Origin of the sequence: Neomicrococcus aestuarii (assembly GCF_014201135.1) — a bacterium.
In the GTDB taxonomy this organism is placed as follows: domain Bacteria; phylum Actinomycetota; class Actinomycetes; order Actinomycetales; family Micrococcaceae; genus Neomicrococcus; species Neomicrococcus aestuarii.
In genome coordinates this window covers 288,358-403,700 of record NZ_JACHDR010000001.1, presented here as the reverse complement: position 1 = coordinate 403,700, position 115,343 = coordinate 288,358, and the positions used below count along the sequence as shown (strand labels likewise).

Below are 115,343 nucleotides of genomic sequence, written 5' to 3'. Positions count from 1 at the left end.
TGGAGAAGGGGTTCTTCTTGGTGGTGACGATGGGGAGGTTGTTCTTCTCCGCGTAGTCAATAGCCTTCTCGCGGGTCAGCGCGAGGTCGCGAACCGGTGCGATGCACTTGAGGTCCGGGCCGAGGGTCTGGATGCCCACTTCGAAGCGAACCTGGTCATTACCCTTACCGGTGCAACCGTGGGAAACCGTGGTGGCGCCGAACTGCTTAGCGGCCTTCACGAGGTGCTTGACGATCACGGGGCGGCTGAGCGCGGACACCAATGGGTAAGCGTCCATGTAGAGCGAGTTCGCCTTGAGCGCTGGCATGCAGTACTCCTCAGCGAATTCATCGCGAGCGTCAGCCACGTAGGCTTCCACTGCACCGCAGCCGAGGGCGCGCTGGCGGATGGTCTCGAGCGATTCGCCGCCCTGTCCCACGTCCACCGCAACGGCGATGACTTCAGCGCCGGTTGCTTCAGCAATCCAGCCGATGGCGACTGACGTATCGAGTCCGCCTGAGTAAGCGAGGATTACGCGATCCTTCACTCCACACCCCTTTGTTGAGTAACTTGTTTCAGTAAGTAGTACAGCAGTTAATTCAGTGGCTTCATTCGGCACCGAATCGCCACCGTATTGTTATGCACGATTATACATATATATGCAGTCCGCGCGTCAATTGACGCCTCTCGTGCCGTAATCTGGAGATATGACGACAGCGGATTCACAGCACGATGACGACTTCGAACGCGCAATCAGCATGCCTAACGACAATCCTTCCGGACTTTCCCCGGAACAGCTAGCCTTCGTCCAACAAACTTTTGACATGGCTCGAGCCGGCGACGAACGCCTCGCCGAACTCATTCGACAGGGCATTCCCGCAGACATCAAGAATGACAAGGGTGACACCTTCTTGATTCTGGCCGCTTACAACGGTCACTTGTCTTTGGTTCGTGCTCTGGTGCAAGTGGGTGCGAACGTCAACGAGATGAACGCCCGCGAGCAATCAGCCCTGACCTGTGCGGTCTTCCGTAACGATCGCCCCATGATGCAGTTCCTCATGGACCACGGTGCTGATCCCGATCTCGGAGCCCAGAGCGCCCGCGCCACGGCTGCCGCCTTCGGAGTGAGCGCCGAGGATATTTTGGGGAAGTAAAACCAAAAAATTACCGGGGACGACGACGCAGCTTGAGTTGCGTCGTCGTCCCCGGTTCCGTTTAAGGCAATTACTGCATGGCAGCGAGTTCGAGGAATCGGTTCGCCATGGCCTCGCCCCCGAGCGGATCGCGGGTGATGACCATAACAGTGTCATCGCCGGCGATAGTGCCCAGGATCGCGGGCAGCACCGAATGATCGATCGCGAGCGCCAGGAAATTGGCGGCACCCGGCGGCGTCCGGAGCACCACGATATTTCCCGAAGCCTCAGCCGTAACCAGCAGCTCCGCGCACAATTTGGCGAGTCGTGCGTCGAGAACCTCTTGGCTCACGCCGGCCTTAGGCGTGGGATCCCCGCCCTCGGAGCGCAACGCGTAGACCAAGCCGCCGTCTTCACCGCGGACGCGGATAGCGCCGAGCTCCACGAGGTCGCGAGACAGCGTGGCTTGCGTGACCTGCACGCCGTCCAACGCCAAAAGTTCAGCGAGTTCGGACTGCGAGCGCACATAGGTGGCTTTCAACAGTGCCTTGATGCGTGCTTGGCGGGCCGTCTTGGTGGCTGGCTGAGCGTTAGCCGCTGGCGTCGCGTGACCTGGTGCGCCACCAAGTCCGGTTGTGCCCAGTCCGCCCGCGCCCAGTCCGCCCGCTCCGCCGAGCATCATGCCGCCGAAGATGCTGAGGTTCTCGTCGGGTTTCATCGGGCCAACCCAGACTTTTCCATGAGCCACACCATGAGCGCTTTTTGAGCGTGCAGGCGGTTCTCTGCTTCGTCCCAGACCACCGATTGCGGTCCGTCGATGACGTCCGCTTCAATTTCGTAGCCGCGGTAGGCGGGAAGGCAATGCAGGACGACGGCGTCTGCTTTCGCGTGCTTCATCGCTTCCGTCGTCACGGCGTAATCGCTGAAGAGAGTGAGGCGAAGTTCCTTCTCCGCTTCTTGCCCCATGGAGATCCAGGTGTCCGTGGCAACGACGTCTGCGTCTTTGAGTGCTTCGACGGGATCCGTGGTGATGAGCACCGAACCGCCAGTTTCCTTCGCGCGTTCTTCAGCGGCCTTCACCACGTGCTCGGCTGGCAAGTAGCCCTCGGGGCCAGCAATGCGCACGTGCATGCCTGCGGTGACACCGGCGAGCAAGTAGGAGTTCGCCATGTTGTTGGCGGCGTCCCCCAAGTACGTCATGGTCAGGCCAGCTAGTTCGCCCTTGTGTTCGCGGACGGTCACGAGGTCCGCCAGCAGTTGGCACGGGTGGTAGTCATCCGTGAGGGCGTTGATGACGGGCACCGTGGAGTATTGGGCCATCTCTTCGACGTTGGATTGTTCGAAGGTACGCCACACCACGGTGGACACCATGCGGGAGAACACGCGAGCGGAGTCCGCGATGGATTCCTTAGCGCCCAGCTGAGCTTCGCCGGGGTTGATGATGAGCGGCTGTCCACCCAAGTCGGCAACGCCTGCCGTGAAGGACACGCGCGTTCGAGTGGAGGTCTTATCAAAGATGATCGCGACCGTCTGGGGACCCTTGTAAGGGGTGCGAGCCCAGCGGTCCTTCTTGAGCTCGAGTGCAAGGTCAAGGACTTCGCGCTGCTCCGCTGGGGTGAGGTCCGTATCTACCAGGAAGTGGCGGACGGCAGGTGCCGTAGTTGCTGCGGTTGTAGTCATGAGCGAGTCTCCCCTACTTCTTGGATGCGGATGGTGCGGACAGGTTGGCCGTGGCGCGGCGGTAGATCATCGGTAGCTCGTCGATGAAGGTTTGCGCCTCTTCTTGAGTGAGTACCAGCGGTGGCGCCAAGCGGATGGTCTTTGGCGTGGGCGCGTTGACAATGAACCCGTGCTCGAGCGCCGCGGTAACCACGGCAGCCGATGCGTCAACGTCCAGGTCAAAGCCAATCAGCAGGCCGCGTCCGTGGACGTCCGTCACGAAGTCCAGCTGCTCGAGCTGAGCGGTGATCCACTTGCCAAGCTGTTGAGCGTGATCAATGAGGTTGTCGTCTTCGATCACCGTAAGTGTTGCCAGTGCGGCGGCGGAGGCCAGAGGGTTTCCACCGAACGTGGTTCCGTGCTGGCCGGCGGAGAGCAAGTGGGAGTTCGTCTCTCCGAAAGTCACGAGGGCTCCGATGGGGAATCCACCGCCGAGGCCCTTCGCGAGCGTCATGGCGTCCGGGACGATGTTCGATGAAGCGAACCACTGTCCCGTGCGGCCAATGCCGGTTTGCACTTCGTCCACAATCAACAAGGCGCTCGCCGCAGTGGTGAGTTCGCGAGCGGCCTCAAGGTATCCCTCAGGAAGTTCCACGACACCGGCTTCACCCTGGATCGGTTCGATGAAAACTGCTTGAACAGTGTCATCCAGGGCCGCCGTGAGCGCGTCGATGTCGCCGGCGGGGATGAACTCGACGCCACCGGGCAGTGGTTCAAAGGGGGCGCGGTACGCTTCCTTCCAGGTGAGCGCGAGAGCGCCCATGGTGCGTCCGTGAAAAGAGTTTTCCAGCGCCAGAATGCGGGTGCGTGGCTTCTCTTCGGTTCCGGCGTTGCGACGAGCCAGCTTGAAAGCGGCCTCGTTCGCCTCGGTCCCCGAGTTTGTGAAGAAGACTCGAGAGCCCTCGGGAGCTTTCGCGAGTTCGAGGATCTTCGTGGCGAGCGCGATTTGTGGCTCGGAGGCGAAGAAGTTGGATACGTGGGCGAGCGTGGCGGCCTGATCGCTCACGGCTTTCACCCAGCGGGGGTGGGCGTGACCCAGTGCGTTGACTGCGATACCGGCCAACAAGTCCAGGTACTTGTTTCCGTCTGCGTCCCACACCTTGGCGCCTTTGCCTTTGGAAAGCACGCGCTGGGGAGTGCCAAAGACACCCAGAAGGTGGTCTTGGTATTGCTCGGTCAGGGCTGCGTTGGTGAGTTCAGCGGAGGTCATGCGTTGGCACCATTTTCTGCTTGTGAAGAGTGTTCTTGCGAAGTCTGTCCGCCGGCGACGGCGGAGTGCGCGTCCGGGACCACGAGGGTTCCGATGCCTTCGGCGGTGAAGATTTCCAAAAGGATGGAGTGCGGCTGGCGCCCGTCCACGATGTGCGTTTGTGGGACGCCGGAGTCGATGGCTTTCAGGCACGCAGCCATTTTGGGGATCATGCCGGATTCGAGGCTTGGCATCATGTCTCGCAGCTCGCTGGCGCTCAGCATGGAGATGAGTGAATCCTTGTTGGGCCACTCCGCGTACAGTCCCTCGACATCCGTCAGGATCACGAGCTTCTCAGCGCCAAGTGCTGCCGCAAGTTCAGCGGCAGCGGTGTCCGCGTTGACGTTGAGCACGTCGCCTGTGAGGTTTCCATCCGGGCCGATCTCCGGGGCGACGGAAGAGATCACCGGGATACGCCCGGAATCTACCAAGTCCACGATGGCGCTGGGGTCCACAGAGGTCACTTCACCCACGAGGCCCAAATCCACCTCTTCGCCGTCAACCACAGTGCCGGTGCGCTTGGCGCGCAACAGTCCTGCGTCTTCCCCGGAGAAGCCCACCGCGTAGCGGCCGTGCGAATTGATCAATCCCACGAGTTCACGGCCCACCTGGCCAGTGAGCACCATGCGGACCACGTCCATGGCCTCGCTCGTGGTGACTCTCAGGCCACCCTTGAACTCCGATTCGATGCCCAACCGGTCCAACATGGAGTTGATCTGCGGTCCGCCGCCGTGCACCACAATCGGGTGAATGCCGGCATGGTGCAAGAACACGATGTCCTCAGCGAACGCACGTCGGAGATCATCGTTGATCATGGCGTTGCCGCCGTACTTGATGACCATGCGCTTGCCGGAGAATCGCTGGATCCACGGAAGCGCTTCAATGAGCGCTTGCGCCTTCTTTTGCTCTTGCGTTTCGTGGGAAATATCCATGATTCTTTCCAAAGATGTTCGTGGGGTGGCGTCCTTCACGGACCGGTGGGCTCGCTTCGGCAGACTCTCAGCTGGAGTAAGCGGAGTTCTCATGCACGTATTCGTGCGTGAGGTCGTTGGTCCAGATGGTGGCTTCCTCGGAACCCGCTCGCAGGTCAATATCCACCGTGACGTTGCGTCCGCTCAGGTCCACGAGCGAGCGGTCCTCGCCCAGTCCACCGTTACGGCAGACCTGGACTCCGTTCATGAACACGTTGAGGTTCTCGGGCTCAAACGCAGCCTTGGTAGTGCCCGTAGCGGAAAGCACGCGGCCCCAGTTGGGGTCATTACCGAAGATCGCCGTCTTGAACAGGTTGGAACGGCTCACTGCACGAGAAACCTCGAGAGCATCATCCACGGAAGCCGCGTTGAAGGTCCGCACGGCGATCTCGTGAGACGCGCCTTCGGCGTCGTGCATCAACTGCAACGCCAAATCAACGCACGTGGCCGTCAGACCCTTCGTGAATTCTTCGACATCCGGGGTCACGCCTGACGCGCCCGAGGCCATGAGGATCACGGTGTCGTTGGTGGACATGCAGCCGTCTGCATCAGCGCGATCAAAGCTCACAGCGCAGGCTGCCCGCAAAGCCGCATCCAACTGGGCCGGCTCCAGCACAGCGTCTGTCGTGATGACCACGAGCATGGTGGCAAGCGCAGGGGCGAGCATTCCAGCACCCTTGGCCATTCCGCCAATGAGGTAACCGGAGCCTTCGAAACCGGCCCGCTTGGACACAGTATCCGTGGTCATGATGCCAGCAGCGGCGGCCGCGCTCGCTTCTTCACCGGAGGCCAGCCGCGCGTGAGCGTCAGTGGTACCGGCGAAGATCTTATCCATCGGCAACTGCTCGCCGATCAAACCGGTAGAGCACACCAATACGTCCCCGGCGGAGATGCCCAAGAGCTCAGCGGTCTTTTCGGCGGAGGCATGGGTGTTCTGGAAACCCTGCGGTCCCGTGCACGCGTTGGCGCCACCGGAGTTCAACAGCACGGCGTCAGCACGGCCGTCCGAGACCACCTGGCGGGACCAGATCACGGGCGCGGCGGCAACTCGGTTGGAGGTGAAAACGGCGGCGGCGTGGTGCTCGGGGCCGTCGTTCACCACCAGGGAGACGTCCGGCTTACCGGTCGACTTCAAGCCGGCTGGCACACCCGCGGCACGGAAGCCCTTCGGATCTGCGACGCCCAACAGCGTGGTGGACGGCAAGTTGTTCTCTGCGAGGAATGATTCTAGGAAACTCATGGGGCGAGTCCTACTCCGTTCAAGCCAAGGGTCTCTTCAAGGCCCAGAGCGATATTCATTGATTGGACGGCACCTCCGGCGGTGCCCTTGGTGAGGTTATCGATCACGGTGGTCACCACAACGCGGCCCACGCGGGAATCGACGGCAAGCTGAAGCGCAACGTGGTTGGAACCCAACACCATCTTGGTGTTCGGCCACTGCCCCTCTGGCAGGACATGCACGAACTGTTCGTCCGCGTACGCCTCCACCCATGCCTGACGCACGCGGGCTGGGTCTACCGTTTTGTCCTTAAGGCGAGCGGTCGCCGTCGTAATAATTCCTCGCGGCATCGGCGCCAACGTAGGAGTAAAGGACACCGTGACCGGCTCGCCGGCAGCGGCGCTAAAGCCTTGCTCCATTTCGGGAGTGTGACGGTGAACGCCACCCACGCCGTACGGGCTCATGCCGTTCATGACTTCAGAACCCAACAAGTGGGTCTTGAGGGACTTTCCCGCCCCCGAGGTTCCGGAAGCGGAGACAATTACTACGTCTTCGGGTTCCAACAAGCCAGCCGCGAAGCCGGGCACGAGGGAAAGTTGAGCGCTAGTGGGGTAGCAACCGGGCACGGCGATGCGTGTGGTGCCTCGAAGTTTCTCGCGCTGGCCAGGAAGTTCAGGCAGACCGTACGGCCACGTCCCCGCGTGAGGAGAGCCGTAGAACTGCTCCCATGCGCTCGCGGATTCAAGGCGGTGATCGGCACCGGCATCGATCACGAGGGTGTTCTCTGGCAGTTGTGCAGCGATTTCGCCGGAGGCTCCGTGCGGCAGTGCGAGGAAGACGACGTCGTGTCCAGAGAGGACCTCCGCCGTGGTGTCTTCGAGCACTCGGTCTGCGAGCGCGAACAAGTGCGGTTGGAGCGTGCCTAGCTTTTGGCCCGCATTGCTATGCGCGGTGATCGCACCGATCTCTACGGCGGGGTGTTGCAAGAGCAATCGCAACACTTCGCCGCCTGCATAACCAGAGGCCCCGGAAACAGCAACCCTTAAACTCATAAATAAACCCTACCCGAATTTATGCACGACTACTAATATTTATGCATTGAATGACTCGCGCGGGCTACTCGGATAAGTTGAGTGCATGAAAGCAATTCATGTTTCTCAAGCGGGCGGCCCCGAGGTCCTCGAATACGTCGACGTTCCAGAACCAACTCCAGCACCCGGTCAGGTACTCATCGAGACCGTCGGCACTGGCGTCAACTTCATTGAAACGTACGAGCGCAGTGGCGTCTACAACATTTCGTACCCCGCGATCGTGGGAACTGAGGGCGCCGGGCGCGTCGTGGCGCTCGGGGACGGCGTGAAGAACCTTGCTGTCGGCGCCCGCGTGGCCACTGCTCAAGGCGTCAGCACCTACGCGGAATACTTCGTGGCGGACGCCGCTCACGTAGTAGCGGTCCCGGACGGCGTGAGCGACGTCGAAGCTGCGGCACTCCCCTTGCAAGGTATGACGGCGCACTACCTCATCAATTCGAGCTACCCGGTCAAAGAAGGCGACGTTGTCTTGACGTACGCGGGCGCTGGCGGCGTGGGTCTGCTGTTGACGCAATTGCTCAAGATGAAGGGCGCCACGGTGATTACGACGGCGTCAACCACGGAAAAGCGAGAACTCGCGAAGGGCGCCGGCGCGGATTATGTCCTTGAATATGACGACATTCCCGGCACAGTGCGCGAGATCACGAACGGGCGCGGAGCGGACGTGGTGTACGACGGAATTGGCAAGGATACCTTTGACGGTTCATTGGCCTCTTTGCGCCGCCGCGGCATGCTAGTTCTCTTTGGTGGAGCGTCAGGACAGGTGCCGCCGGTGAACCTACAGCGCTTCAACGCCGCGGGTTCTCTGTTCTTCACGCGTCCCACGCTCAAGGACTACCTTCTGGACGCCGAGGAAGTAGAGTGGCGCGGACATGAGCTGTTTTCCCTAGTTGCAAGCGGTAAACTTGATGTCCGCATTGGCGGGCAATACCCGCTAAGCGACGCGAAGAAGGCGCATCATGACCTTGAGTCACGTGGCACCACTGGCAAACTAGTCTTAGTACCGTAACTGTTTACGCACGATGTTCTTGAGCTAGTCCCCCGGCTGGTAGCTACGGCCGCCGGTTGGAGTTTCACTTTTTTCGCGTAACCGTGATCCCCGCCGGGGCAACTTCAACAAACAGCTCAAGCGGTTTGCCGAAGCGCCACGGTCTGGGACCTTTGACCAAGGATTGCTTTCGTGACCATTTCGCCCGTTTATTCGCCTCAATTTCCGGGTTCCGAGCGTGCCCCAGAACCACGCACGCTCGTCGATATTCTCAACGCCACCGCTACCGCGCACCCTGACGCGCCTGCCCTTGATGACGGAAAGACGGAGCTGACGTACTCCGAGCTCATCAAAGCCATCAAAGCGACAGCCCGAAACCTGCACGAGGCAGGAATCGGCGCCGGTGACCGAGTAGGTATTCGCATCCCCTCGGGCACGAAAGAGCTGTACATCGCCATCCTTGCCACTATGTGGATCGGCGCGGCATACGTACCGGTGGACGCCGATGATCCAGACGAACGTGCCAAGACCGTGTTCTCCGAAGCCAAGGTCAAGGGCATCATGCGCGGGGAATCCGCGAAGATTGTGGTCCCGAAAGACATCGTGAAGCCGCACCCTGCGCCACGAATGCCCGAAGGCACGGACGACGCGTGGATCATTTTCACGTCCGGTTCTACGGGCACCCCCAAGGGCGTTGCGGTGTCCCACCGTTCCGCCGCAGCTTTTGTTGACGCCGAGGCCCGCATGTTTTTGCAGGCCGAGCCGCTGGGTCCAGGCGACCGTGTGCTGGCCGGATTGTCCGTAGCTTTTGATGCTTCGTGTGAAGAGATGTGGCTCGCATGGCGCCACGGCGCATGTTTGGTTCCCGCCCCGCGCTCGTTGGTTCGCTCCGGCATGGACTTGGGACCCTGGCTCATCACCAAGGGCATCACCGCAGTCTCCACCGTGCCCACGCTGGCTGCTTTGTGGCCCGCCGAAGCGCTTGAAAACGTTCGACTACTGATCTTCGGCGGCGAAGCATGCCCGCCAGAACTTGCCGCCCGCTTGGCCACCGAGGACCGCGAACTGTGGAACACCTACGGCCCCACTGAAGCAACCGTGGTGGCCTGTGGCGCGCAGATGACCGGTGAGGGACCAGTGCGGATCGGCCTGCCGTTGGACGGCTGGGATCTCGCCGTGGTCAACGAAGAGGGCGTGCCGGTGGCTGATGGCGAATCCGGCCAGCTCATCATCGGTGGCGTAGGGCTTGCCCGCTACTTGGACCCGGCGAAGGATGCTGAGAAGTACGCGCCTTTCCCCACGCTGGGCTGGGAGCGCGCCTACCGTTCCGGTGACCTTGTGGTCAACGATCCCGCTGGACTTTTGTTCGTCGGTCGCATGGACGAGCAGGTCAAACTCGGCGGACGCCGCATTGAACTGGGCGAAATTGACTCCGCAATGCAGGCGCTGCCCGGAATTCATGGTGCCGCGGCTGCCGTGAAGACCACCGCCGCTGGTAACCAGATTTTGGTGGGTTACTTGGCGCCCGAGGCCTCACTTCTTGATTCGTACGACGTCGGCGCAGCGCGCGATCAGCTCTCCGAGGTCCTCCCAGCTCCCTTGATCCCGTTGTTGACCGTGGTGGATTCGCTCCCCACGAAGACCAGCGGCAAGGTGGACCGCAACGCGCTTCCGTGGCCTTTGCCGGGTGCGGCGTCCAACGATTCTTCGTTTGATCTCAACAACCTGGACGAGGCATCGCGCTACGTGGCCGAGTCCTGGGGCAATATTTTGGGCACGCCGGTGGCGAGCCTTGATGACGACTTCTTCACTGCAGGCGGCGGTTCGCTCTCGGCGGCCCAGCTGGTCTCCGTCTTGCGTCGCCGCTACCCCGAGGTCACGGTAGGCGATATCTACTCGCACGCTCGCGTGGGCTCACTCATCGAGTTCGTGACCGGCTCGACCGTCTCCGCCCCGGTGGAACCGCGCGACGTTGCACGCACGACGCGCAAGGCGCAGTTCTTCCAGACACTCATGAGCGTCCTGCTCTTCGTCTTGGTGGGCATGCGTTGGCTGACCTATTTGATCGCCGGCAACAACTTGCTGGGCATGTGGGGAATCCTTCCCGGCGCCCCAGCGATTTCTTGGTGGTGGGTCCTCGCGCTGTGGATCGTCTTCGTCTCGCCGCTGGGACGCATGGGCCTGGCCGTGATCTCCGCGCGTTTGCTCTTGCGTGGACTCCAGCCCGGAACCTACCCGCGCTCGGGTAAATGGCACTTGCGCTTGTGGCTTGCTGAGCACATCGCCGATTTGATCGATCCAGTGTCACTCGCGTCAGCACCGTGGGTGCCGTACTACGCCCGCGCCCTCGGAGCGAAAATCGGCCAAGACGTGAACTTGCACTCCGTTCCGCCCGTCACCGGCATGCTGACCGTGGGCAAGGGCGCATCCATTGAACCCGAAGTTGACCTGTCCGGTTACTGGATTGATGGCGACAAGGTGCACGTGGGACCGGTCAAGGTGGGTTCCTTCGCGAACATTGCCACCCGCTCGACTCTCATGCCGGGTTCGGTCGTGGGCGACTTTGCGGACGTTCACGCGGGCTCCGCCGTGGAAGGTCACGTCAAGGGTGGGTTCGCCTACGCGGGTTCGCCTGCTCGCCGGTCCGGCAAAGCCAAGACCCCGTGGCCGGAGACGGCCGCCCCGGGTGGTTGGTGGCGCACGGCGCTCTTTGGCGCGGCAAGTGCAGTCCTTGCGATGGTTCCGTTCATCTCCGTGGTGGCTGCTATCGCGGTGACGGTTCCGTTCTTGAGCGGTCACGAGTCCCTTGCCGAAGCGTGGGTTCAGGTGTTCATTGCTGTGCCTTTGGCTGCCATCGTCTGGTTCCTGGTCAACGCGCTGGTCATCCTGGCGACCGTTCGTTTCTTGGGTGTCTTCATCAAGGAAGGTTGGCATCCTGTCCGCAGCACCACCGGCTGGGCAGTGTGGGCCACCGAGCGTCTTTTGGACATGGCACGCGATCTTCTCTTCCCGATCTATGCTTCCCTCTTCACCCCTATCTGGCTTCGCCTGCTCGGCGCCAAGGTGGGACAGAATGTCGAAGCATCTACCGTCCTCTTGATTCCCAAGATGACGACGATTGGTTCCGGCGCCTTCTTGGCTGATGACACCATGGTGGCTTCCTACGAACTCGGCGGCGGTTGGATGCACGTGGCCCCGGCGAAGGTCGGTAAGAAGTCCTTCCTCGGTAACTCGGGTATTGCGGCAGCTGGCCGTCGTGTCCCGAAGAATTCCCTGGTGGCCGTCTTGTCCGCCACGCCCAACAAGGCCAAGGCAGGCTCCTCCTGGCTGGGCTCCCCTCCCACCCGTCTGCGCCGTACCAACGTGGAGGCGGACGTGGAGTTGACCTACAACCCGCCGCGCAAGCTCAAGCTCATGCGCGCTGCGTGGGAGATCTGCCGCGCTATCCCCATGATGGTGTCCGTGGCGGTCGCCGCCGGAGTTCTGCTGGCCCTAGATTTCGTGGCCGAATCCACGAACTATCTGATCGCGGCAGTGCTATCCGGCGCCGTTCTGGTGGCTGCTGGCGCAGTGGCTGGAACCATTGCGATCATTGCGAAGTGGGTCTTGGTGGGACGCATCAAGGCCGGCGAACACCCCTTGTGGAGCTCCTTTATTTGGCGCAACGAAGTGGTGGACGTGTTCATCGAAATGGTGTGTGCTCCGTGGTTCGCGCGCAGCGCGTCCGGCACCCCAGCGCTGGTGTGGTGGCTTCGCGCTCTTGGCGCCAAGATTGGTCACGGCGTGTGGTGCGAAAGCTACTGGCTGCCCGAGGCTGACCTCGTTACCCTCGGCGATTCCAGCACCGTGAACCGCGGCACGGTGGTTCAGACGCACTTGTTCCACGACCGCGTCATGGCGATTGATACGGTGGTCTTAGACGACGGCGCCACGATGGGTCCGCATGGGGTGATCCTCCCGGCCGCCGAGCTTGGAAGTTCAGCCACTGTGGGACCCGCATCCTTGGTGATGCGCGGCGAGTCAATCCCCGCCTCAACGTACTGGATGGGTAACCCTGTCCACCCGTGGGGCGGCCCGATGACCCTGAATCCTCAGACCGGAGACACCCTTCGCGGATGAGTCCCAAGAAGAAAGCAACACGAGCCCACAACGTGCCTCTCATTCCAGACCCCTATCTTCCGTCCGCCGGTAGCAACGCCTACACCGTGGCGCACTACGCGCTTGAGTTGGAGTGCTCACTGGCCGGGAATCGGCTGGATGGTCGCGCGGTGATTGTGGCACGGGCAGAGGAAAAGCTCTCCAAGATTGAGCTGGACCTTGCCGGACTGTCCGTGATCAAGGTGGCCGTTGACGGCAAGAAAATCAAGAAGTTCACGCACAAGAATGACAAGCTGGTCATCCACGTGCCGTCATCGCTGAGCGAAGGCGAGAAGTTTGAGATCGACATCCGCTACGGTGGCAATCCCAAGCCCCGTCGCGGCACCTGGGGCGAAGTAGGCTGGGAAGAACTCACCGATGGCATCTTGGTAGCTGGCCAGCCCGACGGCGCGCCCACGTGGTTCCCGTGCAACGATCACCCCAGCCAGAAGGCTACGTACCGCATCACGATTGCTACGGATACCGGTTATCGCGCTATCGCTAACGGCAAGTTGATCGATCATTCGCGCAAGTCCAGCCGCGAAGTGTGGTCCTATGAGGTTCACCAGCCCATGGCTACCTACCTCGCCACGCTTCAGATTGGCCGCTACGAGGTCGTCAATCTTGGCCGTTCCAAGGTGGGCGCAAAGACCACGCAGCAGTACGCCGCGGTCTCCCCTGGGCTGACCTCGGCTGCAAAGCGAGCGTTCGCGAAGCAAACGGACATGGTTACGGCGTTCTCGAAATTCTTTGGCCCGTACCCGTTCCCGAACTATCAAGTGGTGGTTGCCGATGACAACCTAGAGATCCCTCTAGAGGCTCAGGGCATGTCCATTTTCGGCAAGAATCACCTCACCACGGGCTGGGAGTCGCAACGCCTCATTGCGCACGAGCTCTCTCACCAGTGGTTCGGCAACTCACTCACAGTGGGCCGCTGGGACGACATTTGGTTGCATGAAGGCTTCGCGTGCTACGCAGAGTGGTTGTGGTCGGAAGCGTCCGGCTCCACGAACGCCCACGGTCGCGCACACCGGGCGTGGTCTGCTCTGTGGTTGCAGTCTCAGAACATCACGGTGGGCGATCCTGGCCCCAAGGATCTCTTCGACGATCGCGTCTACAAGCGCGGCGCTCTGGCTCTTCATGCGCTGCGCCGCACCATGGGCGATCAGCGGTTCTTTGGCATGCTGCGTGATTGGACGCGCCGCAAGGCGCATGACAACGTGACCTACCGCCAGTTCGTCAAGCACGTGGATTCTCACGGACCGCGCGGCTATTCCGCGAAGGCCGTGCTGAAGCCGTGGCTATTTGAGGAAAAGCTGCCGCCGTTCCGTTTCTGAGCCGTTTCGGTCTGCGATTTCGCTATGTGCTGACGTTTCGTGGGCATACTTTTGCAGTACGACGCCGCAGCTTACGTGCCCGGGAACGCTCGGTAATACTGGGCTGCGGTGGGCGGAGGAGATCTCCGCAGTGCTGAACCCTTGCGGCCCCAAAATGTTAGGGACGTGAGGAACGATTCCTGTTCCCTGTGCCTTCCCGAACGCCTCTTTCATAGCCCACCACTGAGCACGAGTTGGGACGTCCCAGAGTTCTTCCTCTTCAAAGAAGGAGGGGTCTAGCTCGGCCAGGATTCGCTCATGCCGGGCGTCCGTACTCGTCAGGTCCACCCCGATGGACACGCGGCCCGCAAGCTCCTGAACTGGTGTCAGGACCACACCCAGTATCACGTGCGTATCACTTCGCGACAGGCTCGAATGCCATCGCGTTGGTTCGCCACGGTGGAGCGGTCCCACAATTTCCGGAACCCCGTGCTCGTCTGACCCACAGCCTTCGCAGCGCGAGACGATACGCAACTCAGGTGCAGGAAGGCCGAGGATCACGCTAGCCATCTGACGAGCCGCAAGCCTGCCCGCCACAAAGCGCTCACCGGCCGCCCCCAGCTGTTCCGCACGCCGTTCTTCCGCCCTCGTAAGCCACGCAGACGGCAAGATATCAGCGAGAGCCAAGGCTGCGGCGTCGTATTGGGAAGCGGGGAAACCCTCAGAAGCTAAGTTCACCTATTGTTCATATCCTTTTTCTACCATCAACGCTTGTGACCGTTTCTAAAACTATCGCCCCCACACTCGATCCTAAATTCTTGGGCTACACCGTTGTTGACGATGACGACGACGATCCCGTCTTGCTCACGCCAGAAGGCAACATGGTGGAGACTTGGCGCGAGGGTTACCCGTACGAGGAACGCATGCCGCGCGACCAGTACGAGTTCGAAAAGCGCCAGCTCCAAGTGGAGCTCATCAAGCTCCAGAACTGGGTCAAAGAATATGGCCACCGCATCATTTTGGTGTTCGAAGGCCGCGACGCTGCCGGCAAGGGCGGCACCATCAAGCGTTTCACCGAGCACCTAAATCCGCGCGGCGCCCGCGTAGTGGCGCTGGAGAAGCCGAGCGAACGCGAAACCACGCAATGGTACTACCAGCGCTACATCGAACATTTCCCATCCGCAGGTGAGATCGTGATGTTCGACCGCTCTTGGTACAACCGCGCCGGCGTGGAACGCGTGATGCGCTTTTGCACGCGCGAAGACTACGACCTCTTTGTGCGCCAGACTCCTGCGTTTGAGAAGCTGATCGTGGATGATGGCATTTCGCTGGTCAAGTTCTGGTTCTCCGTTTCCAAGCAAGAGCAGCTCACGCGCTTCACGATCCGCCAGATCGATCCCGTGCGTCAGTGGAAGCTCTCCCCCATGGACATCGCGTCCTTGGACAAGTGGGACGACTACACCGAAGCCAAAGAGAACATGTTCGTTCAGACGGACACGGATCACGCGCCGTGGACCGTGGTGAAATCCAATGACAAGAAGCGTGCGCGTTTGGCTGCGATGCGCCACGTCTTGAGCTTGTTTGAGTACACGGGCAAGGACCACGCAATTGTAGGTTCCCCGGATCCCAAGATCCTCGGTCCGGCCGCGAACGTCATTGCCGAAGGCGAAGAGTTCTAAGGCCAGCCTTCTCAGCAGCACGCTTAAACGCGGACCGCCCGCTCCCCCTGTATCAGTTTGGGGGAACGGGCGGTCTTCGCGTATTTGGAGCTGCTAGCGCTGGACGGCACCGAATCGCTCAGCGGCAAGCGCTACGGCTGCCGCACGAGACTCGGAGGCCTCGTCAGCGGTGAGCGTGCGATCGTTGGCACGGAAGCGAAGGCCGAAGGCCAAGGACTTCTTGCCTTCGTCGATGCCTGGGCCTTCGTAGACGTCGAACAAGGACACGTCTTCGAGGAGCTCGCCGGCGCCTTCGCGCAAAGCGCTGAGGACGTCTTGAGCCACCACGCCACGATCCACTACCAGAGCTACGTCCTGGGTGGTCGGTGGGAACGTGGAGAGCGGAGTTGCCACGATGACATCCGCGGCAGCCTCAAACATCGCTTCAGCGTTCACTTCCATGACCACGGTGCGAGCCGGAAGATCCAGCTCTTGAAGAACCTTCGGGTGCAATTCGCCTGCGTAGCCAACGACGTCACCGTTAGGCAGCGACAGCTGCGCGGTGCGTCCTGGGTGGAAGGCATGGTGCTGACCCTGAGTGACCACGAGTTCTACGCCGAGGACATCGCCCACGGAGCGGGCAACATCGAGCGCGTCAGACCACTCAAACGGGCGAGGCGTCAGTCCTGCGCCCGGAGCGGTGTCGTGACCGATCAGCACGGCAGCTACGTGCCATGGCTGGTCTGGAACGCTCGAGAACAGGTCCTCGAGGACTTCCTCCGACGGCAGCTGCCCCAGTGGGGGCAACGTGGCGGTTCCTACGGTGTCGCCAGGCAAGAACACGAGTCCGCCCTCGTACAGGGCCAGATCGCGGAAGCCGCGCGAGTAGTTGCGTCGCGCAGTGTCCAACAAGCCCGGAAGTACGGAGGCACGCATGAAGCCGAACTCTGCGGAGATGGGGTTCACAAGCTTGATCGCGTTGACTGACTCATCGGCCGTTGGCGTGCCGAACAGGTTGTTCTGTGCGGCGGACACGAACGGGTAGGCCAGCGTCTCGGTCAAACCTTCATCTGCCAACGACTGGAGCACACGACGACGCTGTGCTTGCGCACGCGTCAATCCGCGGCCCGGAGGGGCGGTGGGAAGAGTTGCCGGGATCTGGTCGTAGCCCACGAGTCGCGCGATTTCCTCAACGAGGTCTTCGCGGGTTTCCAGGTCAGGACGCCAGGATGGAGCGGTCACGCGAAGGGTCTCGCTTGACGCGTCACCCTCGACGGTTGCGCCCAAGGAGGTGAGGACGTCGATAATCTGTGCTGGCGTGTAATCGACGCCGATTAGCTTGCCTGGGAAGGACATTTCCAGATCAATCGTGGTGGCTTCGGGACGAGCACCTGCATCCGTGATGGCTGCATCCGGCGTTCCACCGGCGAGCTCTACCAGCAGGTCGATGGCACGCTGAGCGGCCTCGTCTGCAATCTCCCAGTCCACGCCACGCTCGTTGCGCTTTGAAGCTTCGGAAGGAAGCTTATGGCGACGGCGCGTGCGGCCCATGGATACCGAATCGAAGTGTGCGGATTCGATCAGGACGTTGACGGTAGAGTCTCCGACTTCCGTCTCAGCCCCACCCATGACGCCTGCAAGGCCAATGGCCCCGCGATCATCCGTGATGAGCAGATCTTCGGTGCTCAGCTCGCGGACCTTCTCATCGAGCGTGGTGAGCTTTTCGCCGGCGTTTGCGCGGCGCACCACGATGGGTCCTTGGAGCTTGTCTGCATCGTAGAAGTGCAGTGGCTGACCGAATTCGAGCATGACGTAGTTGGAGATGTCCACGATCAAGGAGATCGAGCGCATTCCTGCCAAGCGAAGACGGGAGGCCATCCACGGTGGGGTTGGCTTGCTGGGATCCACGCCGCGCACCACTCGGGCAACGAAGCGATCGCAACCGGGAACGCCGTAGATCGGGTTCTGGTCTTCGAGGCGTACTGGGTAGCCGTCGGTGGTGGCTGCAGGGGCGGTGACCTGGGCTACGGGATCGGTGAAGACCGTGTTGGTGGCGAGTGCGTACTCGCGGGCGACGCCGCGGATCGAGAAGCAATAGCCGCGGTCAGGGGTGACGTTGATTTCTGCAGCTTCATCGCGAAGTCCCAAGAGTTCCAGCACATCGGTGCCGAGCTCCGGGTCAAGACCGATGCGTGAGAGCACCAAGATGCCATCGTGGTCATCGCCAATACCGAGTTCACGGACGGAAGCGATCATGCCCGCAGAAACGTGTCCGTAGGTCTTACGGGGTGCAATGCGGAAATCACCTGGCAAAACGGCTCCGGGAAGGGTGACAACTACCTTGTCCCCGACCTCGAAGTTGTGGGCTCCACACACAATTCCCTGCACACCGCTCGGGTCAATACCGTCGCCGGTGAGGGTCTGCTCTTGGCCTTCTGGAACTACGCGGACGTGGCACCAGTTGATGGTCTTGCCGTTGCTCTGCTCTTCCTTGACGAGGTCAAGGACCTGGCCCACCACAATGGGGCCAGAGATTTCATCGAGAGGTCGGTGTACGTCCTCTTCTTCGAGGCCAACCTTAACCAGGTCAGCCATGACGTCTTCAGCAGTTGCGTCTGCTGGTACCTGCGCGTATTCGCGCAACCATGAAAGTGGAATTCGCATGAATTAGATCTCCATCCCGAAGTGCTGGCTGAAGCGGACATCGCCTTCGATCATGTCGCGCATATCAGAAACGTCATTGCGGAACATGAGCGTGCGCTCGATGCCCATACCGAAAGCAAAACCGGTGTACACGTCTGGGTCGATTCCCGAAGCACGCAACACGTTGGGGTTCACCATGCCGCAGCCACCCCACTCGATCCAGCGAGGACCGCCCTTGGCACCTGGGTGCCAAATGTCTAGCTCGGCGGATGGCTCGGTGAACGGGAAGTAAGCCGGGCGCAGACGAATCTTGGCTTCTTCGCCGAACATCTGACGAGCAAAGTGCTCCAGCGTTCCGCGCAGATCCGCCATGGTCAGGCCCTTGTCAACGGCAAGGCCTTCAAACTGGTGGAACACCGGGGTGTGAGTGGAATCGAGCTCGTCGGTGCGGAACGTACGTCCCGGGCACAACACGTAGACCGGGAGTTCGCGCTCAAGCATCGAGCGGGTCTGCACCGGTGAGGTGTGCGTGCGCAGCACCAAGTGGGCCTCTGGTGGATCCACGAAGAAGGTGTCCTGCATTTCGCGCGCAGGGTGATCCGGCTTGAAGTTCAAGGAGTCGAAGTTGAACCACTCGTGTTCTACTTCTGGACCTTCGGCAATTTCCCAACCCATACCCACGAAGATGTCGGAAACGCGCTCTTGCAAGACGGAGAGCGGGTGGCGTGCACCCACACGACGACGACGCGGCGCTGCGGTGACGTCCACGGTTTCCTCAACCAAGAGCTTCTCAGCGTGCTCAGCTTCAAGAACTTCGGTGCGAACTGCAAGCGCCTTTTGCACTCGACCACGTCCTCCACCCAAAAGCTTGCCGGCGATGGCCTTGTCAGACTTCTCCAGCTTTCCGATTTCACGGTTGGCGAGAGTCAGTGGGGCCTTCTCCCCCGTGTGAGCGAGACGAGCGGCTTTGAGCTCTTCGAGATCAGTGGCCGCCTCAAACGCCGCAATCGCTGCCTCAACCGCCGCGTTGATGGCTGTTTCGTCAGTGGGATGCGGAATTGTTGCTGTGGGGTTTTCAGACATGCGTCAGTAGCCTTCGAGACGTGGATAGATGCGTTTCAAGTTTAGTCGCGCGGAGGGGCCGCGCTAAATTCGTGCCGCCGAAAGCGCTGAGTATCTCAGCCATCAGCTGCACAATCTGAGATTCAGCCGTGAACCGACTGATCGTCGCGAGCCTGAGCAACCTACTTGGCGTCGTGAGCGTCAGTGTCAGTATCGCGAGGCTTCACAGTTGGTGCGTGATCCGGAACAGGCGGAACCACGGTGGCTGGAGCGTTAGTCGGGACCGCCGGAACGGTAGCGCCTTCAGCAACTGTAGCTGCGGCGTCGTTCTTCGCCTTGCGGCGCGTCAATACCCACACGAGCGCTGCGAGCGCCAGCAGAACAACGCCACCCAGGACCCACCACAACCAGGTGAGGTTTGGTCCGCTGGAATCTTCTGCCTCGATGGAGAGAACGGCGCCGTCTTGAAGATCGAAAATATTGTAGGTGACCTTGTTGCCTTCGATCGTGCCGCCATCCGTCGCGGACACAATCTTTCCAGGGAAGGTGAAGGACATAGTGGCTTCGGTAAACACCAAGCGCGCTTGGCTGGAATTCTCGCCCAGGTCCATAGGGGATGTTTCCACGAAGAACTTGCCGTCGCGGTGCTCGATCTTGCCCGAGGTGCTCGTGGTCGATTCGTTCAGGACGTCCGCAAGCGGCTGGTCTTCAAGACGAACCCGGTAACCTTCGAACTTGTCATCCGAATAGGCTTCCTTGGTGGCGTTCTCAGGCAGTCCTTCGAATGGATCGGATCCACCCGCGTATTGGTTCAGAAAGTCGTCAAAGGATTGCCCGTCCAGCGTTTCCTTTTCGACGGCCATGATCATGGACAAGTCGGCAGTGTCGTCAGCGTTGACCACAAAGTCCATGTTCATCTTGACGCAGCCAGTGAGCAAGAAGACCATCGCTAGCAAGAGCGGGACTATTTTCGCGGACTTTTTCATGTTTCCCCTGTCATAGGCCCAAGATTTTCCTTGGAATTCCAGACTAGTAGACATCCGCAGTTCGGTCTCCCTTTATCCACAGATCCTTCTCCGGGACCTCGCTTCCCCTGTTTTGGCATCTTGGACCTATCCAACGTGAGCGGCTCTAATCTTCGGTTCCCGCAGTCACCTTGACGTCGTCTAGCTGCGCGCGGTGGGCAGCGAGTGTTGTTTCAACGAGTGCAACGATTGCTCGCGCGGCGTCCTGCTCACTGATGTTCTCCGCCACCGGAACGTGGACGAATCCGGCCGGAACTGCTGGCCGATCCCGCAACAAATGCATCAGTTCGTAGAACACGTGATTGCACACGTACGTGCCTGCAGAGTTTGAAACCTCCACCGGCACCCCAGTGTCTTGAATTGCTAAGAGACCGCGTTTGAGCGGCAGTCGCGAGAAGTACGCTGCCGGACCGTCAGGGACGATGGGCTCATCCACGGGAGCGGCGCCGTCGTTATCAGGAATGCGCGCGTCATCCACGTTGATCGCTACGCGCTCCAGGCTTACCTTGTCCCGGCCACCGGCGACGCCGACACACACGATGAGCTCCCACTCTTGCGCTCGCGCTTGTTCTTGGTCCCGCTCTCGCCCTGGCTCTGGCTCTAGCTTTAGCTCAGAGCCCTTCACCAAATGTTCGAGCGCCATCGACGATCCTTCGAAAGTGACGGGCAGTATCTCGGCCCTCGCACGGATACCTCGTTGCGACAACACCTCGGCTGCGAGGCGCACAGCCTCCGCACTGGGATTGGTGGAATGATCCCCGAAAGGTTCAAATCCGGTCAGAAGAATCATTTCTGAAGCATACTGTCTCGAAGATTTGAAAGGTCTGAGCCCTCTCCACAAGTGAACTTGTCGTGAATTCATATCGAACACGGCCCAAATGGGTCATCCTCGAACGAGCGGCTGTTTTAGGCTCACTGTATGGCCATCCTGCAATCGTCCGCAGCAGTCTTTCCCGTTTCTGACCTCGAACGCGCCGTGCGCCACTACGAGCTCCTAGGCTTCCGCGTCACTACTTACGCCGGTGATGAAGCCTATGCTTACGCTCGTCGCGACCACATCAATCTCCACTTTTGGGAGTACGACGATCTGGATCCGGAGATGAACTTCTCCTCGGTGTTCGTGTACGTCGACGATGCTGATGTGCTGGCGAATGAATGGCAAGCAGCCACCGCCGATGTGGGCTACGAATGCCCCACCATGACGCCGCAGGACACCGAGTACAACCTGCGCGAAGGCGCCCACGTGGATGGCGACGGGAACTTGATCCGCTTCGCGCACTCGCTCGAATCAGACTAAGCACCCCAGAGGGTACGTGCACCTACCGAGACGTGACCTGCCCGTGCCAGTAGGGCCGGTGCTAGTAGGGCTCGTAGTAGTAGGGCTCAGGCAAACCCCGCTTCCTCTACTTATGGCTCCCTATACTGAACACGTGCAGACTCGTCACGCTCTGAGGGCGGTGCTTAACACCGTGAATCTGGCAACGCCATTGGGGCTGATCATGGCTGCGGTGTCCCGGTGCGATCTCGAGTGGGGCCCCGAGGGCTTGATCCTCGCAAAGAATTACCGTCCCCGACTGCCTATCGCTGGGGCTTTCACGGTGGGCAACGTCATTTTCTTCCGGCCTCACTTTGCAGAACCGCGGGAAGTCCCAGCTTTGCTGGCTCACGAGGCGCGGCATTCTTGGCAGTACGTTGCGTGTTTGGGGCTTCCGTTTTTCCCTTTGTATTTCGCGGGCGTCGCTTGGTCTTTGTTGCGTACGGGCGATCCCGCCTCCCGCAATCCTTTTGAACGCTTCGCCGGCCTTCAAGCGGGCGGCTACCGCGAACAGCCCACCAGGAGCCTCGTCGCGGCTCTTCGTTCCCGTCAGCACAGCTCTCATCCACACAACACGAATGGAAGGCGGCCTCTTTGAGCTCGAACAACACTCCGCAAGATCACGCGTGGGATCCCAGCACGAGCGGTTCTTCCTCCCACACTATTTCGGTCCAAGGTGTTGGCGTTGGCCCCACGAGCCCCGATAGCGCCACTGTGTTCATTCCCCTCGAAACGCGTGCTGACACCGCGGCGGGCGCTTTTCAGAGCGTTTCGAGCGTGGCTCAGCAGGTGATCCCCGCCGTTCGCGAGGCGGCACCGAACGCTCGGATTTCCACGGCGTCCATCGGCGTGAACCCTGATGTTCAGTGGCTCGAGAACCGTTCTGTGGTGGTGGGCTACCTTGCCTCGGTCACGGTGACCGCCACGGATGTTCCTCTTGATGCGGTGGCCGCGGTACTTTCTGCGGCGATATCCGCTGGTGGGGATACCGCGCGAATTGGCGGCGTCGAGTATTACACAGCCTCGGTTGGCGATGCGATCATCACGGCTCGCGAGATGGCGTTCGCCGAAGCGCTCGCGAGGGCCACGCAATTGGCGGCTTTGGCGCAGCGGAAGCTGGGGGCTGTGGTCTCCATCAAGGAAGGTGTCGAAGATTCCGCGCCCGTTCCGTTGGCGCGAGAGTTCAAGAGTGCTGCGGTTCAGTCCGCAGATATGCCTGTTCTGGGCGGGGAAATTTCTCACACGGTGAGCCTGCGGGTGGAGTTCGCGCTCGTGTAGGCGGCTGGCAGGACGCAGCTAGTACGACGACGCAGCTTACGTCCCCTGCCACTCTCGCGGAGGGCGGGGGTCACCATGATCGAAATCATGTTCTAGATATACTTGACTTCTCTTAGAACATGATTTCTAATAGAAGTGTGAGAAGGGAAGCTCAGCTTCTACGGTGAAAGCCTATGAAGCCGGTGGCGGTCCAGTAATTGCCGAAAGGCTGTGTACTGGACCGCCACTGCACTTTAAGAGCGCCGGATAAATGTCACCGAGCGAAAGAGAATGAAACTTCAGAGTGATCTGAGGAGCTCACGCACAATCGGGTAGTCGGCTGGAATCCAATCCAGCTCGAGTGCTTCTTCGCCGGCCAGGTCAATCCAGCGTAGCTCGTCGTGATCTTCGAGCGCCTCAGGGACTCCCCCGTCAGTCACTTCAGCAAACCACACGCGCATCACGGCGGATTCGTTGAGGGGCCAGCCCTGATCAATCGGCCCAACAAGCTCTGCACCCAGGGTCACCGTTACCCCGAGTTCTTCGCGGATCTCCCGGAGCAACGCGTTTTCACACGTCTCTCCCGGTTCCACTTTCCCGCCCGGAAATTCCCAGAGTCCGGCAAGGGCGGGCGGTGCGGAGCGGCGGGCTACTAAAAGACGCGTGGGCGCCGCGATCGAATCAACAATCGCAGCGCCCACAATCTGCTTGAGATTAGCCATGCGTGACAGTGGCGTCTTCGGTCGCAGGAACGTGACCTTCACGCTTGATGTCAGGCTCGAGGTAGATCACGCGTGCAATAGGAACCGCCGCACGGATACGAACCTCGGCGTCATCAATCACCTGTGCCACCTCAGCGCCGGTCGAGTGCTCCGGCACGGAGATCTTTGCGGCAACGAGGAGTTCTTCTGGGCCCAAGTGCAAGGTCTTGAGGTGAATGATGTCGGTGCCATCGCTCTGGATAGCATTCTCAATCTCACGCACGTTTTCCTTGGTTGCAGATTCGCCCAAGAGCAAGGACTTCGTCTCCACAGCCAGGACGATGGCGATGGTCACGAGCAAGAGACCAATCATGCCGGTGCCGATCGCATCCCAGATGCCGTTGCCGGTCACGAGTGTCAAAGAGACACCAGCAAGCGCGAAGACCAAGCCCAACAAGGCGCCAAGGTCTTCCAACAAGATCACGGGAAGTTCAGGAGACTTTGCGGTCTTGATGAACTTCACCCATGAACGATTTCCACGCACGTGGTTCGATTCGATGATTGCGGTGCGGAAAGACAGGCTTTCGGCGATGATGGCGCCAACCAGCACGGCGAGGGGAACCCACCACCACTGTCCTTCGATAGCGTGCGGGTGGCTCCACTTTTGGTACGCCTCGTACAGTGCAAAAAGGCCACCGACGGAGAACAGCACAATGGAAACGATGAACGAGTAAATGTAGCGTTCGCGTCCGTAACCGAACGGGTGCTCTGGGCTTGCTTGCCGAGCGGCGCGTTTACCACCGAGCAACAGCAATACCTGGTTGCCGGAGTCAGCGAGCGAGTGGATCGCTTCGGCCAGCATCGATGACGAAAACGTCAAGAAATACGCAATGAATTTGAACAGTGCGATGGTCAGGTTGGCGGCGAGTGCCGCGACCACCGCTTTGGTGCCCCCTGAAGCAGCCATGTGATTCCTTGTCTCTTAGTGAAAAGTTCGTCCTGTGAAATGCTATCGGTTTGAGCGGCGCTGAGCGCGCGCGGAAGCGTACAAGCACACGGTTGCGGCGGTTCCCACATTCAATGACTCTGCAATTCCATACAGAGGCACGGCAACGCGGGCGTCTGCTAGCGCCAATTCTTCGTCGTTGAGGCCTTGCGCTTCGTTTCCGAAAAGCCAGGTCGTCGGGTTTTCTAGGACGACGACGCTGCCTTGCGTTTCGGAGTCCCCTTGCGATCCGGAGCCGTCTTGCGTTTCCACGGCGTCGATCGAAGGTGCGGCACCGGACGCAAGCGTGCGTCGTCGTACGCTCTCTTCTTGCAGCTCATCCAAATCGAAAGAACCGTAGCCGTCGGCAGCCAAAATCTGTACGCCTGCTGCCTTGAGCGCAGCCACGACGTCTTCGGTGCTCGCACCCGTGACTACTGGCATGTGGAACAGCGAACCGGCCGTTGAACGGACCGCCTTAGGGTTGAAAATGTCAACGCTTCCAGCGGTAATCACCATGGCGTCGGCGCCGGCGGCATCCGCGGCGCGCACGATCGTGCCAGCGTTTCCAGGATCCTGCACGCGGCACAACACCGCGACCAAACGTGGCGCCCGCGCCACCATATCCTCGAGCGAGGACACATCCATGCGGCACACTGCCACCATGCCCTGCGGGGTCACGGTATCAGCCATCGCCGCCAACACTTCCGGCGTCACTTGGCGGACCAGGTCGCTGTTGTTGGGATCTGCGAGTTCCTCAAGACGCCCAATGCCCACGCTCGTGGCGTAGACCGTGTGAACCACACCGGTCTTCCCAGCTGCCTCGAGCTCGTGGTGGCGACGCAACGCCTCCCGCACCGCTTGCGGCCCTTCGGCCAAGAACTCACCGCGCTTGGAGCGTTCCCGCGCGTTGCTCAGACGAGCGATATCGCGCACGCGGTCAGCACGCGGGTTGGACATGATTTCGTGATTACCAAAGGACATACATTCACCTTAAGTGAGGATCCGCGCGGACGCGGACAAGAGGTCGGGGCTATGGGCAGACCCGGGAAAATTTGTGTGGCTGGACAAAAGCAAAGGACGAAACCCCCGAAGGGATTTCGTCCTTTACGAAAGCGTGTAGACGCTAGAGCCTAGATACTCGTGAAAAGTAAGCCTTAGGCCTGTGGCATCTGCTGGCGGGACTCGCCACCGGCAGGCTCGAAGCCTGCAGCCTTAGCGGCTTCGATGGTCTCGAACCAGTACTCAGCCTGGGTCTGCTCGTACCAGGTGGAGCCCGGAACGTGGTACTTGTTGGACTGTGAGTTGCCCTTGATAACAAAGCCCTCAGGAGCGGCTTCGCCTTCAACAGCCTTGACGGCGCCAGCGATCTCAGACTCCTTGGAAGCAGCTGCAGGAGCTTCTTCCTTGGCAGGAGCCTCAGCCTTTGCAGGAGCTGCGGAAACAACCTTCACAGCAGCAGCCTTCGTAGCCTTAGCGGAAGAAGCCTTCTTTGCGGACTTATCAGCTGGAGCGTTAACGTCTGCTGGAAGAGCGGACTTTGCAACCTTCACCAATGCAGCGAATGCAGTGGCGTCAGAAACAGCCAACTCAGCAAGCATGCGGCGGTCAACCTCAACCTCAGCAGCCTTCAGGCCCTGGATGAGACGGTTGTAGGTCATGCCGTTGGCGCGGGATGCAGCGTTGATGCGCTGGATCCACAAGCGACGGAAGTCGCCCTTACGCTTACGACGGTCGTTGAAGCTGTAGACGAACGAGTGAAGCAACTGCTCCTTCGCCTTGCGGTACAAGCGCGAACGCTGACCGCGGTAACCCTTTGCGCGTTCCAGAACGACGCGACGCTTCTTGTGGGCGTTGACCGCCCGCTTCACACGTGCCACGTGTGTACTCCTTTGACTTTGGCCTACTCAGTCCCGCGTTATTGCTGGTGACCTTCGGCGATCGAATGGGCTGGGGCAAACACCCCAAGGTTTTTGGACTTAGAGACCGAGCATCCGCTTGATGGTCTTGGTGTCTGCCTTAGAGACGATGCGATCGCCGGCGAGGCGACGGGTCAACGTCGATGGCTTGTGCTCGAGGTAGTGACGGCGGTTTGCTTGCTGACGCTTCAGCTTGCCGGAACCGGTTACCTTGAAGCGCTTCTTAGCGCCACTGTGAGTCTTGAACTTCGGCATATCCGCCGTTCTCCTTACGTGTTCTCAGTACTGCAGGCAGTACCGAGGATCTTGAGCGATTCTCGCGCGAGGATCGCTTGGTCTATCGAGGAATCAGATTCCTCTGGAAAGTCCGTTTTCCCTCAAGCGGGCCACCGCTTTGCAGCGGTGGCCACACCGATTAGGAATCCGACTTAGGCTTTGGTGCTGGCTTCGTGGCCGGTCGAGCTGCAGGCTTAGCTGCACCCGCTGGCTTCGGAGCTGGCTTTGGTGCGCCGCCCGGCCTTGGAGCGGCTGGCTTTGCAGCGCCCGTTGCTGGCTTTGGCGTCACGCTTGGCCGTGGTGCTGCTGCGGCTGGGCGAGGTGCACTGCCCGGTGCCGGAGCGGAGCCGCTTGCTGCACGTGGAGCAGACGTTGGACGGCCGCTGCTCTGTGGACGGTCACTGCTTGGACGATCGCTACCGGAACGGTCGCTGCTCGAGCGATCGCTGGTGGGGCGATCTGAGCGATCCGAACCTGGGCGATCGCTTCCGTAACGATCTCCGGAGCGTGGAGCGCCGGAACCCGAACGTGGGCCCGAAGAACGTGGGCCGCCGGAGCGGGAGCCACCCGGTGCTGCCTTCGTGACGCCAGCGGCACGCGGTGAAGCGGCTGCAGGTCGCGAGGACGGACGGGTCTGCGGGCGAGGAGGCAGTGGCGGCAAGGACGGATCGAGTTCGAACTTTGGAATCTCGACAGCCTTTGGCTTCTCTTCCTCAGCAGCAGCTTCTACTGGTGCTTCGGTCTCAACCGGTGCTGCAGTTTCCTGCTGCTCGGTTGCTACCTCGGCAGGAACTTCTGCATCAACCGCGTCAGTTGCGGCGTCGGCGTCTGCTCCGGAAACTGCAGCAAGCTTTGCCTTCATGTCCTCAGAGAGCGAATCCCCCATGGACTGCCCGATGCTTTCCGGGTTTTCCGTGTCAAGCTTCACCTTTTCGCCGTTAGCCTTCGCGCGATCATTCTCACGCTGTGCCTGGCGACGAGCTTCTGCCTTAGCTTCAGCCTTGTTCTTGAGCGGACCAATCACCATGACCATGTTGCGGCCATCGATGCGTGGGCTGGACTCAACAATGCCTACGGCTGCGACATCTTCTGCAAACTTTTCAAGCAAGCGAATGCCCATTTCGGGGCGCTGCTGCTCACGGCCACGGAACTGAATCATGGCCTTGACCTTGTCACCTGCAGCTAGGAAGCGTGCGGCGTGACCGGTCTTGGTCTCGTAGTCGTGCTTGTCAATCTTCAGACGGAAACGGATCTCCTTGAGGACCGTGTTCGTTTGGTTCTTACGCGCCTCGCGCGCCTTGACAGCGGCTTCGTACTTGTACTTGCCAAAGTCCATCAACTTGCACACGGGAGGGTTGGCGTTAGGCGCCACCTCCACCAAATCAAGATCAGCCTCAAGGGCCAGGCGAAGAGCTACTTCAATCGGCTGGATGCCGGCCTGCTCGCCGTTTGGCCCAACCAATCGAACCTCTGTGGCGCGGATTCGATCGTTAATGCGTGGATCGCTGATGTGAACTCCTGTTGTTCGGTACAGTTTTAGTACTTTTCCTGCAACGGGAAAGGCCCCCGGCTGCAGTGCAGACGAAGGCCTCAAGAAAATCGGTGGTGACTATTGTCAACCGCCAGCATCTCAGCTGGTCCGAAATGACCCGGACGCCCGGGGGCGACTGCGGGTGGGAGGAGGCCTCCACTTGCTCGGTCAATTCTACACATAACTTCACGTGCGAGCGAATTAGGGGCTGGGAGCGTGCCGTGGGACACCTTGCGTACATCTTCGCTTCAAGATTGTGAAAAACTGGGCGGCATGACTTCACCTTCCGCTTCTCACTTTGAGTACGACGCCGCAGCTCACCAGGAGCCGCACGCTCACAACACTCCACACCCTTCCGCTTCAGCTACCGATGCGGACAAGATCCGCGATATCGCTGAAGTTCCGGCGGTCGAGGTGATCACCACCGCTGCTGTGCACCTCATGAGTGCCGCTGCTGTGAAGCTTGGCTTGGCTGAAGGCCCAGACGCTGAAGAGCTTAAGGACCTCGACGAAGCCCGCAAGCTCATCACCGCTCTTGCCGGTCTGATTACCGCTGGTGCTCCAGAGGTGGGCAACCAGCACGCTCGTCCGTTGCGCGATGGCCTCCGTACGCTTCAGTTGGCGTTCCGCGAAGCTTCCCTGATCCAGGACGAGCCAGGCAAGGGCCCGGGCGAGAAGTTCACCGGACCAGTTAACTAATCTTTCGTAACCCCTACGACGCCGTCGGTTTCGCTCACGAAGCGAGCCGGCGGCGTCGTACTTTAACGGCCAGGAATGAGAACAAGCCAAGGATCACGCCCGCTATACCCACGGCCATGAAGCCGTAACCAGGACCCATCAGGTCAATGAAGATTCCGGCACCCGGGGCGCCCACGGCAGAACCGGCGGTCATTGCGGAACCGTACCAGCCCATGGCCTCACCACGTCGTTCCTCATCCACGAGCTCAGCAATGTTCTCAGAGGCGGAGGACAACAGCGGGGCGCAGACAAGACCCGGAAGAATCATGAGCGGGCCCAAGGTCCAGACGCTCGTGGCGAAGACGGCCGGAATTGTCAGCGCGGCCATGGCGAGCAGCAACCACACCGGATTGATTCGCCGAGACTGCGCACCGTAAATCAGACCGCCGATCAGCGAGGCGCCGGACCAGCACACGAAGACAAACCAGATGTCCGAGGATTGGCCCACAGCTTGGCTGACCGCAACGATGTCAACATCGGAGCCAGCAAACAACAGTCCCGCCGCAGCAGAGACCACCAGCAAACCGATCACCGCTGGAGTGACCCACGCGAATTCCGAGCTGAGCTTCTCCCCCACCCGCGTTTGCACCCGCTGGCGCATTTTTTGCAGACGACGACGTCGCGGCGACAACGGTCGCAGGATCGGCAACGTTCCAGTAGCTGCGGCGACCTCGTCAGAGACATCCGCGCTGGCACTTGCTGCACCACCCATCGTGGTGGAGGCCGCCAGTTCGTTGAAGACTCCCAAGTCTCTTGAATCCGTGTCCTCGTCAGAGCCCCCCACTGCGTCGGCGCTTTGTGAGCGCGTCGGCGGGTTGGTGATCATCAAGATGATGCCCGCCAGCGAGCTGGCAATGCCGATCGCTGTGAGGCCGACGGTGGTGGAAATCATGGTTGCCACGAGGGCTGCGATGCCTGGACCCGTCATGAACACCACCTCGGTAGTGATGGCATCGAGGGCGTAGGCGGAGCGACGCATGGGACCCGTGGCCAGAATGCTCAAGGCCTGACGCAGCACGGAGAACACCGGAAGCGCGAACAAACCGCCGAGGAACACCAAGAGCAAAAGCCACTCGAAGTTCACATGCGGGGCGATGCTCCAGAGGGTAGCTTCGCCGATGATCGAAGGAATGAGTGCTCGGCGGAGTCCTTTGACGTCGATGGAACGACCGCGCCACGGAGAGCCCACCGCAATACCGACCGTGAAGATAGCGCCGACCAGTCCGGCGCTAGCCCAGTCCTTACCGAGGGTCTGGGCTACGTGCAGGGTCAGCATGACCCCGGCCGCAGCGTGCGGGAATCGGGCAATCAGACCCACCACCAGGAGCATGGGGATGCCGGGGATGGAGAGGACCTGTTTATAGCGATCGAAGTTCAACGAACCGCTCCGTGTTTCTGCTTCGAGGTTTCAGCTGCAAGATGTCAGCTGCGAGAGGTAGTTACAGATGTGTAGCCGAGGTGCCGGCGTTAGAACATTGCCGGGCCGCGGGCGACACTCAGCTCGACCGTATCAACTGCGAGCGCAAAAGCTTGAGTCTCACCTAGTTTTCGAGCCACCGATTGGGCAACAAGTTGAGCTTGTTCGGCGGTGATGCCGTCCGTGACGTGCACCGTGACGAGTACTTCGGGTCCTGCTCCGCCCCCGGGAAGAACAGTGCCTGTGCTGCTGTGGGAGGTAACGCCTCGACCAGGAGAGATCTCGAGCGCGTCCACCAGAGGTTCGTTCTGGGCGATCTGGTCCAGGCTCTTTTGAAGGTCTTGATCGATGTAGCTGGGCGTCCACTCTTGCTGTTGGGCCAGCGACCACACAGCGGGTCGGCGCACCACGAAGGTTCCGTTGCAGCCGGGGTCCAAGACCAACAACTGCGCTTCTTCCGCAACGGCGCTGAGGGCTGCGCGTGCTGCGTACACGGCAACGGGGCGCGCTTCCGGGTGCCACTGCGTGAGCCGGTCAACCGCGCTAAAGATCGGAAGCGCTTTGCGTCCGTCAGGAGCTTGAAGCCACACGAGTGCCATGTCTGAGGACTTATCCTCGGCGAAACCGTGTTCCCCGAGTCCACCTTCGGCCAGCTCTGCCACGACCGGTACGAAGACGCGGGCGCGGGCCAGAGCACCGACTATCTTTTGCTCGGCCTCAGCGATGTCCGCAGCGGTGCTCGGTGGAGCACTGGTGATGAACTCCGTCACGGCACTGTCTAGTTCCGGAACGGCTAAGCCGTTGTCATTTTCGAACTGGTGCTGAGGATCCGCAGAGTCGGTGAGATCACGCCCTGCCCACGGCACGCCAGCGGAGTCCGTGGCTTGACCGGCCCGAGCCAACGCGGCAGCGATGTGTCCGGGCAGGTGTCGTTCAGCGCCGTGGGCGTGGGAGTGATCGTGCGACATGAGTTCTTTCGTTGCGTGAGCGTGCGACCGCTAAAACGAGATTTAGCGGCGTCCGGCTACATCGAGTGCTTCAGGAAGCGTGAAGCGGCCAGCGTAGAGGGCTTTGCCCACAATGGCGCCTTCGACGCCGAACGGGACCAGCTCGCGGAGAACACGAAGGTCGTCGAGGCTAGAGATGCCGCCGGAAGCGACGATTGGTTTCGAGGTCTTTTCCGTCATCTGCTTCAAGAGCTCAACGTTGGGGCCGCGAAGGGTTCCGTCCTTGGTGACGTCGGTGACCACGTAGCGAGCGCAGCCAGCGTCCTCAAGGCGCTGCAAGACCTCCCAGAGATCTCCGCCTTCCTTGGTCCAGCCACGCGCTGCGAGGGTGGTGCCGCGGACATCGAGGCCCACGGCGATCTTGTCGCCGTGACGGGCAATTGCACGAGCCGTCCATTCAGGGTTCTCGAGAGCGGCGGTTCCCAGATTCACGCGTGCTGCACCAAATTCCAGGGCGCGTTCGAGGGACTCGTCGTCGCGGATGCCGCCGGAGAGTTCTACCCTGATGTTCAATTCGTCGGAGACGCGGCGCAGGATGTCCGTGTTATTTCCGCGACCAAAAGCGGCGTCCAAGTCCACCAAGTGAACCCACTCGGCGCCGTCGTTCTGCCACGCCATTGCGGCTTCCAACGGATCGCCGTAACCGGTTTCGCTGCCGGCTTCGCCCTGGACCAAGCGGACAGCCTGGCCGTCCGCAACGTCAACTGCGGGGAGGAGCTCAAGAATGTTGGTGTCCATGAATATTCCGATCTTTTGAGTCTTGCTAAGAATGAAGGTGTGTTAGTTGCTGTAGGTCAGCGCCCACGCTGCGCCCAGCGAAACGATCGCAAGGGCTGCCGCGGTGATAATCCACGAGATATGGGCCTTTTGTTGACGCAGCGAAAGCGCTCCGCCGATGAACAGGCCGCCAACGGCCATCAGGACAATGGACCACATTAGAGAGTTTCCAGCCAGTTCCGCAGGAGTTGCGCGCCAGCGTCGCCGGACTTCTCCGGGTGGAACTGGACGGCGCTGAGCGGTCCGTTCTCGACCCCAGCGATGAAGCGGCTCTCACCGTGCTGGGACCACGTCACGGCAGGTGGCTTCATGCGCGGTTGCGCGACGTCAAAGTTCCATTCCTGAACGGCATAGGAGTGCACAAAGTAGAAGCGCTCATCCTCAATGCCCTTGAACAGTTGGGAACCTTCAGCCGGTTCAACGGTGTTCCAGCCCATGTGCGGAACCACGTCGGCCTTCAAGAGCTCTACCTTGCCGGGCCACTCCCCCATACCTTCGGTGCGAACGCCGTGTTCAACGCCTTCTTCGAACAGGATTTGGTGGCCTACGCAGATGCCCATCACGGGGCGGTTTCCAGCCACGCGACGGCCGATCCAGTTGAGGGCACCAACGCTTTTGAGCGCGTCCATGACAGCTGCGAAGGCTCCCACGCCTGGCACCAAGAGTCCCTGGGCGTTCAGGACATCGTCAGCGTTGCGGCTGAGCTTGACCTCGGCTCCCACGTGTTCGAGGGCGCGAACGGCGGAGCGAACATTTCCGGAGCCGTAGTCCAGAACGGTAACGGAGGGTTTGGACATCCTAGAGAGCGCCCTTCGTGGAAGGAATGGCATTACCAATACGTGGGTCCAGCTCGACTGCCTGACGTAGCGCGCGAGCGAAAGCCTTGAACTGTGCTTCCACGATGTGGTGCGGATCGCGGCCGCCGATGAGGGTGATGTGCATGCAAATGCCGGCGTGCAAAGCAATGGCCTCAAAGATGTGACGGGTCAGCGAACCCGTGAAGTGGCCACCAATCAAGTGGTACTCCTGACCTGCCGGCTCACCCGAGTGAACAATGAAAGGACGACCAGAGATGTCCACAACGGCGTTGGCGAGGGCTTCATCCAGTGGAACGGTGGCTTCGCCGAAGCGACGAATGCCTGCCTTGTTTCCCAAGGCGGTCTTCAGGACTTCGCCCAGAGTGATGGCGATGTCTTCTACCGTGTGGTGAACGTCGATGTGAGTGTCACCGGTGGCCTTGACCGTCAGGTCAATCAGGGAGTGCTTGGACAGTGCCGTCAGCATGTGGTCGTAGAACGGTACCGAGGTATCGATGTTGGACTGGCCCGTGCCGTCCAGGTTCAGCTCCACTACGACGCTCGACTCGCTCGTCGCGCGTTCCATACGGGCACTACGGCCGCTCAACAATTCGGCAGACATGAATTCCTTCGGTTAGGCGGTCTTACGACCAGCGGGGTCTCACCGCCACGGGTGACCAACTCGCGCACGGACCTTGAGTCACGCGGCGCTTGATGAGGAGGACGGTATGGGTTGCCTCCGGGACCTACATCTATTCTATCGGCGCAGCGTCCGACTGAGACTTTTCGAGAATTTCCTCGAGGCCGGTCAGGAATGCGGTGGTTTCAGCTTCCGTTCCAGCCGTGACGCGCAAGTGTCCTGGAATGCCCACGTCGCGAATCAGTACGCCGCGGTTCAAGAGTTCTTGCCACACGAGTGCCGGGTTCTCGAGGCCGCCAAAGAAGACGAAGTTCGAGTCACTCGAGGCTGGCTGGAGGCCCATGCGCTTGAGCTCGTCGACAATGCGATCGCGCTGCATCTTGATGTCTTCGACGTTCGCCAACAAGGCATCAACGTGCTTGAGTGCTGCGTTAGCAGTTGCTTGGGTTACTGCTGACAAGTGGTACGGCAAGCGCACTAGGCGCATGGCATCTGCGACAGATGGCGCTGCGGCCATGTAACCCAAACGCGCGCCGGCCAGAGCGAAAGCTTTGCTCATGGTTCGAGAGACGATCAACCGCTCACGGCCCTCGAGCAAGGTGAGTGCTGAAGGAGTTCCGACGTGGGAGAACTCTGCGTAAGCCTCGTCCACAATGATGATGGCGTTGGAGGCTTCCCCTGCGTCGTACACGGCCTTGATGACGTCAAGGCCAAGTGCGGTGCCGGTGGGGTTGTTGGGCGAGCACAAGAAGACAATGTTTGGCTGTGCTTCACGAACCTGCTGAGCTGCGGACTCGGCGCTTAGTTCGAAGTCGTCTGCACGGACGCCCTTGATGTATTCGGTGTCGGTACCGGCAGCAAGGAGCGGGTACATCGAGTAGGTGGGAGGGAAACCCATGGCCGAGCGGCCTGGTCCACCGAACGCTTGGAGGATGTGCTGGAGAACCTCGTTGGAACCGTTGCCGGCCCAGATGTTTGCGGCTGTTAGGTTGTGCCCCAAGTAGCCGGCCAGGCGTTCGCGTAGTTCTGAGAACTCGCGGTCCGGGTAGCGATTGAGGTTCGCAGCTGCTGCGCGCACGTCCTCGGCAATGGAATCACGTACTTCAACAGGAAGCGGATGAGTGTTCTCGTTGACGTTGAGCATGTTCGGCACGTCAAGCTGTGGCGCACCATACGGCTTCAGTCCGCGAAGGTTGTCCCGAAGCGGCAGACGTTCAAAAGGATCCATTGACTGATTCACCAGTCAATTCTAGGCAAAGACGAACAGCGGACCGGAATTTTGAGTCGTCATGACTGGAATGCACGTAGTGATATCTGTCGCTACACTGACTCCCGGCCGGCTCCAGGCCAGCCCCATTCCCCGCGGACCGACCTAGTTCCAGTGGTCCTAGTTCCAGTGGTCCTAGTTCCAGTGGCGTTCCAGTGGCGAAGTTCGGTTATGGGTGAACCGGAACGAAAATTTCCTGACCAACGCGCAAGGTCTTGCCATCGATGACGTTCAATTCCTGAATCTGTTCGATGGTTTCGCGGGGATCCTGACCTGGAGCCACTGCTTCAGCGATGCTCCACAAGGAGTCACCCTGCAAGACGGTGACCTGGACGGCGTCAACACTTGAAGGTGCCGTGGATCCTGCCAGCACGGGGCTGGTGAACAGCCCAACGAGCGCCAGCAAGGCGGCTGCCAAGGTCATGGACGGGATCCCGATGAACACCAGACGGCCCTTGCGGGTGAGTTGAAGCTTCGCCGGTCGCTGTGCCGTGCGAGGACGTGCTTTCGAAAAATCGGTCAACGACGAGCGGCCTGCAGTCGCGCGGAACGGCGATGAAATTGCGGCAATAGTCATTGTTCTCCCCTTCATTCTTTCGAAGACTTGGGCGACTTTTCGCCCCGCCTCGAATACTGCTTCGAAAACCTATAGAACATTTCTAGCACGTATCTTCGATGATTGTCGAGACACACTCGAACAAATCTTTCAAAGACGTGCGCAGGTACCGTAGTGTTAGTGCAACGGAAGCTGCTAGAACTAGTGTCCTCACGGGTACTGACACTTAGAACATAGATTCCGAATTCAGCAGGCAAACTCGGGGACTTTCGTCAAAAGATGGAACGTCAATCGACGGCAAGAGACGGGACCGGAACATGACACGGCGGACAATGACCAAGATTCAGGAACGTGCCAACGCGCACTTCCCAGGACTCACCAGTCGGCAGCTTCAGATCGTTGATGTCATTCATCGTTTGATCGAAGAAAACAGCTACCCTCCCACCATGCGAGAGATCGGCGACGCCGCCGGACTAGCATCGCTTTCCAGCGTGACCTATCAGCTTGCACAGCTCGAGCAGCGTGGAGTCATCCGTCGTGACCCTAACCGTCCCCGTGCTATCGAATTGCTGATCGAAAAGGTCGAGGCTAAGAAGTGGGCTGAAGAGCAAAAAGCTTTCGCCAAGGAATCCTCGGTCCAGAACTCTGATACGTCCGCCTCTATACCTGAAGGCCGCACCGTTTTCGTAGATAACGACGATCTCGTCGCCGTTCCGCTCGTGGGACGTATCGCCGCCGGCGGACCAATTCTTGCCGAGCAGTCGGTGGAAGACACCATGCTCTTGCCGCGAGTTCTCACCGGTCAAGGCGAACTCTTCATGCTGAAGGTCGCTGGCGACTCAATGATCGACGCCGCCATTGCGGACGGTGACTGGGTAGTTGTTCGTCGCCAGAACTCCGCCAATAACGGAGACATTGTTGCGGCTCTGCTGGACGATGAAGCCACGGTCAAGACGTTCCGTCAGCGCGATGGTCACACGTGGCTTTTGCCGCAGAACACGAACTACGAACCGATTTTGGGCGATCACGCCACCATCATGGGTCGCGTGGTTTCCGTCCTACGCGCTATCTAGCTCGCAGCAATCCGTGTTTCATTTCTAATTTCGTTTCTCAGCGGTCTTTACTGAGCGGTCTTTACTGAGCGGTCGCTTCGAAAGGGTCGCTTCTAAGCGGTCGTCGCCTGATTCTTGGCGGCGGCCGCTAGTCGTTTAAGGACACCCGTCACGACGTCGGGATCCGTGGTGGACCACATTGGCGGCAGGGACGCCTTGATGAACCCTCCATAGCGCCGGCTGACGAGACGAGAATCCAAGATTGCGACGACGCCACGATCATCCGTGGAACGAATCAGACGGCCAGCACCCTGCGCCAGCTTAGTGGCCGCGCTACTGACGGACACGCTCATAAAGCCGCTGCCACCGCGACGATCAACGTCCTGTGTGCGTGCCTTCACGAGGGGTTCGTCGGGGCGCGGGAACGGAATTCGGTCAATGATGACAAGTCGGCATGAGGTGCCCGGGACGTCAACGCCTTGCCACAAGGACATGGTGCCGAAGAGACACGTAGCTTCATTCTCAGAGAACTCTTCGACGAGTGCCTTCATGCTCGATTCGCCTTGGCACAAAATGTCATAGTCCACGCGACGCCGCAGTTCTTCGGCGGCTTCTTCGGCCGCTCGGCGGGAGGAGAAGAGGGCGAGCGTTCCGCCTTCGGAGGCGTTGATCAATCGCTCGATCTCGTCGTATGTGCGTGGGTTGACGTCTCGCGAGGGTGCGTCAAGGTGCTTCGCCACGTAGAGGACACCCTGCTTGGAGTAGTCAAACGGGCTGCCGACGTCGATTCCGGACCACGACGGCGCACCATCGCCTCTGAGCCCAAGGTTTCCGGCGGCGGTATCGAACGCCGCGCCAATCGCTAGCGTTGCGCTCGTGAGCACGACGGTACGATCTGCGAAGAGCCCCTCCCTCAGTTGCATTCCCACAGAAAGTGGGGCGACGTGCAGAACTGCGGGGGAATCTTCTGATGCGGACTGGTACCCACTACCAGGCACAAACTCGCGCGGGCGAGCCGCCCACACGACGTCGTACTGGGGAGAAGCTTCCAAGAGACGCTCGGCTTGTTCCACGATGTACATGATCTGCGACTTCGCCATCTGCATGGCTCCGTCCGGATTCGCAGAGTCAATCTTGATATCCGAGGCAACCACGCGGGCGGCCTCCCGCACCATGGTGAGCGCTTCTCGTTGCTCCTCGGTAATACCGCGTGGCAAAAGACCATCAGACACGCTAGAGACGGATTCCTCGAAGGCTCTATTGGCTCGTTCGAGTGGCTCCACAATGACTTTGGCGTGCTTGCGTGCCGCACTGGCAGCCGCGGAGATCGTGGCGACGGACAGCGGCTTGGTCACCGAATTGGTGACACGATCCTCGAGCTCGTGGGCTTCATCCACCACCACAATGTCGAACTCTGGCAGGACGGCAAGACCTTCGAAAGCGGCGATCGCCAAGAGCGCGTGGTTGGTGACCACAATGTCGGCTTGCGCAGCCTTTTTACGGGCCAACTCGCTGAAACACTCTTCCGCCATAGGGCAGCGTTGCGACCCTAGGCACTCGATCGCGCTGACGGACACCTGGCGCCAGGCCTTGTCCGAGACGCCGGGCGTCAACTCGTCGCGGTCACCGGTTTCGGTGTCTTCAGCCCAATCCCGCAAACGAACAATTTCTTGCCCCAGAGCGCTCGAAGGCGAGGCAGCTTGATGGGGAGCGGCGGCCGCACCGTCGGCCCAATCGAACAGCGCATCCGTGGGCTCCTCCGGGTATCCCCCGCCCAGCTTGTGCTTGCACACGTAGTTGGAGCGGCCCTTCAGCAGGACCGCATCCACGGGACGAGGTAACTCGGGTTCCAGGTTCTTCAAGAGCCGCGGAAGGTCACGGCCCACAATCTGGCTTTGGAGCGCCAGAGTAGCGGTGGAGATGATGATGGGCTTCTCGGCGCTGAGCGAGTGATAAATCGAGGGCACCAGGTACCCCAAAGACTTTCCCGTTCCGGTGCCGGCCTGGACCAAAAGGTGCCCACCCTTTTCAAAGGATTCGATCACCTTTTGGGCCATTTCGTGTTGCCCGGAACGCGCTTGCCCGCCCATTTTGGACACGGCAAGCGTCAGCAGTTCATCAACGCGCTCGGCGCCGTTCAGCTCCTCATCGATCATGCTTGGGTAGCGCCCTCCGAAGGAGTTACCACAAAGGGTTCCAGCTCGGCCGCAAAGTCCTGGCGCACCTTGATATGCATGCGAGTACCCTCCTCCACGTGATCCATGGCGATAATTTCCGCCGATTGCTCGTGCAGACGGCTGACCAAGTCACCACGCTGATACGGAATCACCACATCCAGCTCCACGCCGGGACGTGGAATGGACTCGGACACTTCCTGAAGAAGCTCCTCGATTCCGTAACCGGTTCGAGCCGAAACCACCATAGTGCGCGGTTCGCGGTTCTTGATGCGCTCGAGCACATAAGGATCCGCGGCATCGGCCTTATTCAGGACAATGACCTCCGGGATGTTCTGTGCATCGATGTCCCGAAGCACTTCGCGAACAGCACGAATCTGTCCTTCCGGATCCGGGTGCGATCCATCCACGACGTGAAGAATCAGGTCAGAATCCCCGATTTCCTCAAGCGTGGAACGGAAGGCCTCGACCAGCTGCGTGGGCAAGGAACGCACGAAACCGACGGTGTCGGTGAGCGTGTATTCAATACCGTCCTCCGTCTGCGTCCTACGAACCGTGGGATCCAAGGTTGCGAAGAGCGCGTTCTCCACAAGGACGCCAGCATTGGTCAATCGGTTCAGCACCGAGGACTTGCCTGCGTTCGTATAGCCCGCGATGGCAACAGACGGAACATCGTTGCGCTTACGGTTGGCTCGCTTAGCTTCGCGAGCCGGTTTCATGGCTTGGATTTCGCGGCGCAGTTTCGCCATGCGGGTTCTAATACGACGACGATCGAGCTCGATTTTCGTTTCACCCGGGCCACGAGAACCAATGCCGCCCCCAGCAGCACCAACACGACCACCGGCCTGCCGGGACATCGATTCACCCCAACCACGCAAACGTGGCAAGAGGTATTCGAGCTGCGCGAGTTCCACTTGGGCGCGACCTTCACGGCTCTTCGCATGCTGCGCGAAGATGTCCAAGATCAATGCCGTGCGGTCAATAACTTTGACCTTGACGATGTCTTCGAGGGCACGTCGTTGTGAAGGAGCCAGCTCCGAGTCAATGACCACGGTATCCGCGCCTTCGGCGGCGACGATCTCTCGCAGTTCCTGCGCTTTACCTGAGCCCAAGAACGTTCCTGGGTCCGGCTTCATGCGCCGCTGCAAAAGTCCATCGAGAACTTCCGAACCCGCCGTCTCCGCGAGAGCAGCGAGTTCGCGCAAGGAATTCTCCGCGTCCTCGATGGTGCCATCGGACCAAATACCGGCAAGCACCACGCGCTCGAGGCGCAACTGGCGGTATTCAACTTCGGTGACGTCTTCAAGTTCGGTGGACAGACCGGCGACGCGACGCAAGGCGCGACGTTCCGCAAGATCTTGCTGATCGCCGTCCCATTCGGAGTGCTCGCGATCAAGACTGGACAGCGCTTGAGCGCGCCCGCGCGACAGCGCCGACGACGTTCCGCCGAGCTCTTCGCCGTCCTCCGGGGAATGTCCGGAACCGTCCTGCGAAGGCGAGGCTGCGTCGTCGTGCGCCAAAATCCGGTCAATAACGGCCTGGATTTCGCGTTCGGATTTCTCAGCGGCTTCCTGCGCGGCCTGAGAATCCGACTGATGTGATGAATTGTGGGAGGTCATGGAGTCCTTCGTGATACTGCATTTCAGGATACCGGCGTGCGTGATTTCTGTACTGATGACAACGCGACTGGCGGCAGATAAATGCCCTGAATGAATGCGTGAATAGATGCGATGGTCTGGTGAAAATGGGGGCCCAACGCGCGAACTTCCTGAAGCCGACAAACAGCGTCAACGCTGTCAGAGAGCTCAGAGAAAGTGACATCTCCCGTCATGGGAGGAATGTGAACGTGCGCCGGAGGCGGCGCACATGACTGCGGCGCCGCGCTAACCTACGAATCGGATGCGGGTGTATACGCGCTGAGTCAAAATCATAGAGAAAACTCTATCACTCGGCTCGCGAGGCCGTCCAACCTCGTTGTTCGCTCTCGGCGAGGCCATTCTGGTGCCTGTGAGCTAATCTGAAACAGCTATGAGTCAGGAACACTATTTCTCGGATCAACCGAACACGCCCGAAAAGCGCCGCACCATCACCGTTGAGCTCAGCGATACGCACCGCGTGAGCGTCGCAACCTCCAACGGCATCTTCTCCCCCGCCGGCGTGGACAAGGGCACTGCCATCCTGCTCAAGCACGCGCCGAAGCCGCCGGCGGACGGCACCTTCTTGGACATCGGCTGCGGTTGGGGACCCATCACGTTGCGGATGGCCCTCGAGTCGCCCGCAGCCACCGTGTACGGCATTGACGTCAACGAACGCTCGCGCCAGCTCACCGCGGATAACGCACAATCGTTGGGACTAACCAACGTGGTAGTGCACTCTCCGGAGTCGCTGCCGGAGGATGTCACTTTCGACCTCATTTGGTCCAATCCGCCCATTCGCGTGGGCAAGGACGTCCTTCACTCGATCATGCAGCAGTGGCTGCCGCGGCTCACCGTTGGCGGCATCGCCTACTTAGTAGTGCAGAAGAACCTCGGGGCGGATTCACTCCAGACGTGGCTGGCCGGGATGTTGGGCGCATCATACAAGGTTGATCGCCTCACCACGGATAAGGGTTTCCGGATTCTTTCGGTTCAGCGCCGAAGCGCCTGAAGTCCACAGGAAGTTGCCGCTACAGGAAGTTGCCGCGCGCGGCGAGGCGAGACCCTATAGAGACTCGCCTCTGGCGACGTTTAAGCGTTTCCGGCAATCACTCCGCGGGCCACAATCTGCGCAGGACCACTCAGTTCCACGTGCTCTGAACCGTCCGGGGACGGAATGAACTTCACTACTACCGTGCCGCCCGGAACATTCACGTTCCATTCGCTGGCCTGATTCTGATCCGGAGTGTTTCCGGCAGCCCAGTGGCGCGTCGCCACCACGGCAGCGCAAGCGCCTGTGCCGCAGGACTGCGTCTCGCCGACGCCGCGTTCGTGAACGCGCATAGCGATATTTCCGACCCCGTGGGACACCAGCGGTTCGGCGGGCACCACGAATTCGACGTTCGTTCCGTGCGGTGGTAGCGGACGGACACTCGGGATACGGGTGAGGTCCAGATCTTGGAGCTCGTCTTCATCAGCAAGCGCGACGACTGTATGCGGGTTGCCCATGGAAACGCTCAGCGCCGGACGGTCCACGTCCAGACCGCGCGTCTGCACGAGGGAATCAATGGCTTTTTCCTCGGCCGCCTCAGGGAAGATGAACTCCCAGGGTCCCATGTCCACGGAGAATCCGTTGTCGGTGCGCACCACGTGCTTGACGCCGGCACGCGTTCCGATGGTGAGGGCGTCACCGTGCTCGAGGGTTACGTGGCCCTGAGCGATCAGAAAGGCCACGAAGACGCGGACGCCGTTTCCGCACATTTCCGCGATGCTTCCGTCACCGTTGCGGTAATCCATGAACCATTCGGCGCGGTCATCTTCGTTGAGGATCTCGGCACCTTCGGCAATATCGGCCGAACGCACAGCACGAATCAGACCGTCTCCACCAATTCCCCGGTGTCGATCACACAGGGCGGCAACAGCGGTCGCATCGATGGTGATGGCGCCTTCGGGATCATCCACCAGCACGAAGTCGTTACCGGTGCCGTGGCCTTTCGCGTAGGCGAGACCGGCGAGTTGGTTCAGGGCGTGCTCTGGAGCGGCAATCATGCCCATCATTTTAGCCATGTCACCCGGGGATCCGCTTTAAACCAGGTCACTTGTCGGCGTGCGAATTGTCGCGTTGCCACGATGGTTGATTCAATCGCTTGATCCGCGGTCAGCTCACCGTCGATGACTTTGAGGAACTGCTGATAGCCAATCGCGTGGCTCGCAGTGCGCCCCTCGCGTAAGCCGCGCGCGTCAAGCCGTTTCACTTCGTCGAGCAATCCGGCATCCACCATGCGATGAACGCGAAGCGCCAACCGCTCATGCAGCACGGGCCTTTTCAGGTCCACACCGATCTGCACGGTGTCACGCACGTATTGACGTTGGGGCATGTAGGAGGTGAATGGCCGGCCGGTCAGCTGGAAGACCTCGAGGGCGCGGATGATGCGTCGCTCGTCGTTGACGCGTTGCGCTGATTCCGGATCAACGCGTTCAAGCTCCGCAACCAGCGAGACAATTCCCTCGGCTTTCGCGCGATTCTCTAGAGCTTCGCGCAGTTGAGGATCCGTAGGCGGGAATTCGAGGCTGTCGATCGCCGCCCGCACGTAAAGGCCGGAACCGCCTGCAAGGACGGCACGCTTTCCGCGCGAGAGAATGACATCAATCGTCTCGCGGGCGGCCGTTTGGAAATCCGCAACGGAGGCTTCCTCCGTCACGTCCATGATGTCCAGAAGGTGGTGCGGGATCCCCCGGCGTTCCGCAACGCTCAGTTTCGCGGTGCCAATATCCATGCCGCGGTAAAACTGCATGGAATCGGTGTTGACCACTTCACCGTTGAATCGTTCGGCAATATCCAGGGACAGGTCTGACTTGCCGGTGCCGGTTGGTCCCACAATGACGACGACGCAGCTTGGGTCCCGCTCAATCCGCTCAGTGAGTTGCGGCGTCAGGTCCCATGCCGTGAGATCACTGGACATGCTCCTACGCCTACTTGCGAATCGGCAAAGTGGGCAGACCGAGAGAAACCTTGCCCGGTGCTCCCGCGGAGGCGGTACTGCCAGAGCTTGGGACGCCGCACGAGTCGGCCTGAGCACGGTCCCAAGCATCCCCAGCACGGGTGCGACGCAACTGGTAGTCCTCAAGGGTTGCCGGATCCGCTACCAAGTGGAAGGCCGCGGCCCGAGTGATGGTGGTGGTGACCATGTCGCCGGGACGTGGCACTTCGGCGCCTTCTGGAACACTGAAGTGCACCAGTCGCTGATCGCGCGAACGCCCGCTGAGCCGGTGGGTTTGCTCGGCTTTACGGCCGTTGTTCTCCGTCACCAAGATTTCAACACGCGTGCCCACTTGGCGCTGGTTCTCTTCGGCGGAGATGCGGTCTTGAAGCGCGGTGAGGCGTTCGTAGCGTTCCTGCACCACTTCCTTGGGAAGCTGCCCCTCCATGGTTGCTGCGGGAGTGCCCGGACGCTTGGAGTATTGGAACGTGAAAGCGCTCGAGAAACGGGAGGCTTCAACAACATCCAGAGTGTCCTGGAAGTCTTGTTCTGTTTCGCCGGGGAATCCCACAATGATGTCCGTGGTGATGGCCGCGTGCGGGATGCGTTCGCGGACCTTGTCCAGAATTCCCAAGAACTTCTTGGAGCGGTAGGAACGACGCATGTCCTTGAGGATTTTGTCGCTACCGGACTGCAGTGGCATGTGTAGCTGGGGCATGACGTTGGGCGTCTCTGCCATGGCGTCAATAACGTCGTCGGTGAAAGCTGCCGGGTGAGGGCTGGTGAAGCGAACTCGCTCGAGTCCCTCGATTTCGCCGCACGCGCGCAAGAGCTTGCTGAAGGCTTGGCGGTCGCCGAATTCAACACCGTAGGAGTTGACGTTTTGACCCAAGAGGGTGATTTCTACGACGCCGTCGTCTACGAGAGCCTGGATTTCGGCCAGAATGTCGCCCGGGCGACGGTCGCGTTCCTTGCCGCGCAAGGACGGGACGATGCAGAACGTGCAGGTGTTGTTGCAGCCCACGGAGATGGAGACCCAGCCCGAATGAGCCGAGTCGCGCTTGGTAGGCAGCGTCGACGGGAACACCTCGAGGGATTCGAGGATCTCGAGCTGCGCTTCGTTATTGTGGCGAGCGCGTTCCAGCAGCACTGGAAGTGCACCGATGTTGTGGGTGCCAAAGACGACGTCCACCCACGGCGCCTTCTTCAGGATGGTGTCCCGGTCCTTCTGCGCTAGGCAACCGCCGACGGCGATCTGCATGTTCGGACGCTCTCGCTTGAGCGGGGCCAGCATGCCCAGGTTTCCATAGAGCTTGTTGTCTGCGTTCTCGCGAACAGCACAGGTGTTGAAGACGACGACGTCCGCGACACCGTCTTCTGGATCACCCACGGTGAGGCCGGCGTCTTCCAAAAGACCGGACACGCGCTCAGAGTCGTGAACGTTCATCTGGCAGCCGAAGGTGCGCACTTCGTAGGTGCGCACTTCGTAGGTGCGCGGCTGGTGCAGTTCAGTATCGAGGGTTTCGGTCACGTCAGGCACGCTCAAGCTCTCAAAATCAGGGGTGGATGTGGAAGACACCGATCCATTCTAGTCCGCTACACGTATTCGGATACGACGGCCATTGCGAGCGATCCGTTATATCCCTTACGCATCAGCATGGACACCAGACGACGAACTTGTTTGTCTCGCTCTTTCATTTGCGTCCTCCGAACATCCCACGAAGCGGAATCGTCAATCTCTATCCGGGCGGATTCTTCAGGGCTAGATACTCCGAGCTTTTTCTGCACGAGTTCGTGGCAGGCAGCACGCTCGTCCTCATCGGTGACAGCTTCGAGCGCTTTTTGTGCGAGCTCTTCGTGAATGCCTTTGTCTCGAAGTTCTCGTTGTAGTGATCGTTTGCCGAGTTTCCGGTTTCCGTGGCGACTTTCAACCCACAGTTCCGCGAATGATTCGTCATTGACGAGGTGGACTTCTTCCATCCTGTCCAAGACTTTGGTGATGATGTCCTCGGGGACGTCCTTGTCGGCAAGCTTGTCTGCGAGCTGCTTCCTGGATTTCATCGAGGCCGTGAGCTGCTGCAGCACGATGTTTCGTGCGAAACGCTCTGCCCGTTCGGGCGACATCGGTTCAGGTTCAACACCATCGAGTTTGTCGCGGTTTACGGCATCGTCGCGGTCTACGGCATAGTCCCGATCCATGGCATCGTCAGCACGTTCTTGCGACCATCGGCCTGATGCACGTCGCTTGGATGACCGGTTACCGCCGGACGACTTGCTCTTGGCCATGCTTTGGTTCGTAAAACGAGACTCACCGGTTGTGGCACGTGGTGCTCGTGTCTTGCGATTACGCGAGCCGCCAGATGGATTTGAACCACGAGGAGAATCTGGGCCACCGGAAAGATCGGTATCCGGGGTTTGGGAAATGTCGGGACCTCCGACGTTCACTCCCCAGTCAATTGGCTCATTCTCAGTCATGTGTGATCCCTCCTCTTCTTCGGGCCCTTTACGTCAACCCCGGTCCTCGAACGCTGCCGGCCACCTCATCAAGTCATTCTCTGAGGCGAGTCGTTCTCGCGACGAGTGATTCACTGCGTCGCGTCACTGTCTGCGTCGCAGAAAACACAATGGTGTGGGCTCGAAAGCATTACAGCTTCGATCCCACACCACTGGTTACTGCTAGGTGCTCATTGCACGGTTGAGGTGCACCAGCACGCGACTAGCAGGTGATGACCTTCGTCGCTTGCTGATCTTCGTCGCCTGCTGACTACTTGTCGTCGCCGACAGCTTTGAGCGTTGGCTCGGAACCTTCTGCAGCTGCAACAACACCGATGCCGAGCTTCTCGCGAATCTGACGCTCGAGTTCGTTGGCAAGGTCAGGATTGTCCTTCAAGAACTGGCGAGCGTTTTCCTTGCCCTGACCCAGCTGGTCACCGTCATAGGTGAACCAGGCGCCGGACTTCTTGACGAGGCCGTGCTCAACGCCCATATCAATCAGGCCACCTTCGCGCGAGATTCCGATTCCGTAGAGGATGTCGAATTCAGCCTGCTTGAATGGCGGAGCCATCTTGTTCTTGACGATCTTGGCACGGGTACGGTTACCCACCGCGTTCGTTCCGTCCTTGAGCGTCTCAATGCGACGGACGTCAATACGAACCGATGCGTAGAACTTCAGCGCCTTACCACCGGTGGTGGTTTCAGGAGAGCCGAAGAAGACACCGATCTTTTCACGCAGCTGGTTGATGAAGATGGCGGTGGTCTTGGTCTGGTTCAAGCGACCGGTGATCTTACGCAGCGCCTGGCTCATCAAACGAGCCTGCAGACCCACGTGGGAGTCGCCCATGTCGCCTTCGATTTCAGCTTTAGGAACCAATGCTGCAACGGAGTCGATAACCACGATGTCGATGGCGCCAGAGCCCACCAGCATGTCCATGATTTCGAGCGCTTGCTCACCGGTATCCGGCTGGGAGACCAGCAGGGCGTCCGTGTCAACGCCAAGCTTCTTGGCGTATTCAGGATCCAATGCGTGCTCGGCGTCAATGAACGCTGCGATGCCGCCGTTCTTCTGCGCGTTCGCTACGGCGTGCAGAGCCACGGTGGTCTTACCCGAGGATTCAGGACCGTAGATCTCGACGACGCGGCCGCGTGGCAGTCCGCCAATACCCAGAGCGACGTCCAGGGCAATGGAGCTGGTGGAGATCGTTGCAATTGGCGCACGGGTGTCATCACCCAAACGCATGATGGAGCCCTTGCCGAACTGCTTATCAATCTGTGCGAGTGCGGCTTCGAGAGCCTTCTCGCGATCTGGTGCTGCTGCCATGATTCACCTCTACTGGGAAGGGGCGTCTAAGCCCTGTTTTGATCTGTGAACCACGCTACGGGTAACTACTGACACTTAGAACCTAGGACATTCTTTTGTGGATAAGTACGGGCCTGCAGTCGTGAATTCATACGCTTTCCACAAGACTACGCGACCCGTACATATTTTCGAATACCGCGGCTCGCGTGTCGAAAACTTTTCGAACATCCCACAGTGCAAGCGATCAACCTATCCATCAATAACTGGATCGCGACCACTTGCCGGGGCCACATCTTTGCCAAGCCTCCGCTCGGCCGGCACATCTTGCGCGTCGCAGACGGCTCCCCATACTTCACGCGGCTCAAAGTGATCAGCCAACGCTTCATTGACGGTTCGCCCGCCCAAACTAGTCAGGGCCAGCTGATTCGCCAATACATAGGCGTACCCGCTGCCAAATTCGTCTTCCATCAAGGTCCAAAAGTTACTAACTCGCACGCCCACAGTATGGCACGAAGACACGTTGCTCTCATGAACAAAACAAGAGGTTCACCATGAGCACACGGTGAACCTCTTGAAGGGACATTCCTAGGCGGTTAACGCCCGAGTTTGTCTAATACTAGCTTGTCTTTTAGTGACGAGCCGCAAGATCTTCGCTGAACTCCTCAGGGAGCTCATCTGGAATAACTGGCGTGAAGGCCTGCATCATCTCTGCAGGAACGGTGTCCGGAATCTGGAGTCCCTCGGCGATGGCGATGCGGTCAGAAACCATACGCAACATCACGGATACGGGCACGTTCAGTGCCTCGCAAATCGAGGAAAGGAGTTCGGAGGAAGCCTCTTTCTGTCCACGCTCCACTTCGGACAAATATCCCAGCGATACTCGCGCGCTGTGTGAAACTTCGCGCAAGGTGCGGCCCTGGCGTTGGCGGATGTCACGGAGCACATCTCCGATTTCGTGGCGAAGTACAACCATCTTCTTCTCCTTTTGGTGGTTGTTTTCCGGAACCGTCAATGCCACATCACGCCAACGGACAATGCCGTTTACGGATACTGGCTGCTTGACCATGTGAATAGTCGTCTCCTCTGTTTGTCACCGTAGTGACGATCATCTAGCGCGTGTTGCGCTTACTAGACTCAACTCTTGAACTCCTGTTTTTGTTCCCTACATACTCCATCACAGGAACTTATAAGAATCTATCGAGGTTCCTCTCAACTACGCGTTTAAAGGTGAATTCCCAGACTTCATGCGTTCAAGAAGTATTTCCAGCGCTGCATCTCTGCTGAGATGGCGAATAGTTTCGCGGTTTCCCTGGAAATGTTGCTCCACACTACCTGAGCCTGTGGCGTCTGCCCAGCCTATAAACACCGTACCGACGGGCTTTCCATCGTGAGCGTCTGGACCGGCAACGCCAGTGGTTGCGATTCCAAACGTTGCAACGCACCTATCGCGCGCGCCTCGCGCCATGGCTTCGGCGACGGCTGGATCGACGGATCCGCGCTCATCCAACAGGTCAAGCGGCACATCCAGGAGGAGCGCCTTCACCTCGTTGGCGTAGGACACTACTCCCCCGCGCAGTACGGCTGAGGCTCCCGGAACATCGGCGATAGTCGCTGCCACGAGTCCTGCTGTGAGCGATTCAGCGGTTGCCACAGTGGCTTCCTGTACGACGCCGCAGCTCACGATCTCTGCCGCAACCTCGCTTGCGCTGGGGTGTGGGGAGGCGGTATTTGCGGTCATTTGGTGGTCACGTTCTGTGGGTCCTTGCGAAGCGCGATGGCTTGGCGAACATAATCGATGCCCGTCACCACGGTGATAGCCATGGCCACCAGCATGATGATGGTTCCAATCCACCACAGCCACGGCAAGGAGTGGGTGATCGGCATGAGCAGAATGAGCAACCCAAGGGTCTGGGTGACGGTCTTGATCTTTCCGCCCTTATTCGCTGGCATGACGGCCCTATTGAGCATCATGAAGCGCATCAGGGTGATGCCCCATTCGCGCACCAGGATCACGATAGTCACCCACCACCACAAGTCGTTCGTGATGGACAGCATGATCAGCGCGGCACCGGTGAGCAGCTTGTCCGCGATGGGATCGGCGATCTTTCCAAAGTTCGTAATCAGTCCGCGGGCCCGGGCGATGTCACCGTCGAGCTTGTCCGTGTACATGGCCACGGCGAACACTACGAATGCCCACCACCGCCATGCCCCACGCTCTTCAGCGTCGAGGACCAAGAACCACACGAAGACCGGGACCAGCAGGATCCGGATGGACGTGAGGATATTCGGAAGATTCCAGGCCGACGGCTCGCTGGGAGCGCTGCCGTTGGCGCGTTCGCTGTGGTTAGTCACCCTCTCAGCCTATCGGCCCGTCAGGTTCCAAGCGTCTTCACTACCACCCTCGTCGTCGCCATCAAAGTACTCCTCAGCAACTGGGCGAGAATCGAGATCCGCAGCTACGGCGTCGTACGGGATAGCAGCAGTGTCCGCAGAATCCGGCGCAATGCCGTGGTTCGCGTTCGCGTTCTCTACCAGAGCGCTCTGTCGCGGATCCGCGGGGCCGCCCGTTGCCGGCCCGCCGCCACCCTTGAGGGCAGCAAGAACGGCGGGAAGATCGTCGGGCTTCACGAGCACGTCGCGGGCCTTCGAGCCTTCGGACGGGCCCACTACGCCGCGAGATTCCAGCAGGTCCATCAAGCGACCAGCCTTCGCGAATCCCACGCGCAGCTTGCGCTGGAGCATCGAGGTGGAACCGAACTGGGACGTGACCACGAGTTCGGTGGCCTGGAGCAACAGCTCCAGGTCGTCCCCGATGTCGTCGTCGATTTCCTTCTTCGGCGCCTGCACCACAATATCTTCGCGGTACTCGGGCTGAAGCTGCGTCTTGACGTGCTCCACCACCGCGTGGACTTCAGATTCCGTTACCCACGCGCCTTGAACGCGCATGGGCTTAGACATGCCCATCGGCAAGAACAGTGCGTCACCCTGGCCCAGAAGCTTTTCAGCACCCGGCTGGTCCAAGACCACGCGAGAGTCAGCAAGCGAGGAGGTCGCGAACGCCATACGGGATGGGACGTTGGCCTTGATCAGGCCCGTCACCACGTCCACGGATGGGCGCTGGGTCGCGAGCACCAAGTGAATACCAGCGGCACGAGCCAACTGGGTGATACGCACAATCGAGTCTTCAACGTCGCGCGGCGCAACCATCATGAGGTCGGCGAGCTCGTCCACGATCACCAACAAGTACGGGTACGGCTTCATGACGCGCTGGCTACCGGCCGGCGGATGTACCTTTCCGGCACGCACCGCCTTGTTGAAGTCATCGAGGTGCTTGAAGCCGAAGTTCGCAAGATCGTCGTAGCGCGTATCCATTTCACGCACCACCCACTGGAGGGCCTCGGCGGCCTTCTTCGGGTTGGTGATGATCGGGGTGATCAGGTGCGGAACGCCTTCATACGCGGTCAGTTCCACGCGCTTGGGGTCAACCATCACCATCCGAACTTCGTCAGGGGTTGCTCGCATGAGGATGGAGGTGATCATCGAGTTCACGAAGCTGGACTTACCGGCACCGGTTGCACCGGCCACCAGCAAGTGCGGCATCTTCGCGAGGTTCGCGACCACGAACCCGCCTTCTACGTCCTTACCAACGCCCATAACCATGGGGTGATCGGTCTTGCGTGCAGCGTTTGAGCGCAACACGTCGCCGAGGGCCACGATTTCCTTATCGACGTTCGGGATTTCAATACCGATCGCGGACTTGCCAGGAATAGGGCTGAGGATTCGCACATCGCTGGATGCCACCGCATACGCGATGTTCTTGCTGAGCGCGGTCACCTTCTCCACCTTGGTGCCAGAGGACAGCTCAATCTCGTAGCGCGTCACGGTTGGACCGCGGCTGAAGCCGGACACGTGCGCGTCCACCTTGAACTGATCCAGGGTTTCCTGCAGGGCTTGCACCACGGCGTCGTTGGCTTCGGTGCGCTCCTTGTGCAGCGGACCGGCGGGCAACAACTCAGAACCTGGGAGGGTGTAGGTGATGTCACCGGAGAGCTGCAGTTGTTCGCTGCGCTGTGGGATGGGAGGGCCGAAGGACGACGACGGAGCTTCCGTCTCGCTGTCCTCGAGCGCCGGGCTGGACTCGGCTGGGGCGCCAAGTCCTACTTGACGCTTGATCTCTTCCATCGCCTTTTCATCGCGCGTCGGGCGGCGAACCCCTGGCGGGATGGCGGGTGCAACAGCTGCCGCGCTGACATCGGCATCGTCGCCGTCGTGAGCGGAGTGTTCGTCCGAGTCATCGCCGTCTTCAGCTGCGGCGTCGTACACCTCAGAAGTCTGTGGCACCTTGCCGAGCACTGTTGTGGCGGCTTCGGAACGGCGTGCAGACAGAGCTTGCGTGGGGGCATCGTCTTCGCGGTCCGCGATCACGGCGCGGTCATAGGCAGGATTAACCTCGCCCGGAATGATGGGATCGCCGTTTTCGTCTACTTCCTCATCCTTGCCAAACCACTTGAACTTCTTGCGCTTCTTAGGCGCCTTCGCGGCGGCTTTATTCTGCTCGCCGTAAAGGTAGGACTGATCGTGCGGCTCGTCCTGCTCGTCCGCGTCTTCGTCGCCGCGACGTGCGGAACGGCGGCTCGCGAGGTCTTCATCGCTTTGCCCCATGATGCGCTCGTATCCGGCACGCAAACGCTGCGGGATGTGGCGGAACGGGGTGGCGGTCACAATGAGCAGCGAGATAAACGCCACCACAATGTTGAGCGCCAGGGCGCCCCATTTGGTGATGAGCGAGCTCAACGGAACGGAAGCGAGGTAGCCTACGACACCACCGGCTTCCAGCATGTTCAAGAAAGAAGCGGAGATGGAGGGCAGTTCGCCGATGAAGTGGGCGATTCCCGCGCCGGAGATGGTGGCCAAGGTGAGACCGATCCCGATCCGGTTATTCGCGGCATCGCTTTCCGGGTAGCGGAAGAGGCGGGTGGCGCCGATAAAGAGGAAGAACGGGACAACTACGGCCATCCAGCCGAGCGTTCCGGCGGCGACGTTGTGGACGGTTTGCCCAAACCAGCCGACGCTTCGAAGGCCCCACCATTCGACGATGGCGATCATGAGTCCTACGACTACCAGGAAGAGTGCGGTGCCGTCGCGGCGGACCTCAAAGTCGGGGCGAACGTCGCGGCCCAGTTGACGGAAGGCACCACCGACAATGCGGGCGATGCCCATCCAGAGTGAACGGATCCACCGAATAACCAGCGGTAATTGGTGCTGCTCGGCTGGCATTTCCGTCACTTTCGCCGACCGCGCGGAAGAACCACGGCCGGTAGAACTGCCGGATCCCGTGGAATTTTTGGCGGTTGACCGTGACGCGGTGGCTCGCGAACCGCCGGCGTTCCCTTGTCGAGAAGCCGGTGTTTTTCGCTCGCCAGCCCGTGAAGAGCCGTTAGAAGTACGCGTCGCCATACGCGCCACGCTACCGCCTCTGGCAAGTAAACCCGCCGATTTACACGCCCTTCAAGCGAACTCTCAGGGGTGTGAATCGGCGGGTAAGTGCAGAACTAGGCTGACTAGGCCTCGAGCACAACAGGTACGATCATCGGCTTGCGGCGGAGCTTGCGCGCCACCCAGGTTCCGATGGTGCGGCGAACAACCTGCTGCAGCTGGTGCTGCGTGTGGTCCGGGTTGTTCGTGACTGCCTCTTCGAGGGCTTGGGCGATCTTTGGCTTGATCTCGTCAAACACCGAATCGTCCTCTGCCACACCACGAGCGTGAATGTCTGGTCCGGACACGATCTTTCCGGTCTGGCGGTTCACCACGGAGATGACGGAAATGAATCCTTCTTCTCCCAGAGTGCGGCGGTCCTTGAGGTCCTCATCCGTAATAGAACCAACATTGGTTCCATCCACGTAGATGAAGCCGCAATCAACTTGGCCCACGAGGGTTGCCGCGCCGTCCTTGAGATCCACCACGGAGCCGTCCTCGCACAACAGCACGCGGTCAGCGGAAATGCCGGTTTCAACGGCCAGTTTTCCGTTGGCTGCCAAGTGGCGGGTCTCGCCATGGACTGGCATGACGTTCTTGGGCTTGAGGATGTTGTAGCAGTACAAGAGCTCGCCGGCAGATGCGTGACCGGAGACGTGGACCTTGGCGTTGCCCTTGTGCACGACGTCGGCGCCCATGCGGATCAGGCCGTTGATGACGCGGAAGACGGCGTTCTCGTTACCCGGAATCAGCGAGCTCGCGAGGATGACGGTGTCACCTTCGTTGATCTGCACCTTGTGATCGCCGTTGGCCATACGGGAAAGCGCTGCCATCGGTTCGCCCTGCGAACCCGTGGACATGAGCACTACCTTGTCCTCTGGCAACCGATCAACATTCTTCAAATCCACCAAAATGTTGGCCGGAACGTGAAGGTACCCCAGCTTTTCGGCAATCTGCATATTGCGGACCATGGAGCGGCCTACGAAGGCCACCTTGCGGCCGTGCATGTGTGCTGCGTCTAGGACTTGCTGCACACGGTGCACGTGGGAGCTGAAGGACGCCACAATGATGCGACGCTTCGCGCGACCGAAGATGCCCTGAAGTACTGGGCCGATCTCTTTTTCCGCGGTGGTGAAGCCGGGGACGTCAGCGTTGGTGGAGTCCGGCATGAACAAGTCCACGCCTTCTTCACCAAAGCGAGCGAACGCGCGAAGGTCCGTGATGCGACCGTCCAAGGGAAGCTGATCCATCTTGAAGTCACCGGTGTGAAGCACGTTGCCGGCTTCGGTGCGGATCAAAACAGCCAAAGCGTCAGGAATGGAGTGGTTCACGGCCGCGAATTCACATTCGAACGGGCCAAAGCGCTCAATGTCGCCTTCGCGCACCGTCAGGGTGAACGGACGGATCTTGTGCTCTTGGAGCTTCGCTTCAACGAGTGCCAGCGTGAGCTGGGAGCCAACGAGTGGAATGTCGTTCTTGAGGCGCAAGAGGTACGGGACGGCGCCGATGTGGTCTTCGTGGCCGTGGGTCAACACCACAGCGACCACGTCCTGAAGCCGGTCACGAATATAGGAGATGTCAGGCAGGATCAGGTCCACGCCCGGCTGGTACTCCTCGGGGAAGAGCACGCCACAGTCAACAACCAGCAGCTTCCCGTTGAGCTCGAAGACCGCCATGTTTCGGCCAATCTCCCCCAGTCCACCGAGCGCAACAATACGCATGGTTCCTGGCTTGAGTGCTGGTGGCGCCCCAAGGCGCCCGGTGTCGGCGAAGCCTACAGCGGTTTGAGTCATACGAGACGGTTACCTTTCTAGATCTCCCATCCGGCCTCACGAAGGTCAGCCAGGACGGGTTGTAGTTCCGCGTCCGACGGCTGCACAAGCGGCAATCGGACCACGGCGTTCGGCAATACGTTTTGCCGATGAAGAATAGTTTTTGTAGCAACGGCGCCTTGAATGTGCGTCATCATGGCGCGCTGTACGGGGTCAAGCTCGAAGTGGAGCTTGCGGGCAGTTGCGAGATCGCCAGCGTGCATCGCGTCCACCAACTGGCGGTACTGCCGTGTTGCAACGTGCGCGGTTACGCTGACGAGTCCTACGGCGCCAGCCGCCATGAGCGGCAAGGTCAGTCCGTCGTCGCCGGAGTAGTAGTCAAGATCAGTCTGCGCCATGACGCGCGTGGTTGCCAAGTAGTCTGCCTTAGCGTCCTTGACGGCCTTGATGTTGGGGTGTTCTGCCAAGCGGACCAGCGTTTCAGAGCTGATGGCAATACCTGCGCGACCCGGGATGTCATAGACCATGACGGGCAGGTCCGTGGCGGATGCGATGGCTTCAAAGTGAGCCTGCACGCCTGCTTGGCTTGGCTTGTTGTAGTACGGGGTGACGATCAGCAAGCCGTGTACGCCAACTTCAGCGGCGCGCCCGGAGAGGTTGATCGAGTGTGCGGTGTCGTTGGTTCCGGTGCCCGCGATGACCTTGGCACGGTCACCCACAGCTTCCAAAACCGCCTTGAACATGCCCACGTTTTCCTCATCCGTCAAGGTTGAGGTTTCGCCAGTGGTTCCGGTGACTACGAGCGAGTCGCAGCCTTCGTCAACCAACTTATTCGCGAGCTTTTGAGCTTCGTTGTAGTCAACCGCACCATCGTTAGTGAACGGAGTAACCATGGCAACCGAAAGAGTGCCAAACGTGTAGTCGTAGCTTGTCGAAGAAGTCAAAGAATCGGCCATAAAACCAACGTTACACGCGTCTGCCATTATTCTCCTTCAGATTCACTCTGCCTGTGGGAGGTATTACGGTCTTTCCCAGCCAGCGAGGCAACACTCCATCACTACAATGGAGGTATGGGATCCTCAAGACTCACTGGCGTTGATGTTGCCAGGGCGCTGGCACTGATTGGCATGTTTGCCACGCACACCATGCCTCTCGTGGATTCCTCCACCGGCGCCCCCACCGCCACGTGGGTTGCGTATTTGTTCGCCGGAAAGGCCTCCGCGCTTTTCGCAACGCTCGCCGGGGTGGGTTTGGCGCTTCTGACCGCGAGGACCTGGGCACAGCGCACCAAGAAGTCTCGCTCCCGTTCCGCGGCGCCCACGATGGGCGCGCAGCGCAGAGGCATCGCAGCCCGAGCGGCGTTCATCATGGTTCTGGGTTTCCTTGCCGCAGAATTTTCGAGCGGCATCGCGGTGATTCTGGTGCATTACGCTGTGTTGTTCTTGTTCGCGCTCGCCTTGATCCAGGCCACCGTAAAGCAACTGTTGTGGCTGGGCGTCGGGTGGTTGGCGCTCTCCCCCGTCGTGCTGTTTTTCGTGCGAGCCTGGGCTTACGCGAATGTCGCACCCTATAGAACCTCGGGCCCGGTGTTCATGGATTTTCTTCGACCGCAGACGCTTCTCGCCGATCTCTTTGCCACCGGCTACTACCCGCTCATCGTGTGGCCCGTGTATTTGATCGCCGGGCTGCTGGTGGGTCGATTGCTTCATACCAGTAGCAACGTCTGGGCGGTATCGTGGCGCATCACGCGCTGGGGTTTTGCGATGACTTTCGTTGCGTACGCGATCAGCTGGAGGCTCATTAACGCGAACTGGTCTTCGCTGGTGGGCGTCGCGAATACGTCCTCGGATGAGCTCCGTGCGGCGTTGATTTCGGGTCAGGGTTTGAGTGACTTTCAGTATTCCCCGTGGTGGTTCATGCTGTCTGCGCCGCACTCTGGCACACAGTTAGATCTGCTGTTGACCGTGGGGACTTCACTCGCGGTCCTGGGGTTGTGCTTGATGTTGTGCAAGGCGCTCGAGGGTGCCCTCAAATTCGTTGGCCAGGCCCTGACGTGGCCGCTTGCAGGGGCGGGATCCGCAACATTGACGCTCTACGTGGGCCACATTATTGCGCTGGATCTCTTCTCCAGCGAGCTCGCGACGCTAGAACCGTTGCACCGCTGGCTGATCTTCACGGTGGTGGCCCTGCTGTTCGGCGTCTTCATCTCGTGGAAACAAGTACGTGGGCCGCTCGAATGGATCAACCACTCGATTGCAGCCCACGCCTCGGGTCAACCTCACCCCAGCGGTCCTCGCGCGTCGTCGTAATCAGGATTCGAAAAAAATACTGAAGGACGACGACGCAGCTCGCCTTACGCTTTAACCTTGCTGTCCGCACTGGCGAGGAATCCCTCAATGGCGTCCCGCATGACTGAGCGGGCGCGCTTACGGTCGCCGGCGGCGTCGTACGCTAAAGCCAAACGGTGCAAACTGCGCCAGGAATCCGGGTTAGCTTCCGCTTCCGCCCGGTACTTCTCGAAATCCTTGTCAGCCGCCTCTTTTTCGATGCGGCCCGAAGGGCTACGTGGCAGGTCGTCTTCGGGAAGCAAGCCCTCGGATTCCAAGATCCGGGCCATGCGCTGCGTGCGCGTGCCGAACAGGATTTCGCGGATCAGAATGTACGCGCCCACGAGCGGGATGATCAGCGCCGCGACGCCGATGATCTTCGCAAGCGGCTCCTCCGCCTGAATGAACTTCAGCGAGGAGGAAAAAGCGGCCCATAAGTACAACACCATGAGCGCCACGATGGCGCCCACCCAAATCTTTGTCTTCACGTTTTTAGAGTCCCAAATCCAGGTAGCCGTCGAGTCCGTAAGTCAGGCCGGGCTTGCTCGCTACGGTGCGAAGTCCCAAGAGGACGCCGGGCATGAAAGATGCACGATCGTAAGAGTCGTGACGGATGGTGAGCTGTTCGCCTTCGCCGCCCAGGAGCACTTCCTGGTGCGCCACGAGTCCGCGCAGTCGAACCGCGTGCACGCGAATGCCGTCCACGTCAGCGCCGCGAGCGCCGTCGAGGGAAGATTCGGTGGCATCTGGGCTCGGGCCCACGCCAGCGGCCGCGCGAGACTTAGCAATCAGCTCTGCCGTGCGGACCGCGGTACCGGACGGGGCGTCCACCTTGTTGGGATGGTGAAGTTCAATGAGCTCGACGGATTCAAAGTATTGGCTGGCCTTAGCCGCGAACGCCGTGGCTAGAACCGATCCCAAGGCGAAGTTCGGGGCAATCAGTACGCCGGTTTCTGGGTGCTCGGCCAACAGCTCGGTGAGCGAGGCACGCTTGGCGTCATCCCACCCCGTGGTTCCAACCACCGCGTGGAGACCGTGAGAAACGGCGAAGCGCACGTTCTGCTCAGAAACGGCCGGCACGGTGAGATCCACAACGTGCGTGGCGCCAGCTTCGAGAATGCTCTCGATGGAGTCCTTGCTACCAAGTGCGGCAACGAGCTCCATGTCTGCTGCGTTGTTGACGGCCGCGACTGCTTCGCTGCCCATGCGTCCATGCGCGCCGAGGATGGCGACTTTGAGTGGTGAGGTCATCTTTTCACTGTATCTTTCGGTGAGAGAACTTTCGGCTGAAGCAGGCTCAGTTGTGTGCGGGAAGCGTCACACGACGTTACGCGGAGCCCACCCATTCGGAGGTGCCGTCCGCGAAGAACTGTTCTTTCCAGATGGGGATGCCGTGCTTAATGGTTTCCACGAGGTCTCGGCACGCTTCAAAGGCTTCCCCGCGGTGCGCCGACGCTGCCGCCGCCACCAACGCGGCGTCGCCAATCGCGAGTTCGCCGATGCGGTGGGCGGCCCACAGCCGGGTGCCCGGGTGCCGTTGCGCTACGGCTGCAATGAGCTCTTCCAAGTGCGCGTTCACGTCTGGATGAGCGGTGTAGGACAACCGCAAGACGTCGCGTCCGCCGTCGTGATTGCGGACGATTCCGCCGAACGTGACCACGGCGCCGGTGCGGTCCGATTCCACCGCGTCCCACGCTTCGTCTTGAGTGATGGGAGTATCGCGGACTCCGCAGAAAATGATCTCGGCCGGGATGAGTGGACCTTCAGGTTCAGTGCCCATGACCACCCTCAATCTGCTCACAAATGTGCCCGATCAACGGATCCAGTACGGTCAACGCGTCCATGACCCCGCGAGGAGATCCCGGCAGGTTCACCACAAAGGTTCGCCCGCTGACGCCCGCAATTCCGCGTGAAAGCGAGGCAAACGGCGTCTTGGACAGTCCAGCTGCGCGGATAGCTTCCGCGATGCCGGGAACTTCCTTGTCCAAAAGGGGTCGGGTCATTTCGGGCGTCTTGTCATCTGGTGCCAGCCCGGTTCCGCCGCTCGTGATGATGACGCGCGGTTCAAGGACGAGGAGCGCTCGCAGTGCTTGGCCCACGGGTGTCCCGTCCGGAACGATCACCGGGGTGGAAACCTCGAAGTTGTGCTCGACGAGCCAGTCCGTGACGACGGGCGCGGTGAGGTCTTCATACTGCCCCGTGGCGGCACGCGTGGAAGCGATGAGGATCGCTGCGGTGCGCGGTGCCGGCGCTGGTTCACACGCGCTCATGCGTCCACCGTCCAATCGCCGCTCTTGCCGCCGGATTTGGACAGTACTCGAATGCCGTCGATGATTGCGGCCTTGTCTACGGCCTTGATCATGTCAAAAACCGTCAATGCGGCCACGCTCACGGCGGTGAGAGCCTCCATCTCCACACCAGTGACGCCGCGGGTTTTCACGAGCGCCTCAATGCGCACCGTTCCGGCGTCGGCGTCCGGCTCAAAGTCCACGGTGACTTTGGAGATCGGCAACGGGTGACACAGCGGCACCAGCTCGGGGGTCTTCTTGGCGCCCATAATCCCGGCAATGCGGGCCACGCTGAGGGCGTCACCCTTGGGGAGATTTCCTTCGGCAAGGAGTACGACGACGTCACTGCGGGTCCGCACGATCGCTTCCGCACGTGCCACCCGCGTGGTTTCCGGCTTTTCGGACACATCCACCATGTGCGCCGTACCGTCTTCGCGCACATGAGTGAGCGACTGTTGTTCTTCCACTGTTTTACTTACCCTTCTTCAAGCATCATGACGGTCAATGTGTCGCCGTGATGTGCTTCTGCGGTGCCTTCAGGAATGTTGACCAGGGCGTTCGCTTGCGCGAGCGCGAATACCAAGTGTGATTGTTCGGAGCCGAGGAGTTGGACGAGCCGCTCCCCGTTCGCCGGATCCGTTGACACGACACCACGTCGCCACTGGGACTTTGACGGCGGTGAGGTGACGGAGAGTTCGGGCGAATCGAGCTGCAAAATGGCTTGATGGTGGGCGCGCTGCATCGCGGCGTTCAGCGTCGTCTCTCCGCGTGCGATCGCCGCCAAGAGAGGACGCACGAAGATCTCAAAACTGATGGCCGTGCTGACGGGATTTCCCGGGAAGCTGATGACAGCCACGGGGTGAACCGCATGGTCAGCGAAATGTTCACCCGAGTGGCGTGCGGAGGGTTCCAGGATTCCACATCCTTGCGGTCCTCCTGGTTGCATGGCGACGGATCCAAACTCGATTCCACTTCTCTCAAGTGCCACCTTCACCACTTCAAAGGCACCCTTGCTGATGCCGCCCGTCGTGAGCGCAGCCAGGGCATTCGGGTGCGCGGCGAGCGCCTCCTCCAGACGCCGTTCGAACTCCGCCACGGTGTCCGAGGAAACGCTCACGCGGACGGGTATGACCCCAATTTCGTGAAGGGCGGCCGAGAGGAACGCTGAGTTGGAGTCGTAGATATGACCGGGCTTGAGCGTTTCACCGGGCGCTTGCACTTCGTCGCCGGTAGCCAGTACCAGCACTTCGGTTCGGGGCTGCACTGCGATTTCTGCAATACCAAGGGCTGCAAGGAGTCCCACGTGGCGAGGCGTCAGCACAGTGCCTGCCTCAATCACCACGGTGCCCGCCGCTACGTCCGATCCCGCGGAGCGAATGAACTGACCTCGAGGCGGTCGCGGCAACGTCACGGTGACGGTCTCAAGGTAATCGTCATTGGAGAAATCAGGAAAACTGTGAGGTTCGGTTCCCACTGCGGAGATGACAGCCTCAATGGGGATGATCGCAGTGGCGCCCTCGGGAACCATCGCACCCGTCATGATGGGCGCCGCAAACCCAGGCGCCAAGGCCACAGGATGTGTTCCGGCAGGAATGACCGGGGCGAGATGGAAAGTCGCGCTCGCAGATTCGGCCCGAGATTCGGGAAAGTCGTCCACCCGGACGGCGTACCCGTCCATTTGGGAATTATCGAAGGCGGGAAGCGAGTTACGCGCAACGGTAGCTTCGGCAGTGAGTCGAGCTGCGGCGTCGTACACAGAAACCAGTTCCGCGGGCCGGCCCGAACGGCCCTCCAGCACGCTCGCGAAAATTCGAACAATCTCCTCGCGGTGCTGCGCTACGGAGCGGCGAAAGTTCTGGGCCATTCGTCCATCCTAGCCGCGGCCCGGTGCGCTCGCAGTGGAGCGTGACGCGAGGAGCGGCTGCGCAGGAACGCCGGTGCCCCTCGACACCACACTCCTCGAAACCACCGTGCGCAGCGCCCACGCCGAAATGACCACCACCATGATGTACATGGCAATGAGCATCAACGCGATCCCGAGTGCTTGATCGGGCTGGTTGGAGTTCAGCGCCAGCTCGATCTGTAGCGGAAGCGTCCGGGTACGGCCTTCGACGGATCCGGCGAACGTGATGGTGGCGCCGTACTCGCCGAGCGCTCGGGCGAACGCCAAGAGTGTGCCGCCGAGGATTCCCGGCAGTGCGAGTGGAAGAGTGATGTAGCGCAGGATTTGAGTGGCGTTTGCGCCGGCGTTCGCGCCCGCAAGTTCTAGATCCGGATCCACGCCCTCGAACGAACCCAGCGCGGCAATCACGAAAAACGGCAAGGCCACGAAGACTTGCACCAGCACGACCGCCACGGGCGAGAATCCCACTTGCACGCCCAGATTCTCCAGTAGCGTCCCCAGCAGGCCGCGCCGCCCCCAAAAATACAGTAGCGCCAATCCGGACACCACGGGCGAAAGCACCAGCGGGATCACCAAAAACCCGTACAGCACGGCCCGCCCAACGCCGCTCAATCGATGCAACAACACCGCCAACGGCAACCCGAGCAGCAGCGAGATGATCGTAGAGATCGCCGCGGTCCCGAGCGATAACCGCAAAGATGTCAGCACCTCGGGGTCGCCCAAAATTGCGGAAAGTCTCCCCCACGGCGCCAGAATCGTGAGGGCGATCAGCGGACCGGCGAGGAGGATCAGCGCCAGAGTTGCGGGGACCCAAAGCCACCGTGGAGTCGCAACGCGCAAGAGTAATTTCTCTGTCATGGGCGTTGTGAGGTGGTCTCGAATCCGGCGTCGAGAAGAATCTCCTGCGCTTGCTCTCCGCGCAGCCACGCGCCGAAGTCTTGGGCCTCGGTTGCGGCGTCGGTGCTGGTCAGGATTGGATACTTGTTCGACGGCGCGTCCGGAAGTTGCACGGATTTCACCGAGTCTCCGGCGCTTTGAGCGTCCGTCGCGTACACGAATCCCCCGTCAACCTCCCCTGCGATGACTTTGGAGAGGACGGACCGCACGTCAGCTTCCTCGGAGACCGTTGCGAGGTTGAGGTTTTGCGCTTCCAGGAACGTTTCAGTGGCGCGGCCGCACGGGACGCTGGGCGCGCACGTGGCTACTCGGGTGTCGGGGTTCGCGCTGAGCAACTGGAGAAATTCCCCGCTGGTGGTCACGTCCGAGTCGCTCGGCACAGCTAGCACCAGTTCGTTCGTGGCCAGAATTCCTTGATTCACGAAAGCGTCTGGGGTGTCGAGCGCTTGAATCGATGCCGCATCCGCCGTGATCAGGACGTCCGGTTGCGCTCCCTCGTTGATGTGCTGAACGAGCGTCTGCGATCCCGCAAGGTTCTCCGTGAATTCGACGCTCTCCGCGCCGGGGTGCGATCTCGTGAACGCGTCCTCGAGCTGCGGAAGAACGTCGGTCAGCGAGGCTGCCGCGAAGACGGACACGGGTTCTGATTCAGAATTTGAGGACGACGACGCAGCCCCGGTTCCTGAGGCACAGCCCGCTAAGGCGGTGCTGATGAGAGCGGTAGTAGCGAGGGCGGCGGTGACATTTGGGAGGCCGGCAAGACCAATACTTCGACGAGCGAGACTGCGATTTCTACGCTTCACCAGGTCTTTTCCTGCTCAGCAGATTCGATGACCACGTTGGTGCTTTTGACGACGGCCGTTGCGATGGATCCCGGTTCGAGTCCAAGCTCGTGCGCGGCCTCGGCACTGATGAGGGAGACGATGCGGAACGGGCCACATTGGAGCTCAACTTGCGCCATGATCTGGTCGGCACGCACCTTAGTCACGATGCCGGTGAACTGGTTCCGAGCACTGGATTGCACGCCAGAAAGAGCTTTGGGCGGGTTCGCTCGCTCACGGAGAAGCGCCGCGATGTCGGCACCGTTGAGCACCGTTCGTCCGGAGGCATCCTTGGTGGCAGGAAGGGTACCGGCTTCGACGAGCCGTCTGACCGTGTCATCGCTGACGCCCAAGAAAACGGCTACTTCTGAAATCCGCAATTGCGACATTATTACAGCCTATTGATCCGCAGATGATGAAGCAAGAGCCGAAAGTGCGCCTTTTCCCGAGCCGACGGCGTACCCTAGAAGGATGACTGTTCATCTGGGCCTACACACCATCGCAGCGACCGGAGCCTCACGCGCTTCCGGTTCAGCGGAGGCGGCGCCCGGACCAGCGTCCACTAATGGTGTTCTCCCCCGCGCGGAGCACCACGAATCTGCACTATTGGATCGTTACGGTCGACGCGCTACCGACCTTCGCATTTCCCTCATCGACAAATGCAACCTGCGCTGCACCTATTGCATGCCCGCCGATGGTCTTCCGTGGTTGGCCAAAGAACATCTGCTCTCCCTCGAGGAAATCACAAGGATTGTCCGCGTCGGTGTGCGCACTCTAGGAATTCGCGAACTTCGCTTGACCGGCGGCGAACCACTAGTGCGCAAAGACCTCGTGGACATCATCGCTGCTATTCGCGCCGAGCATCCGGACCTTCCGATCTCCATGACTACCAACGGCGTTGGCTTGGACAAGAAGGCTCAGGCCTTGAAGGATGCGGGCCTGACTCGCATCAACGTGTCTCTGGATACGTTGCACGCCGAAGTTTTTGAGAGGCTCACTCGTCGCGATCACTTCCCACGCGTCCTGGCTGGAATCGACGCTGCTTTGGCTGCTGGCCTCACACCGGTGAAGATCAATGCCGTGCTCATGCGCGGAGTCAACGATCACGAAGCGGCGGACCTTTTGCACTGGGCGCTCGAGCGCGGATTAGAGCTTCGCTTTATTGAGCACATGCCACTCGACGCTGATAAGAAATGGGTCCGCGATGGACTCGTCACCGCCAGCGAGATCCGCGAACAGATCCGAGAAGACTTCACCCTTGAGGTCTCCCCCGAAAATCGCAACGGTGCACCGGCCGAACGTTTCCTGGTCAAGGACGCTTCAGGATCCACACTCGGTACGGTCGGCATCATCGCATCCGTCACGGAGCCCTTCTGCGCGGACTGCACGCGAACCCGCATTACTGCCGAAGGCAAGGTCATGAGTTGCCTCTTCTCTTCAGAGGAAACAGATCTGCGGGGCCTCTTGCGTGACGGTTCAGACGATGACGCCTTAGCTCAACGCTGGAAAGACGCCATGTGGCTGAAGCCTCGCGCCCACGGCGCCGATGAAGGTATCGCTCGGGACGAATTTGTCCGACCAGAACGCTCCATGAGCGCCATCGGCGGATAGCAAACCTCAAGAAGACCAGAAGCAAGGAATCAGTTTTGCGCATTCGCTACTTCGCCTCCGCTGCAGTCGCAGCGGGAACCAAGGAAGAGTTCATCGACCTAGCGGCCATCGAAGAGTCCAACCTCAACAACTCCGGCACTAGCACCCGGGCGCCGAGCGCCGATGACTCTAGCCTTGGCGGACCAATCCACGGAGGAACGGCCACCGAAACGGCTTCTACTCATTCTTCGGTGACGCTCGGCGAATTATTGGATTACCTGAGCGCACACCGTGCACCGGAAACCGTCAAAGAGACGGTGGGTAGCGACGGACAACCGGTCCTCCAACGAATTCCTTCGCTGGCTCGTGTCCTAGGTCAAAGCTCGTTCTTGATCAATGGAAAGAACGAGCGCTCTCGCGATCGTGTCCTGAAAGAATCGGACATGGTTGATATTTTGCCGCCCTTTGCCGGCGGATAAATATCATCGGAACGACGCCCTCGAAGAGGACACGATCCACACGATCCACACGATTGTAGCCAGCGAACAGTAAGCAATCAGTACGCGAAAAATCTGGCCACTGAGAAGCAAGAAACTTTAGGCGGGTACGATCTCGTTGCCGGTCTTGAACGGTCCCACCACGGTAATGGTTCGAGGCCGCGATGCGAGTTCTTGCGCCAACGCCTGAATATCTTCACGCGTGACGGCGCGCAAGCGCGCCAACGACTCATCAATATCGCGGAACTCACCAAGTACAAGCTCGGCGGTGCCGAGGCGTGACATGCGAGATCCCGGATCTTCGAGCGCCAAGACGATTCCGCCGGACAACTGTCCCACGGCCTTCTTGAGCTCTTCCTCGGTCACGCCTTCACTGGCGAGAAGATCGAACTCACGACCAAGGATCGAGATCGCTTCTTCAACCTTTGCTGGCCCGCAGCCTGCGTACATGCCGAAGTAGCCGGCGTCCGAATAACCCGCGGAGAACGAATACGTTGCGTAGGCTAGCCCGCGCTTCTCGCGCACTTCTTGGAAGAGTCGCGATGACATGCCATCGCCCAAGATGGCGTTGAGAACGTTCATGGTGAAACGACGATCATCGGTGGCCACAATTCCTGGGCAACCCATGATGATGTGGGCTTGCTCCACGGGACGGTGGAAGACATCGAGGGTGTGCTGGCCGTGGATTTCAGCCGGCTGGTGCGAGCGACGCGGTGCCGGATCGGCGCCTTCGTCCAAGTCCCAACCACCGCGTTCGAGCGCTTGCTCCACGAGCGAGCAGACGTCGTCGTGATCCAAGGAACCAGCAGCGGTAATGACCAGCTCAGACGGCACGTAATTGCGCGCGTAGTGCTTGAGGACGTCATCGCGAGAAACGGACGTAATGATTTCTGGGGTGCCACCGATGGGCCGGCCCAGAGGGTGATCGCCGAGAACCGCGGCAACGAAACGCTCGTGAGCGTAGTCTCCGGGATCGTCGGCGTCCATCGCGAGTTCTTCCAAAATGACGTCTCGCTCTTGCTCGAGGTCTTCTGGATCGATCTTCGCGGAAGTGATCATGTCGGCAATGACATCGATTGCCATGGGCAAATCAGAATCGAGAACACGGGCGTAGTAGCACGTGGATTCTTTTGCGGTGGCGGCGTTGGATTCGCCGCCGACTTCGTCAAAGGCTTGCGCGATCTCGAGAGCGGATCGTCGCTCGGTGCCCTTGAACAAAAGGTGTTCTAGGAAGTGTGTGGAGCCAAATTGGCCCGGCATTTCGTCGCGAGAACCCACCCCAATCCACAGTCCGATGGTTGCGGAACGCTGACCCGGCATTGCTTCAGTGAGCACGCGCACGCCGCCGCGGAGAACGGAGCGTCGAACTACTGAGCCGCCAGGCTCGCCGTGGATGAGGGTGGGATCGCCAGCTTCGATCGGGGCGGTCGCGCTTGGATCAAGCACGTTCCGCCCCGACTTCGCGTCGGCAATTCCGGTGCCCTTGAGGGGCAAAGGAACTATAGCCATTGAGTGTTGTGAAACCTTACTCGGCGTCTGCCGCGACGGTCTCTTCTGCCTTTTCTTCGGTTACAGATTCTTCGGAAGCGTCCTCATCAACCACTGGGGTCAAGGAAAGCTTTCCGCGGTCATCGATCTTGTTGATCTCAACCTGAATCTTCTGGCCTACGGAGACAACGTCTTCAACGTCATCCACGCGCTTGCCACCGGCGAGCTTACGAAGCTCGGAGATGTGCAACAGGCCGTCCTTACCCGGGGTCAAGGAGACGAATGCACCGAAGGTGGTCAGCTTGACGACGGTACCGAGGTAACGTTCGCCAACTTCTGGAACCTGCGGGTTAGCAATTGCATTGATCATGGAGCGAGCAGCCTCGGCGGAAGAGCCTTCGGTTGCACCGATCAGGACGGTTCCGTCATCTTCAATGCTGATGTCGGCGCCGGTTTCTTCCTGAATCTGGTTGATCATCTTGCCCTTCGGGCCAATGACCTCACCGATCTTGTCCACTGGGATCTTGACCGAGATGATGCGTGGAGCGAACTCGCTCATTTCATCCGGGGTGTCGATCGCAGCGTTGAGGACAGAAAGGATGTGCAAGCGAGCTTCGCGAGCCTGCTTCAAAGCAGCACCCAAAACGGAGGCTGGGATGCCGTCGAGCTTGGTGTCCAGCTGGATAGCCGTCACGAACTCGGAGGTACCTGCAACCTTGAAGTCCATGTCGCCCATAGCGTCTTCGGCGCCCAAGATGTCCGTCAAAGCGGCGTACTTGGTTTCACCATCAACGGTGTCAGAGACAAGGCCCATGGCGATACCGGCAACCGGTGCGCGCAGTGGGACACCAGCGTTGAGCAAGGACAGCGTCGAAGCGCAGACAGAGCCCATCGAGGTGGAACCGTTGGAGCCAAGAGCCTCAGATACCTGACGGATGGCGTACGGGAACTCTTCACGCGATGGCAACACTGGCACGAGCGCGCGCTCGGCGAGTGCACCGTGACCGATTTCGCGGCGCTTTGGCGAACCAACGCGGCCGGTTTCACCGGTGGAGTATGGCGGGAAGTTGTAGTTGTGCATGTAACGCTTGGTCTTCTCAGGAGACAGCGAGTCGATCTGCTGTTCCATCTTGAGCATGTTCAGCGTGGTGACGCCCAAGATCTGGGTCTCGCCGCGCTCGAAGATAGCGGAACCGTGCACGCGAGGAAGAACCTCGACCTCGGCGGTGAGCTGACGGATGTCAGCCAAGCCGCGGCCGTCGATGCGGACCTGATCGCGAAGGATGCGCTGACGCACAATCTTCTTCGTGACAGCGCCGTAAGCCTTAGCGATTTCCTGAGCACGCTCAGCGAAAGGCTTGCCTTCGCCTGCGAGCTCTTCAGCAACTTCGCGGTAGTAAGCATCAGATGCGGCTTCGCGCTCTTGCTTGTCAGCCATCGAGAAGATCTCAGTCAAACGCTCGCTGGCGACCGAAGAAACGGCCTCAAGTGCGTCATCCTGGTAGTCCTTGAAGACTGGGAATTCAACAGCAGGCTTCGCTGCGCGGGAAGCCAAGTCAGACTGGGCTTCGCACAACACGCGAATGAACGGCTTAGCAGCCTCAAGGCCTTCAGCAACAACCTCTTCGGTAGGTGCCTGTGCGCCGCGCTCCTTGATGAGCGTCCACGAGTTATCCGTGGCTTCTGCTTCAACCATCATGATGGCAACGTCGTCGCCAGCAATGCGGCCAGCAACAACCATGTCAAACACGGCGTTCTCAAGCTGGGAGTGCTTCGGGAAAGCAACCCACTGGGCACCGTTTCCGTCGTCGATCAAAGCGACGCGAACGCCACCGATAGGACCGGAGAATGGCAAGCCGGAAAGCTGCGTGGACATCGAGGAAGCGTTGATAGCAACCACGTCGTAAAGCTCGTCAGGGTTGATCGCCATCACGGTGACAACGATCTGCACTTCATTGCGCAAGCCCTTGACGAAGGCTGGGCGCAACGGGCGGTCCATCAAACGGCAAGCAAGGATTGCTTCGGTGGATGGGCGGCCTTCGCGGCGGAAGAAGGAGCCGGGGATACGGCCAGCAGCGTACATTCGCTCTTCGACGTCAACCGTCAGTGGGAAGAAGTCGAATCCTTCGCGGGGGGACTTGCCTGCAGTCGTTGCGGACAAGAGGGCGGTGTCATCATCGATGTACACCATTGCAGCACCTGCTGCTTGTTTGGCCAGGCGGCCGGTTTCAAAACGAATAACTCGCTGTCCATAGCGACCGTTATCAATAACGGCCTCTGCGAACTGAAGTTCAGGGTTTTCCAAGTGAAAATCCTCCATGTTGGTGTTGAGACACCGTAGCGTTGCTGTTCCCGAGTGGAACGATCGGCAACTGGTCTTCGATCGAGGCTCGCGGGTCATTCATCCATGATGGACAACCAGAAAGCCACTACCGAGGACCGCGTTTGCCTTCCGCTGCGGTGCGTCACGGTGTGATATTTCCACACAATATTTTGTTGTGGTGGAACTGTGGGCGGTGGCCCACTTGAGCTGGAACGAAATTCATTCGCTCCAGTTCAAGCCTAAAGCCACTTTAAGACTAAAGGCGGCATATGAACGGTAGATTTCTCCGATTCACATACCGCCTCGGGTCTTACTTGATCGCCAAATTATCGACGCAAGCCAAGACGCTCGATGAGCGCACGGTAACGTTCGATGTCGGTGTCCTTGAGGTAACCGAGCATACGACGGCGACGACCCACGAGGCCCATGAGGCCACGGCGGGTGTGGTGATCATGCTTGTGCATCTTCAAGTGCTCCGTGAGGTCGGAGATACGGCGGGAAAGTACAGCAATCTGTACTTCCGGCGAACCCGTGTCACCCTCGTGGGTAGCGTATTCCTTGATGATGGCAGTCTTTACTGCGGCATCCAATGCCATGAAACTCTCCTAGAGTTTGTACCGCGAACAAGAAAAAGCGTGACCGCAACCGCGGACTGCAGCGGACACTAGCTACCAGTCTAACATTTACGCGCTTCTGCCTTGAACACGCGATCGCCTTCTGCTCGCGACTAGCGTTTCCGAGCCGCCCATGCGTGCGTGAGGTACGGCAGCCCCATGGCTTCCCCGCGCGCATGGCCCAAGTGCTCATACAAATACCACTGCAGGTTCGCCTCGACCTTGGACCGGATGGGCTCGGACGCGCGCAAATAGTAGCTACGCGTTTTCGCGAGCTCAATGATCAGCTCAGGCGTCATCTCTTGTTCCCAGTGGGCATCCCATGAGGTCAGTTCACCGAACTGCTCCCCCACCTCGGGCCGAAAGTCCGGGCGATGAACATCGCCGGCGTGCATGATCCGCGAAAGACGGTGGACCCACGGGATGGTGACATCAAGTTGATTCCACACGAGCCCCAGCACTCCCCGCGGCTTGAGAACGCGCGCGGCTTCGGCACTTGCGAGCGTCGGGTCTACCCAGTGCCACGCTTGCGCGTAGGTCACCAGATCAAAGCTCGCCTCCGCAAAAGGCAGCTCTTCACCGCGGGCCACTACACGGTTCACGACTCCAGCGGTCTCGGGAATTTGCGCCAGCATTTCAGCCGACGGATCCGCGGCAGTGACCTCGAATCCCGGCTCCGCGAGCTGCGACGAGAAAATTCCGGTCCCCGCGCCGGCATCCAGTGCGCTGAGCGCAACGGAGCGTTCGTGCGGGACTTGAGCTGCGTCGTCGTCCTTCAGGAAATCTGCAAAAAACAGTACGACGCCGCCTGGGTAGTCCGGACGGATCCTTGCGTAGGCGTCAGCTCCAGCACTAAAAGCCGTGCCGAATTGCGCGCGATGTTCGGCTCGGATGCCGGGAGCGGACTGGGGCAGCGAGGGAATCTCCGGCGTCCCTGGGGTTGCCGGTTCCACTTACTGTCCTGAGAGGAGAACTTCGCGCGTGCGCTCGACGTCCTCGGTGATCTGCTCCACGAGAGCCTCGATGCCGCGGTATGCCACCATGGGACGCAAACGCTGCACGAACTCCACCACCACGCGTTGCCCGTAGAGGTTGAAGTCTTCAACTCCAGAGTCCTTACGGTCGATCACGTGGGCTTCAACCTGACGCGGAACACCCTCGAAGGTGGGGTTGGATCCCACGGAGATGGCGGCCGGCCACTTGCGATTCCCTTCGTCGATCAGCCAACCCGCATACACGCCATCGGCAGGGATGAAGCCGGTGGACTCCGGGCTCAAATTGGCCGTCGGGAAGCCGAGCTCGCGGCCACGCGCGGCACCGTGAATGACTTCGCCGACCATGCGGTGGGGTCGGCCCAAAATTTCGGCGGCGGCCTCAACTTCGCCATCCGCGAGAGCTTCGCGCACCCACGTGGACGAGCATCGGCGATCCTCGCCAAAATCGTCGATGCCGATCACGTCAAAGCCCAGCTGTTCGCCAAGCTCTTGCATGCGACGGAAGTCGCCCTCGTTATCGCGGCCAAAGCGAACATCATGCCCCACCACTACAGCGCACGCCTTGAGCGGCTCCGCGATGTAACGGGTCACGAACTCTTCCGCCGTCAGCTTCGAGAACTCCAACGTGTACGGCAGGACCAGCAAAGCATCCACGCCAACCTCTTCAATGAACTTCTTCTTATCCGAAAGTCCCATGATTTGGTTCGGCGCCGCTTCGGGGCGATGCACTAGAGCGGGGTGCGGATCGAAGGTGATCACCACGGAACGGGCATCACGCTTCTTCGCTTCCTTCACCACCGTGCTCAGTACTTCGCGGTGTCCTCGATGCACGCCGTCGAAATTTCCGATCGTCACTACGGACGGTCCTGAAGCGGCGGGGATGCCACCCAGATCTTCCCAGTAGTCCACGATTCTCCTTTGCACGCGAAAATAAGCCCTTCTTATTATGTCCGAAGTTTGGTGCTCGCTCGCGCCAGCGATCTCGGATAGTGTTCAGATAGAGCGGAATGTGATATGCGCCATGAGGCGTGCCATCCGGTTAGTTTGACGCTCGATGCACCTGAATGACTCGACCACAGAAAGTTGATGATTATGTCTGATCTTCAAGAGATCCTGAAACTTGTACCCACGGATCAGTTGGCTCAAGCTCTCGGTGTCGATGAGCAAAGCGCGGAGGCAGCTTTGCGCGCCGCTGTGCCGTCCTTGCTTGCTGGCATGCAGTCCAACGCAGCATCCCCTGAGGGCGCGGAGTCCTTGGCTGGCGCTTTGGCCAACCACTCGAACGATTTGGTTGACGGTTCCGTCAACATTGACCAGGTAGACACCCAGGACGGTTCCAAGATTGTGAGCCATGTCTTGGGCGATCGCGAAGAGTTGCTCGCGAACCAGCTGTCCGGCGCCAACACGGCGGCCGGCATTGATCTGGGTTCTTTGGTCCGCAAGGCGCTGCCAATCTTGGCACCGATCGTCTTGAGCTACCTCGCGAAGAAGTGGTCCGAGCGCGGTGGAGCCACCGGTTCCGGTCAGGCGGCAGCTCCTGAAGCCACGCAGGGCGGCGGACTCGGCGACCTTCTGGGCGGCCTGTTGGGTGGCGTTTTGGGCGGCACTGCAGGCGGTTCGACCGGCGGCACCACCACCCAGTCCGGTTCCGCCTCGGCGAACCCGCTTGATGATTTGCTGGGCGGATTACTCGGTGGCAGCCAGACCGGCACCCCTTCCCAGACCAACGTCACGGCTGAGGAAACCGACCAGCAGGGCGGCTACTTCGGTGATCAGCCGAACGTGAGCAGCAACGATCCACTGGCCGGTGCCCGCGGTAAGACTGGTGCTAGCCAGCCTGCCTCAACCCAGAGCACGCAGGGTGGAATCGACCTCGGTTCCATCTTGGGCGGTTTGTTCGGCGGCCGTTAGCAGTCAGGCCGAGCGGTCCCTCGAATAATCGACGGGCTTGCTTGGATACAGAGAGGGCTTGCTCGATCCACACGTGGTGCGATCGGGCAAGCCCTCTGTTGTGCTCCGCTCTGACGAACCGGGCTCTTGTGAACCAGACTCTTGTGAGCCGGTGGCAACGTCCTAAACCGTCATCATTCTCCGCGAAGCGATGCCGGCTTGGTGCGGCGTAGCCACCACAAACCAATCAGCGGCAGAATCAGCGGGATGTACCAATATCCCTGACCGAAGTGCGACCACACCGCTGGGTGGGAAAAGTGCTCCGGAATGAGGTAGCTCAGTGCACCCACCAGGATCACGCCCACGAGCTCCACCAGGACCGCGTACCGCGAAATCAGCCACGAGCGTACCGAGCTTGAACCCAGCGCGATCGTCGCCACGATGTAGACCACTGCGGCGAGTGCCGAAAGCACGTACGCGAGGGGCGCCTCTTCAAACTTCGTCAGGATCTGATATCCCGCTCGTGCGGTGGAAGAGAGCGCGAAAATCGCATACACGGCCACGATGATGGCGCCAAGACCCTTATTCTTGCGGCTCTTGGGTTCTCCGGCACGGTTTTCGGTACCGTCTGCGGCAGTACCGTTAGTTGTCGCGCTAGTTGGAACACCGGTAGCCGCATCAGAAGCACTGTTCGGCGAGGACGACGACGCAGCCTTGCGCGCCGCTGCCCGCTCCGCAATTCTTCCGGTTGCGGATGCTTTAGCTTCGTGGTTTTCAGGAGTATTCATTGCCGGAACCTTATCCATACCAAATTTGATTCATGCGGAATAGCATCACGAAAACGGTGCCGCTGGCGGCGGCCATGATGATGTTGGACCAGCGGGTCTTATCCGCCAGGGCCCACCAAAACGCCAAGGGCGGAATGAAGAGGGCTGTGAGGAGATATCCCCAGAACTCCCAGAACTCGCCTTGGATGACGTCGCCGTTTGCCAGATGAACACCGGCCGCAATGCCGTACACCACCAAGTAGAGCTCCACGACGCCCATGCCGATGATCGCAAAGTCATCGGGATAGGTGCGCATGATGGCGGCTACAACGCCCAGCAGGACGGCGATTCCGCACAGAATGGCGCCAATAATGTAGAACAGTTCCATGGTTAGTGGGCCTCAAAAACGATCTCAGGAACAGCTTTGGAGCCCTTGTTCTTGAGCAGTGCTGCGAGTTCGCCGTCCGGCGTGAACGCGGCGGTGAGCTCTTCGGTTTCATTGCGTGGAATTCTCCGACCGAAGGAAAGCTCGGTGGCTTCTTCTTCCGTCAGTTCGCGATTCTCAAAGAGCGCACGAGCAGCATCTGCGAGTGGCAAGTATTCAAAGTTCTCGGCCAGTTGTTCTAGGGTTCGAGCCTTCTCAAGCTCGTACGGTCCAACGGCGGTCCGACGAAGCCCGGTCAGGTGTCCGCCGACGTCTAGGGCTTGTCCCAGGTCCCTCGCGAGCGCGCGAATGTAAGTGCCTGAGGAACACTCCACCGTCACGTCGACGTCAACGATCTTTCCAGCGCGTTCACGGCGCACATCGTGCACGTCGAAGCGGTGAATCGTTACTGGTCGTGCCGGAATATCGACTTCTTCGCCCGAACGAACCCGCTTGTAGGCGCGTTCGCCGTTGATCTTAATGGCGCTCACCGAGGAAGGAACCTGAAGAATGTCGCCCGTGAGCTTAGCAATCTCCCGATCAATGTCCTCACGGGTAACTGCAGCAGCGATACGCGTCTGGGTGATCTCACCTTCGGCGTCGTCCGTGACGGTGGATTCACCCAAGCGGATGGTCGCCTCGTAAGTCTTCGAAGCTCCCACGATGTAGGTCAACAAGCGCGTGGCTTTGTTGATCCCCACAATGAGAACACCGGTGGCCATCGGATCCAACGTTCCGGCATGGCCCACTTTGCGAGTCTGCGCGAGGCGGCGCATCTTGCCCACCACGTCATGACTCGTGAAACCTTGAGGCTTATCAACGATGACAAGACCGGACCCGGGAGCAGTTTCCTGTCCCGAATCCGGTGCTGTCGAGGTATCTTTCGAACCCATTAGTTCTTGTCCGCGTCCTTTTCAGAATCGCTATCAACGTCAACTTCTTCAGAATCAACATCTGCGTCATCAACGTCTGCGTCGTCTAGATCATCAGCGTCCGCTGCGTCAAGATCGTCTTCAAGATCTTCCAGCTCGTCTACCTCGTTGGGCTTACGGTATGGATCGGCCTCGCCGGCATACTGCGCTTTCGCGGCCAGTGCTGCCACTTCGGCGTCCTTTGCACGGGCTGCGCGCAGAACGTCTTCAAGGTGCGAAGCATTGACGGGGATCTCGTCGGCGACGAATTCCACGGTGGGCGTCAAACGCGCCGTGAGATTGCGTCCCACTTCTTTACGGATGGCGCCACGTGCGCTGTTGAGCGCTTCCGCGCCAGCGGCCTTGGCTTCTTCGTCGCCGAAGACCGTGTAGTAGAGCGTGGCGTGCTGAAGGTCGTTCGTGACGCGAGCATCGGTGATGGTGATGTTCTCGACGCGAGGGTCCTTGATGATTTTGCCCAAGGCCTGGGCTACAACTACTTTGATGCGCTGCGCCATTCGGGCGGCGCGTGCTGGATCGGCCATTTGTCCTCCTACGTCAGCACAAAAATTCTGGATGGTCCTGCAGTGGCGAGCGGCGTCGTCGTCCTTACCGATTTATTCCGGAAAAGAACGACGACGCCACTCACTGTTGCAGATGATGCGCGGCTCTTAAGCGCGCGGCTTCTCCTGCATTTCGAAGGTCTCGATGATGTCGCCTTCCTTGATGTCATTGAAGGAGCCGAGGCCAATACCACATTCGAAGCCTTCGCGGACTTCGGTGGCGTCATCCTTGAAGCGACGCAGGGAGTCGATCGTGAGGTTGTCGCCAACCACGTTTCCGTCACGAACCAAGCGCGCCTTGGAGTTGCGCTTGATGGTGCCGGAGCGAACGATCGTACCTGCGATGTTGCCCCACTTGGAGGAACGGAACACTTCGCGGATCTCTGCGGAACCGAGCTGAACTTCCTCGTATTCCGGCTTGAGCATGCCCTTGAGTGCGTTCTCAATGTCATCGATTGCGGAGTAGATGACCGAGTAGAAGCGCATGTCAACGCCTTCACGGTCAGCCAATTCAGCAACACGCTCGGCTGGGCGAACGTTGAAGCCAATGATGATGGCGCTGTCCACGGTTGCGAGGTTGACGTCGTTCTGCGTGATCGCACCAACACCGCGGTGGATAACGCGCAACTGAACGTCGTCGCCAACATCGATCTTGAGCAAGGAGTCTTCAAGTGCTTCAACGGCACCGGAAACGTCACCCTTGAGGATGAGGTTGAGGGTGTCAATCTTGCCCTCAGCCACAGCCTGATCGAAGTCTTCAAGCGTGATGCGCTTACGACGCTTCGCGAGCATCGCGTTACGCTCAGCTGCCTCACGCTTTTCAGCGATCTGGCGAGCCGTACGCTCATCTTCAGTCACGAGGAACGAGTCACCAGCACGTGGCACCGAGGACAAACCAAGAACCTGAACTGGACGCGATGGCAGTGCAACGTCAAGGTTGTCACCGTTCTCGTCGAACATGGCGCGAACGCGACCGTGAGCCGTGCCGGCCACAATCGTGTCACCCACAGCAAGCGTTCCGGACTGAACCAAAACGGTTGCTACGGCGCCGCGGCCGCGGTCAAGGTTGGCTTCAATAGCCACGCCTCGAGCTGCCTTGTCAGGGTTGGCCTTGAGTTCCAGAGCAGCGTCTGCGGTCAGCAGGACTGCTTCGATGAGCTCGGCGATGCCCTGGTTCTGCAATGCAGAAACCGGAACGAACATCGTTTCGCCACCGTACTCTTCCGGAACCAGTCCGTATTCGGTGAGCTGGCCCTTGACCTTGTCAGGGTTAGCGTCAGGCTTGTCCACCTTGTTCACTGCAACCACGATCGGCACACCTGCCGCTTGAGCGTGGTTGAGCGCTTCAATGGTCTGTGGCATGACGCCGTCATCTGCTGCAACCACGAGGACTGCGATGTCGGTGACCTGAGCACCACGAGCACGCATAGCGGTAAACGCTTCGTGACCCGGGGTGTCAATGAACGTGATGGCGCGATCGACGCCTTCATGCTCACGGTGAATCTGGTAAGCACCGATGTGCTGCGTAATGCCGCCGGCTTCGCCCTCAGTAACCTTGGACTTACGGATGGCATCCAACAGACGCGTCTTACCGTGGTCAACGTGACCCATGACGGTAACCACTGGAGGACGAGCCTCCAGCATGTCGTCGGTCTCCAACTCGAGCTCGTTGTCGAGGTCGATGTCGAAGGACTCGAGGAGCTCGCGCTCTTCGTCTTCTGGGGAAACGATCTCGATCTTGTAGCCGATTTCGGCGCCCAAGAGCTGGAACGATTCTTCGTCAAGCGACTGAGTAGACGTAGCCATTTCGCCCAAGTGGAAGAGAATCTTCACGAGAGCTGCTGGATCGGCGTTGATCTTCTCAGCGAAGTCAGCAAGCGATGCTCCACGACGCAAGCGAATGGCGGTTTCGCCATCGCCGCGAGGGATGGAAACACCACTCAGTGCTGGCTCGTTGAACGTCTCAAACTCTTGACGCTTCGCACGCTTGGACTTGCGCTGACGACCGCGGCCTGCGCCGCCGCCTCGGCTGTTACCGAATGCGCCCTGAGCGTTACCGCGACCACCGATGTTGCCACCGCGTGGACCGCCGCCGCTACCGCTGCGTGGGCCGCCACCTGGACCGCCGGTGCCACCGGCTCCGCCACCTGGGCGTCCCGCGCCGCGACCTGGACGGCTACCAATTGGTGCAGTCTGGGAACGATCGATCTGCTTAGGCATGTTGCCTGGAGTCGGACGGTTTGCACCGCCGGCACCTGGGCCTGCTGCCGGACGTCCCGCTGCTGGGCGTGGAGCGCCCGTGCGTGGTGCACCAGCGCCTGGAGCACCGGCACCTGGACGTGGGCCACCTGGGCGAGGACCGCCCGGACGTGGTCCGCCGTTTCCGGAGTTACCGGAACGCATGCCCTGCTGGGACGAGAACGGGTTGTTACCCGGACGTGCGCCACCTGGGCGAGGAGCTGCTGGGCGTGGACCGCCTGGACGAGCTGCGCCGGAGCCAGCATCGCCGGAGCGCATGCCCTGCTGGGACGAGAACGGGTTGTTGCCCGGACGTGCGCCGCCTGGCTTAGGTGCACCTGGACGTGGCGCTACTGGAGCGTCACCGTTACGGGCAGCTGGTGGCTTAGGAGCGTTGCTTGCATCTGCAGCGGGCTTTTCGGCGCGCTTTTCAGGTGCTGGCGTTGCTGCTGGAGCCGAAGGAGCTGACTTCTCAGCTGCTGGAGCCGAAGCTTCAGGCGTAGAGGCTGTCGGTGCAGACGAAGCTGGAGCTTCGAAAGACAAGGACGTAGCCGCGTTGTCCGAAGCTGCTGGACGTGCTGGACCTGGAGTCGGTGCACCCGGACGGGCGACACCTGGCTTAGGTGCAGAGGCGTCCGCTGCAGGCTTCGCGGAGCTATCCACGCTTGGCTTGGCGGCAGGCTTGGATGCGCCTGAGGCATCGGCTTCTGCTGCGCTTGCACCGGTGACGGTACCTGCGCCAGCAGCGGCCGGAGTTGGTTTGGTTGACGCCTGGCTAGCCGTAGCTGGCTTGGCGGTTGCTTTGGATGCGCCACCGGATTGCGGGAAGGCGCTGCGAAGTTTCTTGACTACGGGAGCCTCAATGGTAGATGAGGCAGAGCGAACGAATTCGCCCATTTCTTGCAGTTTTGTAACCGCTTCCTTAGAGCTAATTCCGAGCTCTTTTGCGAGCTCGTGAACGCGGAGCTTGGCCACAGTTCTCCTGTCTCGGTCCGAGTCCCAGACAGGAAACGAACCGTCGTTATTCGTGAATCGGCATGACGGCAGATTGCGTCGACATACCCTGATTTGCGCTCAGTAGATTCTTCATCACTGGGCGTTCATCGCTTGGTACTCATCGGGTTTCCATCAGTTTTCTGACCCGCTTTCATATCGGACGGTGGTGTGAGCTATTTCAATGTTCAACGCGTCTTCCGAGGGATGTAATCCGTTGGCTCGAAAGGCCCGCGCAAAGGCCCGCTTTTTGACGGCGAGCGCTACACACTCCGGAGCGGGATGCATCCAAGCACCCCTACCGGACTTGCGACGTTCAGGATCAGCAACCACTTGCAACACACCATTGCTAGGGTCTATCTGGCTGACATCCTGAGAGTCCTCGGAGCGAACTTCGAGGACCCATCGCAGCATTTGTTGTTGGCTATCTAATTGGCGACATCCAATGCAGGTGCGGTGCGGTTCATTCAATGAACTCACGGCACTTCCCTTCACATTGCTATGTCAACCGCTCAAAGAGTCGCAGTCCAGTCTATCGCTTTTTGTGCCTGAGTTCTCCCAAGCACAAAAAGCGAGAGTCGGGAAGCTACTGTTCGCGGGATGTGGACGGATCCGCTGCGATGTCGATGCGCCAACCAGTGAGCTTGGCGGCGAGGCGAGCATTTTGCCCTTCCTTACCGATCGCCAAGGACAGCTGTCCTTCCGGAACCAGCACGCGAGCGGATCGCGTGTTTTCGTCCAGGATGGTCACGTTAGTGACGCGGGCCGGCGAAAGAGCGCTGGCAATGAACACGGCCGGGTTGTCCGAGTAATCAACAATGTCGATCTTCTCTTCACCCAGTTCGTTCATGACTGCACGCACGCGCGAACCCATTTCGCCGATGCACGCGCCCTTGGCGTTAACGCCTTGCTTGCGGGAGCGGACGGCGATCTTGGAACGGTGACCTGCTTCGCGCGCCAGCGAGACAATCTCGACGGTGCGGTCAGCGATCTCCGGAACTTCTAATTCGAAAAGCTTCCGAACGAGATTCGGGTGGGAGCGGGACACCGTGATCGAAGGACCCTTCTGTCCCTTACGAACGTCCACCACGTACGCACGAATGCGGCCGCCGTGTGGGTACTTCTCACCCGGAACCTGCTCTGGCGGAGGCAGGATCGCTTCAACCGTGCCGAGGTTCACCAGAACGGTATGCGTTGACATGCCTTGCTGGATCTGGCCGGAGACGAGCTCGCCCTCCTTGCCACGGAATTCGCCCAAGATGTTGTCATCTTCGGCGTCGCGCAGCCTCTGGAGGATGATTTGGCGAGCGGTGCTTGCCGCGATACGACCGAAACCAGTGGGGGTGTCGTCGAACTCCCCTACTTCTTCGTCGTTTTCGTCGTACTCCATGGCCCAGATGGTCACGTGTCCGGTCTTGCGGTCTACTTCAGCGCGAGCCTTGTCGATTGCACCGGGGCTCCGGTGATAAGCGAGCACGAGTGCTTGCTCAATCGTGGGCAAGAGCACGCTAATGGGAATGTCGCGATCGCGCTCCAACTCGCGCAATGCTGCCATATCAATGTCCATTGCTGTCCTCCTCAGGATTGAGCGCGTCGAAGTCTTCCTCGTCCAGCGCCTCTAGGTCTTCGTCACTCACTTTATCCGCAGCGGAGAAATCTACTTCTACGTTTCCGCGGCGAATTTGGGAAAATTCGATGTCCTGCGGTTCCCCGCGCTTGGACTTCATGCCCTTCTTAGGGGCTTCGATGACTGGCACCAGCGTGATGCCGCCTTCGCGAGCGTCAATCAGCTCGCCCGTCACGTTCTCTTGGCCCATGACGTTCACGCGGACGGTGCGTCCCACGTTCCGGCGCCAGTGGCGCGGTTCGGTCAGTGGTCGGCTGACACCTGGGGTGGAAACTTCGAGCTCGTAGGGGCTCTGGTCCAGCGCGGGATCGGCGTCGAGGGCCGTGGAGATTGCTTGGGATACGTCGGAGATTTCGTCCAACGTGACTGATGCGGTGCCCTCTTCGTAGTCGACAAGCACCTGCACAATGCGGTCCTTGCCCTGTCCTTTTACATCGACAGCTTCAAGGAAGAGGCCAGCTGCTGTGACGGTCGGGCGAAGATACTCCGCGATGCGTTCTGATTCCGTCTGACTCATTCCGGCCTCCCGCTATGTTGTTATGAAAATTCTAGGCACATTCTCTACTTTAGGAGTGCCTCATTGGAGCAGTTCAGCATACCTGACTTCGGGTTGAGCGGAAAATCAGGGTTCGTCTGTCAGAATCGAAGGGATGAGCACTCCCCCGCGCCCCGATCACAGTCCTCGCCTTGCGCAGACCACGCGAGGCGCCCGGTTGCGCAGAACTATCGTGGTGTGCCTGGCTGCGGTTGCGGTGGGGGTTTCTGTTCCTTTGGTGTACGACGCCGCAGCTCAAGCCCGTGCCTCTGCGGAAAGTGCCGCTCTGGCTGCGCAAGAGACGGGGCCGGCTGATTCCAGCCCTGACTCTTTTGTGCCGCAGTTGCTCTCGTCTATTGATGCACTCAAATCGTCCGGTTCTGTCACGAGCGCCGAGGCTCTTAGCCGCCTCGATAGTTTGCGGGCGACCATCGGAGACTCGGCGGGGTTGTTGCTGAACGATGATCGGCTTCGCGAGCTTCAGGATTCTGAAAACGCGGTCGCGTCTGCGAGTGGTTCGCCGTCGGATAGCCAAAATTCCAACGCTGATACATCGAGTGCCGTGGCATCGGGCGCCGGGATTTCCGGCAATGAAAACACTGGCACCGGGACTTCAAACGCCGATCCGTTGGCTCTCCGTGTGCTTCTTGCACAATCGTCCCAGTACGCCATGCGGGAGTCTCTGACCGCAGAGCCGGAGCGTGCACTCTCCCTTGCGAGGCTTGCCCAGGATCTTCGATTTAAGGCACGCAATCTGGGTGATGATCCGTCGATCGGCGGCTCACCTGCAGCGGATCAAAAGGCGCTCTTCAAGGACCCACTTACCGAATACACTGCGGATGATTTCACCCCAGCCACCATTCGAACAACGGTGGCTACACTTCCAACCGGTTCATTGTCGTTGCCGTCGTCTTTGTCCTCGTCGCTGCGGTCGACGTTGAACATCGCACCGGAATGCTCGGCTTCTGCAGCCGCGGATATCGCCTACCGACTCGAGTACGCCTACAGTGTCGCCGCCGCCAATGCTCAGGGCAGCACGCGCGAGTTGTTGGAGTCGCGGACCGAACCGTTGACCTTGTTGGGCCACCGTTTGGAAGAGCACAACGCTGACTCGTGCGCTCCTGTCCGACAAGGTGGCTACGTCTTGCCGGACAACTTTACGGAGCAATCGGGCGCAACCATTGATGCGGGTCTCCTGGAGCTCTCAGAGGCCCTCGTTGATCTTTCGAGCGGACAGTCGGCAGGTTCTGAAGGTCGCGATCAGCTGTTGGCTTTAGCGTTGCGAGTGCAGTTCATGGCAGAAGGCGCCCGCTAGGCGCTCGTACCGAACACTCGAACTGAGCACTCGTACTGAGCACTCGTCGTAGGTGCTCACTGTAGACGCTCATACTGAGGTCTCGCACTAAATTCTCGTACCACTCACCATGCGGCCACGACGTCCCAGCCGAGTCGAACGATCAGCACCGACACCACCACCAGAAAAATCACGCGAACGAACTTGGCGCCCTTTGAGATCGCCATGCGGGCGCCGATATAGCCACCGATCATGTTGCTGACGCCAAGGATCAACCCCAGTCCCCACAGCAAGTGCCCACTTGGCAGGAAAAACATCAGCGCGCCCGCATTCGTCGCGAGGTTGACGATCTTCGCTTTGGCCGATGCCGCCAGAAATGAATAACCCAAGAACATCACCATCGCGATGATCAGGAAGGATCCCGTTCCCGGCCCCAGCACGCCGTCGTAAAAGCCGACCGATAGCCCAATCAAGCATGCAATCGTGAGGTGCGTCGCGCCGTCGTACCGTAATTCCGTCAGAGTTCCCGCAGTGGGTTTGAGTGCTGTGAAAAGCAGTACCGCGATCAACGCGAGCACGATCACGGGCTTGATGATTTCGGCCGGAATAATGGTTGCGACGATCGCCCCTGCGAAGGATCCGATCAGCGCGATGCCAGCCATCGGGAGGGCGGTTCTGAGGTCCGGATGCGCACGGCGGTAGTACGTGATGGCCGAGGTGGTGGTTCCGAAGATCGAGCCCATTTTGTTGGTCGCGAGCGCTTGAACTGGGGTGATTCCCGGAATCAGCAACATGATGGGAAGTTGGATCAGGCCGCCACCACCCACGACCGCATCAATCCAACCTGCCGCGAGTCCGGCGATGATCACCATAAGCACCGTCGAAAGTTGGATATCTTCCAAGCCAGAGCCCGGCAGGGTTGTCAACCACTCCATCAGCAGGTCCCAGCTTTCTCGCGTCACGTCACTCGGTCATGTTTCGCAGCCATATTTCCTAGTCACACCGGCGTACGTCTCCGTTGCACTTCTCGTCGATCGCACGGCCTTACGTACGTCTTCGTCAAACACTGGCGGCCACGACCAAGGTTCAAAAACTTACCCTGGTCGCGGCCGCCATGTTCATTACTGTTTGCTTGATTTTCTACTTGACTAGTTTGGTTAGGTAGTCAGCGATCTTCTCAAGCTCAACGTTTTGAGCTTCACCGGTTGCGCGGTCCTTCACTTCCACCACGCCGTCAGCCAAACCGCGGCCGACCACCACGATGGTGGGGACACCGATGAGTTCTGCGTCGGAGAACTTCACGCCTGCGGAAACCTTGGGACGATCGTCGTAGATGACGTCCAGTCCGCGTGCTTCCAAGTCCGCGACAAGGTTGTCAGCTGCTGCGAATAGTTCCTCGCCCTTACCGGTGACGACGAGGTGCACATCTGCGGGTGCAACAGCTCGCGGCCACACGATGCCCTTGTCGTCGTGGCTGGCTTCGACGATCGCAGCTACGGCACGCGTAACACCGATGCCGTAAGAGCCCATCGTGACCGTGGTGAGCTTGCCGTTCTGGTCCAGAACCTGTAGGCCAAGTGCCTTCGCGTACTTCTGACCGAGCTGGAAGATGTGTCCCATTTCCATGCCGCGCGCCAATTCGAGTGGGCCGGATCCGTCTGGAGCCAAGTCGCCTTCGCGAACTTCGGAGGCTTCGACGATGCCGTCCCACGTGAAGTCGCGACCAGCGACCAAACCGAAGACGTGCTTGTCTTTCTCGTTGGCGCCCGTGATCCATTCGGTTCCAGGAACCACGCGAGGATCGACGAGGTAATGCAGGCCCGTCTTGGATCCTTCTGCACCCAACAGCACGTTGTCCGTGCCGAGAGCTGGGCCAAGGTAGCCCTTGACGATCAGCGGCTGAGTCTTGAGGTCCTCATCTGTGGCTTGCTCAACGGAAACTTCGCCGCCGATGCCCAGGATGCCGCCGATGGTTGCTTCCATGCGCTTGGTGTCTACGTTGCGGTCGCCTGGCAAGCCCACAACCACAAGACGACGTTCGCCTTCTGGTGTGACCACGGCGAGGACGACGTTCTTCAACGTGTCCGCGCCAACCCACGGGCGATCTTCGCGCGGCTTGATCTCGTTCGAGGCGTTGACGAGCGTCTCGATGGTGGGGGTGTTCGGGGTGTCGTGTACTTCGAACGCAGGCGCGTTCGTGTAGTCGATAGATTCGGGCACCACGGTGGTCACGGCTTCAACGTTCGCGGCGTAGCCGCCGGCCGAACGAACGTAGGTGTCTTCGCCGGCCGCGGATGGGTGCAAGAACTCTTCAGATTTGGATCCGCCCATGGCGCCCGCGGTCGCCTTTACAACCACGATTTCAAGGCCGAGGCGCTCGAAAATCGTCAGGTAGGCGGCACGGTGCGCGTTGTATGCGGCTTCCAAACCTTCGTCGTCGATCGTGAAGGAGTATGAGTCCTTCATGATGAATTCGCGACCGCGCAGGAGCCCAGCACGCGGACGTGCTTCGTCGCGGTACTTGGTCTGGATCTGGTACAGGTACACAGGGAGGTCCTTGTACGAGCTGTACAGGTCCTTCACCAAGAGGGTGAACATTTCCTCGTGCGTTGGTGCAAGAAGGTAGTCCGCTTCTTTGCGGTCCTTGAGGCGGAAAATGCCGTCGCCGTATTCGGTCCAACGGTTCGTGGCTTCGTAAGGTTCCTTCGGCAGCAAGGCTGGGAAGTGCACTTCCTGAGCACCGATCGCGTTCATTTCGTCGCGAACGATGTTTTCAACCTTCCCAAGAACCTTCAGTCCGAGCGGTAGCCAAGAGTAGATGCCCGGGGCAGCGCGGCGAATGTAGCCAGCGCGCACGAGGAGCTTGTGGCTCGCTACTTCGGCGTCAACAGGATCATCACGCAGAGTGCGCAAGAAAAGCGAGGAAAGGCGTAGTGCCACGATGAGTTAGTCCATTCTGCGATGCGTCCATCGCGTCAAATGTGTAATGCGCGTCTTGCGAGAGCTCAACGGTAGTTGAAGTCCTCGCGACACACGCAACGCAATGAGAACTACTTTAATGCAGTTTCGGCGATAGACCGCCATAAGCAGCACTACGCTCCAAACACATCGAAGCATCTAGCCTCAACTTTTCAGCATTTACAGGCTCAGATTCTAAGTGTCGTGATGCTCAGCTAGATTCTTTGACGGATCAAGAAGTCCGACCTCACGCCCTCCGGCTGGTCGGCTGGCAACCGCGCAACGCGCACGGTGCCCCCGGAGGAAGATCTGCTCGCGGCAAGTTGCCGTGGGAAGAGCGAAAGGAAACCTGATTTGTCTCAGAACACCGCTACCCTCGGCCGTGTCTACATGGTCGAAAACGCCATCGGTCAGCCTGCTGCCGTCGTGAAGTTGGACGAACATACTTGCTGGTACTACCGACCAGGGCACAAAGTTCATCCGATCCAGGTCCGACTGGCTATGTCGGAGCCCATCATCGGGACCGTCACCGACATCGAGATTCTCAACGAGAACTCCTTCGAATGCTCCGTCAATGGTGAGCGCATCGCCTGGTTCAACCACAACGCGCAAGCTATCCCTGTTGATCAGACGGCCGTGCTGCGTGGTCACTCTGTCATCCAGTTCTTGGACGAGTCAGGCAGCTCATCCTTGATTACGTACGCAAAAGCCGAAGACTGGCGAGTCTGTCTGACTGACCCAGAATTTCTCACCAATTCTTAGGCGTCGGTAAGCAGTTCCCGTCGTCTGGTCCGGCGTTGTTGCTTAACGCCGGACCGTTTCTATGTGGTTGTCAGGGCACGCCCGTCGTGCTCACCAGTGGTGTCTAGTGGCGTGACGGGGTGTCACGATCAGGCTGACCCAAACCTCGGATCACCTGAAGCTTTTCGAAACGGACTCGAACCAATCCCACGAACCAACCAGGAAGCATCGGGCGCCCCTTAAGACACTTCCGTAGTGTGGGCACGCGCGCTTCATCAAGGCGCGGGCGTCTTGGCTGGTGTTAGGGTGTGAGGCCGTGGCGGAAGTAGTGGTTTCGTAAAGGGATCTGGTTGGGGTCGACGGCTTTCGGTGGAACCCAGTACGGGACCCCGGAACTAACGTTGATTCGCCAGTCGGTTTCGTGCACGAGTTGATGATGGTAATGACACACCAGTGCCCCGTTATCAATCGTGGTCGGACCGCCTTGGGACCATTCCTTCACATGATGGGCTTCGCACCCATCCGCCGGAACCGTGCACCCCGGGGCAGTGCAACCGAGATCTCTCGTATACAAGATTTTGCGTTGTTCTTGAGTGAACAACCGTTGCGGCTCCCCCACATCCAACACCCTGCCCTCACCATTCAACACAACCGGCAGGATCTGCGCATCACACGCAATCTTACGGATCATGCCCGGATCTACCGGGCCTAGCTGGGCTGAATGCGATAAATACTTCTCATCAGCTGCCACCCGACCCTGCAACGTTTCCAAGTCGATCGCGACCATTACTTGGGGTCGTAACCCACCGTTGACTGGTAGCTTCTTAGACTCCAACCCAGCCCGCACACTACGCACCAAACCGTCGGCAAGCTTTTGCGCGCGAGTGCGCGAATCCTTCAACACCTCCGGCACCTCATGAACGTCACCATTCACATCAAGGCACGACCCCGTGCTCCCCGAGGTGGTGGCATTCGGGGTTATGGCGTTACCCGCTTCATCCGTGGTGCCCTTGGCGCCGCCAGAGGTGCTGGCATCAGTGCCGGTGGTGGTTTTGACGCGGGGGTTGGCTTCGAAGGTGGAACCGGCTGCGATGACGGCCCATTGTTCGTCGTCGAAATAGAACTCCCCATGATTCAAACCGTATTTGCGTCCGAGTAGGTGCAAGCCTTGGAACTGACGCTTGAGCTCATCAGTCGCGGTGACATTGTTGGTGTTGAGTCGGTTCAACCAGTTCTTCGCCACTGTGGACACTAACGGGCATCCTCCGGTGCGGTTAGCCCCCACCAGGGCGGCTTCCATCCCCTCACGCGTCGCATCAGCATCCACGCCTTCGGTAGCACTGGCGATGGTTTCGGCTTTACTGATCTCCCGAACCATGGTGGTTGCAGCAAGCAGGGACATGTTCCCGTTCATGAACACATCAGCCACCAGTGGGAGTTTCGCGCCCAGGGATTCCCCGTACTCGTCGAGTCGGTCTCGTAACCCCTCTGCCACGCTGAGGCGGCGCCGGATCTCGGCTTTAGATACCCCCAAATGGGCGGCGAGCTCTTCTTCCGGGTTCTTAGACCGCAACCGGTTCCCGGAACCCGTAGCAGCTTCCCGGGACGCAATATCAACAAACTGTTCCGCCGCATGGACCTGGCCGCGGGCGATCTGGTGGGATAGTTGTTCGATCAGTCCCGCGCATTCTTTCCACGCACCCCGAGACATCGACGCACCCATCAACGAATCCATCGCCGACGAAACAGCCTCGTGGATCAGCCGAAACCGGTCAACCCCACCCCCAGCAGGCAGAGCAGCACGAGGTATAGCAGCACCGCTCGCGGCAAGCGGAGAAGCACCAGTTGGTGCGGTGTCGGTAGTTGGGTGAGTGGGTTGGATTTCTAGTGCGGTAGTCATGCGTTCAGGCCCCCAGCCTTCGAACTTTCGAACACTTTTATTCTACCGAAGAAACATTCGAAACACCACCCCCGCAACACCCCTGTGCACAACAATCACCTGTGCGTGAAACACACCAGAAAACCCCGCAAACGAACGCCAGAAAACAAATACGACGCCGCACCCCACCTCCCATAACTACCCCACGAAAACCGGGGGCAAGAAACAGAAAGCGAGCTACGACGTCGTACTAAATGTTGTAAGTGAAGCGCTACTTCAGCTCAGCAACCGCTGCGTTCACCAGCTTCTCGAGCTTCGCAACACCTTCGGCCGCGGTATCACCGGTGGTCGTGGCAGAAATCGCGACATTACCCTTGACCGCCTGGGCAATGTAGGTGCTGACCTTCTGGTCCATGATCGCAATGTCTTGCTGCAACGCGGTGGCAGAATCGGCATCCGTGCTGATATCCAGAGACTTCACGGCCGCTTTCACCTCGAGCCCCTGCATCTCCAAGGAGTAGGTCTTGCACTGAGCATCCATGTCGCCGAACTTGGACATGTCCGAATTCAGCTGGGACGAATCTTCGTAGGACATGAGCGTGATGCCACTGCTGGTGCCGGCTGCCGCATCCGCGGCGGTGTAGGCGGCAACATTCACAGAGTCCAGCTTCGACGAAATGTCGCTAATCGCCTGCAAGTCAGCGCACGTAGCAGGGGTGATCTTCATGGATTTGACGAGCTCTTCGCTCTGATCAGCGGAGGCCAAAAGCTTAGCCTCACTCATCACCACGGCACCGGTTTCACCCTTGGAAAGTTTCGTGACGATGGCCTCGAGCTCCTCGGCGGTGTATCCGCCCACGGCACCGCCTGCAACTGCGGACGATGACGCAGCTGAGGTCTCGCTCGAAGAGGCCGCTGCGGAGCTACTTGCGGAGGTTGAGGCCGCCGAAGTCGCAGCTGACGAGGACGCACCAGAGGCAGACGATGAAGACGCGGACGAAGAAGAGCTTCCACCCGAAGAACTACAACCCGTCACTGCGAGGGCGAGCGCAAACGGTACTGCGATCAAGTACTTCTTTTTCATGGCATTCCCCCGTGTGAGTAGTGAGCTACTCCACAACGATATACCTAAAACCCCAACAAATGAACTAATTCAGTTCAGCGACCGCGGCGTCCATGAGCTCCTCAAGTTTCGCAATACCTTGAGCGTCAGAGTCAACGAAAACGCTCGCGCGAATCGTCACGTTTCCGTGTTGCGCAACCGCAAGGTAGGTCCTCATTTTCTGGTTGGCGGCCACATAATCCCGCCGCCAGGACGTCACGGATTCCGCGGTGGTCGTGATCTGCACCTGTGTCAGCGCGGTTTTCATAGTCACGGCAGCGGTCGGAACATCCACCGTATAGTTACTGCACTCGCCCGTCACGAGGCTTGGAGCCGGCACGGAGGCCTCCGCCTGCCGGCTGTTGGCGAAAGAGGTCAGCATCACGCCGAATCGCTCGTTTCCGCCAGTGGGATCCATGACGTCAAAGGCGGCGACGTTCAGCCCTTCGTACTGCGACTTAGCGGCCTCAACCGCGTCCATTGTCCCGCAAATGGCTGGCGCGTAGGTCATGCTTCCGGGCGAGGCCATGTCCTCCGTTGCGTCCGCGATGAGATCGTCTTTGTCTGACACCACCGCGCCGTTGATGCCACAGGCTAGCTTGCGAACGATCGCTTTGAGTTCGTCCGCGGTGTACCCACCGATGGATTCGCTCGAAGATTTGGAGGACGACGACGCAGCTGTAGTCGCGCTCGAAGCGGCGGCTTCCGTGCTACTTGAGGAAGCGACAGCACTACTGGCGGAAGATTGAGAGTTACCTATAGAGGAAGAGGTACTTACAGACGAAGGGCCGGCGCCACATCCAGTGATGAGAAGAGTGATGGCGAAGGGCAGGGCGATGAGGTGCTTCTTATTCATGGTTTCCCCCGAGAATGAACAGCGAGCTACCTCACAAACTTATCCCAAGCACACCACAATTAGAACCTAAAAAAGTACTGTTGCGAACTCGCCAATTTCTTCAAAACCAACGCGGCGATACACATTCACAGCGGTCTTGTTGTAGTCGTTGACGTAGAGGCTCACGATGGGCGCCACTTCCAAAGCGATGTCAATGACGGCGGCCATGTAGGACTTCGCCAGCCCGTGACCTCGCACGGAAGGGTTCATCCACACGCCCTGGATCTGGGTTGCCCGCGGGGAAACATTCCCGAGCTCGGCTTTGAAGACCACTTGACCATCGGGGTCGCGGTCCACGAGCGAATACCCGCGGCTAATCAGGGTCTGCACACGCTGTTCGTAGTACGCACGCCCGGTGATGAGCGGCGAATACCCCAGCTCCTCTTCAAACATCGCGGCGCAGGCCGGAAGCATGACGTCGAATTCGTCCACCCGCGCACGCCGAAGCGTCGGCGCGGACACCACTTCAGAAGGCGAAGATTGCACCATGAGCGGCTGATGAGCCCGCACATCCAGCGCCTTCTGATGCCCTGATTGAAGGGTTGACCAAATACCCATGACCCCGTCAGAGGGACCAAATACGGAGGAATAGCGCTGCCCTGCACGCAACAAAGCGAGCCCAAATTCCTGGCCCGCCTCAAAATCAGCGTTGACCGGAACCACATTGGAACCCACCCAGCATGCGGAACGCAAGCCTGCGTCGTCGTACTGGCCAAAGACCATCGCCCGCCCGCCGGAGCGGTTCATGGGGTGGCCGTTATACAGGTACGAATCGAGGAAAATATTGGAGACGGGATCCAAGGCCACAAGGGCCTTAAGATCCTCGCGCTCCTCTTCACCGAGGACCCGGATGGTCGGGGAAACGAGTTCCCCGGGCTCACCGCGGAACTTAGTGAATCGTGACCACGGGGCCACCTTGGACAGTATCTTCGCCATCCGTTCCCCCGCTTTCCTCTGCGATTCGAAGGGCTTCTTCGATCAAAGTCTCCACGATCTGATCCTCAGGCACCGTCTTGATGACTTCACCCTTAACAAAGATCTGACCCTTGCCATTGCCCGAAGCAACGCCCAAGTCCGCTTCGCGAGCCTCGCCCGGACCGTTCACAACGCAACCCATGACGGCCACGCGCAACGGAACCGTCATGCCCTCAAGGCCAGCGGTCACTTCCTCAGCGAGCTTGTACACGTCCACCTGAGCACGGCCACAGGATGGGCAGGACACAATCTCAAGGCGGCGTTCACGCAGGTTCAAGGACTGCAGAATCTGCAATCCCACCTTGATTTCCTCCACGGGAGGCGCGGAGAGGGACACGCGAATGGTGTCGCCGATGCCCTGCGAAAGCAGCGCGCCGAAAGCCACGGAGGACTTGATGGTGCCCTGGAACGCAGGACCGGCCTCGGTAACACCCAAGTGCAATGGCCAGTCGCCGCGCTCGGCGAGCATCTCATACGCACGCACCATGACTACCGGGTCATTGTGCTTGACGGAGATCTTGAAGTCGTGGAAATCGTGCTCTTCAAACAAGGACGCTTCCCACACGGCGGATTCCACGAGCGCTTCCGGAGTGGCCTTGCCGTACTTGTCCATGATGCGCTTGTCCAAAGAACCGGCGTTGACGCCGATGCGGATGGAGGTGCCGTGATCCTTGGCAGCCTTCGCAATTTCCTTGACCTGATCATCAAACTTGCGGATGTTGCCCGGGTTCACTCGAACAGCCGCGCAACCGGCCTCAATCGCCGCGAAAACGTACTTCGGCTGGAAGTGAATGTCCGCGATCACAGGGATCTGCGACTTCTTCGCGATGATCGGCAACGCCTCAGCGTCGTCGGCGGAAGGGCACGCCACACGCACAATGTCACAACCCGCAGCGGTAAGTTCCGCGATCTGCTGGAGCGTGGCATTGATGTTCGTCGTAGGTGTGGTGGTCATGGACTGGACGCTGATCTGCGAGTCCGAACCCACACCCACCGAACCAACCTTGATTTGACGCGTCTTACGGCGCGGAGCCAAGACGGGTGGTGGTAAGGACGGGATGCCAAGGTTGACGGCTGTCAAAATTCCTCCGAGAAAGACTGACTGAGTATCTAAAGTTTACGCGTACTGGGAAAGCTCGCCAGTGACGGGCTCCCACTCAGTGACCCGGAGATTCTTCACAAATCCAAGGCGGTTGAACGGGTCCTGCGCCAGCACGTCGCGAAGCTTTTCTTCGGTTGCGGCGGCGAAGAGCAAAAGCGCTCCGGAACCATCCGTGTACGGGCCAGAGGCCACCAATTTCACGTTCTCAATATCCGTCAATGACGCCAACAACGCACGGTGATCCGCACGGTTCTCGCTGCGTCCTTCTTCGGAACCGGGCTCATAAACGTACTCGACTGCATAAACACTCATGCATCTAGGCTACTGGTAAGAGACAAACCAAGGCTTCGGTGTGACTGTTTCAAAGGTCTCTTCAGGGGTAAATGTGGGCGAATCCTCATCAATGAAGTTCTTCCAGGCCAGCCATATGCCATCCGGAAGATCCTTCCGCAACGCATTCCAGGTGGCGAACTTGGATTCTCGCCCGCCGTTCCCGTCCGCATGCAACACCGTGGCGAGCTCCGGATGATCGGCCTTCACCTGATCCCGGTCCTTGATCATGGATTTCCGGAATTGGTGCAGCACAAAGATCTTCTGCGGGAGTTTATTCTCACGCGTCAGTGTGGCGAGCCAGTCAGAAACCTCGTTGACTTCCACGGCTTCCACGGACCCGATTTGCACCATGTGCTTCTGCCCCGGTCCCAGTCGCCATTCCGGATCCAGCGCCAATCCCACATGAGGTTTCTTCAGAAGCTCCTCATACAGCTTCGCCTGCGTGAGGAAATCATTGCGCCCCGGTTGCAAATCCAACACCACATACACACCGGCTTTTTCCGCAGCGTCAATGTAGGGCATGAGCTTAGAAATGGGCGTCACCGACGAGTACTGTCCATCTGCTCCCGGCGCGGCCGAAGCGATGGTAGTGATGATCTCGAACGCGGGCTGCACTGGTTCGGTGCTGAACGGCTGATATTCGGCGGCCAGCTCCTTGACTCGGGCAACGGATTCCTCGGGGCCCTGCTCGCCGAGTAGCCCCAACGCTCCGGTTCCCGGATGCCCGTAGAGCGCTACAAAGCGACGGAACGGGAAGACCACTTGCCCGCCTCCGGGCAGTTCCACTCCTGCGGTTGCGCTCTCGGCGAGACCGGCGAATTCCTCCGAAGACGCGAAATCAGTTCCCACCGCAATCGCGTGTTTATCGCCCACGTTTTTGATTGCCTCGATGGTGCCGCTGGTGGCGCGCGGATCTGCGGATTCCAGCTCCACGAGTGTGCCACCTGCGCCTTGCAAGCTGCCCAACGCTGCCGCCGTGCCCACTTCCTGGCGGGACGCGGCGGTAGTGAAGATGATGAATCCATCCGGTCCGGTAGCAGCGGAGGCAGGGGCACTGGCCGAAGACGTATCCTGCGCGATCGCTACCTCATTCACGCTGACATCCCCAAAGAGCGCCTTTTCGGCGTCAGAGAGATTCGAGTTCTCAGGGAGAATTATTTCTGTTGCTTTGAGTCGCTGAATTTCGGTTTCCAACGCTTTTTGCGCCGCGGAGGAGGAATCCAGGAGCAGCATCGGCGCACCCTGGCGCGCAGCTTCAGCGGCAAGGATTACGACGGCGTCTGCTTGGCTCGAGCGCGCCACATACACTTTGGGGCTACTTGCGAAGACGGCCTTGCTCGCGGCCATCGAGGCTGCGGAGCCCTTCGAGTTGACGCTGGAGAAAGCGGCTGAGGGCTTCTGTGTCATGGCGCCGGCGGCGGTGACGTGGTGATCGCGGGAGAGCTGACTTTGGGTCTGATTCTGCTTTTCCGAGGTCTCGTCAATTCCCCCGGTGCAGCCGCTGATTCCCAGCGCGGCAACCAGAGCAATGCTGGTCAAAAGTACAGATTTTCGTGCCACGATCTCCCCCTTGAAATGTTCACCATTCACGCTACCGGCAGGGCCAGATGAGGCGAAGGCGGCGCACCGCTTATGACAAGAATGGCAAGTACGAGGAGATTGGGACGCCTTCTCAGAAGCGAGAGATGACTCTAGAAGAGCGAAATAGGCTTCACGATGTCCGCGTAGATCAGCAGTCCGCCCATGGCGAAGAGTCCAATAGCCACCACATAGGTCAGCGGCAAAAGCTTGGCAATGTCCACCGGTCCCGGGTCCTTGCGCTTGAAGAGCTTTGCGAAGAAACGGCGAACGCCTTCCCACAAAGCGCCCAAGATATGCCCACCGTCGAGAGGCAACAGCGGAATCAGGTTGAAGACAAACAGGGCAATGTTTAGGCTGCCAACTAGGCTCAGCAAAGTAGCAAAACGATCCTTGAGCGGGATTTCCTCCATCGCTGTAATTTCACCCGCAATACGTCCTACGCCCACCACGGACATGGGGCCGTTGGGATCGCGAGGGGCAGATGAGAAGGCCGCATTCGCCACCGCCACCAAACGCGCGGGAAGATCCAACACAATTCCTGCCACCGCGCTGACGTTTTGCCCCACCAAGGCGGGAACTTCGGTAATAGGTAGCGTCATCATTTTGGTTTGAGACCCCATTCCTACAAAGCCAACGTTCACGGTTTGGTAAGAACCGTCGGCGTTGGTAATGGCCCGCCCGTTGATGTCCACAGCGGGACGTTCGGTGAGCAACGGCTTGATGGTGGTCTCGTGAGAAACACCGTCACGAACATAAGTAATAGGAACGGACTGACCGGCCGCGGGGCGGATGAGAGACGTCAAGGTGTTCCAGTCCCGCTCGCCCACGCTCACACCGTTGAAGCTGGTAATAACATCGCCAGGCCGCAGGCCTGCAACGTAGGCCGGTGCAGCTGGGTCAGCCGGCAAACATTCTGAGGAATCTCCCGCGGCTTGGCGCTTTTGCTGTTCGGCTTGCGTCACTACACATTTGTAAACTTCAGAAACGGTAGTGGTGCTTTGCACGGTTCCAAAACCAGTCACCACAATGGCAATAAAGAAGAACCCCAAAAAGAGATTCATGAACGGCCCGCCGAGCATAATGATGATGCGCTTCCACACGGGCAACTTGTAGAACATCCGGTTCTCATCACCCGGCTGCACGCGCTCCGCCTCAGCCTTACGTGCATCATCCGCTAGTTGCTGAAACAACCCCGTGGACGCTTTGCGCACCGAGCCATCGCGAGCCGGCGGATACATGCCTACCATCGCAATGTAACCGCCCAGGGGAATCGCTTTAAACCCGTACTCGGTTTCGCCTTTTTTGCGCGACCAAATGGTGGGACCAAAACCGATCATGTATTGCGGCACGCGCACGCCAAAGATTTTCGCCGGCACCAGGTGCCCCACTTCGTGCAGGGCGATGGACACCGCCACACCTATGGCGATAACAAGAACACCGAGAATAAACAACAAAACCGTCACAACGTACCCCAACGTTCGTGGGCCGCATTTCGTGCCCACCGCTCAGCCTCTAGCACCGCGGCAACTGATAATTCGCGCCCAACTATAGCGGCGTCGTCGTAATTACTGACAACCTCCGCCAAGGTATCCACGATGTCAAGGAAACCAATTTTCCCGTCATGGAACGCATCCACGGCTTCCTCGTTCGCCGCGTTGAAGACTGCCATGTGCGTAGCGCTGGTTTGCGCTGCCTGCTTCGCCACCGTGATTGCCGGAAAAGCCTCGTGATCCACGGGCTCAAAAGTCCACGTGGCAGCTTGACTCCAATCGCACGGCGCGGTGGCACCTGGCACGCGATGCGGCCAGCCCATCCCCAACGCAATCGGCAAGCGCATATCCGGCGGGCTAGCTTGGGCGATCGTGGATCCGTCCACAAATTCCACCATGGAATGCACCACGGATTGCGGATGCACTACGGGCTCAATTCGGTCCAACGGAATATCGAACAAAAGATGCGCCTCAATCAGTTCCAGCGCTTTATTCACAAGCGTGGCCGAATTGGTAGTCACCACCCGGCCCATATCCCACGTGGGGTGTGCGAGTGCTTGTGACGGAGTAACCTGCACCAAGTCGGCGCGCTTTTTTCCGCGAAAGGGCCCGCCAGACGCCGTCACGATCAGCCGGCTCACTTCAGCGTGCGTCCCGGACGTGAGCGCTTGCGCCAACGCCGAATGCTCCGAATCAACGGGGACAAGCTGCCCCGGCGCGGCCGCCTGCTTGACTAGCGCACCTCCCACTATCAGCGATTCCTTATTAGCGAGCGCCAATAATTTTCCAGCGTTGAGCGCGGCGAGCGTAGGTGCCAAACCAATGCTTCCCGTAATGCCATTAAGTACGACGCCGCCGCTTCCCTCCCGCGCAATCCTTTCCGCCGCGTCGGGGCCCGCGAGAATTTCGGGACGATAATTAATTGCCCCAGCCTGCTCGCTCGCTTCCTTGATGGCTTGGGCCATTGCGTCCGTGGAAGCACTCGCGGCACCAACGAGGGGCGCCTTGGTGCTCACTGCTTGTTGCGCCAAAAGCGGCACGTTCGAGCCGCCGGCTAGGGCGGACACCGTGAATCGCTCAGGATTTTTGGCAACAACGTCTAGACCTTGCGTACCAATGGAGCCCGTGGACCCTAGAAAAATGACGCCGCGTTGGCCGGAACTAGATTCGGGAGCTTGGAAAGTCACTCACCCATTATCCCTTTGTGGCTGCCCACTCTTTTCCCTTACGTTCAATGTCCATGGGTTTGGGTTGAGGGCACGCGCGAAGTGCGGCATCGGCATCCCCGCCAGTGTTCATGATTTCTAGCCACGGATACCAGGAGGTTCCACTATATGTTTCAACCCAGACGTCCTCGCTGGGTGCTTCCGAAACACGGAATCCCTTGCTTCTAAGACACGTTGCGCTTTCTTGAAGTAGCGCATACAGACCATGGAAATAGCTTTCGTCAGCGGGCGGAAGTGGCGGCTCTTTGCCCACTTCTTTGATGCAGTCCGCATCCAAGCCTTCTTCGGAAAGAGGCCGCCCCTTTGCATAGGGCTTATCGATGCCTTCGCCGTCCGCAGATATTTTTGCATCCGCTCCGTATCTTCTGGCGCACTCAATGTATTTTGTTCGCCAATCGGCGTAGAGCGCATTGTATTCGTCGTAGTTGCTGGGAGTGGTACTCGCCGCCTTTTCTTGGGGTGCAGAGCAACCAGTCACCGCAACACCAGCGGTGGCAATGGCCACGAATACAAACGCAAGCTTCTTCGCGACTCCTTGCAGTGGAAATCTGTTCATCGACTCTTCCCTTCACCTACGGCACTCGAAGAATTTTGACCGGGTCCATATATGCCGCACGAACTGCAGGCGGAATCGATCCAAAAATCGCGGCCAACACCATCAAGATGCCAACGCCCACACTGAATCCGAAAGATGGAATTCCGCCGGCGAGCGTCAACGTCAGGATGGATCCGGCGACGATTCCGAGGAAGGCTCCTAACACCCCAGAAAGTCCTGCGTTGATGAGAATTTGGGCCACCACAGCACTTCGAGAACCACCGAGCGCCCGTGTTCTTCCGATATCTTTTGCAAGACCCGACACGCGCCCAAACTGGACTGCGCTCAACAACAGAGCTGAAGCTAACAGAAGGCCGGTCACCGTCTGTCTTGCGGTACTCGCCATCTCGTTTTGAACGTCCTGGCTCAACCTGGCAAGCTCGCTTGTCATGGTTACGCGCAACTTTTCCGGCTGGGTGGACACCAGTGTTTCCATCACGGCTTTGGATGTCATTTCCAAGCTACGAACGTCTTTGACGCTGACCCAAAGAGTCATAATATTGCTACCGCTTGATTTGCCATCCGAGACTACCAAGACGTTTTTGTTGAGCGTCGTCAATGGCGATTCGGCATGAAATTGACCAGCGATGTCTCCCGTCAGCGTGCGACTGGAGACCGTCCCCACGTCATCCGCCATACCAAGTTTCCTCAGCACTTCAACGGGCGCAACTGCCTGACCGTCCTTCAGGTTCATGGCAACCGGCGAGTCAATGACAGGCGGGAAGTCACCGAAAACCCGCCGCGCTTGCACTATTTCGCCATCAGAAACGTTGAGGTTATGGACATCTGTTGCCGGCCCCATCCCAAATACCCATTCCACGTCTTCCAGGCTAGAAATTAGCCGAAGAGATTCCGTGGAGATCCCGGCACTTCCTTGAGAGTCAGTGATAGTGATCAGACGTCCCTCTGGAGAATTGATGTTGTCCAGCGCTCGTTGCTGACTCGCCATTGCCAAACCAGTGGTGGCAAAAATTGCTAGCGTAGCCGCGAAAACAATGAAGATGGAAACGATCGTCGGGACAAGAGGTCGACGCAGTCTCAAAAGCGCGTCTCGGACAAAATAGCTCGTTTGGGGGTGCCCTGAACTCGATTTTTCGCTCATTCGCCGAGCCTCAAGTGATGCGTATGCTTTTCCGCCCGGTCCCTGTCATGGGTGGCGACGATTACCGTTGCACCAGCGTCGGCAGCTTGATGAAGCGTATCCCAAACAATTTCGGCTGATTCAGAATCTAGATTTCCCGTGGGTTCGTCGGCGAAAATGATATCCGGATCTTTGACCAGAGCCCTGCATAACGCAATTCGTTGAGCCTGACCACCTGATAGCTCAGCGGGCCTGTGCTGGGCACGATGCGCAACGCCGAAGCGCTCTAAGAGACGGAACGCATCTTCAACGGCTACGTTGTGTGAGATTCCTGCGATCCGAGCAGCTTCCACAACATTGTCCAAAGCTGTTCTGGACAAGTCCAGCATTGCGTCCTGAAAAACGAATCCCGCGTGCATAGCCCGCAATCGCGAACGTGAAGCATCGTTGAGTTGCTGGACTGATGTGTTTCCCCACTGAATAATTCCGGCACTGGGAGTGAGCATCAACGCCATGATGTAGAGCAGAGTAGATTTTCCAGACCCAGACGGCCCAGTGATACACGTCAGGGTACCCGGTTCAAAGGTACGTGAGATCGCGGAAATCGTTGGAGCCATACCAGGCTGATATCGGTGTTCGAGTGTAGAAATGCTGACCTTCAAGGCGTCTGCTCTTCGCTCGCGTCACCAAGCAGGACTCGATCCCCCACATTAATTCCTTCAACAATGCTCTTTCCTTGGTCCGAAACTTTAAGCGTGATTTCACGACGAACGCCATCGGAAATGAAGACAAAGGTCTTATTGTTGGCATCCGATCGTACTGCTGCCGTGGGAATTTGAACGCCAGTCTGTTCTGGAATCAATTCAATAATTCCCGGCAAAACTGTCTTGTCTCCAAGCTTCACCGCTCTAGAACACTCACCCCCACAGATGGAGGCTTGTCCTTGTTCTGGCTCCAGTATGGCCACGGTCTCGGACACGTCGCCGGCGGTATTTTCCAAGCGAGAAACACGTCCGGACCACTGCTCGCCGGAAGTATCGATAACCACCTTAAGCCCGGGAGTGATCTTTGAAACGTTTTCGGGAAGCACCCGGAAACTGAAGACGGGATCCGCCACAGGTCCTTGAAGTAGTTCTTGACCTTGTGAAATTTGCGCTCCCACACGAAGGGATTCCAGAGGAACGAGGACCTTTGGGAGATCTGGCACATAGATCACTCGCCATCGCGGTAATGTGCCGTCATAGCTGAATCCCGCATCCTTAGCCCACTTGGAAACAGCAGTATTGGTGGCATTGTCGAAACGCGTTCTTGTAAAAGTTGTACCGAGGTATCTCTTGCTGACAAGGAACTCCTGAAGCTGCTGAACGTCCGCTCCGCTTACCCCGCTCGAGAGATCACGGAAGGACGGAATCTTGCCATTAATGACAAAGATTGGTTGCAAATCCACCGAAAAGACGCGGCTGCCGGATACCGTTGACTGACCGTCCAACGGCATATCGATTGTAGTTATTGTGCCCGTGTTACCACCAGTCGCCACAATTGATGAAGCCCAAGACGCATCAATTCCGTAGGACTGTCTCACGCTGACGGAACCGTTGACCGCTTCGACACTCGCTCTCGTATGAGCGGGTGCTGCAATAGTAGGAGGATTTGTTGCCTGGAGGGCACCCCACCATCCAACCCCGAGAGCAACTACAAGTGACAGCGCCCATGCGATGCCAACCTTCCACCGTCGGGAGGTACCTCGGCGGACTGATTCCCCGCTTGTCGTCATGAGCTTTGGCCTGCCAATTGCTGACCTTTTTCTTCAGCTTCGCGCGGTTTCGGCTGCGGACAACTCCGAAGAGCCTCATCAAGATTTCCGCCGCTTTCTACATGGACCGCATACATACCCTGCCAAAATTCGGGTGACGAAGGTGGCAGCTCGGGCGGAGCGCCCACTTCTGAAACGCATCCTTGGTCGAGCCCGTCTTTCGAGGTTGGGCGCCCCTTGATTATGGCCCCCACAATTCCTTCATTGTCTGCGGCTACCTTCGCATCTCCACCATATTTTCGGACGCACTCAATAAAATTAGACCGCCAATCTCCGTATTGAGACTCGTACCCTGCGTAGTTTGAGGGACGCGTGGAGTTCGTAGCAAGTTCAGGAGCTGCGCTAGATGCACTGGCTACAAACGGGACAAAAGCGAGACCGACCCCACCTGCAAACCAGTGCTTTTGCATATAGCGGTCCCCCAATTTCAAACATTCAAGATGTGATTCACATCATAGAATCCAAAGCGGGGATCGTCAAAGAAATGCAATAACAGTTCGCTTTTCAGCCGTTTCAACGATTCAACGGCACGCCGCTGGGTGTTCCGGAAATCGGAAATTTCGGCACCCCCGTTCAAAGGTTCCTCAGTAGACACCGACTGAATCAACAACGGGTGATCAAACGCACTCTGTCTTCAAGCCAATATCCGATGGTAACCGCGACAGACAGGAACGCCCAGTATTCGAACGCAAAATAACCATCAAACCACGTGCGACTCACTGAATATTAGGCCACGCGGAGCTCACGGATGGGATCGCGTCGGGCCGCCGACAGTGCTGGAAGTACGGCAGCGATGAGCGCGGTAATGACCGCGAGTATCGCGACTCCTGCAAAGTACGGGGTCGGCGGAAGAGGGTCGCCTGTTGAAGACAGCCAAAGTGCCGAAACCAATGAGCCGAGCACGGCACCGCCCGCAGCCAAAATTCCTATTTGAATTAGGATGAGCGCCAAAATGAGGGTTCGGCTGGCGCCGAGGGCGCGTCGTCGTCCAAAATCCTTGCGCCGCAAGAAAACCAAAGCGTAGAGGACCGCGGCAACCAGCACCCCCGTGAGGCCAAATATTGCCGCGACCAGCCCCGAACTGAAGCTGCCCAACTGATTGTCTACCGTAGCCCGCAATTGCGCGACAGACGCGTCTTTTTGAATGCTGACGCCCTGCATTGATTGCACACCTAAGACCGTTGCTACATATTCTTCGACGCGGTCAAGGTCGGCCACAGATCGCGCCGTGATCACAAGCGTCGCGATCCTCTCATTGGCGTTTGCCTGCTTTTCAGACACTAACAGCGGTTCAAAAGGCTCTGTAAATACGGACGGTTCGAAAGAGCCAATTACGCCCAGCAGATCACCGGAAGCGGTAACAACCGCGCCTGCAGGAAGCTGCATTCCCAAAGTTTCTTGAGCTGGGGTTGACACCCTGGCCGAACCAAGTGCGTCATTTGCGCTGTGCGTTGCTGACGGCTGAAAAAGGACGCGGAAAGGGACGGCATCTCCTCCTTGAATTACCGTGTTCCTTGCGTCCACAGCAGGGCCAAAAGCAAACACTTTAGTCACTAAGCTGTACTGCGCAATGCGGTCGATGACGGCGGAACGCAGCCCGGCGTCCTCCGGTGCCGTGACAATCAGTTGTCGAGCCGAAATGTTATCAATGCTGCCCAGTACGGACTGTTGCGCACCCACGGCACGCCCCGATGTCAAGAGCACCGTCACGCACAAGCCTGCGATGAGCAGAATTGCTAGTAGCGAGGGCACCTTCTGGCTACGTGCGCTCCTGAGCGCCTCCCCGAAGAGCGGACCAAGTTTCATGTCAGCTCCACTCTTCGGTCGCAATGGTCCATGAGAAAAGGGTCATGGGTCGCAATGATGACTATGGCACCGCTGGCAGCGTGATCTCGAATGCCGCTGATAACAGAGGATGCCGAAGCAGCGTCCAGATTTCCGGTTGGTTCGTCGCATAGCAACACTTGAGGGGTGGACAAGAGCGCGCGACACAGAGCAATGCGCTGTGCCTGACCACCTGAAATTTGTCCTGGTTTATGGGTAGCTCTCAACGAGACCCCAAAAGCGTCAAGAAGTTCTAACGCGCGCGGCGTCTGCTCTTCCCGACTGACGCCACGGTACAGAGTTGTTTCCAGCACGTTGTCTAGGACTGTTCGAGTGGGATCTAGTGCAGAGTCTTGAAAGACAAATCCGTATTTTTGGGCTCGCCGAGCGGCTCGTTCGGCGTCGTTGAGTGCGCCGACGTTTTCACCGTCCAGCATAATGTGGCCGCTCAAAGGACTGAGCATCAGGCCCAAAAGGTACAGCAAGGTGGATTTGCCTCTGCCGCTAGGGCCTGTCAGAGCTACTACTTCTTTGCCCTCGAAGTCATGCTCCCAGTCGCGAATAATGAGGTCTTGAGAGGTGTAGCCGAAGTTCAAATCCCTAACGGCGAGTTGTAAGGCGTCCACTACGGTGCAATCTGGGATGGAACTTTGACTTCCTGTCCTTCACGAGCCCCCGTAATCAACGAAATTCCGTTGGCTTCTTGAACTACGGAAACTTCGAAAACCTCTCCGTCTTCGGTTTCGAGAACAGTCTTTCCTGCTGGCGTGCTCATCAGGGCGGCGGTTGGAACAGTCAGCCCATCTTGTGTCGGAAGAACTAAGACTTTGGCCTGCAACTTGGTGGCACCCGTACGAGGAAAGGCACTGCAGTTGTCTTCACAAACGTTTTTGGCGCCGCCTGGTGAAAGGACAGTAGCCTGACTATTTCCAGCTTCCTGATTTTCGCGCGCGGGACCCAAAATGCCTTTGAAGTCATGTCCACCAAATTGGAAAGTGACTTCCGCTTGTTCAGGTAGACGCGCCAACTGAGCGGACGTTCCCGATATTGTGAATGTAGGCTGGCTAGATATTGCTGCCAGCGGGTGCTCTCCACCCACAAGGCTGGATCCAAGTTTCAACTCGTCCGTCCCAGCACGCAGAGTCACCGGCAACTTTGGAAGAAAAATAATAGATGCACGAGACACGGTTCCGGTTTGCGGTTGTTTGTGGGCTTTTTGCCACTGTTTGATGGCCGTGACGGTGGCTTCATCTGCGGAACCACTTCGTGCTTCTCGCTTCAAAAATCCAGCTTCCTGCAATAACTGTTGAAGCTGGCCCACGTCACGTCCCCGCATGTCAGGAATAATGTCTCTAAACATGGGGATCACGCCCTGAGCCGCAATGACCGGCACCTCGTCAACGAGGTACAGCACATCATTTGCCGCTACTGTGTCACCGTCTTTCTTGGAGATTTCGGTAACCACGCCAACGGCTTGGTTGACGCCTACTTCGTGCGACTCCCACGCCACTTGCATTGGCAACAAGACCGTCGAGCCAACGCTTCCTTGCTGGACCGTGACCGTTGCTTGATCTGCTGTGCTCGCTGTCCTGGCTGAACCGAAGACTTGTTGGAGAGACCAGCCACCCAACAGACCCACCGCTAAGAGCAATACAGAAAAAAACGCTGTCGTGGCCCAACGTGAGGGCAATTTTCGCAAGGTTAACCCCAAAACTCATCCTGAGAAATAGGGCAAGCTAGATATGCATTTTCCTGCTGTTCGGTCGAGAGTAGCTCTTGTGGAGTGGAATTGAGCGTTCTATCGCGAAACTTGTCCCGAAAGCTTGCCTCAGTGAGACGACTACCCACGTCGTATCCCTGACCTGCTAAGCAATCCCAGCGTTCTATCCATTTCCTATAGAAGGCCGAAACTTCTGCGTCGGTGTCAACCACCGGACGCGGTGCAAGTTCATTTGTGCATGCTTCCATTGCGTCAAAAAACGCTTTTGACTCTTCCCGCGTGTTAACTCCGACGGGTACAACCACCGACTCGGGGCGACCTTTAGCGTCGCCCGCTGACACTTCATACCCCTTGCCACCTAAGCATTGCTCAAAACCAGTCTGGTACTCGACGGCGGATCCGGTGAACTCAGCGTCACGTGTCGGCGTGGACTGGGCAGGAGCGCAAGCTCCGATGCCAAGAGTGAATAAAGTGGCAAAAATCATCCAAGACCAATTCGGCGATTTCAAAATAGTAATCATCCAAACGTTTGGCAATAGCCAGAAGTATAAGCGTTATCGATGGCCGTTGAAGAATAGACCTCCCAATATCCTCCGCCCGCTGCCCCGGCGTTCGCTCCGGTGTACCAGACGCTCGAACTGAGGTTATAGGTATATACAGTTCTAGAAGTCGAAAGCCCCGGCGCAAGTACGGCTCGAGTCGGTCCTTGCACGCGGTGTTTAACCCATCCATATTTGCCGGAACAGCTGACAGTCCCATTTTCAACCACAGCCGCGTGGGAGGCCGCTGGAACGGAGACGGCCACCAAGGATGCGAACAGAATTGCAATTGAAGATCTAGCGAGTCGTCTTTTCACTGGGCCCCCAATTACTATCGACGGAACTACATTGTGATTGGAATCATACACATAGCTCCAGAAGAAAGGTCAAGGTTTTGATTATTCATCGCAAAACCAACCCGGTCAGCACTCAGAAGATCAATGGAGGACTGATGCGTCTCTCATGGCTCGAAAGCTATAGGATGCCGAGAGTCAGGCCCAGTTTGCTGCACCGTGGGACTGTCCCAGGTTCTGTTGACTCCCTGATCTAGCGAGCATGTGCTCGTGGAAGTATGTAGACCATGCCCGCGACTTATGGGTCGGAGTTCCGCCTGGATGTTATTGATGCCGCCCGCATGGGGGGGGAGGCGCCTCTGGCGCAGATCGCGAAGGATTTCGGGCTTTCGGTCACAACGTTGATGCGCTGGACTACTATCGCCGACCATAAAGAATCCGGGCCGGCCCGGCGATGGTTTCGGCCGAGATACGGGAGCGGCAGAAGTGCAATCGTCTATTGCAGCCGGAGAATAAGATTCTGCGTCGGGCGGCTGACTATTTGGCCAGAGACACCAACCCAAAATGATCTACCCGCTTGCCTCGAATCTTGCCGCCGACACTGTTCCCGTAGGGGTGATCTGCAGGATGTTGAGTTTCAGCAAGTAAGGCTACTACCACTGGAAGGCCAGCCCGGTGTCGGAACGCGACTGGATCGGTGCGCACATGAAACACTCCGCCCTGGACATCCACGCCGACGACCCTGCATTTCGGTGCTGGTTAATCGCCGACAAACTCCGGGAGAATGGCATCACTAGAGGCGAGTACAAGGTCCAGCGGCCACAATCAAGCACTCATCGCGCTAGCTCACCGCCAACTCACGGTGCTCTTTGCCATGTTCCGAGACGGGTCACTCTATGACATCCCAAAGCCAAGAGTTGCTTGACTTTCAACATAGGGGCACCCCCCAATTTGGCAAATAACTCTTACGAGCGCGGGACTGTTTTTCATATACATTTTGATATGTTTCCTAAGCTGGCATTTCGGCTCGCTTCGCTGCGAGCATGTCCTCACGACGTCGAATGTTGATGCAACCCCTCACCATCGAACGAACGTGGATTCCACCCAGGGCAGTCTGCGTACTAACTGATGAAGACGGTCAAGTCTTTCTCAGAGAATAGGCAAGTTAAATTAGGGTTTGAATCCAAGTTCCTTATGCGACGTATATCAAAACCCCTTTTTCTGTGCAGATCACGCCGGGTTCGCAAAAACCTATGAGAGCCAAGAGGTGGATTCTTCAACGCCAAGACTGAAGGATTGGCCCGCCAAGCGTCGGGCCCGCTTCAACACCACTTCGTCCACCATGGCGCCCTCGAAACGAAAAGCCCCCAGCTCATTCTTCGCAGCATCCAATAGACGGTACGCCCACTCCCGTTGCTCACTGCTCGGCCGAAAACCGTCACGAATCACCGACACCTGCCCCGGATGAATACACGCTTTCGCCACGTACCCCGTCGCAAAAGCATCCCGGCTCTCCCCCAAAAGTCGCACATGATCAGCAATATCGAGCACCACAGAATCAATGGACTCCTTACCGAACGCTCGAGCCGCCACATGAACCGCAGCGCGACTAAAGCGGACAACGTCACGGAAGCGGCCGTCGTCGTACCGGGAAGAAAAACCACCCAACGACGCCACCAAATCCTCCGAACCCCACATCAACGCCGCCACGTTCTCCGCCTGCGCAATCTCTTGCGCCCGCGCCACACCCAACGCCGTCTCACACAACGCCAGCACCGAAAATCCACCCAACAATTGCGTTTGCGCCGCCGATTCCGTCTTCGCCAACATCACCCACCGATACTGAGTGCGAGGCAACGCGGCAAGATCCTTCTCAAAATCGTCCGAGCCCACGGGATTCACCCGCACCACCGTGCGCTCCGGATCCAACGGCGTAGAGACCAGGTGCTCGCGCGCGGTGTCACGCGCACCTGGCAGCACGGCATCTTCTAGATCAATAATCACGGCATCCGCACGCTCCGCCGCTTTCGCGAATCGCTCCGGACGATCCCCCGGCACAAACAACATTGCCGGCCCCAGCGTGAACTCAGAACTCATGACCCCTAACCTTTCGAAGAAGCTGGCTCCGAAACCGCCGCGGCATGCGCCGCCTCCGTCCACATCAAACACACGCGGCTCGCCTTGGCCACCACGTCGCCGTGCTGATTGAAGCCGGTGTGTGCAAGCGTCGCAATCCCTTGACCCGGGCGGGACGAGGACGCTCGCAAGGACACCACCTCGGTGTGCGTCGTGAGGGTGTCCCCATGAAACAGCGGATGAGGGAACGCAATGTCCTGCAAACCCAGTTGCGCAACCAACGTGCCTTGCGTCAGCTGCCCCACGGACTGCCCCACCATGACAGAGAGTGTCATCATGGAATTGATGAGCCGCTGGCCGAACGGCTGTTGCTCGGCGTAGGCGGCGTCCAAGTGGAGCGCCTGCGTGTTCATGGTGAGCGTGGTAAACAAGACGTTGTCGGCTTCCGTGAGAGTGCGGCCCGGCTGATGCACAAACACATCACCCTCAACCAACTCATCAAAATACAACCCGCGCTGCTCAATGCGGCGCGGTGCGCGGCCGGCGGAATCGGTCATGACTCAGAGTCCCAACTCTCGGGAGATCAGCATGAGCTGCACTTCGGTAGTGCCCTCGCCAATCTCAAGAATCTTGGAATCCCGGTAATGGCGGGACACCACAAATTCGTTCATGAAGCCGTAGCCACCAAAGACTTGCGTGGCGTCGCGCGCGTTGTCCATGGCAGCTTCGCCCGCAATGAGCTTGGCCATAGCGGCTTCGGTCTTGAACGGCTTGCCGGCCAGCATCTTGGACGCCGCCGCGTAATAAGCCAAGCGCGCACTGTGAGCGCGCGTCTGCATGCGGGCGATCTTGAACTGGATGGCCTGGTACTCGCCAATGTTCCGGCCAAACGCTTGACGCTGCTTGGCATACTTCACGGACTCATCCACGCAACCTTGCGCGGCACCCGTGGCCAACGCGGCAATCGCGATGCGGCCCTCATCCAAAATGGATAAGAAGTTCGCATAACCGCGCCCGCGCTCACCCAACAAGTTTTCTTCTGGCACGGTGGCGTTGCTAAAGCTCAGCGGGTGGGTGTCCGAGGCGTTCCAGCCCACTTTGTTGTACGCCTTTTCCGCGGTGAACCCTGGCGTACTAGTGGGTACCAAGATGGTGGAGATTTCCTTCTTGGGCTTGCCGTCTTTGCCGATGGTCTCGCCAGTGACAGCAGTTGCGGTTACCAGCTTGGTGATGTCCGTACCGGAGTTGGTGATGAACTCCTTGCGGCCATTGATCACCCAATTTCCGTCCCGCAATACCGCGGTAGTCTTGGTGCCGCCCGCGTCAGAGCCCGCTTCTGGTTCCGTCAGTCCGAAGCCCGCGAGCGCCTTCGCTGACGTAAGCTGCGGGAGCCATTCTTCCTTTTGCGCTTGCGTGCCGAACCGGTACACCGGCATGGCACCCAATGAGACTCCGGCTTCGAGGGTGATGGCCACAGATTGGTCCACGCGGCCCAATTGTTCAAGCGCGAGGGCTAGGGCGAAGTAGTCGCCGCCTTGTCCACCGAATTCTTCCGGGAAGGGCAGACCGAACAGACCCATCTCGCCCATCTGCGCGATGACTTCATACGGGAAAGAATGCTCTTCGTCATGCTTGGCGCTAACGGGCGCCACTACCTGGTCCGCAAAGTCGCGCACCATGTCAGAGAGGTCCTGATAGTCCTCTTCAAGTTCAAGATGAGGCATGATTCTTCTCTTTCAGCTGGTTACGCGGCCGCTTCAATGCGGGCCAGGACTTGGTTCTTGCTGACTTGGTCCCCCATTGAGACCAAAATCTTGACGGTGCCGGAAACTTCCGCCACCACGGAGTGCTCCATCTTCATGGCTTCTACTCCCACGAGCGTCTGACCTGCGGTAACTGTGTTGCCGTCCTGCACCGCAATGGACACCACGGCACCCGGCATCGGCGAGCGCGCCTCCGGGTTACCTGCACTGGTTTCGCGTGCCTTGGCGGCTCGGGAGCGCGCTACGGCTTGTGTGCGTGTGAGCTGGCGAATTTCGAAGGTCCCGGACGCGCCGTGCGCCCAGACGGTGCTGGGGTCAGTTGGATGAGGGAGTACGACGACGCCGCTCACTTCCTGCTCTCCCGGAACGGACACCCGGCGCACTTGATCGTCGATGTCGAGCACCACGTGCGGCGCGCGGGTGGCCCCGGTGAGGCACCAGCCGTCGCCCAGCTGCCACGGTGAAGTCCAGCCGCCGCTGTGGCGAGGCGCGGTGGGCGCCATCAACGACACAGCGTGGGCGATCTCCGATAGATCAGCCTCAGAGGGAACTCCCCGTTCTGGTTGCCCCGCGGCGTCGATAAGATTGGTGTTGAGTGCACCTTCCCGGACGTCCGTACGAGCGATGAGACCGCGCAAGAAGTCGATGTTGGTGCGGACACCGAAGACGAGCGTTTCGGCAAGGGCAGCGTCCAGGGTCGCTAGCGCTTGCGCGCGGTCCTCACCCCACGCGATGACTTTGGAAATCATGGGATCGTAGTTCGCGGAGATGCTGCCTGGTCCATCAAGTGCGCTGTCACTTCGAACGTGGGCTCCGGCTGGCGCACGGAATTCGAAGACCTCCCCGACGGACGGCAAGAAGCCGCTGGCCGGGTCTTCTGCGTAGACGCGGGCTTCCACCGCGTGACCCTCAATGCTCAGTTCCTCCTGGCGGAGGCTGAGCTGCTCACCAGCCGCTACACGAACTTGCCACTCCACAAGGTCCAGGCGTTCGCCATTGACGCGCACCACTTCCTCCGTGACCGGGTGCTCCACTTGAAGGCGCGTGTTCATTTCCATGAAGAAGAACTCGTCCGGGTTCTCATGGGAAACCAGGAATTCAACGGTTCCGGCGCCCACGTAGTTAACGGACTTCGCCGCGTTCACGGCAGCTTCACCCATACGCTCGCGAATCTCCGCACCACGGGGCAAATCTGTCAGCAACGGCGAGGGTGCTTCCTCAATGACCTTCTGGTGGCGTCGCTGGAGCGAGCATTCACGTTCAAAGAGATGCACGGTGTTTCCGCGCTGATCAGCGAGCACTTGAACCTCGATGTGCCGCGGATTGCGCACCAATCGTTCAATGAACAAGGTGTCATCGCCAAAAGCCGAGGCCGCCGTGCGCCGCGCGCTGGCCAGAGCGGCGGGCATGTCCGCCATCGATTCCACAGCGAACATGCCCTTGCCGCCGCCACCGGCCGAAGGCTTAATGAGCACCGGGAAACCGATGTTTTCCGCGGCGCGCAAGAGAGCGTCGTCGTCCAATCCCGGCTCAGCGATACCCGGAACCGTAGGAACCGCGTGGGACTCGACGTGTTGCTTGGAACGAATTTTGTCACCCATCGCATGGAGCGATTCGATGGACGGACCGATAAAGACGATCCCCGCCTCCTCAAGTGCCCGAGCGAAGTCCACGTTTTCTGAGAGGAACCCGTAGCCAGGGTGCACGGCTTGTGCACCGGACTCGAGGCATGCCTGAATGAGGGCAGGGATAGAAAGGTAGCTTTCCGTGGCGGCAGCACCACCGATGCGGACGGCGAGGTCAGCCTCGCGGACATGCGCGGCGTTCTGATCAGCGTCCGAATACACGGCGACTGTTCGAATGCCCATCTTCTTCAGCGTGCGCATGACACGGCGCGCGATTTCTCCGCGGTTAGCAACAAGGACGGTGGAAAACATGTGTCACATCCTGAAGAGACCAAAAGAGGTCTCGCGTAGAGGGGTGCGGGAGACAACGTCTAGTGCCAGGCCCACCACGCGGCGCGTGTCTGCGGGATCGATAATGCCGTCATCCCACAATCGGGCCGTGGAGTAATAGGGGTTGCCCTGGTCTTCGTACTGTTGGCGAATGGGTGCACGGAAGGCCTCTTCCTCTTCAGCGCTCCACGTGGCGCCCTTCGATTCAAGGCCATCGCGCTTGACGGTGGCCAGGACGGAACTTGCCTGATTGCCGCCCATGACGGAAATGCGGGCGGCGGGCCACATCCACAAGAACCGTGGGCTGTACGCGCGGCCGCACATGGCGTAGTTGCCTGCGCCGAACGAGCCACCAATAATCACCGTGAGCTTGGGGACGCGGCAGGAGGCCACGGCGGTCACGAGCTTCGCACCATCCTTGGCGATGCCGCCGGCTTCCGCGTCCTTGCCCACCATGAATCCGGAGATGTTCTGGAGAAACAGCAGCGGAATGCCGCGCTGATCGCACAACTCTATGAAGTGCGCGCCCTTTTGGGCGGATTCGGAGAACAGGACGCCGTTGTTGGCGAGGATGCCTACCGGGAATCCGTGGATATGGGCGAAGCCGGTTACGAGCGTTTCGCCGTAGTTGGCCTTGAATTCGTGGAACTCGGAACCGTCTACCAGACGAGCAATGACCTCGCGCACATCGTAGGACGCGTTCACGTCCACGGGCACTGCACCGTAAATCTCCTCCGCCTCAAAAAGCGGTTCAACCACGGCCTGCGTATCAATGACCGGCTTCGTCGTCTGCGGTAGGGACGCCACGATGTTTCGGACAATCTCGAGCGCGTGTTCGTCGTTGTCTGCTAAGTGGTCCGCGACGCCGCTGACTTTCGCATGCAGATCGCCGCCACCTAACTCTTCCGCCGTCACCACTTCGCCGATGGCCGCCTTCACGAGTGGTGGGCCGCCCAAGAAGATGGTGCCTTGGTTACGGACAATCACGGTCTCATCGCTCATGGCCGGAACGTAGGCGCCGCCTGCCGTGCAAGAACCCAGGACTGCTGCGATCTGCGGGATCTTCGCTGCCGACAAATTGGCCTGGTTGTAGAAGATGCGGCCGAAGTGCTCGCGGTCAGGGAAGACATAATCCTGTTTGGGCAAGAACGCGCCACCCGAGTCCACAAGGTAGATACAGGGCAGCCGATTCTCGAGCGCAATTTCTTGAGCACGCAAATGCTTCTTGACGGTCATTGGGTAATAGGTGCCGCCCTTGACCGTGGCGTCATTGCACACCACCATCACGTGGCGGCCCTCCACCAGTCCAATGCCAGCGATCACTCCGGCGGCCGGGCTGTCGCCGTCGTACATATCCTCCGCAGCCAACGGCGCAACCTCAAGGAACGGCGAGCCCTCGTCCAGTAAGTAATTCACGCGATCGCGAGGCAGCAACTTGCCGCGCGCTACGTGACGCTCCCGCGAAGATTCGGAGCCACCAAGAGCCACCCGATCCAACCGCGCCCGCAGCTCGTCTTTGAGTGCACGCTGGCCGGCGTCGTTGGCTTGGAAGGTTTCAGAATGGGGATCAATCTGCGTGACCAGTTGTTCCATGTGCCTTCTACATCCCCTTGCAGTTAAGCGTCATTTACTGAAATCATGTTAGTTGTCATTAACTGAAAATGTAAAGTGGATCACATTCTCCAGTGCGAGAAAGCCACTCACCACCGGGAACACCCCTGAACCGGACCCATAAACCGGACCCATGAACAAGGAGCACCTATGAACATCGCCACGAAACGTTCAGCTGCGAAGCTAGAACGCCGTGCCGAGCTCCTGACCGCGGCCGGTGAGCTCTTTGGTCAGCAGGGCTTCTCACAGGTGTCCCTCGAGGATCTCGGCGCTCGCGTTGGCATCAGCGGTCCCGCGGTGTATCGGCACTTTCCCAACAAGGCGGCCGTCCTGGCAACTCTGCTGATCGAGGTCAGCGAGAAGCTGCTCTCCGGCGGACAGGGCGTAGCGGAAGCAGGCGGAACACCCGCAGAAATCCTGGGAAAGCTCGTGGATTTTCACGCAGATTTTGCGTTCTCCTCCCCCGAGGTCATTCGCATTCAGGACCGCGAGTGGGGAAATCTCGATGCCGAAAGTCTCGAACGCGTGCGGGATCTTCAGATTCGCTACATCTCAGTCTGGGCACACCAGCTGGAACTCGCCCACCCGGAAGAATCGGCCTCCGATGCGCGCTTCAGAGCACGCTCTGTTTTTGGCCTTTTGAACTCGACTCCGCACACCGTATCCGGCCCCGGATCCAAGGTGAGCGCACGAAAGCACCTCTTGAAGCGTCTGGCCCTCGCGGCGCTTCTAGCGGAATAGATCGCAGTCGCTCTCGGAATACCAGTACCCTAGAGAGCAACGAAAGATCTGCCCGTTGCACCGGGACTTGGAGGAAATAGTGAAGCTGCGCGAAGTACAAACCGCTGACTTGGATAGCTTTTTTGAGCACCAGCAGGATCCGGAGGCCATGGAGATGGCCGCCTTTACCGCAAAGAACCCTGCGGACCGCGGCGTTTTCAACTACCACTGGTCCCTCATGATGAAGGACCCCGACACGTTCATCCGCACCATCGAGGTGGACGGCGAAGTGGCCGGAAACATCGTGGCGTACCCGTACGACGACGCCTACGAGATCAGCTTCTGGACGGACAAGAAGTACTGGGCGCAGGGCATTACGACCTCAGCCGTGGACGCTTTCTTGGCAGAATTCACAAAGCGCCCGTTGCGCGCTCGCGTGGTGACGGACAATGTGGGATCGAAGAAGATCTTGGACCGCCGCGGTTTTGTGGTGATTGGCGAGAACGACGATTTCGCGAACGCCCGCGCCGCCGTGGTCAAGGAATACATCATGGAGCTGAAGTAGTTTCTAGTTCCCAAGGAAGCGGTGCGCCCACCTCGAGCTCTTGCTCAAGCTGGGCGCACCGCTTTCTTTGTCTTCAGGTTTCGTTGCTTTCAGGCTCGTTAAGCCAGACTCAAGAATCTGGCCGGGTCCTCCAGCACGGCACCGATCTCGCTGAGGAACTTGGAGCCCTGTTCCCCATCCACCAGCCGGTGGTCGAAGGACAGGCTCAGCACCATGACGTCGCGCAGCTTGATCTTGCCCTTGTGCGCCCACGGTTGCTGCCGCACTTGGCCCATCGCCAGAATTGCGGCCTCCCCTGGGTTGATGATCGGCGTCCCAGCGTCCACCCCAAACACGCCCACGTTGGTGATGGTAAACGTGCCGTGGGTGAGCTGCTCGGGTGAGGATTTTCCTTCGCGAGCGGTGCTCACGAGATCGTCGATCGCTCCACTCATCTCACGCAAAGACAGCAGGTGCGCATCCTTGATATTCGGCACCATGAGTCCGCGCGGCGTCGCGGCGGCCAGCCCCAGGTTGACGTAGTTCGGAACCACGATCTCCCCCGCGGCTTCATCCCACCGAGAATTCAGTTCGGGGTGACGAACTAACGCTGCGGAGACAATCTTCGCCAGCACCGTGAGCGGACCCAAACGAAATCCCGCGAAGTCCTTTTCCTTGAGCGCACGAATCAGTTTCATGGTTTTCGTGACGTCCACGGTCAGGAACTCGGTGACGTGTGGCGCGGTGAAAGCACTGCTGACCATCGCGGCCGCGGTTGCCTTGCGCACGCCCTTGATCGGCGTCCGCGTCTCACGGTCACTAACAATAGGCGTAGCTTTATTCGCATTTTCAGGAGAAGCGGCCGACTTGAGGAACGCTTCAACGTCCTCCCGCGTGATGAGTCCAGCGGGACCGGTTCCGGTCACGAGCTCGAGATTGACCCCGGAATCGCGGGCGAATTTGCGCACCGGTGGCGTGGAGCGCGGACGCTCCGTCCCCGTGTCGCGAGGCTTTTCCAGTACGACGACGCCGCCAGCTTGCGGAGCGCTGTTCACGGCACCGACTGCAGCACCGACAGCAGCGCGAGCACGACGTTGCGGACGCCCCTTCTGGGCCACCTCGGCGCCGTACCCCACCAGCGTGGGTTGGCGTCGCTCTTCCACTTCCTCCACCACGGCGGTTCCGGAAGCGGTGTTCGGGACGGTAGCTGCGTCGTCGTGCTCCAAAGCGGTCTGGAAGGAGACGATCGGATCGCCGACGGGAACCGTCTGGCCGGGCTCGGCGAGCAGATCCGCCACCACGCCCTCGTACGGGGACGGCAATTCAACAACGGCTTTTGCGGTCTCTACCTCGGCGATGACCTGATTGAGGTGAACGGTGTCGCCGATCGCGACTTTCCAGCTCAGCAGCTCGGACTCGGTCAGACCCTCGCCAAGGTCAGGAAGTTTGAATACTTCGAGCATGGTCTACTTCCCTTCAAATCGAGAGTAGGAATTCGGACGATCCAGCACACGGTCCACGCCATCGAGGATGCGATCCATGTCCGGTAAATGATGCTTTTCGAGCTTCGACGGCGGGTACGGGAGATCCCAGCCGGTGACTCGGACGGGCGCGTGCTCGAGGTAATGGAAACAGCGCTCCGTCACGCTGGCCGCAATCTCCGCGCCGAGACCGCCGGTGAGGGCGGCTTCATGGGCGATCACCAAGCGGCCCGTCTTGCGGACGGAGGCCTCAATGGTGCCGAAGTCGATCGGCGAGAGCGACCGAAGATCAATCACTTCCACCGAGATACCGTCATCCTCGGCGGCAGTTGCCGCACTCAACGAGGTTTTCACGAGGGCGCCGTAGCTCACGATCGTCACGTGCTCGCCGGGGCGGACAATGCGAGCGGCACCGAGCGGCAGGCGATCTTTTCCCTCCTCGATTCCGGTGAGGTCCTGCTTCTCGTGATAGTGACGCTTGGGCTCGAAGAAGATTACGGGGTCATCGCACGCGATGGCATCCTGGATCATCCAATATGCTTCCGCCGGGCTCGAGGGGCTGACCACTCGCAGACCCGGAGTGTGCACGAAGTACGCCTCTGGCGACTCGGAGTGGTGCTCGGGCGAACCGATGCCGCCGCCAAACGGGATGCGAATGGTGATCGGCATGGTGACGGCGCCGCTGGTGCGGTAGTGAATCTTGGCGACCTGGGAAACAATCTGGTCAAAAGCCGGGTACACGAATCCGTCGAATTGAATCTCGGGGACGGAACGGTAGCCGCGATACGCGAGTCCCACCGCCGTTCCGATGATCCCGGATTCTGCAAGAGGTGAGTCAAGCACGCGCTGCTCACCGAATTCGGCCTGAAGCCCGTCGGTGATGCGGAAAACGCCGCCCAGTTTGCCGATGTCCTCGCCCATGAGCAGAACCTTGGGATGATTCGCGAGGGCCGCGCGGAGTCCCGCGTTGAGAGCACCGCCGAAGGTGGTTTTTCCGAGCTTCTCGGTTTGCGAGGTTTTCATCGTGCTGCACCCGCACTTCCGCCTGCGCCGTTTCCATTCGCGCCGTTTCCATCGAGCGAGTCACCGAACTGCTGGAGGTACGCCTCGTAGTGGTCGCGCTGTTCGTTGATGCGCGGGTGCTCCTCGCTGTAAACGTGGGTGAAGAGGTCCCTTGCGGTGGGCTCCACGGTTTGCTTGATTTCGGCTCGTACGACGGCGGCCATCTCATCCGCTGCAGCCTGCGCGTCCTTTTCAATCTGTTCCATGTCAGCGCCGGACTGAGCGAGGTACTTAGCCATCCGGTCGAGCGGATCACGGCCCTTCCAATGCTCAAGTTCGCCCTGATCGCGGTAGCGCGTGGGATCATCAGCCGTGGTGTGAGGTCCCATGCGGTACGTGACGGCTTCAATGAAGAACGGGCCGCCGCCGTGGCGAGCCTGTTCCAGGGCGCGACGCGTCACGGCAAGCACTGCAAGAACGTCGTTTCCATCCACGCGAACGGCCGGAATACCGAAACCGCGAGCGCGGTCAGCGATGTGGGTTTGGGACTGCAAGCCCACTGGCTCGGAGATAGCCCAGTGGTTGTTTTGGCAGAAGAACACAGCCGGGGCGTGATAGGTGGCCGCGAAGACCATCGCCTCATTCACGTCGCCCTGGCTCGTGGCGCCATCGCCGAAGAAGCTCACGGCCGCGGCTTCTTCGCCGTCCATGCCGAGGCCCATAGCATAACCCACCGCGTGGTGGGTCTGGGCGCCAATAATGATCTGCGGGGACGCCACATTGTGGTCGTACGGATTCCACG

Annotated in this window: 108 protein-coding genes, 1 pseudogene and 1 riboswitch (2 of these 110 only partly in view); of the genes and pseudogenes, 20 read left to right on the top strand and 89 right to left on the bottom strand. The window is 59.4% G+C overall.

Going from position 1 to position 115,343, the window contains the following annotated elements; translation table 11 throughout:
• Nucleotides 1–526, bottom strand: the 5' portion of a protein-coding gene (locus tag HD598_RS01825) for an argininosuccinate synthase (protein ID WP_183663406.1). The gene continues 689 nt to the left of window position 1, outside the view; 526 of the gene's 1,215 nt are visible here — the first part of the coding sequence; the start codon lies at nt 524–526; its stop codon lies beyond the left edge, outside the window.
• Nucleotides 527–686: 160 nt separating this feature from the next.
• Here HD598_RS01825 and HD598_RS01820 point away from each other — a divergent pair, with 160 nt between their 5' ends.
• A complete protein-coding gene (locus HD598_RS01820) occupies nt 687–1,133 on the top strand; it encodes an ankyrin repeat domain-containing protein (protein WP_260170461.1) in 447 nt (148 codons plus the stop codon).
• Nucleotides 1,134–1,203: 70 nt separating this feature from the next.
• Here HD598_RS01820 and HD598_RS01815 read toward each other — a convergent pair whose 3' ends face one another.
• From HD598_RS01815 to argC, 6 genes are all read right to left on the bottom strand, one after another.
• Nucleotides 1,204–1,830, bottom strand: coding sequence for an arginine repressor (locus HD598_RS01815; protein ID WP_260170460.1), 627 nt, complete (start codon nt 1,828–1,830; stop codon nt 1,204–1,206).
• Entirely contained in the window at nt 1,827–2,792 is a 966-nt protein-coding gene (argF, locus tag HD598_RS01810) for an ornithine carbamoyltransferase (RefSeq protein WP_183663404.1), read from the bottom strand. Before argF ends, HD598_RS01815 begins: the two co-directional genes overlap by 4 nt.
• Before the next feature lie 13 nt (nt 2,793–2,805).
• A complete protein-coding gene (locus HD598_RS01805; RefSeq protein ID WP_183663402.1) occupies nt 2,806–4,041 on the bottom strand; it encodes an acetylornithine transaminase in 1,236 nt (411 codons plus the stop codon).
• Entirely contained in the window at nt 4,038–5,012 is a 975-nt protein-coding gene (argB, locus tag HD598_RS01800; RefSeq protein WP_157103327.1) for an acetylglutamate kinase, read from the bottom strand. The genes HD598_RS01805 and argB overlap by 4 nt, the downstream gene beginning before the upstream one ends.
• A 67-nt stretch (nt 5,013–5,079) precedes the next feature.
• A complete protein-coding gene (gene argJ, locus HD598_RS01795) occupies nt 5,080–6,291 on the bottom strand; it encodes a bifunctional glutamate N-acetyltransferase/amino-acid acetyltransferase ArgJ (RefSeq protein WP_183663400.1) in 1,212 nt (403 codons plus the stop codon).
• Complete coding sequence (gene argC / locus HD598_RS01790) at nt 6,288–7,322, bottom strand: N-acetyl-gamma-glutamyl-phosphate reductase (protein ID WP_183663398.1); 1,035 nt, start codon at nt 7,320–7,322, stop codon at nt 6,288–6,290. The genes argJ and argC overlap by 4 nt, the downstream gene beginning before the upstream one ends.
• Nucleotides 7,323–7,407: 85 nt before the next feature.
• On the opposite strand from argC, the gene HD598_RS01785 reads away from it, so the two are divergent.
• The 3 genes from HD598_RS01785 (at nt 7,408) to HD598_RS01775 (ending at nt 13,823) form a co-directional block, all read left to right on the top strand.
• Nucleotides 7,408–8,370: a quinone oxidoreductase family protein gene (locus HD598_RS01785; protein WP_183663396.1), complete on the top strand. Its 963-nt coding sequence runs from the start codon at nt 7,408–7,410 to the stop codon at nt 8,368–8,370.
• A gap of 171 nt (nt 8,371–8,541) precedes the next feature.
• On the top strand, nt 8,542–12,468 hold the full coding sequence (locus HD598_RS01780) for a Pls/PosA family non-ribosomal peptide synthetase (protein WP_311538914.1): 3,927 nt from the start codon (nt 8,542–8,544) through the stop codon (nt 12,466–12,468).
• Nucleotides 12,465–13,823 (top strand): M1 family metallopeptidase, encoded by a 1,359-nt coding sequence (locus HD598_RS01775; protein WP_183663395.1) that lies wholly within the window; start codon nt 12,465–12,467, stop codon nt 13,821–13,823. Before HD598_RS01780 ends, HD598_RS01775 begins: the two co-directional genes overlap by 4 nt.
• On the opposite strand, the gene HD598_RS01770 is transcribed toward HD598_RS01775, so the two are convergent.
• Nucleotides 13,788–14,540 carry a 4'-phosphopantetheinyl transferase family protein gene (locus HD598_RS01770; RefSeq protein WP_071893765.1) on the bottom strand — a complete coding sequence of 251 codons (753 nt, stop codon included), beginning with the start codon at nt 14,538–14,540 and terminating at the stop codon, nt 13,788–13,790. The two genes, HD598_RS01775 and HD598_RS01770, sit on opposite strands and share 36 nt — an antisense overlap.
• A 35-nt stretch (nt 14,541–14,575) precedes the next feature.
• Between HD598_RS01770 and ppk2 the strand changes: the two genes are divergently transcribed.
• On the top strand, nt 14,576–15,481 hold the full coding sequence (gene ppk2, locus HD598_RS01765) for a polyphosphate kinase 2 (protein ID WP_071893766.1): 906 nt from the start codon (nt 14,576–14,578) through the stop codon (nt 15,479–15,481).
• Nucleotides 15,482–15,574: 93 nt separating this feature from the next.
• On the opposite strand, the gene pheT is transcribed toward ppk2, so the two are convergent.
• From pheT to HD598_RS01745, 4 genes are all read right to left on the bottom strand, one after another.
• Complete coding sequence (gene pheT, locus HD598_RS01760; protein WP_183663393.1) at nt 15,575–18,124, bottom strand: phenylalanine--tRNA ligase subunit beta; 2,550 nt, start codon at nt 18,122–18,124, stop codon at nt 15,575–15,577.
• Nucleotides 18,125–18,127: 3 nt separating this feature from the next.
• Nucleotides 18,128–19,186 carry a phenylalanine--tRNA ligase subunit alpha gene (pheS, locus tag HD598_RS01755; RefSeq protein ID WP_071893768.1) on the bottom strand — a complete coding sequence of 353 codons (1,059 nt, stop codon included), beginning with the start codon at nt 19,184–19,186 and terminating at the stop codon, nt 18,128–18,130.
• 161 nt (nt 19,187–19,347) lie between these two features.
• Nucleotides 19,348–20,151 (bottom strand): LppM family (lipo)protein, encoded by an 804-nt coding sequence (locus HD598_RS01750; protein ID WP_183663391.1) that lies wholly within the window; start codon nt 20,149–20,151, stop codon nt 19,348–19,350.
• A gap of 145 nt (nt 20,152–20,296) precedes the next feature.
• On the bottom strand, nt 20,297–20,980 hold the full coding sequence (locus HD598_RS01745) for a pyroglutamyl-peptidase I (RefSeq protein WP_183663389.1): 684 nt from the start codon (nt 20,978–20,980) through the stop codon (nt 20,297–20,299).
• Between the two features lie 129 nt (nt 20,981–21,109).
• Here HD598_RS01745 and HD598_RS01740 point away from each other — a divergent pair, with 129 nt between their 5' ends.
• The 3 genes from HD598_RS01740 to HD598_RS01730 all read left to right on the top strand — a co-directional run bounded on the left by HD598_RS01740 (nt 21,110) and on the right by HD598_RS01730 (nt 22,783).
• Nucleotides 21,110–21,487 (top strand): VOC family protein, encoded by a 378-nt coding sequence (locus HD598_RS01740; protein ID WP_071893771.1) that lies wholly within the window; start codon nt 21,110–21,112, stop codon nt 21,485–21,487.
• 133 nt (nt 21,488–21,620) lie between these two features.
• Complete coding sequence (locus HD598_RS01735; protein ID WP_311538913.1) at nt 21,621–22,103, top strand: DUF4157 domain-containing protein; 483 nt, start codon at nt 21,621–21,623, stop codon at nt 22,101–22,103.
• A complete protein-coding gene (locus HD598_RS01730; protein ID WP_183663385.1) occupies nt 22,100–22,783 on the top strand; it encodes an SIMPL domain-containing protein in 684 nt (227 codons plus the stop codon). The genes HD598_RS01735 and HD598_RS01730 overlap by 4 nt, the downstream gene beginning before the upstream one ends.
• Nucleotides 22,784–23,061: 278 nt before the next feature.
• Here the strand turns inward: HD598_RS01730 and HD598_RS01725 are convergent, their stop codons facing one another.
• The 6 genes from HD598_RS01725 to infC all read right to left on the bottom strand — a co-directional run bounded on the left by HD598_RS01725 (nt 23,062) and on the right by infC (nt 28,105).
• A complete protein-coding gene (locus tag HD598_RS01725) occupies nt 23,062–23,484 on the bottom strand; it encodes a (deoxy)nucleoside triphosphate pyrophosphohydrolase (RefSeq protein ID WP_183663383.1) in 423 nt (140 codons plus the stop codon).
• Entirely contained in the window at nt 23,477–24,430 is a 954-nt protein-coding gene (locus HD598_RS01720; protein ID WP_183663381.1) for a cation diffusion facilitator family transporter, read from the bottom strand. The genes HD598_RS01725 and HD598_RS01720 overlap by 8 nt, the downstream gene beginning before the upstream one ends.
• 42 nt (nt 24,431–24,472) lie before the next feature.
• On the bottom strand, nt 24,473–25,432 hold the full coding sequence (locus HD598_RS01715) for a TrmH family RNA methyltransferase (protein WP_183663380.1): 960 nt from the start codon (nt 25,430–25,432) through the stop codon (nt 24,473–24,475).
• A 173-nt stretch (nt 25,433–25,605) separates the two neighbouring features.
• Nucleotides 25,606–26,328, bottom strand: a complete 723-nt coding sequence (gene rplT / locus HD598_RS01710; protein WP_071893777.1) for a 50S ribosomal protein L20, sunset domain variant — start codon at nt 26,326–26,328, stop codon at nt 25,606–25,608.
• Nucleotides 26,329–26,427: 99 nt separating this feature from the next.
• A complete protein-coding gene (rpmI, locus tag HD598_RS01705; protein WP_071893778.1) occupies nt 26,428–26,622 on the bottom strand; it encodes a 50S ribosomal protein L35 in 195 nt (64 codons plus the stop codon).
• 160 nt (nt 26,623–26,782) lie between these two features.
• Entirely contained in the window at nt 26,783–28,105 is a 1,323-nt protein-coding gene (gene infC / locus HD598_RS01700) for a translation initiation factor IF-3 (protein WP_409366165.1), read from the bottom strand.
• Between the two features lie 342 nt (nt 28,106–28,447).
• On the opposite strand from infC, the gene HD598_RS01695 reads away from it, so the two are divergent.
• Complete coding sequence (locus tag HD598_RS01695) at nt 28,448–28,873, top strand: DUF1844 domain-containing protein (protein WP_071893780.1); 426 nt, start codon at nt 28,448–28,450, stop codon at nt 28,871–28,873.
• Nucleotides 28,874–28,907: 34 nt separating this feature from the next.
• Here HD598_RS01695 and HD598_RS01690 read toward each other — a convergent pair whose 3' ends face one another.
• The 8 genes from HD598_RS01690 to HD598_RS01655 all read right to left on the bottom strand — a co-directional run bounded on the left by HD598_RS01690 (nt 28,908) and on the right by HD598_RS01655 (nt 35,394).
• Nucleotides 28,908–30,290, bottom strand: coding sequence for an MFS transporter (locus HD598_RS01690; protein ID WP_071893781.1), 1,383 nt, complete (start codon nt 30,288–30,290; stop codon nt 28,908–28,910).
• Between the two features lie 89 nt (nt 30,291–30,379).
• On the bottom strand, nt 30,380–31,297 hold the full coding sequence (locus HD598_RS01685) for an SseB family protein (RefSeq protein WP_071893782.1): 918 nt from the start codon (nt 31,295–31,297) through the stop codon (nt 30,380–30,382).
• A 42-nt stretch (nt 31,298–31,339) separates the two neighbouring features.
• The gene (gene priA, locus HD598_RS01680) at nt 31,340–32,074 is read right to left on the bottom strand and encodes a bifunctional 1-(5-phosphoribosyl)-5-((5-phosphoribosylamino)methylideneamino)imidazole-4-carboxamide isomerase/phosphoribosylanthranilate isomerase PriA (RefSeq protein ID WP_071893783.1); all 735 of its coding nucleotides are present in this window, start codon (nt 32,072–32,074) and stop codon (nt 31,340–31,342) included.
• Between the two features lie 42 nt (nt 32,075–32,116).
• Entirely contained in the window at nt 32,117–32,272 is a 156-nt protein-coding gene (locus HD598_RS01675; RefSeq protein WP_183663378.1) for a hypothetical protein, read from the bottom strand.
• Nucleotides 32,272–32,910: an imidazole glycerol phosphate synthase subunit HisH gene (hisH, locus tag HD598_RS01670; RefSeq protein ID WP_084637011.1), complete on the bottom strand. Its 639-nt coding sequence runs from the start codon at nt 32,908–32,910 to the stop codon at nt 32,272–32,274. The genes HD598_RS01675 and hisH overlap by 1 nt, the downstream gene beginning before the upstream one ends.
• Nucleotide 32,911: 1 nt before the next feature.
• Nucleotides 32,912–33,532, bottom strand: coding sequence for an imidazoleglycerol-phosphate dehydratase HisB (gene hisB / locus HD598_RS01665; protein ID WP_071893785.1), 621 nt, complete (start codon nt 33,530–33,532; stop codon nt 32,912–32,914).
• Nucleotides 33,533–33,662: 130 nt separating this feature from the next.
• Complete coding sequence (locus tag HD598_RS01660; RefSeq protein WP_221244673.1) at nt 33,663–34,778, bottom strand: histidinol-phosphate transaminase; 1,116 nt, start codon at nt 34,776–34,778, stop codon at nt 33,663–33,665.
• A 208-nt stretch (nt 34,779–34,986) separates the two neighbouring features.
• Complete coding sequence (locus tag HD598_RS01655) at nt 34,987–35,394, bottom strand: LysM peptidoglycan-binding domain-containing protein (RefSeq protein WP_183663374.1); 408 nt, start codon at nt 35,392–35,394, stop codon at nt 34,987–34,989.
• Between the two features lie 296 nt (nt 35,395–35,690).
• Here HD598_RS01655 and lexA point away from each other — a divergent pair, with 296 nt between their 5' ends.
• Nucleotides 35,691–36,446, top strand: a complete 756-nt coding sequence (gene lexA / locus HD598_RS01650; protein WP_260170458.1) for a transcriptional repressor LexA — start codon at nt 35,691–35,693, stop codon at nt 36,444–36,446.
• A 92-nt stretch (nt 36,447–36,538) separates the two neighbouring features.
• Here the strand turns inward: lexA and HD598_RS01645 are convergent, their stop codons facing one another.
• On the bottom strand, nt 36,539–38,581 hold the full coding sequence (locus HD598_RS01645; protein ID WP_221244569.1) for an ATP-dependent DNA helicase: 2,043 nt from the start codon (nt 38,579–38,581) through the stop codon (nt 36,539–36,541).
• Nucleotides 38,578–40,218, bottom strand: a complete 1,641-nt coding sequence (hflX, locus tag HD598_RS01640; RefSeq protein ID WP_183663372.1) for a GTPase HflX — start codon at nt 40,216–40,218, stop codon at nt 38,578–38,580. The genes HD598_RS01645 and hflX overlap by 4 nt, the downstream gene beginning before the upstream one ends.
• A 409-nt stretch (nt 40,219–40,627) precedes the next feature.
• On the opposite strand from hflX, the gene HD598_RS01635 reads away from it, so the two are divergent.
• On the top strand, nt 40,628–41,245 hold the full coding sequence (locus tag HD598_RS01635) for a class I SAM-dependent methyltransferase (protein WP_183663370.1): 618 nt from the start codon (nt 40,628–40,630) through the stop codon (nt 41,243–41,245).
• Between the two features lie 80 nt (nt 41,246–41,325).
• Here the strand turns inward: HD598_RS01635 and dapF are convergent, their stop codons facing one another.
• The 12 genes from dapF to dapA form a co-directional block, all read right to left on the bottom strand.
• Complete coding sequence (gene dapF, locus HD598_RS01630; RefSeq protein WP_409366164.1) at nt 41,326–42,282, bottom strand: diaminopimelate epimerase; 957 nt, start codon at nt 42,280–42,282, stop codon at nt 41,326–41,328.
• A 5-nt stretch (nt 42,283–42,287) separates the two neighbouring features.
• The gene (miaA, locus tag HD598_RS01625) at nt 42,288–43,196 is read right to left on the bottom strand and encodes a tRNA (adenosine(37)-N6)-dimethylallyltransferase MiaA (protein ID WP_183663368.1); all 909 of its coding nucleotides are present in this window, start codon (nt 43,194–43,196) and stop codon (nt 42,288–42,290) included.
• Between the two features lie 10 nt (nt 43,197–43,206).
• Nucleotides 43,207–44,745, bottom strand: coding sequence for a tRNA (N6-isopentenyl adenosine(37)-C2)-methylthiotransferase MiaB (miaB, locus tag HD598_RS01620; protein WP_183666468.1), 1,539 nt, complete (start codon nt 44,743–44,745; stop codon nt 43,207–43,209).
• Between the two features lie 65 nt (nt 44,746–44,810).
• Complete coding sequence (locus HD598_RS01615; RefSeq protein ID WP_260170457.1) at nt 44,811–45,500, bottom strand: regulatory protein RecX; 690 nt, start codon at nt 45,498–45,500, stop codon at nt 44,811–44,813.
• Nucleotides 45,501–45,978: 478 nt separating this feature from the next.
• Nucleotides 45,979–47,031: a recombinase RecA gene (recA, locus tag HD598_RS01610; RefSeq protein ID WP_071893793.1), complete on the bottom strand. Its 1,053-nt coding sequence runs from the start codon at nt 47,029–47,031 to the stop codon at nt 45,979–45,981.
• Between the two features lie 228 nt (nt 47,032–47,259).
• Nucleotides 47,260–47,505: a DUF3046 domain-containing protein gene (locus HD598_RS01605; protein WP_183663366.1), complete on the bottom strand. Its 246-nt coding sequence runs from the start codon at nt 47,503–47,505 to the stop codon at nt 47,260–47,262.
• A gap of 133 nt (nt 47,506–47,638) precedes the next feature.
• Entirely contained in the window at nt 47,639–48,076 is a 438-nt protein-coding gene (locus tag HD598_RS01600; protein WP_183663364.1) for a helix-turn-helix domain-containing protein, read from the bottom strand.
• 147 nt (nt 48,077–48,223) lie between these two features.
• Nucleotides 48,224–48,748, bottom strand: coding sequence for a CinA family protein (locus HD598_RS01595; protein ID WP_183663362.1), 525 nt, complete (start codon nt 48,746–48,748; stop codon nt 48,224–48,226).
• Entirely contained in the window at nt 48,745–49,362 is a 618-nt protein-coding gene (gene pgsA, locus HD598_RS01590; protein WP_071893796.1) for a CDP-diacylglycerol--glycerol-3-phosphate 3-phosphatidyltransferase, read from the bottom strand. The genes HD598_RS01595 and pgsA overlap by 4 nt, the downstream gene beginning before the upstream one ends.
• 9 nt (nt 49,363–49,371) lie before the next feature.
• Nucleotides 49,372–52,467 carry an FtsK/SpoIIIE family DNA translocase gene (locus HD598_RS01585; RefSeq protein WP_183663360.1) on the bottom strand — a complete coding sequence of 1,032 codons (3,096 nt, stop codon included), beginning with the start codon at nt 52,465–52,467 and terminating at the stop codon, nt 49,372–49,374.
• Nucleotides 52,468–52,571: 104 nt separating this feature from the next.
• A complete protein-coding gene (locus HD598_RS01580; protein ID WP_183663358.1) occupies nt 52,572–54,278 on the bottom strand; it encodes a ribonuclease J in 1,707 nt (568 codons plus the stop codon).
• A 17-nt stretch (nt 54,279–54,295) separates the two neighbouring features.
• Nucleotides 54,296–55,213 (bottom strand): 4-hydroxy-tetrahydrodipicolinate synthase, encoded by a 918-nt coding sequence (gene dapA / locus HD598_RS01575; protein WP_183663356.1) that lies wholly within the window; start codon nt 55,211–55,213, stop codon nt 54,296–54,298.
• 114 nt (nt 55,214–55,327) lie between these two features.
• Between dapA and HD598_RS01570 the strand changes: the two genes are divergently transcribed.
• A complete protein-coding gene (locus HD598_RS01570; protein ID WP_183663354.1) occupies nt 55,328–56,566 on the top strand; it encodes a heparan-alpha-glucosaminide N-acetyltransferase domain-containing protein in 1,239 nt (412 codons plus the stop codon).
• Nucleotides 56,567–56,610: 44 nt separating this feature from the next.
• On the opposite strand, the gene HD598_RS01565 is transcribed toward HD598_RS01570, so the two are convergent.
• From HD598_RS01565 to HD598_RS01525, 9 genes are all read right to left on the bottom strand, one after another.
• Complete coding sequence (locus HD598_RS01565) at nt 56,611–57,033, bottom strand: hypothetical protein (RefSeq protein ID WP_221244669.1); 423 nt, start codon at nt 57,031–57,033, stop codon at nt 56,611–56,613.
• 43 nt (nt 57,034–57,076) lie between these two features.
• The gene (gene dapB / locus HD598_RS01560; RefSeq protein ID WP_183663352.1) at nt 57,077–57,835 is read right to left on the bottom strand and encodes a 4-hydroxy-tetrahydrodipicolinate reductase; all 759 of its coding nucleotides are present in this window, start codon (nt 57,833–57,835) and stop codon (nt 57,077–57,079) included.
• Nucleotides 57,836–57,911: 76 nt separating this feature from the next.
• Nucleotides 57,912–58,364 (bottom strand): molybdenum cofactor biosynthesis protein MoaE, encoded by a 453-nt coding sequence (locus tag HD598_RS01555; protein ID WP_183663350.1) that lies wholly within the window; start codon nt 58,362–58,364, stop codon nt 57,912–57,914.
• The gene (locus tag HD598_RS01550) at nt 58,354–58,854 is read right to left on the bottom strand and encodes a MogA/MoaB family molybdenum cofactor biosynthesis protein (protein ID WP_071893804.1); all 501 of its coding nucleotides are present in this window, start codon (nt 58,852–58,854) and stop codon (nt 58,354–58,356) included. Before HD598_RS01550 ends, HD598_RS01555 begins: the two co-directional genes overlap by 11 nt.
• Nucleotides 58,851–59,288 (bottom strand): cyclic pyranopterin monophosphate synthase MoaC, encoded by a 438-nt coding sequence (gene moaC / locus HD598_RS01545; protein WP_084637308.1) that lies wholly within the window; start codon nt 59,286–59,288, stop codon nt 58,851–58,853. Before moaC ends, HD598_RS01550 begins: the two co-directional genes overlap by 4 nt.
• Nucleotides 59,289–59,347: 59 nt before the next feature.
• Nucleotides 59,348–60,736 (bottom strand): molybdopterin molybdotransferase MoeA, encoded by a 1,389-nt coding sequence (locus HD598_RS01540; protein ID WP_071893806.1) that lies wholly within the window; start codon nt 60,734–60,736, stop codon nt 59,348–59,350.
• A gap of 9 nt (nt 60,737–60,745) precedes the next feature.
• Nucleotides 60,746–61,633: an ABC transporter permease gene (locus tag HD598_RS01535; RefSeq protein WP_183663348.1), complete on the bottom strand. Its 888-nt coding sequence runs from the start codon at nt 61,631–61,633 to the stop codon at nt 60,746–60,748.
• Nucleotides 61,630–62,475 carry a molybdate ABC transporter substrate-binding protein gene (gene modA, locus HD598_RS01530; RefSeq protein ID WP_183663346.1) on the bottom strand — a complete coding sequence of 282 codons (846 nt, stop codon included), beginning with the start codon at nt 62,473–62,475 and terminating at the stop codon, nt 61,630–61,632. The genes HD598_RS01535 and modA overlap by 4 nt, the downstream gene beginning before the upstream one ends.
• Complete coding sequence (locus HD598_RS01525) at nt 62,472–62,882, bottom strand: TOBE domain-containing protein (RefSeq protein ID WP_183663344.1); 411 nt, start codon at nt 62,880–62,882, stop codon at nt 62,472–62,474. The genes modA and HD598_RS01525 overlap by 4 nt, the downstream gene beginning before the upstream one ends.
• A gap of 82 nt (nt 62,883–62,964) precedes the next feature.
• Here HD598_RS01525 and moaA point away from each other — a divergent pair, with 82 nt between their 5' ends.
• Together moaA and HD598_RS01515 are read left to right on the top strand one after the other, a co-directional pair.
• The gene (moaA, locus tag HD598_RS01520) at nt 62,965–64,104 is read left to right on the top strand and encodes a GTP 3',8-cyclase MoaA (protein ID WP_183663342.1); all 1,140 of its coding nucleotides are present in this window, start codon (nt 62,965–62,967) and stop codon (nt 64,102–64,104) included.
• Nucleotides 64,105–64,139: 35 nt separating this feature from the next.
• Nucleotides 64,140–64,562 (top strand): MoaD/ThiS family protein, encoded by a 423-nt coding sequence (locus HD598_RS01515; RefSeq protein ID WP_183663340.1) that lies wholly within the window; start codon nt 64,140–64,142, stop codon nt 64,560–64,562.
• 117 nt (nt 64,563–64,679) lie between these two features.
• On the opposite strand, the gene HD598_RS01510 is transcribed toward HD598_RS01515, so the two are convergent.
• The 5 genes from HD598_RS01510 to HD598_RS01490 all read right to left on the bottom strand — a co-directional run bounded on the left by HD598_RS01510 (nt 64,680) and on the right by HD598_RS01490 (nt 70,909).
• Nucleotides 64,680–66,089, bottom strand: coding sequence for a M16 family metallopeptidase (locus HD598_RS01510; protein WP_183663338.1), 1,410 nt, complete (start codon nt 66,087–66,089; stop codon nt 64,680–64,682).
• A gap of 16 nt (nt 66,090–66,105) precedes the next feature.
• Nucleotides 66,106–68,373 (bottom strand): polyribonucleotide nucleotidyltransferase, encoded by a 2,268-nt coding sequence (locus HD598_RS01505; RefSeq protein ID WP_183663336.1) that lies wholly within the window; start codon nt 68,371–68,373, stop codon nt 66,106–66,108.
• A gap of 344 nt (nt 68,374–68,717) precedes the next feature.
• On the bottom strand, nt 68,718–68,987 hold the full coding sequence (gene rpsO, locus HD598_RS01500; protein WP_183641377.1) for a 30S ribosomal protein S15: 270 nt from the start codon (nt 68,985–68,987) through the stop codon (nt 68,718–68,720).
• Between the two features lie 131 nt (nt 68,988–69,118).
• A complete protein-coding gene (locus tag HD598_RS01495; protein WP_311538912.1) occupies nt 69,119–69,958 on the bottom strand; it encodes a class I SAM-dependent methyltransferase in 840 nt (279 codons plus the stop codon).
• On the bottom strand, nt 69,959–70,909 hold the full coding sequence (locus HD598_RS01490; RefSeq protein ID WP_183663334.1) for a bifunctional riboflavin kinase/FAD synthetase: 951 nt from the start codon (nt 70,907–70,909) through the stop codon (nt 69,959–69,961).
• Nucleotides 70,910–71,092: 183 nt separating this feature from the next.
• Here HD598_RS01490 and HD598_RS01485 point away from each other — a divergent pair, with 183 nt between their 5' ends.
• Complete coding sequence (locus tag HD598_RS01485; RefSeq protein WP_183663332.1) at nt 71,093–71,911, top strand: DUF937 domain-containing protein; 819 nt, start codon at nt 71,093–71,095, stop codon at nt 71,909–71,911.
• A 173-nt stretch (nt 71,912–72,084) separates the two neighbouring features.
• On the opposite strand, the gene HD598_RS01480 is transcribed toward HD598_RS01485, so the two are convergent.
• From HD598_RS01480 to HD598_RS01445, 8 genes are all read right to left on the bottom strand, one after another.
• Nucleotides 72,085–72,678 (bottom strand): hypothetical protein, encoded by a 594-nt coding sequence (locus tag HD598_RS01480; RefSeq protein ID WP_260170456.1) that lies wholly within the window; start codon nt 72,676–72,678, stop codon nt 72,085–72,087.
• Between the two features lie 10 nt (nt 72,679–72,688).
• Nucleotides 72,689–73,045 carry a hypothetical protein gene (locus HD598_RS01475; protein WP_183663330.1) on the bottom strand — a complete coding sequence of 119 codons (357 nt, stop codon included), beginning with the start codon at nt 73,043–73,045 and terminating at the stop codon, nt 72,689–72,691.
• Nucleotides 73,046–73,047: 2 nt separating this feature from the next.
• Complete coding sequence (gene truB / locus HD598_RS01470; protein ID WP_183663328.1) at nt 73,048–73,974, bottom strand: tRNA pseudouridine(55) synthase TruB; 927 nt, start codon at nt 73,972–73,974, stop codon at nt 73,048–73,050.
• Complete coding sequence (gene rbfA / locus HD598_RS01465) at nt 73,974–74,537, bottom strand: 30S ribosome-binding factor RbfA (protein WP_183663326.1); 564 nt, start codon at nt 74,535–74,537, stop codon at nt 73,974–73,976. The genes truB and rbfA overlap by 1 nt, the downstream gene beginning before the upstream one ends.
• A gap of 126 nt (nt 74,538–74,663) precedes the next feature.
• Nucleotides 74,664–77,768: a translation initiation factor IF-2 gene (gene infB / locus HD598_RS01460; protein ID WP_183663324.1), complete on the bottom strand. Its 3,105-nt coding sequence runs from the start codon at nt 77,766–77,768 to the stop codon at nt 74,664–74,666.
• 153 nt (nt 77,769–77,921) lie between these two features.
• Nucleotides 77,922–78,200 carry a YlxR family protein gene (locus HD598_RS01455; protein ID WP_084637025.1) on the bottom strand — a complete coding sequence of 93 codons (279 nt, stop codon included), beginning with the start codon at nt 78,198–78,200 and terminating at the stop codon, nt 77,922–77,924.
• Nucleotides 78,201–78,372: 172 nt separating this feature from the next.
• Nucleotides 78,373–79,353: a transcription termination factor NusA gene (gene nusA, locus HD598_RS01450; protein WP_071893819.1), complete on the bottom strand. Its 981-nt coding sequence runs from the start codon at nt 79,351–79,353 to the stop codon at nt 78,373–78,375.
• Nucleotides 79,343–79,930, bottom strand: coding sequence for a ribosome maturation factor RimP (locus HD598_RS01445; protein ID WP_183663322.1), 588 nt, complete (start codon nt 79,928–79,930; stop codon nt 79,343–79,345). The genes nusA and HD598_RS01445 overlap by 11 nt, the downstream gene beginning before the upstream one ends.
• Nucleotides 79,931–80,063: 133 nt before the next feature.
• Here HD598_RS01445 and HD598_RS01440 point away from each other — a divergent pair, with 133 nt between their 5' ends.
• A complete protein-coding gene (locus HD598_RS01440) occupies nt 80,064–81,263 on the top strand; it encodes a hypothetical protein (RefSeq protein WP_183663320.1) in 1,200 nt (399 codons plus the stop codon).
• Between the two features lie 104 nt (nt 81,264–81,367).
• Here HD598_RS01440 and HD598_RS01435 read toward each other — a convergent pair whose 3' ends face one another.
• Together HD598_RS01435 and HD598_RS01430 are read right to left on the bottom strand one after the other, a co-directional pair.
• Complete coding sequence (locus HD598_RS01435; protein ID WP_071895173.1) at nt 81,368–82,177, bottom strand: TSUP family transporter; 810 nt, start codon at nt 82,175–82,177, stop codon at nt 81,368–81,370.
• A gap of 205 nt (nt 82,178–82,382) precedes the next feature.
• Nucleotides 82,383–84,182 (bottom strand): proline--tRNA ligase, encoded by a 1,800-nt coding sequence (locus tag HD598_RS01430; RefSeq protein WP_071893822.1) that lies wholly within the window; start codon nt 84,180–84,182, stop codon nt 82,383–82,385.
• 248 nt (nt 84,183–84,430) lie between these two features.
• Nucleotides 84,431–84,544, top strand: a riboswitch (SAM riboswitch).
• A 10-nt stretch (nt 84,545–84,554) separates the two neighbouring features.
• Between HD598_RS01430 and HD598_RS01425 the strand changes: the two genes are divergently transcribed.
• Nucleotides 84,555–84,962, top strand: a complete 408-nt coding sequence (locus tag HD598_RS01425; protein ID WP_071893823.1) for a hypothetical protein — start codon at nt 84,555–84,557, stop codon at nt 84,960–84,962.
• 280 nt (nt 84,963–85,242) lie between these two features.
• Here HD598_RS01425 and HD598_RS01420 read toward each other — a convergent pair whose 3' ends face one another.
• The 17 genes from HD598_RS01420 to HD598_RS01340 form a co-directional block, all read right to left on the bottom strand.
• Nucleotides 85,243–86,841 (bottom strand): HNH endonuclease signature motif containing protein, encoded by a 1,599-nt coding sequence (locus tag HD598_RS01420; protein ID WP_183663318.1) that lies wholly within the window; start codon nt 86,839–86,841, stop codon nt 85,243–85,245.
• A 250-nt stretch (nt 86,842–87,091) separates the two neighbouring features.
• Nucleotides 87,092–87,904, bottom strand: a complete 813-nt coding sequence (locus HD598_RS01415) for a hypothetical protein (protein WP_183663316.1) — start codon at nt 87,902–87,904, stop codon at nt 87,092–87,094.
• Between the two features lie 64 nt (nt 87,905–87,968).
• Nucleotides 87,969–88,778 (bottom strand): hypothetical protein, encoded by an 810-nt coding sequence (locus HD598_RS01410; protein ID WP_183663314.1) that lies wholly within the window; start codon nt 88,776–88,778, stop codon nt 87,969–87,971.
• A 66-nt stretch (nt 88,779–88,844) separates the two neighbouring features.
• The gene (locus tag HD598_RS01405) at nt 88,845–89,753 is read right to left on the bottom strand and encodes a GNAT family N-acetyltransferase (protein ID WP_183663312.1); all 909 of its coding nucleotides are present in this window, start codon (nt 89,751–89,753) and stop codon (nt 88,845–88,847) included.
• Nucleotides 89,707–90,873: a flavodoxin-dependent (E)-4-hydroxy-3-methylbut-2-enyl-diphosphate synthase gene (gene ispG, locus HD598_RS01400; protein ID WP_183641410.1), complete on the bottom strand. Its 1,167-nt coding sequence runs from the start codon at nt 90,871–90,873 to the stop codon at nt 89,707–89,709. The genes HD598_RS01405 and ispG overlap by 47 nt, the downstream gene beginning before the upstream one ends.
• Before the next feature lie 36 nt (nt 90,874–90,909).
• On the bottom strand, nt 90,910–91,206 hold the full coding sequence (locus HD598_RS01395) for a YciI family protein (RefSeq protein ID WP_071893829.1): 297 nt from the start codon (nt 91,204–91,206) through the stop codon (nt 90,910–90,912).
• A 9-nt stretch (nt 91,207–91,215) separates the two neighbouring features.
• Complete coding sequence (locus tag HD598_RS01390) at nt 91,216–92,787, bottom strand: cell wall-binding repeat-containing protein (protein ID WP_183663310.1); 1,572 nt, start codon at nt 92,785–92,787, stop codon at nt 91,216–91,218.
• 131 nt (nt 92,788–92,918) lie between these two features.
• Entirely contained in the window at nt 92,919–94,271 is a 1,353-nt protein-coding gene (locus HD598_RS01385; protein ID WP_183663308.1) for a M50 family metallopeptidase, read from the bottom strand.
• Nucleotides 94,268–95,485 carry a 1-deoxy-D-xylulose-5-phosphate reductoisomerase gene (dxr, locus tag HD598_RS01380; protein ID WP_183663306.1) on the bottom strand — a complete coding sequence of 406 codons (1,218 nt, stop codon included), beginning with the start codon at nt 95,483–95,485 and terminating at the stop codon, nt 94,268–94,270. The genes HD598_RS01385 and dxr overlap by 4 nt, the downstream gene beginning before the upstream one ends.
• Before the next feature lie 7 nt (nt 95,486–95,492).
• Nucleotides 95,493–96,080 (bottom strand): hypothetical protein, encoded by a 588-nt coding sequence (locus HD598_RS01375; protein ID WP_183663304.1) that lies wholly within the window; start codon nt 96,078–96,080, stop codon nt 95,493–95,495.
• Between the two features lie 16 nt (nt 96,081–96,096).
• Nucleotides 96,097–97,221 carry an ABC transporter permease family protein gene (locus HD598_RS01370; RefSeq protein WP_183663302.1) on the bottom strand — a complete coding sequence of 375 codons (1,125 nt, stop codon included), beginning with the start codon at nt 97,219–97,221 and terminating at the stop codon, nt 96,097–96,099.
• On the bottom strand, nt 97,218–97,862 hold the full coding sequence (locus HD598_RS01365) for an ABC transporter ATP-binding protein (RefSeq protein WP_260170455.1): 645 nt from the start codon (nt 97,860–97,862) through the stop codon (nt 97,218–97,220). The genes HD598_RS01370 and HD598_RS01365 overlap by 4 nt, the downstream gene beginning before the upstream one ends.
• The gene (locus HD598_RS01360; protein ID WP_183663300.1) at nt 97,859–98,689 is read right to left on the bottom strand and encodes an efflux RND transporter periplasmic adaptor subunit; all 831 of its coding nucleotides are present in this window, start codon (nt 98,687–98,689) and stop codon (nt 97,859–97,861) included. The genes HD598_RS01365 and HD598_RS01360 overlap by 4 nt, the downstream gene beginning before the upstream one ends.
• 1,050 nt (nt 98,690–99,739) lie before the next feature.
• The gene (locus HD598_RS01355) at nt 99,740–100,819 is read right to left on the bottom strand and encodes an FtsX-like permease family protein (protein ID WP_183663298.1); all 1,080 of its coding nucleotides are present in this window, start codon (nt 100,817–100,819) and stop codon (nt 99,740–99,742) included.
• Nucleotides 100,816–101,463 carry an ABC transporter ATP-binding protein gene (locus HD598_RS01350; RefSeq protein ID WP_071893834.1) on the bottom strand — a complete coding sequence of 216 codons (648 nt, stop codon included), beginning with the start codon at nt 101,461–101,463 and terminating at the stop codon, nt 100,816–100,818. The genes HD598_RS01355 and HD598_RS01350 overlap by 4 nt, the downstream gene beginning before the upstream one ends.
• Nucleotides 101,463–102,548, bottom strand: coding sequence for a peptidoglycan-binding protein (locus HD598_RS01345; RefSeq protein WP_183663296.1), 1,086 nt, complete (start codon nt 102,546–102,548; stop codon nt 101,463–101,465). The genes HD598_RS01350 and HD598_RS01345 overlap by 1 nt, the downstream gene beginning before the upstream one ends.
• Nucleotides 102,539–103,078, bottom strand: coding sequence for a hypothetical protein (locus HD598_RS01340; protein ID WP_157103213.1), 540 nt, complete (start codon nt 103,076–103,078; stop codon nt 102,539–102,541). Before HD598_RS01340 ends, HD598_RS01345 begins: the two co-directional genes overlap by 10 nt.
• Before the next feature lie 598 nt (nt 103,079–103,676).
• Between HD598_RS01340 and HD598_RS13385 the strand changes: the two are divergent.
• Nucleotides 103,677–104,259, top strand: a pseudogene (locus HD598_RS13385) (IS3 family transposase); the annotation flags it as partial.
• 381 nt (nt 104,260–104,640) lie between these two features.
• Here HD598_RS13385 and HD598_RS01335 read toward each other — a convergent pair.
• From HD598_RS01335 to HD598_RS01315, 5 genes are read right to left on the bottom strand one after another with little or no spacing between them, the layout of a single operon-like run.
• Nucleotides 104,641–105,486, bottom strand: a complete 846-nt coding sequence (locus tag HD598_RS01335) for an HpcH/HpaI aldolase/citrate lyase family protein (protein WP_183663294.1) — start codon at nt 105,484–105,486, stop codon at nt 104,641–104,643.
• Between the two features lie 5 nt (nt 105,487–105,491).
• Nucleotides 105,492–106,022: a MaoC family dehydratase gene (locus tag HD598_RS01330; RefSeq protein ID WP_183663291.1), complete on the bottom strand. Its 531-nt coding sequence runs from the start codon at nt 106,020–106,022 to the stop codon at nt 105,492–105,494.
• 3 nt (nt 106,023–106,025) lie between these two features.
• Nucleotides 106,026–107,189 carry an acyl-CoA dehydrogenase family protein gene (locus tag HD598_RS01325; RefSeq protein ID WP_183663289.1) on the bottom strand — a complete coding sequence of 388 codons (1,164 nt, stop codon included), beginning with the start codon at nt 107,187–107,189 and terminating at the stop codon, nt 106,026–106,028.
• 20 nt (nt 107,190–107,209) lie between these two features.
• Nucleotides 107,210–109,165, bottom strand: coding sequence for an acetyl/propionyl/methylcrotonyl-CoA carboxylase subunit alpha (locus HD598_RS01320; RefSeq protein WP_183663286.1), 1,956 nt, complete (start codon nt 109,163–109,165; stop codon nt 107,210–107,212).
• 3 nt (nt 109,166–109,168) lie between these two features.
• Nucleotides 109,169–110,776 carry a carboxyl transferase domain-containing protein gene (locus HD598_RS01315; protein ID WP_183663284.1) on the bottom strand — a complete coding sequence of 536 codons (1,608 nt, stop codon included), beginning with the start codon at nt 110,774–110,776 and terminating at the stop codon, nt 109,169–109,171.
• 168 nt (nt 110,777–110,944) lie between these two features.
• Between HD598_RS01315 and HD598_RS01310 the strand changes: the two genes are divergently transcribed.
• Nucleotides 110,945–111,535 carry a TetR/AcrR family transcriptional regulator gene (locus HD598_RS01310; RefSeq protein WP_071893842.1) on the top strand — a complete coding sequence of 197 codons (591 nt, stop codon included), beginning with the start codon at nt 110,945–110,947 and terminating at the stop codon, nt 111,533–111,535.
• Between the two features lie 79 nt (nt 111,536–111,614).
• Complete coding sequence (locus tag HD598_RS01305) at nt 111,615–112,079, top strand: GNAT family N-acetyltransferase (RefSeq protein WP_183663283.1); 465 nt, start codon at nt 111,615–111,617, stop codon at nt 112,077–112,079.
• Nucleotides 112,080–112,177: 98 nt separating this feature from the next.
• On the opposite strand, the gene HD598_RS01300 is transcribed toward HD598_RS01305, so the two are convergent.
• The 3 genes in view from HD598_RS01300 to pdhA are tightly spaced (at most 3 nt apart) and all read right to left on the bottom strand, a layout consistent with a single transcriptional unit that may run on beyond the window.
• Nucleotides 112,178–113,521 carry a dihydrolipoamide acetyltransferase family protein gene (locus tag HD598_RS01300; RefSeq protein ID WP_183663281.1) on the bottom strand — a complete coding sequence of 448 codons (1,344 nt, stop codon included), beginning with the start codon at nt 113,519–113,521 and terminating at the stop codon, nt 112,178–112,180.
• Nucleotides 113,522–113,524: 3 nt separating this feature from the next.
• Complete coding sequence (locus tag HD598_RS01295; protein ID WP_183663279.1) at nt 113,525–114,562, bottom strand: alpha-ketoacid dehydrogenase subunit beta; 1,038 nt, start codon at nt 114,560–114,562, stop codon at nt 113,525–113,527.
• Nucleotides 114,559–115,343, bottom strand: the 3' portion of a protein-coding gene (gene pdhA / locus HD598_RS01290; RefSeq protein WP_183666460.1) for a pyruvate dehydrogenase (acetyl-transferring) E1 component subunit alpha. 364 nt of this gene lie beyond the right edge of the window; the window shows 785 of its 1,149 coding nt (coding positions 365–1,149); its start codon lies off the right edge, out of view; the stop codon is at nt 114,559–114,561. The genes HD598_RS01295 and pdhA overlap by 4 nt, the downstream gene beginning before the upstream one ends.

Coding starts and splice junctions, on each gene's coding strand:
- HD598_RS01820 (WP_260170461.1), top strand. CDS start 687: ATGACGACAGCGGATTCACAGCACGATGACGACTTCGAACGCGCAATC.
- HD598_RS01815 (WP_260170460.1), bottom strand. CDS start 1,830: ATGAAACCCGACGAGAACCTCAGCATCTTCGGCGGCATGATGCTCGGC.
- argF (WP_183663404.1), bottom strand. CDS start 2,792: ATGACTACAACCGCAGCAACTACGGCACCTGCCGTCCGCCACTTCCTG.
- HD598_RS01805 (WP_183663402.1), bottom strand. CDS start 4,041: ATGACCTCCGCTGAACTCACCAACGCAGCCCTGACCGAGCAATACCAA.
- argB (WP_157103327.1), bottom strand. CDS start 5,012: ATGGATATTTCCCACGAAACGCAAGAGCAAAAGAAGGCGCAAGCGCTC.
- argJ (WP_183663400.1), bottom strand. CDS start 6,291: ATGAGTTTCCTAGAATCATTCCTCGCAGAGAACAACTTGCCGTCCACC.
- argC (WP_183663398.1), bottom strand. CDS start 7,322: ATGAGTTTAAGGGTTGCTGTTTCCGGGGCCTCTGGTTATGCAGGCGGC.
- HD598_RS01785 (WP_183663396.1), top strand. CDS start 7,408: ATGAAAGCAATTCATGTTTCTCAAGCGGGCGGCCCCGAGGTCCTCGAA.
- HD598_RS01775 (WP_183663395.1), top strand. CDS start 12,465: ATGAGTCCCAAGAAGAAAGCAACACGAGCCCACAACGTGCCTCTCATT.
- pheT (WP_183663393.1), bottom strand. CDS start 18,124: ATGCGAATTCCACTTTCATGGTTGCGCGAATACGCGCAGGTACCAGCA.
- pheS (WP_071893768.1), bottom strand. CDS start 19,186: ATGTCTGAAAACCCCACAGCAACAATTCCGCATCCCACTGACGAAACA.
- HD598_RS01750 (WP_183663391.1), bottom strand. CDS start 20,151: ATGAAAAAGTCCGCGAAAATAGTCCCGCTCTTGCTAGCGATGGTCTTC.
- HD598_RS01745 (WP_183663389.1), bottom strand. CDS start 20,980: ATGATTCTTCTGACCGGATTTGAACCTTTCGGGGATCATTCCACCAAT.
- HD598_RS01740 (WP_071893771.1), top strand. CDS start 21,110: ATGGCCATCCTGCAATCGTCCGCAGCAGTCTTTCCCGTTTCTGACCTC.
- HD598_RS01725 (WP_183663383.1), bottom strand. CDS start 23,484: ATGGCTAATCTCAAGCAGATTGTGGGCGCTGCGATTGTTGATTCGATC.
- HD598_RS01720 (WP_183663381.1), bottom strand. CDS start 24,430: ATGGCTGCTTCAGGGGGCACCAAAGCGGTGGTCGCGGCACTCGCCGCC.
- HD598_RS01715 (WP_183663380.1), bottom strand. CDS start 25,432: ATGTCCTTTGGTAATCACGAAATCATGTCCAACCCGCGTGCTGACCGC.
- rpmI (WP_071893778.1), bottom strand. CDS start 26,622: ATGCCGAAGTTCAAGACTCACAGTGGCGCTAAGAAGCGCTTCAAGGTA.
- HD598_RS01695 (WP_071893780.1), top strand. CDS start 28,448: ATGACTTCACCTTCCGCTTCTCACTTTGAGTACGACGCCGCAGCTCAC.
- HD598_RS01685 (WP_071893782.1), bottom strand. CDS start 31,297: ATGTCGCACGATCACTCCCACGCCCACGGCGCTGAACGACACCTGCCC.
- priA (WP_071893783.1), bottom strand. CDS start 32,074: ATGGACACCAACATTCTTGAGCTCCTCCCCGCAGTTGACGTTGCGGAC.
- HD598_RS01675 (WP_183663378.1), bottom strand. CDS start 32,272: ATGTGGTCCATTGTCCTGATGGCCGTTGGCGGCCTGTTCATCGGCGGA.
- hisH (WP_084637011.1), bottom strand. CDS start 32,910: ATGTCCAAACCCTCCGTTACCGTTCTGGACTACGGCTCCGGAAATGTT.
- hisB (WP_071893785.1), bottom strand. CDS start 33,532: ATGTCTGCCGAATTGTTGAGCGGCCGTAGTGCCCGTATGGAACGCGCG.
- HD598_RS01660 (WP_221244673.1), bottom strand. CDS start 34,778: ATGGATCCTTTTGAACGTCTGCCGCTTCGGGACAACCTTCGCGGACTG.
- HD598_RS01655 (WP_183663374.1), bottom strand. CDS start 35,394: ATGACTATTGCCGCAATTTCATCGCCGTTCCGCGCGACTGCAGGCCGC.
- lexA (WP_260170458.1), top strand. CDS start 35,691: ATGACACGGCGGACAATGACCAAGATTCAGGAACGTGCCAACGCGCAC.
- HD598_RS01645 (WP_221244569.1), bottom strand. CDS start 38,581: ATGATCGATGAGGAGCTGAACGGCGCCGAGCGCGTTGATGAACTGCTG.
- hflX (WP_183663372.1), bottom strand. CDS start 40,218: ATGACCTCCCACAATTCATCACATCAGTCGGATTCTCAGGCCGCGCAG.
- HD598_RS01635 (WP_183663370.1), top strand. CDS start 40,628: ATGAGTCAGGAACACTATTTCTCGGATCAACCGAACACGCCCGAAAAG.
- dapF (WP_409366164.1), bottom strand. CDS start 42,282: ATGATTGCCGCTCCAGAGCACGCCCTGAACCAACTCGCCGGTCTCGCC.
- miaA (WP_183663368.1), bottom strand. CDS start 43,196: ATGTCCAGTGATCTCACGGCATGGGACCTGACGCCGCAACTCACTGAG.
- HD598_RS01615 (WP_260170457.1), bottom strand. CDS start 45,500: ATGGCCAAGAGCAAGTCGTCCGGCGGTAACCGGTCATCCAAGCGACGT.
- recA (WP_071893793.1), bottom strand. CDS start 47,031: ATGGCAGCAGCACCAGATCGCGAGAAGGCTCTCGAAGCCGCACTCGCA.
- HD598_RS01600 (WP_183663364.1), bottom strand. CDS start 48,076: ATGGTCAAGCAGCCAGTATCCGTAAACGGCATTGTCCGTTGGCGTGAT.
- HD598_RS01595 (WP_183663362.1), bottom strand. CDS start 48,748: ATGACCGCAAATACCGCCTCCCCACACCCCAGCGCAAGCGAGGTTGCG.
- HD598_RS01585 (WP_183663360.1), bottom strand. CDS start 52,467: ATGGCGACGCGTACTTCTAACGGCTCTTCACGGGCTGGCGAGCGAAAA.
- HD598_RS01580 (WP_183663358.1), bottom strand. CDS start 54,278: ATGACTCAAACCGCTGTAGGCTTCGCCGACACCGGGCGCCTTGGGGCG.
- dapA (WP_183663356.1), bottom strand. CDS start 55,213: ATGGCCGATTCTTTGACTTCTTCGACAAGCTACGACTACACGTTTGGC.
- HD598_RS01570 (WP_183663354.1), top strand. CDS start 55,328: ATGGGATCCTCAAGACTCACTGGCGTTGATGTTGCCAGGGCGCTGGCA.
- HD598_RS01565 (WP_221244669.1), bottom strand. CDS start 57,033: ATGGTGTTGTACTTATGGGCCGCTTTTTCCTCCTCGCTGAAGTTCATT.
- dapB (WP_183663352.1), bottom strand. CDS start 57,835: ATGACCTCACCACTCAAAGTCGCCATCCTCGGCGCGCATGGACGCATG.
- HD598_RS01555 (WP_183663350.1), bottom strand. CDS start 58,364: ATGGGCACTGAACCTGAAGGTCCACTCATCCCGGCCGAGATCATTTTC.
- HD598_RS01550 (WP_071893804.1), bottom strand. CDS start 58,854: ATGAGCGCGTGTGAACCAGCGCCGGCACCGCGCACCGCAGCGATCCTC.
- moaC (WP_084637308.1), bottom strand. CDS start 59,288: ATGGTGGATGTGTCCGAAAAGCCGGAAACCACGCGGGTGGCACGTGCG.
- HD598_RS01540 (WP_071893806.1), bottom strand. CDS start 60,736: ATGGCCCAGAACTTTCGCCGCTCCGTAGCGCAGCACCGCGAGGAGATT.
- HD598_RS01535 (WP_183663348.1), bottom strand. CDS start 61,633: ATGACAGAGAAATTACTCTTGCGCGTTGCGACTCCACGGTGGCTTTGG.
- HD598_RS01525 (WP_183663344.1), bottom strand. CDS start 62,882: ATGTCGCAATTGCGGATTTCAGAAGTAGCCGTTTTCTTGGGCGTCAGC.
- moaA (WP_183663342.1), top strand. CDS start 62,965: ATGACTGTTCATCTGGGCCTACACACCATCGCAGCGACCGGAGCCTCA.
- HD598_RS01510 (WP_183663338.1), bottom strand. CDS start 66,089: ATGGCTATAGTTCCTTTGCCCCTCAAGGGCACCGGAATTGCCGACGCG.
- rpsO (WP_183641377.1), bottom strand. CDS start 68,987: ATGGCATTGGATGCCGCAGTAAAGACTGCCATCATCAAGGAATACGCT.
- HD598_RS01485 (WP_183663332.1), top strand. CDS start 71,093: ATGTCTGATCTTCAAGAGATCCTGAAACTTGTACCCACGGATCAGTTG.
- HD598_RS01480 (WP_260170456.1), bottom strand. CDS start 72,678: ATGAATACTCCTGAAAACCACGAAGCTAAAGCATCCGCAACCGGAAGA.
- HD598_RS01475 (WP_183663330.1), bottom strand. CDS start 73,045: ATGGAACTGTTCTACATTATTGGCGCCATTCTGTGCGGAATCGCCGTC.
- truB (WP_183663328.1), bottom strand. CDS start 73,974: ATGGGTTCGAAAGATACCTCGACAGCACCGGATTCGGGACAGGAAACT.
- rbfA (WP_183663326.1), bottom strand. CDS start 74,537: ATGGCCGATCCAGCACGCGCCGCCCGAATGGCGCAGCGCATCAAAGTA.
- HD598_RS01455 (WP_084637025.1), bottom strand. CDS start 78,200: ATGCTGCGATGGGTCCTCGAAGTTCGCTCCGAGGACTCTCAGGATGTC.
- nusA (WP_071893819.1), bottom strand. CDS start 79,353: ATGGACATTGATATGGCAGCATTGCGCGAGTTGGAGCGCGATCGCGAC.
- HD598_RS01445 (WP_183663322.1), bottom strand. CDS start 79,930: ATGAGTCAGACGGAATCAGAACGCATCGCGGAGTATCTTCGCCCGACC.
- HD598_RS01440 (WP_183663320.1), top strand. CDS start 80,064: ATGAGCACTCCCCCGCGCCCCGATCACAGTCCTCGCCTTGCGCAGACC.
- HD598_RS01435 (WP_071895173.1), bottom strand. CDS start 82,177: ATGGAGTGGTTGACAACCCTGCCGGGCTCTGGCTTGGAAGATATCCAA.
- HD598_RS01420 (WP_183663318.1), bottom strand. CDS start 86,841: ATGACTACCGCACTAGAAATCCAACCCACTCACCCAACTACCGACACC.
- HD598_RS01415 (WP_183663316.1), bottom strand. CDS start 87,904: ATGAAAAAGAAGTACTTGATCGCAGTACCGTTTGCGCTCGCCCTCGCA.
- HD598_RS01410 (WP_183663314.1), bottom strand. CDS start 88,778: ATGAATAAGAAGCACCTCATCGCCCTGCCCTTCGCCATCACTCTTCTC.
- HD598_RS01405 (WP_183663312.1), bottom strand. CDS start 89,753: ATGGCGAAGATACTGTCCAAGGTGGCCCCGTGGTCACGATTCACTAAG.
- HD598_RS01395 (WP_071893829.1), bottom strand. CDS start 91,206: ATGAGTGTTTATGCAGTCGAGTACGTTTATGAGCCCGGTTCCGAAGAA.
- HD598_RS01375 (WP_183663304.1), bottom strand. CDS start 96,080: ATGAACAGATTTCCACTGCAAGGAGTCGCGAAGAAGCTTGCGTTTGTA.
- HD598_RS01370 (WP_183663302.1), bottom strand. CDS start 97,221: ATGAGCGAAAAATCGAGTTCAGGGCACCCCCAAACGAGCTATTTTGTC.
- HD598_RS01355 (WP_183663298.1), bottom strand. CDS start 100,819: ATGAAACTTGGTCCGCTCTTCGGGGAGGCGCTCAGGAGCGCACGTAGC.
- HD598_RS01340 (WP_157103213.1), bottom strand. CDS start 103,078: ATGATTACTATTTTGAAATCGCCGAATTGGTCTTGGATGATTTTTGCC.
- HD598_RS01335 (WP_183663294.1), bottom strand. CDS start 105,486: ATGAGTTCTGAGTTCACGCTGGGGCCGGCAATGTTGTTTGTGCCGGGG.
- HD598_RS01330 (WP_183663291.1), bottom strand. CDS start 106,022: ATGACCGATTCCGCCGGCCGCGCACCGCGCCGCATTGAGCAGCGCGGG.
- HD598_RS01325 (WP_183663289.1), bottom strand. CDS start 107,189: ATGCCTCATCTTGAACTTGAAGAGGACTATCAGGACCTCTCTGACATG.
- HD598_RS01320 (WP_183663286.1), bottom strand. CDS start 109,165: ATGTTTTCCACCGTCCTTGTTGCTAACCGCGGAGAAATCGCGCGCCGT.
- HD598_RS01315 (WP_183663284.1), bottom strand. CDS start 110,776: ATGGAACAACTGGTCACGCAGATTGATCCCCATTCTGAAACCTTCCAA.
- HD598_RS01310 (WP_071893842.1), top strand. CDS start 110,945: ATGAACATCGCCACGAAACGTTCAGCTGCGAAGCTAGAACGCCGTGCC.
- HD598_RS01300 (WP_183663281.1), bottom strand. CDS start 113,521: ATGCTCGAAGTATTCAAACTTCCTGACCTTGGCGAGGGTCTGACCGAG.
- HD598_RS01295 (WP_183663279.1), bottom strand. CDS start 114,562: ATGAAAACCTCGCAAACCGAGAAGCTCGGAAAAACCACCTTCGGCGGT.